This window comes from Azospirillum melinis (genome assembly GCF_013340935.1).
Classification (GTDB): Bacteria; Pseudomonadota; Alphaproteobacteria; order Azospirillales; family Azospirillaceae; genus Azospirillum; species Azospirillum melinis.
The window spans coordinates 56146-169509 of the sequence record NZ_WHOS01000007.1 but is presented as its reverse complement, the minus strand read 5'-3'; the positions used below and the strand labels follow the sequence as shown (position 1 = coordinate 169509).

Below are 113364 nucleotides of genomic sequence, written 5' to 3'. Positions count from 1 at the left end.
TGGTGGACCTGCATGGCGGCAGCATCGCCATCGACAGCGCACCGGGGCGCGGCACGACGGTGCGGCTGCGCTTTCCGCCGGAGCGGGTGGTGGGGTAGGCGGAGTCGGCGTCAGTATGCCTGAGCTTCGCCCAGCACCCCCGCCAAGGCCGGCGCCAGATCGCCGGCGCCGACCACGGTCACCCGCTCCAGCCCCAGCCAGCCGGCCAGCCGGCGCAGCTCCGCCGCCAGGGCGGGAGCGATGGTGCCGGGCTGGGCATGCGGTTCGGCATGGGCGGTCTGGACCAGCAGGGTGCCGGCCTTGCGGTCGGATTTCAGATCGACGCGGGCGGCGATGCGCTCGTCCATCAGGAAGGGCAGGACGTAATAGCCATGCTCGCGCTTGTGGGCGGGGGTGTAGATTTCCAGCCGGATGCGGGCGCCGAACAGACGCTCGGTGCGCTGCCGCTCCCAGATCAGCGAATCGAAGGGGGAGAGCAGGGCGCGGGACGCCGCCTTGCGCGGGATGCGCAGATCGGGGGTGACGTAGGCGATGCGGTCCCAGCCCTCCACCGTCACCGGCAGCAACTCGCCGGCCTCCACCAGCTCGGCGATGCGCAGGCGGGCGTCGGCGACATCCAGCCGGTGATAGTCGCGCAGGTCGCGCTCGGTCGCCACGCCATGGGCGCGGGCGGCGATGCGCAGCAGGGCGCGCTGGGCTTCCGCCTCCTCCGGGGTGGGGGTGTCGAGCACGGCGGCGGGAAGCACCCGCTCCGGTAAATCGTAGAGCCGTTCGAACCCGCGCCGGCCGGCGGTGGTGACGAGGCCGGCCCAGAACAGATACTCCAGCGCCCGCTTGCCGTCGCTCCACCCCCACCAGCCGCCGGCGCCGCGGCCGGCCTCGCTGAGTTCGGATGCCCCCATCGGTCCGCGCGACGCCACCTCCGCCAGAACCGACTCGATGTAGGGCCGGCGTTCGACGGCGAAGCGCGCCAGTTCGCCATAGGTGCCCTCGCCGCGTTCGGCCCGCGCCATGCGCCAGCGGAACAGCGGTTGCTGCTCCACCGGGATCAGGGAGGCCTCGTGGCCCCAATATTCGAACAGCGCCCGCCGCCTGCCGCCATAGGCCAGCCGGTCGAGCAGAGCCGCCTCGTACGGACCGAGCCGCGAGAAGAGCGGCAGGTAATGGGAGCGCACCAGCACATTGACGGAATCGATCTGCACCAGCCCCAGCCGCCCGATCAGGCGCCGGGCATGGCGGGCTTCGACCGTGTCGGCGGCGGCCTCGGTGGTGGCGGTGGCGCTGTTGGGGAAACCCTGGGCGGCGATGGCGACGCGGCGCGCCTCGCGCAGGGACAGGCTGTCTGGACGGGGCATGGGTCCGGGAGGAGGTTGGATGGGACGCCAGCTTGAGAATGCGTTTGATTTTCGTCAAGGCGATGTGGAGGTGCTGCGCGCAGGCTGACGGTCATCCTGCATTGCAGCACCCGTCCTGCGGAGTTCCTGTCCATGTCCTCCCCCAGTCTCGCCGGCCGTGACGACGGCCCCGCCATCCCGATCCTGTTCCAATATGGCTTCCGCTTCTTCTTCCTGTTCAGCGGCGTGGCCGCGGTCGGGCTGCTGGCCGCCTGGCTGGGTGTGCTGGTGACCGGGGAATGGCCGGACCATGCGGCGGGAGCCAGCGCCTGGCATGCGCATGAGATGCTGTTCGGCATGGTGGTGGCCGCCGTCGCCGGCTTCCTGCTGACCGCGGTGCCGAGCTGGACGGGGACCAAGGCGGTCTCCGGCGCGCCGTTGATGGCGCTCGCGGCGCTGTGGATGGCCGGCCGCGTCGCCGTCCTCCCCTGGACCGGCATGCCGGAAGCGGTGGCGGCGGTGATCGACATCGCCTTCCTGCCGGGGCTCGGCATCGCGCTCGCCCGGCCGCTGGTGAAGGCGGGCAAGTGGCGCAACAGCGCCTTCCTGATCCTGATCGGGCTGCTGACCGCCGCCAACCTGCTGATCCATCTGGATTGGCTGGAAATGCTCGATGGCGGGGCGGATGCCGGTTTCGCGCTGGGGCTTGGCATCATCCTGATGATGGTGACGGTGATCGGCGGGCGCATCCTGCCGGCCTTCACCCGCAACGGGCTCGGCAAGGCGGGCTTGGGTGTGCGGTCCTGGCCGATGGTGGAGCGGCCGACGCTGGTTCTGACGCTGGCGCTGATCCCGGCGACGATGGTGGCCCCTGAGTCGGCGGTCACCGGACTGATCGCGCTCGCCGCCGCGGTGGCCCATGCCGTGCGGCTGGCCGGCTGGCAGGGCTGGAAAGCCTGGCGCTCGCCGATCCTGTGGATCCTGCATGTCGGCTATCTGTGGGTGCCGGTGGCGCTGACCTTGCGCGGGCTGCATGCCCTGGCCGGCCTGCCCGCTGCTTCGGGAACCCATGCGATGACGGTCGGCGCCTTCGCCACGCTGATCCTGGCGGTGATGAGCCGCGCCTCGCTCGGCCACACCGGGCGGCCGCTGACGGTGTCGCGGGCGACGGTCGCCGCCTATGTGCTGCTGACGGCCGCCGCGGTCGGCCGCACCGCCTCGCCGCTGCTGCCGGTGGACTGGGTGTGGGCGGCGCTGCAATGGTCGGGCTATGCCTGGGTCGCGGCCTTCGCCCTGTATCTCGTCGCCTACGCCCCGGTCCTGCTGTCGCCGCGGGCCGATGGGCGGCCGGGCTGAGCAGGGCAGGGGGAGAGTGACCGGGGTGCAGTGGGGCGGGGCGTTATGCCCCGCCGCGGAAATAGCGGTCGATGGCGTCGGTCATCTCGACCTCGCGGAAGGGCTTGGTCAGGACCGGGCGGGCCTGATGGCTCTTCGGCAGGCCGGCGGCGCCATGACCGGTGGTGAAGACGAAGGGGATGCCCTCGGCGCCCAGAGCGTCGGCGACGCTGTCGACGCGCTCACCGCGCAGGGTGACGTCGAGCAGGGCGGCGTCGATGCCGCCCTTGGCGATCAGGTCCAGCGCCTCCGCCACCGTGCCGGCGGGACCGACGACGACGACATTCTGGACTTCCAGCGAATCCTCTATGGCCATGGCCACCAGCGGTTCGTCTTCGACGAGCAGGATGCGCAAGGGCTTGGATCGGTCGGCTTCCATGGACAGGCGGCTCGCTGCTGGTCAAAGCGGTGGTCGGCGGACAGATGGGGGTCGTAATCCCATCCGGCAACCGGCGTGAGCTTTTCCGTTCAGCCGTCCGCTTGTCCACCCCGACCTTGGTCATCGCCCATTGGGCCATCCGCAAGCTCGGGCTGGACTATCACCCCAGATCATCAAGTGCCTGTTGGAGGGAAGGGTAAAGCGCCTCCACCAGCGATCCGTCCGGCCGAACCGGCGACGGCAGGACGTCGGCCCCTTCCAGCGCGCGGGCCAGGGGCAGACCGCCGACCTCGACGAAGCCGCCGCGCTCGCCATACTGGCCGACGATCCAGTCCTTGACCGCCGGGTCGCCGTCCAGCGCATTGTTGTGCGAAATCAACGCGTGGGTGCCGTCGTCGGACCGGCGATACCAGGCATTGCTGCCGTCGCCCAAATCCATCGGCGCGAAGCCGGCCGCTGTCATCGCCTGGCGAACTGCCGGCCGCACCCGGTCGGCCCTCACCCCGGGCCGCGTGCCGGTCCATTGGTCGAGATCGTCCGCAGGCTCGCTCATGGTGCCTCTCTGGTCATTGTCCTGATGGAACAACGCTTCAGGGAAGCTTTTGTGCCGCGACCACCTGTCCGAATGTGGAAGCCGCCATTGCCTGATGGATGCTGTCCAACCGTCGGCTTATCCGTTCAGACGTCGATCCGTTCAGAGGACGGTCGGCGTGCGTGCGGCCAGGGCGGCGAGCGAACGGTCGAGCAGGTCATAGAGCCGCCCTTCCTGTTCCAGAACCGCGGCGGCGGGGGCGTGTTCCAATTCCTTCGCCAGCCGGCCGAGGGCGGCGGCGCCGAGATTGAGCGAGGTGCCCTTCAGCGTGTGGGCGGTCCGGTTGTGCGGCTCCCCGGCACGGGCCTGGGCGATCAGGCCGTCGATGGTCTTGCGGCCATTCTCGGTGAACCCGGCGATGGAGGCGGTCCAGTCGTCGGCCGTCAGCACCTCCAGCAGCAGCGACACCTGCTCTTCGTCCAACAGGTCGGCGTCCGGGATATCGGTCATGTCAGCCTCGGGGGACGGGGATTCGGGAGCGGCCGGATTGGAAGCGGCCTGTTGGGAAACGGGGGGCAGGCCGTTGCCGCCTTGGCCGCCTTGGCCGTTGCCCAGTACCGACGCCATTTCGGCGAAGAGCAGGGCGGGACGCAAGGGCTTGGTGACGAAACCGTTCATCCCCGCCGACAGGCATTCCGGCCGCGAGCTGCCCGACGCATGGGCGGTCAGCGCCAGGATCGGCACGCTGCCCTTGTCTCCCGGAAGTTCGCGCACGCGGCGGGTGGCGGTCAGCCCATCCATGCCCGGCATCTGGATGTCCATCAGCACGAGGTCGAAGGGCTGGTCGCGCACCATCCGCACCGCCTCTCCGCCGCTGGCGGCCAGGGCCACGCTGTGGCCGGCGCGCTCCAGGATGCCGCGGACGATGTCGCGGTTCACCTCGATGTCGTCGACCGCCAGCACGCGCAGCGGCGGCAATGCCGCGACGCGCGCGGCCTCGCCCAGGCTGGTGCCGTGGCCGGCGTCGATGCGGCGCAGCGCCGACGGATCGCCGGGACCGGCGACGATGGTGAAGCGGAAGACGCTGCCGCGGCCGGGAGCGGTGTCGACGGCGATGCTGCCGCCCATCAGCAGGCAGAGGTCGCGGCAGATCGCCAGCCCCAGCCCGGTACCGCCATAGCGCCGGGTGATCGAGCTGTCGGCCTGGGTGAAGCGGTCGAACAGGGTCGGCACCGAGCCGGGCGCGATGCCGATGCCGGTGTCCTCCACCTCGAACTCCAGCAGGAAGGAGTCAGGGCGGCCATGGGGAACGAACTCGGCAGGGTCGCGGCCCAGCCGGCGCACCCGCACGGCGATGTGGCCCTCTTCGGTGAATTTCACCGCGTTGCCGACCAGATTGAACAAGATCTGGCGCAGCCGGGCCGGATCGGTGACGATCACCTCCGGCACCGACGGCATCAGCCGGGCCGACAGGTCCAGCCCCTTGTCGGTGGCGTTGGGGCGCAGCACCTCCAGCACGCCATCGATCAGCTGGGGCAGGGCGCAGTCGGCCTCCTCAAGGTCGATGCGGCGGGCCTCCAGCTTCGACAGGTCCAGAATGTCGTCCAGCAGCCGCAGCAGCGTTTCGGCCGACCGGCGGGCGACGTCGGCCAGCCGCTTCTCCTCCGCCGGCAGGGAGGCGTCGGTCAACAGGGTCAGGTTGCCCAGCACGCCGTTCATCGGGGTGCGCAGCTCGTGGCTCACGGTCGCCAGGAACTCGGTCTTCGACCGGCTGGCGGCTTCCGCCGTCTCCTTGGCCTGGAGCAGCTGTTCGGCGGCGCGCCGCGGCTCGGTCACGTCGATGCAGAGCCACAGCTTGCCGATGGCGGTCCCGGCGGCGTTGCGCACAGGCACATTGTGCCAGCTGACGATGCGCCCGTCGGTCAGCGTCATCTCGCGCCGCTCGTCGCCGTCCACCGCCGACAGCAGCGTGTGGTCGGTGTCGCGCGGGGCGTTGCCGGCATTGGCCAGCGTCTCGTCCAGCCGGTGGCCGACCGGCGCCCCGGCGATGGCGAACAGGGCGGAGAAGGCCGGGTTGGCATAGGCGATGCGCCCGTCGCCGCCGACGAACAGCACGCCGAAATCCATCGCCGACAGCAGGGCCGACAGGCGGGCGCGTTCCTGTTCCATGTCGCGGGCGAGCGCCTCCTGCTCGTCGAGCGCCACGGTCAACTGGTCGACGCGCTCCTTGATGGCGTGGGACATGGTGTTGAAGGCGGCCCCCAGCCGGCCGATGTCGTCGTCGCCCTCCGCCAGCGCCGGCGGGCTGTAATCGCCGGCCGCCACCCGTTCGCTGGCCCGCGCCAGCGCCGCCAGATGGCGGGTCAGCCACAGGCCGAGCAGGGTCAGGAGCCCGGCCGACAGCAGGATCTCCGAGAGGGCGATGGCGATGCCCTGGGTCAGCAGGTCGCGCCGGGCCTGGACGATGTGGGCCAGATCCAGGCCGAACTGCACCGTGCCCAGCTTCTGTCCCGCCAGCGCCACCGGCACCGTCACGTCATAGCGGGCGACGCCATCCTTGGCGTCCAGGGTCAGGGCCGGGTCGGGGGCGGGCAGGCTGCGGTCCTGCGGCCAGCCGCTGGTTGCCACCAGCTTGCCCTTGCTGTCGGCGACGGCGAGATAGAGCACGCCGCCGGTGGAGCGGCTTTCGTCCAGCACCGCCTGCAGGGTCGCATAGTCGCGCTGGGCCAGCGGCGCCACCAGGGCGGCGTTCAGCACCGGCGCCACCTGTTCCGCATGCAGCCTGGCCTGTTCGGCGAGGCTGCCGTAGAGCAGGCGCACGCTGTTGGCGACCAGCAGGGTCAGCATGATCGCCTCGACCGCCATGGCGGCGGCCAGCATGCGCCCGCGCAGCGTCTTCCAGGGCGCCAGACGGGACAGGATCATTTCCCGGCCTTCAGAACGCTCCGGACCTCGTCGGCCAGCGGCTCCATCGCCTCCAGCTCCTCGTCGGTGACCGGGCGGTAGCCGCCCAGCTGGTTGGCGTCGAAATAGGTCCGGCCGTCGGCCGTCTCGCCGAAAGCGAACAGCGCCTTGCGCAGCGATTCCGCCAAGGCGGCCTGCTTGCCGTTCAGCATGTAGACGCGACCGGCCATCGACCGGCTTTCGGCGATGGTGGACAGCTGCGCCTGCACCTCCGGCGCCAGCTTGGCGCGATTGGCCAGCGACATGAAGCCGGCGGACGCGTCGCCGGCCAGGATCAGCTGGGCCACGCTGTCGGCGGCGCTGACATAGCGCAGCTGGATGTTCGGCAGCTTCTGCTCGGCCAGCCAGTGCTGGCCCCACAGGGTCACCAGCGACGACGGGCTGAGCCCCAGCACGGTGGTGCCGGCCAGCGACTGCACCGTCTGGTAAGGCCCCTTGGCCGCCGTCACCAGCACGGCGCGGAAGTCCGATCTGTAGGTCAGCAGCGGCAGGTAGCCGGCATCCTTGCGCAGCATCTCCGCCTGATGGCCGGTGGTCACGGCGATGTCGTATTCCTGCTCGACCGCCCGGCGGGCGAAGGCGGTGAAGTCGGGCGCCGTCACGATCTCCACCGGCCGGCCCAGCGCCGCCTCCACCGCACGGCGGACGGGCTGGTACTGTTCGATGATGACGCGGGCGCTGGTGTGCGGGGCGATGCCGATGCGGAAGGCCTGCTCATCCGCCAGCGCCGGGGACGGCGCGGTGGCCGCCAAGCCGCATAACACGGCGGAACAGAGCGCGGCAAGGCGGGAGAACAGTCGCTTGGTCATGGCTTTTGAATCCCCACGGACTGCGGTTGTGAAATGCCGGCGCTTGGACGGACAGCATTCGTGACGGCGACGGCCCGAGCGATGGTCTAAATCGAAAGATATAACATTCGATAAATGCCACAGGTAGGGACAAGAGCGCACAGGGTAGCCTTTGCCGGGCATGAACCGGTCAAACCCCGTGACTGGCGGCGCCCTTTGAAACCTTGATCGTCACCGTCCGCATCATTCCGGCGGCCAGACGCAACTTTGGAACGGCGACCGGACAGGATTCTGCGTGAGGCCAAGAAAGATCACGCTTTGGTTGCGGATCGGTCCGCTATGTGTCGGAGAGCCCGCATTACCCTCCGCATAGCCACCGAGGACCCCAGCCCGTGCCGGATCGAGCCCAGGACCCGCAGTCCGCCATCTGCCGCGCCATCCGCCTCCTGCGCAGCCACAGCCGCGGCTGCGACAGCGTCGAGACCCGGCGCCTGCTGATCCACACGGAACGCTGGATGATCTGGATGCTCCGCCGCGAGGAGGGCGAGGATCTGCCGGTACCGGCGGAACTGGCGGGGTGAGAGGCCCCGAAAGAAAGCCCCGAACGAAAACAGGCCCCTCCCGACCGGGAGGGGCCTGTTTCGTCGAAGGATGCCCGACGGCGCGTCAGGTCGTGCTGCGCAGCTGCTCCGCCCGGCTGGAGCGGGAGGCGGCGTAGTGGTCCTTGGCCAGCAGGGTGTAGACCGCCGGCAGGACGAACAGGGTGAACAGCGTGCCGATCAGCATGCCCGACACGATGACCAGACCGATGGAGAAGCGGCTGGCCGCACCGGCACCCGCCGCGGTCAGCAGCGGCAGCAGGCCGACCACCATCGCCGCGGTGGTCATCAGGATCGGGCGCAGGCGGACGCGGGCGGCATGCTCGATGGCGGTGCGGCGGTCGACGCCCTCGTTGAGCTGCATCTCGCGGGCGAACTCCACCAGCAGGATGCCGTGCTTGGAGATCAGGCCGATCAAGGTCACCAGACCGACCTGGGTGTAGATGTTCATGGTGGCGACGCCGAAGAACAGCGGGAGCAGCGCGCCGCAGATCGACATCGGCACCGACACCAGGATCACCAGCGGGTCGCGCAGCGATTCGAACTGCGCGGCCAGCACCAGATAGATCACGATCAGCGCGAAGGCGAAGGTGACCATCAGCTGGCTGCCCTCCGTCACGAACTGGCGCGATTCCGACAGGTAGGCATGGTTGAAGCCGGCCGGCAGCTGGGTGCGCGCCTGCTCCTCCAGAAAGTCGACGACCTGACCCATGGAGACGCCCGGCATCGGCACGGCGGAGAAGGTGGCCGAGGGCAGCTGGTTGTACTTGTTCAGCGCGTTGGGCTCCACCGCCGTTTCCACCGACACCACGGTGGACAGCGGGATCTGGGCGCCCGATCCGGAGGTGACGTAGTAGTTGGTCAGCGACTCGGGCGTCAGGCGCTCCGCCCGCGGCACCTGGGGAATGACCTCGTAGGAGCGGCCGTTCAGGTTGAAGCGGTTGACGTAGTTGCCCCCGACCAGCACCGACAGCGTGCTCGACACCGACTGCATGGTCAGTCCGAGATCGGCCGCCTTTGCGCGGTCGATCTTCAGCCGGACGACCGGGCTGTCATATTGCAGGTCGCTGTCGGTGACGATGAACATGCCGCTCTTGGTGGCGGCGTCCTTGATCCGCTCGATGGCGTCGAAGATGGTGCGGTAATCGCCGGGGCTGGAGATCACCATCTGCACCGGCAGGCCGCCGGTGGAGCCGGGCAGGGCCGGCGGCGACACCAGGAACACGTTGATGCCCGTCACCTTGCTCAGCTCGGCCTGGGCCAGAGGCTGCAGTTCCTTGGCCGTCCGTTTGCGCTCGTCCCACGGCTTCAGGATCATGCCGGCGAAGCCCTGGTTGAGGGTGGGCAGGCCGGTCAGGATGAAGCGGGTGTCGGTCTCCGGGAAGGCGGCGAAGGTCTCGTCGATCTGCTTGCCGAAGCTGTCGATGTAGTCGAGGTTGGCGTATTGCGGCCCCTTGGAGATGCCGAACAGGATGCCCTGGTCCTCTTCCGGCGCCAGTTCCGACATGGTGTTGGCGAACAGGTAGCCGACCGACAGCAGGATGCCGACCGCGAACAGCAGGGTCGCGGCGCGATAGTCGAGCATGCCGTGCAGCCGCCGCTCGTACCAGCCCGCCAGCCGTTCGAACTGACGGTCGAGGAAGGCGGCGAAGCGGCCCGGCTCCCCTTCCTTCAGGATGACGGAGCACATCATCGGCGACAGCGTCAGCGCCACCACACCCGACACGATCACCGACGCGGCCAGCGTGAAGGCGAATTCGCGGAACAGCGCGCCGGTCAGGCCGCCCAGCAGGCCGATGGGGGCATAGACCGCCGCCAGCGTGATGGTCATGGAGATGACCGGCCCGATGATCTCGCGGGCGCCGATCAGCGACGCGGCGACCTTCGACTTGCCGTGCTCGATATGCCGATGGATGTTCTCCACCACCACGATGGCGTCGTCGACGACGAGGCCGATGGCGAGCACCATCGCCAGCAGCGTCAGCAGGTTCAGCGAGAATCCCAGCGCCAGCATGAAGGTGGCCGCGCCGACGATGGACAGCGGAATCGTCACCACCGGGATCAGAACCGACCGCAGGCTGCCGAGGAACAGGAAGATGACGACGATGACGATGGCGACCGCCTCCAGCAGCGTCTTCACCACCTCGTCGATGGAGGCCTGGATGAAGCGGGTGCTGTCGTAGACGATCTCCATGTTCATGTTGGGCGGCAGGTTGCGCCGCAGGTCGGGCTCCATCTTGCGGATGTCGGCGACGATGTTCAGCGGGTTGCCGGTCGGGGTGGCGTCGACGCCGATGAAGATCGCCTGCTGCCCGTTCATCGCCACGCTGGCGTCGAAGCTCTTGGAGCTGAGTTCGACCGTGGCGATGTCGCGCATGCGCACCAGCGCCCCGTCCTTCGCTTTCACCACCATGTCGCGGAACTGCTCGACGTCGGTCAGGCCGGTGTTGGCGGTGACGTTGGAGATGACGAAGACGCCCTTGGTCTGGCCGGGGGCCGACTGGTAGTTGTTGGCGGTGATCGCCGCCGAGACGTCGGCCGGCGAGATGTTGCGCGCCGCCATCTTGACCGGGTCGAGCCACAGCCGCATGGCGAAGGTCTGGCCGCCCAGGATCTGGGCGCGGGCGACGCCCTCCACCGTGGACAGCACCGGCTGCACCACGCGCGTCAGGTAGTCGGAGATCGCCGCTCCCGACAGTTCGGGGCTGGAGAAGCCCATATAGAGGATCGAGGTCGTCTCGCCGGTCGACTTGAGGATGACCGGGTCATTGGCCTCGCGCGGCAGCTGGTATTTGACCTGCTGCACCTTCGCCATCACGTCGGTCATCGCGACGTTGGGGTCGAAGTTCAGCCGGACATAGGCGGTGACGACGCTCTGCCCCTGGGTGGAGGAGGAGGTCAGATAGTCGAGGCCCTCGGCCGAGGAGACCGCCTGTTCGATCGGCGTGGCGATGAAGCCCTGCATCAGCTCCGGCGAGGCGCCGGGATAGCTGGTGGTCACGGTGATGACCGTGTTCTGCAGCTGCGGATACTGCCGGATCGGCAGCTCCAGCAGCGCGCGCGCCCCGATCAGCAGGATCAGCAGGCTGACCACGAGCGACAGGACCGGCCGGCGGATGAAGATGTCGGTGAAACTGCCCATGGCGTCGGCCTCAGTTCTGCGGCAGGGTCTGCGGCGGGGTCAGCGGATTCTTCTCCGCCGGGACCACGGCCGCACCGTTGGCGAGCTTCAGCTGGCCCGACACCACGACGCGGTCGCCGGCGTTCAGGCCGCTGCGGATCTCCACGCGGTTCGCGAGGCGGTCGCCGACCTTGACCGGCTTGCGCTCCACCACCAGCTGCTCCTTGCCGTCCTGGGTCTTCTGCTGGGTCGCGACGAAGACGGAATCGCCGTAGACCGTGTAGTCGACCGCGGTTTCCGGAACGGTCAGCGTGTTGGGCTGCGGCGGCAGGACGACGCGGACATTGGCGAACATGCCCGGCCGCAGCTGGCGCTCACGGTTGTCCATCGTCGCCTGCACCTTGACGGCACGGGTGTCGGCGCTGACCTGCGGCTCGATGGTGGTGATCTTCGCCTCGAAATCGCGGCCGGGCAGGGCATCGACGTTGATCAGCACCCCCTGGCCGACCGACAGCTTGGTGAAGCTCTGCTCCGGCAGGGTGAAGTTGATGTAGAGCTGCGACAGGTCGGTCAGCGTGACGATGGTCGCGCCCGGATTGACGTAGTCGCCGACATTGACCTGCCGGATGCCGAGTTCGCCGTCGAACGGCGCCTTGATCAGCTTCTGGCCGATCAGGGCGCTGGTGCGTTTCATGTTCGCGTTGATCTCGTCGAGCTGCGCCTGATACTGGTCGACGTTGCTCTGGGGTGTCGCCTGGCTGCGGCGCAGGTCGCGGTAGCGTTCAAGGTTCAGCTCGGCCAGGCGCGCCTGGGCGCGCTGGGCCAGCAGGTCGGCCTGCTCGGTGGCGTCGTTCAACTGGACCAGCGGGTCGCCGGCTTTGACGCGGGCGCCCGATTCGAACGGGATGCGGTCGACACGGCCGGCGACCTCGGGGGCCACCGTCACCTGACGCGCGGCCTGGAGCGTGCCGATGGCCGACAGGTATTTCGGGATGGTCTGCACCGTCGCCTCGGCCAGCGCCACCGGCGTGGGCGGCGGCTTGTTGTTGGCGAAGAAGTCGGCGATGGCCTTGGCGCGGAACGTGTTGAAGCCGTACAGCCCCGCGCCCAGCAGTCCCAGCACGATCAGCGTGATGACGATGCGCACGGTCAGCCGCCCGCGCGTCACCGGCTTGCGCGGCGGCGAGGTGGGGGGAGGCGCCCCGCGCCCCGGCTCGGACGCCGGGTGGCCGAATGACGTCTCGGTCTTTGGCGAATGGTCCAGGGTCACGTTCGGCTACTCCGGTCTCTCGGGTGTGGGGTCGTCATTCTTGGCTGCGCCATTTGCGGGCTTGGCCGCATCGTTTGCCGGCGGCGGCTGGGAAGGCACGAAGGGAAAGCGTCCGCCGCTCTCATGCGCGGCGATGGCGGTGTCGCTGAGGCCGAGCCCGCGCAGGATGAACCAGATGGTCTGGCGCGCAAGGTCGGGACGGCCGCAAGGATAAGGGACGATGGCCCCGCCGGACAGGCAGACGGTGGCCATCATCTCGCACAGATGCTCGGCAAGCCAGAATCCGTTCTCCGCATCGACAGGGCCCGGCATCAGGTCGCCGGCGGCGGTCGCGGCCGCGATGGAGGCGGCGAAGCAGGGCAGGAAGCGGCTGCGGATGCCTTCGAAGACCTGCCGCATGAACTCGCCGTCCTCCAGCAGGCTGATGATCGACAGGCGATGGCGGGCGCGCTCGTTCGGATCGGCCGGCAACTCGATCACGAAATAGTTCACCATCCCCTGGATCATCTGCACCAGCGTGCCGGTGCTGGGCGGCAGCGACACCAGCCGTTCATATTCCGGATCGCCGTCGATGCAGCAGAGGAAGATCGATTCGTAGAGCGAGGCCTTGGATGGGAAATGCTTGAAGATCAGCGCCTCCGACACGCCGGCGGCCTGCGCGATCTCCTTGGTGGTGGTCGCGGCGAAGCCCTTGCGCGCGAACAGCGGCAGGGCGGCGTCGAGGATCGCCCGCTTGCGGGCGTGGCTGTCGAGGCGCGGGGCCATCAGAAGGGGGCCATCGGAAAGGGCTGGGTCGGTCGCTTGTGATAAGTGAGTGCTTACTCACCTTGCCGGCGGAGATATAGCCTGGGTGCGGCATCCTGTCCATGGGGTTCGGCAGGATGGCCGGCAATCTCCTGCCCGGCCCCTGACAAGGGCGGGCGGGGCGGTGCGCCCGAACGAACGCGCGGTTACAGCGGCTGCAGCGGCATCGTCAGCGTCACCCGGGTGCCGGCATGCTGGCGGTCATGATGCAGCAGCGCGCCCAGGCTGGACGCCATCGCCTGGACGATGCGGGTGCCGAGGCCGGTTCCCTGGGGGGCATCGTCGCCGGAGAAGCCGACCCCGTCATCCTCGACGCTCACCGACAGCTGCCCTTCGGCGGCCATCGCCCGCACACGGATGCTGCCGGCCCGGCCGTCGGGATAGGCGTATTTGCAGGCATTCGTGACCAGTTCGGTCACGATGACCGCCAGGGATACGGCCTTGTCGGTCGGCACCGTCACCTCGTCGGCGACGACGACGAAGCTGTCCGGGCGCTGGGACGCCATGGCGGTGTGCATTTCGGCGAGCAGCGTTTCCAGATAGGTGTCGAAGCGGACGGACCGCACGTCGTCGGAGGTGTAGAGGCTGCGGTGGATGCCGGCGATCGCGGTGATGCGCAGCTGGGTCTCGTCCAGGGCGGTGCGGGCCATGGAATCCGACAGGCCCGACCGCTGCATCCGCACGAAGGCCGCCACCAGGGCCAGGCTGTTGGCGACCCGGTGGTTGACCTCGCGCAGCAGCATCTCCGCCCGGTCGCGGGCCGCGCGCACCTCCCGGTCCGCCCGCTCCCGTTCCCGGCGCAGGTGGGCCTTTTCGAGGGCCTGCTCGATGGCCGCCGCCAGCAGATCGAAGAATCCCTCGCCGGTCTCCTTGGGAACGTAATCGTCAGCACCAGCCTTCAACGCCGCGACGGCCACCCGCGTGTCACCGGCGCCGGTGACGTAGATGACCGGCGGAGCGTTCTCGCGCGACAGCAGGGCGGGCAGTATGTCCAACCCGGTCGCTCCCGGCATCTCGTGGTCCAGCCCGACCACCGCGATGCCGCCAAGCCCCAGCCGCTCCAACCCGTCCCGGCCGTCCTTCGCCCACTCAACCGCGTACCCGCGCCGTTCGAGCCTTCGTTGCACCAGCCGAGCCAACGCAACGTCGTCGTCGATGTAGAGGATGCGTATGGCCGGGTCGGTCATGCCTCCGCCTCGGGCACCTGGATGACGGAGAAGAACAGCCCCAGCTGCCGGATCGCGGTGGCGAAGCTTTCGTAATTCACCGGCTTGGTGATGTAGACGTTGGCCCCGATGTCGTAGCAGCGCTGGATTTCCTGCCGGTCGTCGGTGGTGGTCAGCACCACGACTGGAAAACGCTTGGTGTGGGGGTTGGCCTTCAGCCTGGACAGGATATCGACCCCGGTCATGTCCGGCAGGTTCAAATCCAGCAGGATGAGAAGCGCCCGGCCCGTGCTGGCCTGTCCGCTTCCGTCCGGACCGAACAGATAATTGAGGGCGCTGGTGCCGTCGGTGAAGGGCACGATCTCGTTGGTGACGCCGGCCCGCCGGATGTTCTTCTCGATCAGGCGGGCGTGTCCCTCGTCGTCCTCGATCATGACGATGCAGACCGTCTGGGGGTCACGATTCATGAGCGGGCTTCTCCGGGGACAGGGCAAGAACTTTCGGAAGGCTTATGCGAAAGATACTGCCCTGTCCAGGAACGGAATCGACAGTGACATCGCCTTGCAGGCGCCGGACGAGCGTGCGGACATAGGCGAGGCCGATCCCCTCTCCCGGACGGTCCTGCACGCCGGACCGGCGGAACAGCTCGAAGATACGTTCGTGATCCTGCGGTGCTATTCCGCGGCCGTTGTCGGCGACCTCGAAGATCAGCGAATCCGCCTCCGACCGCCCACGGATGGCGATCCGGCCGGGCCGGGCGGGATCGAGATATTTGATCGCATTGTCCAGCAGGTTCCCGAACACCTGCTCCAGGGCGAGCCGGTCGGAGACGAGCGACGGCAGCGGGCCGGCGATGTCGACGGCACAGCCCAGTTCGCCGGCCCGGTGGCGGTTGCTGGCGGCCACATTTTCCAGAAGAGCCTGCATGGAGACGGGTTCGGGGTTCAGCGTCCGACTGCCCTGGCGCGACAAGGCGAGGATGGCGTTGATCAGACGGTCCATCTTCGTCGTCGACGTGCGGATGAAGCCGATGGCCTCCGGCATGTCCTCGGCGACCGCCCGCCGCGCCTCCGCCGCCGTGGCGTCGTCGCCATCCGCCGGTCGGCGGTCGAGGTCGGCGGTTACGCTGACCAGTCCCGCTTCGAGCTCGCTGGTGAAGCCCATCACGTTGACCAGCGGTGCGCGCAGATCGTGGCTGACGATGTAGGCGAAACGCTGGATCTCGTCGTTGGCCCGCTGCAATTCCATGGTGCGCTCCGACACGCGCTGCTCCAGGGAATCGTTGAGGGACTGGATCGCGCGCTGTGCCTGCATGAGGGCGCGGGTATAGCCGACCGCGATCCACACGGCGCCGCCGACGACCAGCAGGATGAACAGGCCGCCGAGGATCGCCACCCATCCCGATGTCCTGGCCTGCCCGGTCAGGGCGCGGAGCTGGGTGTCGAGTTGGGCATCGGCGGGGGTGATCAGGTCGTCGAGCGAGCGCCTGGCATCGTCCATCAGCCGCATGCCGCGGCCGGTGCGCACGATGGCCAGGGAGTCGTCCCGGCGTCCGGCCTCCATCAGGGCGATGGTCTCCGCCAGCTCCTCCCGCTTGGCGGCGGCCAGACCGACGAGATGGTCGAGGATGCGCAGCTCGCCGGCATCGCCGTCGGCCAGTTCGCGCAGCCGGGCGATGGTGGCGTCCACCGCCGCGACGGCCGCCTCGTAGGGCTTGAGATATTGGCGGTCCTCGGTCAGCAGGTAGCCGCGCTGTCCGATCTCGGCATCCTGCAACTGGCTGAGCAGAGTCCCAGCGGCGACGCGCAGGGCCGATATCCGGCTGACCGAGCGGGAATATTGCTGCGTGCTGTCCGCCAGCCATCCCGACGTCGCGATGATCGCCAGCAGCGCGAAGGCGGCGGCGAGCAGCATCAGGAGGGCACGGCGCGTGACTGTGCTGCCGGACGTGGGCATCGCGAAGAGCCGTGCGCTGCGAGGAAGAATTAGTCCCTCTACCAATTCGCGGCACGGTTGGCAACCGATCGACGGTTCGGGTCTTCCGGCGGCAGGGGATTTGGCGTCATGGCTCGATCCAGATCGGCAGGATCGATGTGACCAGGAGAAGCGCCAGCGCGATGTTGAGGGCTCTCCAGTGCCGGTCCTGCGTCAGGACATGCCGGAGCAACTGGCCGCCCAGGCACCAGACCGACAGCGAGACCGACGCGAAGCATCCGAAGGCGACTCCGAGAATAACGGCAACGTCGGCTGGACCGTCGCCGATCGACGAGAAGGATGCGGCGGCTCCGGTGGTCATCGCCCAGCCCTTCGGATTGTAAAGGACAAGCCAGGCACCGCCCGCGATGCTCGCCGGCTTGGCGACCGACCCGGTCGTCTTCGGGGCGCCTGTGCGTGACAGCTGAAAAGCCAGCCAGAGAAGATAAGCCGTTCCCGCGATCTTGACTGCCGTCTGTACCGCCGGCACGGCAACGAATATCCCCTCGATCCCGGCCGCGGCGGCGGCGGCCATGCCGGCGAGGCCCAGCGATATGCCGGCGATCAGCGGAAGCGATCCCCGATAGCCGAAATTCATGCCCGATGCGGTGGCGAGCGTCGTCGCCCCGCCGGGAGAAATCGTTGCCGCCAACACGAACAGCGCGAGACCGCTCAACGTCTGCATTCCCTTCACCCACGATCCGATGACCTGAGGTCTGGTTAGAGCTGCCTGTGATATTAGGGAATGGAATAATCTTAATCCTTTCCATTACGTTATCTAATGGAATGGGCGGCTGACGGCATCGCCATGATTGACAATGCCGCGGCTGCGCCCCTCCGGAAGGAGGCTTGCGGCCACGGCTCCATCTTTCGTCATTTTTTGAAGCTGTTGGGACGGACGAATGGTTTTCCGCAGCTGCACACTGGCCTTACAGTCAAGCCATCGACCTGACCGGAAGGAGCGTGCGCGCTATGGAGCCCATCCTGTGGGAATGGATCAACGCCCTGGCGCGGTGGCTGCACGTCATCACCGCCATCGCCTGGATCGGATCGTCCTTCTATTTCATCCATCTCGACGCCTCGCTGCGCCGCCGGGCAGGGGCGCCGGCCGGGACGGCGGGCGACGCCTGGCAAATTCACGGCGGCGGTTTCTACCACATGACCAAATACATGGTCGCCCCGCCGCAGTTGCCGGAGGATTTGACCTGGTTCAAGTGGGAATCCTACGCGACGTGGCTCAGCGGCTTCTTCCTGATGTGCGTGCTCTACTACCGCGGCGCCGATCTGTTCCTGATCGACCAGGACGTGCTGGCGCTCAGCCATTGGCAGGCGGTGGCGATCAGCGTCGGCGCGCTGGTGGCGGGCTGGGTCGCCTATGACCTGATGTGCAAGTCGCCGCTCGGCCGCAACGACGGGGCGTTGGCTGTCGCCGGCTTCGTCATGCTGGTGGCGACCGCCTGGGGCATGACGAAGATCTTCAGCGGGCGCGGCGCCATGCTGCAGGTCGGTGCCCTGATGGCGACGATGATGGCCTGCAACGTCTTCATGCTGATCATTCCCAACCAGCGCAGGACGGTGGCGGCCATGCTGCGCGGCGAGACGCCGGACCCGTCGCTGGGCAAGAAGGCCAAGCAGCGCTCGCTGCACAACAACTACCTGACCCTGCCGGTCGTCTTCCTGATGCTGTCCAACCATTATCCGCTGGTCAGCTCCACCCGCTACAACTGGGTGATGGTGGCGCTGGTCCTGGTTGTCGGCACGGCGATCCGCCATTTCTTCAACAGCCGCCATGCCGGCAAGCCGACGCCCTGGTGGACCTGGGGGGTGGCCGCCGCCGGCATGCTGGGATGCATCTGGCTCAGCACCATGGGGCCGGCGACGGCCGACACGGCTGCGGCGGCCCCGGTGAAGGTCGGCTTCGCCCAGGTGGAGGAGATCGTCGCCACCCGGTGCAGCATGTGCCATGCCGCCCAGCCGGTGTGGGAGGGCATAGCCGCCCCGCCGCGCGGCGTCGTGCTGGAGGGCGACGGCATCCGCCGCCATGCCGGGCAGATCCGCCTGCAAGCCGGCTACAGCAGCGCCATGCCTCCCGCCAACATCACCGGAATCACCCCGCAGGAGCGGGCGGTGTTGGCGGCGTGGTCCGGTGACATTAAGTAACCCTCCCTCACAGCACTCCATCGAACCGGACCCCCATGCCCGACCAGTCTATCGCTGCCCCCGTTTCCGCCGCCATCCGCGGGCGCCTGCTCAGCTTCCATCGCCCGCCCGCCGGGCCGGACGATCTCGATTGCCTGACCTATCGTGAGGACGGGCTGCTGCTGGTCGGAACGGATGGGCGGATTCTGGAGACCGGCGACTGGGCCGACCTGCGCGGCCGGGTTCCGGACGGGGTGACGGTCGACGACCACAGCGGCAGGCTGGTGCTGCCGGGCTTCATCGACACCCACATCCATTTCCCCCAGACCCAGGTCATCGCCTCCTACGGCGCCCAGCTGCTCGACTGGCTGGAGAAATATACCTTCATCGAGGAGCAGCGCTTCGCCGACCCGACCCATGCCGCCGCCAACGCCGCCTTCTTCATGGACGAGCTGCTGCGCAACGGCACGACCACGGCGGTGGTCTACGGCTCCGTCCACCCGCAGTCGGTCGATGCCCTGTTCGCCGAAGCCGAGGCGCGCGGCGCCGGGCTGATCGCCGGCAAGGTGATGATGGACCGCCATGCCCCGCCGGCCCTGACCGACACGGCGGAGAGCAGCTACCGCGACGGCAAGGAGCTGATCGGCCGCTGGCACGGGCGGGGGCGGCAGCGCTATGCCGTGACGCCGCGCTTCGCCATCACCTCGACCGAGGCGCAGCTTGAGGCGGCCGGCGCGCTGCTGCGCGAGCATCCCGGCGTCCACATGCAGACCCACCTGTCGGAGAACACCGACGAGATCGCCGAGGTCGGCCGCCTGTTCCCTGGTGCGCGCGACTACACCGACGTCTACGACCGTTTCGGGCTGCTGGGGCCGACCTCGCTGTTCGGCCACTGCATCCATCTGTCGGAAGCGGAGATGGCCCGGCTGTCGGAAAGCGGGTCGGTGGCCGTCTTCTGCCCGACCAGCAACCTGTTCATCGGCAGCGGCCTGTTCGATCTCGACGCCCTGTCGAAGCCGGAGCGGCCGGTGCGCACCGCCATCGCCACCGATGTCGGCGGCGGCACCAGCTATTCCATGCTGCGCACCGCGGCGGAGGCCTACAAGGTGCTGCAGCTGCGGCGGCAGAACCTGCCGGCGCTCGCCGCCTTGCACTGGATGACCCGCGGCAATGCCGAGGCGCTGGGCATGGCCGGCGAGATCGGCAGCCTGGAGCCCGGCCGCTGGGCCGACCTCGTCGTGCTCGACCCTGCCGCGACGCCGGCTATGCGACATCGCATGAAGGCGGTGGACGGCGATCTGGAGGAGGAGCTGTTCATCCAGGTGACGCTGGGCGACGACCGTTCGGTGGCCGCCACCTACCTGCGCGGCCGCAATTCGCACCTGCGGCAAACTGGCGCTTGACCCAAGCCCCTAGTCCCTGTAGGACTTCCGCCGTCATTGGGGAGTAGCCACCCGCCGGCAGCGATCCGGTGGGGTTCGCGTCAACAGACTTGGATGGTTCCGGCCTCTGGCCGTTACCGCCATGGCGCGCACGGCGACCAGAGGGTCGACCCGGCGAGACCAGTGGATCGGACATCTCCGCGGCCAGCCGGAGTCCGCCCGATTCCACTGTGTTGTCTGGCCCGGGAATAGCCATGATCGCCACGTCCCTCGCGCTCGCTTTCAGCCTTTCGATGGATAGCTTCGCCGCCGCTCTCGGCCGCGGGGCCTGCTCGCGCCGTGCCGGTTTGCCGGAAGCGGTGCGGGTGGGTGCCGCCTTCGGCGTCTGCCAGTTCGCCATGCCGCTGGTCGGCTGGGGCATCGGCATCGCCTTCGCCAGTCTGGTGGAGTCGGTCGATCACTGGATCGCCTTCGGCCTGCTGCTGGCGGTCGGCGGTGCGATGCTGCGCAACGCCATCATGGACGGCGAGGATGAGGGCGAGGAGGATTGCGGCCCGGTGCGCAGCGTGCGCGCCGAATGGCTGGCCCTGCTGACCACCGCCGTCGCCACCAGCATCGACGCCGCCGCCGTGGGTGCGGGGCTGGCGCTGGTCGATGTCGACATGGTGACGACCTCGGCGATGATCGGCGTGGTGACCTTCGCCGTGGCCTTCGGCGGCGTGCTGATCGGCAAGGCCGCCGGCAGCCATCTGGGGCGCTGGGCGGAAATGGCCGGCGGCGTCGTGCTGATCGGGCTGGGCGCGAAGATCCTGCTGGAGCATACGATGGGGTGAGCTGGAACGCTGAGGTCGGCGGAGCATTTGCCGCCGACCTCAGTCTTCCGCGCTTAGCCCGCCAGCGTCATGCCCATTTCCCAGAAGTCCGCTTCCAGCCGGCTGGCCTGCCGGAAGATGGTCAGCAGTCGGGGGAAGCGCGCCTCGGTCATGCCGTCCGCCGCCAGCCGGTCGAGATTTTCCCGCGCCGCCCGCGCCACCTCCTGATAGGCCTCGCCGGCATATTCGGCGATCCAGACGCGATAGGGGTTGTCGTCGTCGAGTGCACCCGGCAGTGCTGCCAGCCGGCGGCCGATCTCGGCATAGCCGATGATGCAGGGGCTGAGCGCGATATGCAGGTCCAGCAGGTCGCCGCGCAAGCCGGTTTCCAGCACATAGCGGGTGTAGGCCATCGTCGCCTTGGACTCCGCCGCTTGCTCCAGCTCGGCGGCCGGCAGGCCCCAGCCGGCGCACAGGCCGACATGCAGGTCCATCTCCATGTCGAGGATCGCCTTCAGCCCGTTCAGCGAGGCCCGCATCTCACGCAGGTCGCGGCCCTTGTAGATGGCGAGCGCATAGGCGCGGGCGAAATGGATCAGGAACAGATAGTCCTGCACCAGATAATGGCGGAAGCACTCCTGCGGCAGCGTGCCGTCGCCCATCCCGCGCACGAAGGCATGGTCGACATAGGCCGACCAGTCCGGCCGCGCCCCGGCGACGAGCCGGTCGAACAGGTCGGGGGTGGAGGAGGGCGGGGTCATGGCGGCTGTCTCCGGTGTCGCTGACGAAGTGGGGTCGACACTCTAGCCGCTATTCCCCCGTTTGCAGCAAGGCACCGCGCACCCGCGCCCGATGGAAGGCGTACAGGAACACGGCGATGCCGCCCGCCATATAGACCATGTTCAGCCCGACCGCCCAGGCCAGATGGTCCCAGCGCAGCGTGCCGTCGAACACCAGCGCCCGCATGCCCTCGAACACATGGGCCGAGGGCAGGGCGAGCGACACCGGCTGGAGCCAGTCCGGCAGGACCGACACCGGGTAATAGACCGCGCTGACCGGGGCCAGCATGAAGACGACGATCCAGGCCAGCCCTTCCGCCCCCATGCCGTAGCGCAGGATCAGCGCCACGATCAGCAGCCCCAGCGACCAGCCCAGCACGATCAGGTTGGCGAAGAAGGCGGCGAGCGGCAGGCCGAGAGCGAAGACCGAATAGCCGAAGAAGGGAATCGCCAGCCCCGCCGCCGGCAGCACGCCGATCAGGGTGCGCAGCAGGCTCATGGTCATCAGCGCCGTCACCCATTCGCCGGGGCGGAGCGGGCTGACGAACAGATGGCCGAGGTTGCGCGACCACATTTCCTCAAGGAAGGAGATGGAGACGCCGAGCTGGCCGCGGAACAGCACGTCCCACAGCAGAACCGCGCTGACCAGCACGCCGGCGCCCTGCGCCACCCAGCCGCTGCCGCCGCCGCTGCTTGAGGCCATGAACTGGTTGATGTAGCCCCACAGGATCATCTGCATGGTCGGCCAATAGGCCAGCTCCAGAATACGCGGCCAGGAGCCGCGCAGCAGGTACCAGTAGCGCAGCACCATGGCGCCGACCCGGCGCAGCGAGAAGTCGTTGCGCGGAATGACCGCCTCATTCGGCTGCATCGGCGGTCTCCCCGGTCAGGATGCGGTCGTCGGAGGCGCGGGCGATGTCGAGGAAGACCTCCTCCAGCGTCTGGCGGCCGTAGCGGGCGAGCAGCGCCGACGGCGCGCCGCGGTCGACGATCCGTCCCTGCCGCATCATCAGCACGCTGTCGCACAGCCGCTCCACCTCCAGCATGTTGTGAGAAGCGAGCAGGATGGTGGCGCCGGTGCGCAGCCGGTAGCGTTCGAGGTAGGTGCGGATCCAGTCGGCGGTGTCGGGATCGAGCGACGCCGTCGGCTCGTCCAGCAGCAGAAGCTCCGGGTCGTTCAGCAAAGCCTTGGCCAGCGCCACGCGGGTTTTCTGCCCCGCCGACAGTCCGCCCGACGGCCGATCCAGAAAACGCGACAGGTCAAGATGCTCGGCCAATTCTTGGACGCGCTTTTTGACGCATGTCAAACCGTAGAGGTGGGCATAGACGGTAAGGTTCTCCCGCACCGTCAGCCGATGGGGCAGTTCGACGTAGGGGGAGGAGAAGTTCATGCGCGGAAGCACGGCATGCCGATGGCGCGCCATGTCGACGCCCAGGATCTCCACCGTCCCGGCCGTCGGCAATAAAAGCCCCAGCAGCATCGAGATGGTCGTCGTCTTGCCGGCGCCGTTGCCACCGAGAAGGCCGGTGACACTGCCGCGCGGCACGGTGAAGCCGATGGCGTCGACCGCCGTGACGTCCCGCCCGTCAGGCGTGGCGAAGCGCTTGGTCAGCCCCTCCGCCCGGATGGCGGGGGCAACGGCGGGAGTGGCCGGCTGCTGCGGTGGGATGGTTCGTTCGGTCATGGGCACAGAATATGGCGGCAAGCGCCGCAACCGCCAGGGGCATGCGGCCCAGGGACAAGGATCGGGACAAGGATCATGGTGACGCTCGCCAGCGCGCTGACCGCACCGGTCCCGGCCTCCCCGGCGCCGCACTGGGCGCAGCCCGACGGCCGCATCACGCTGCGCACGCTGATTCTGATCCGCTGGGTCGCGGTGCTCGGGCAGCTGGCCGCGGTGACCTTCGTCAATCTCGGGCTGGGCTTCCCGCTGCCGCTGGGGCCGGTGCTGGCCGCCATCAGCGCGTCGGCCCTGCTGAACGTGGTGGCGATGACCCAGCGCGGCGGCCGGCTGCGGCTGGCCGACCGCGACGCGGCGCTGTATCTCAGCTACGACATGCTGCAGCTGACGCTGCTGCTCTATCTCACCGGCGGGTTGAGCAATCCCTTCGCCATCCTGCTGCTGGCGCCAATGACCGTGGGTGCGGCCATCCTGTCGCGCTACAGCACGGTGCTGCTGACCGGGCTGAACCTGATCTGCCTGACGGCACTCGCCCTCTGGCACTTCCCGCTGCCGTGGGAGGAGCCGGTGCGCTCGATGGCGCCGCTCTACGCCTTCGGCGTCTGGCTGTCGCTGACGGTGTCGTCGATCTTCATCGCCGGCTACGTCTTCCGCGTCGCCGCCGAGGCGCGGCGCTTCGCCGATGCGCTCGCCGCCTCGCAGGTGGCGCTTGCCCGCGAACAGCGGCTGGGCGCGCTCGGCGCGCTCGCTGCGGCCGCCGCGCACGAGCTGGGCTCGCCGCTCGGCACCATCGCCGTGGTGGCGAAGGAGCTGGCGCGCGACCTGCCGCCGGACAGCCCCTATGGCGAGGATGTCGAGCTTCTGCAGAGCCAGGTGATGCGCTGCCGCGAGATCCTGGCCGATCTGGCGCGCAAGCCGGAGGCCGACGGCGGCGACCCGTTCGAACGGCTGCCGCTGACCGCGCTGATCGAGGCCGCCGCCGCCCCGCACCGTCTCGGCCATATCCAGTTCGCCGTGGAGCCGCACCCGGTCGGCGAGGCGGAGGAACCTTTCCTGCGCCGCAGCCCGGAGATCATCCACGGCATCGGCAACTTCATCCAGAACGCCCACCAGTTCGCCCGCCACAAGGTGACGGTCGCCGCCGCCTGGGACGGGCGTGGCGTGACCATCACGGTGATGGACGACGGACCTGGCTTCCCCCCCCATCTGCTGGGCCGCATCGGCGAACCGTACCTGTCGGTGCGCGGCGAGCGCTCCGGCCCCAAGGGGCAGGCGGGCGGTGGGCATATGGGCCTTGGAATTTTCATCGCGCAGACGCTGCTGGAAAAGACCGGCGCAACCGTGCGCTACACCAACAATCCGCCGGACGGCACGCCGCCCGCTGATCAGGCCGCCGGCGGGCACTCCAATCAGGGCGGAACCGGCGCGCGGATTTCCGTGCGCTGGAAGACCATCAACGCCAAGAAATGAGGTTTCACGGTGGACACCCTCAAAACAACCGATGACCTGCTGTCGGGCGATGCCGTCAAACTGACCTTCACTGGCGACGTCACCCGCAGCCTCCTGATCGTCGACGACGACGCCCCCTTCCGCACGCGGCTGGCCCGCGCCATGGAAAAGCGCGGCTTCAACGTCGTCGCGGTCGACAGCGTCCAGCTCGGCATCGAGGTGGCGCAGGAATCGGCACCCGCCTTCGCGGTGGTCGACCTGCGTCTGGGCGACGGCAACGGGCTGGACGTGGTATCCGCCCTGCGCGACGCCCGTCCCGACGCCCGTGTCGTCATGCTGACCGGTTACGGCAACATCGCCACCGCCGTCGCCGCGGTGAAGGCCGGCGCCGTCGACTACCTGCCGAAGCCGGCCGACGCCGACGCGGTGGAATCCGCCCTGCTGGCCGACGGCCGCCCGCTGCCCCAGCCGCCGGAAAACCCGATGTCGGCCGACCGCGTCCGCTGGGAACATATCCAGCGCGTCTTCGAACAGTGCGACCGCAACGTGTCGGAGACCGCGCGCCGCCTGAAGATGCACCGCCGCACGCTCCAGCGCATCCTGAACAAGCACGCCCCGCGCGCCTGAGCCGGCGCGGTTCTGCGGAACGATTTTAAGGTTGAACGCGAACGGCCCGCCCCCGGAAGAAGGGCGGGCCGTTCGCGTGTGTGAACGCAATTTGGCCGCCGTCCGCCGGTGCTGATCCGCTCACGCTTTATGCCCGGACCATCATGCCGGCCGTGATGGAATCAGATTTGGAAGCGATCTCCTGATCGGACCAGGGATCGGGTGCCGGCATGGCCGGGCCATCTTCAAGAAACTCGATCATCCGTCTTTCGATCCGCAACAACACTTCACGTGCGGGCAAGCTGTGACATTCACGGCTATGGTCACGGATCTGGCGGATAACCTTAACGGTGGCTGTTTCCTGATGGTACGGCACGGCATGATCCTCCGTCCAAAGAAGGAGTAACCTTATCCATTTTTTCATAACCGTTACAGCATAAAGTTGGTGATACGTATATTTTATGTACGCCTTAGGTTATAGCCGCCTCCAACGCTACCGCCGGACCCGCCGCCGATCAGGCGGAAACACCCGTCAACGACCACAAGGCGAGCTGTGACAACGTCCATCGGCGCGACGGGGATCACCGCGGCGGGGGAACGTTCATTTGCCGGCCGGCGTTGGCTGAATGGGCTCCACAACTTGGTTCCTGCTTTTTCAAAGTCGGGGAAGGCATAGGGATCTCTTCGAACGCCTTGGTCCGTTCGAACGTCATGACACCTGTCCTTACGAGTAACCCCCTTTATACCCCGCCCTGCATCGACGGTTCATACTGCACTGCAACAGGGTCAGGAAGGCTACCCACTGCGCGCCCATTGCTCGCCGCATGCACTGGATGGCCGATGCAACGGCTGGACTAACACTGCGTTTCAGCCAATCGGACGAACCGCCGAGCCTGCCCACCTGACAGCATCCGCTGCCCGGAAGGAAGGATCGGGCAAACGGATGGTCCTATGGCCGCGCTTTCTGGTCGTTACGCGAGGAGGACCCTTTGGCCACCCAGGAACTTCAGGAACAACCCCGACGCAACAACCCTGAGTCTCGGCGGGGCCCCGGGTCCATGTCGCCCGGCATTTCGTACGATCTGTCGGCCAGCGCCGCCAGCGCGGTGCGCCGGACCACGGGGTTGTTGCGCCGGCACAAGCTGCTGATCGGTACGGTGATCGTGGTCGGCACCGGGCTGGCGGCCCTGGTCGCCTTCCGGATGACGCCGCTCTACACCGCCGAAACGCTCATCATGGTTGAGCACCGCAAGAACACCGTCCTCAACTTCGAGGGGGTGGTGTCCGACATGACCCCCGACATCAGCGCGCTGCAGAGCGAGGTCGCGATCCTGAAGTCGCCGGCCTTCGCCGAAAAGGTGGTGGCGAAGCTGAAGCTGATGAACGATCCGGAGTTCAATGCCTCGCTGCGTCCGCCGCCCCCCGGATGGGTGTCGGCGCTGAACCCGCGCAACTGGATCCCCGACAGCTGGAAGCCGTCCAGCGGCGTGCCGCTGACGCCGGAGGAGATCGAGCGCAACCACCTGACCTCCGTGGTCAACGCCGTGCTCGACAACACGTCGGTGCGTCCGCAGGGCCGCTCCTACGTCATCGCCGTCAGCTTCGACAGCGAGGATCCGCGCAAGTCGTCCCTGATCGCCAACACCATGGCCGACCTCTATCTGGTCGACCAGCTCGACGAGAAGTTCAAGGCGTCCAAGCGCGCCACCCAGTGGCTGGAGGAGCGGCTGACCGACCTGCGCAAGGAAGCGCAGACCACCGGCGACGCGGTGGAGAAGTACCGGACCCAGCATGGCCTGACCACCTCGTCCAACAACGAGAGCACGGTGGTCGGCCAGCAGCTGAGCCAGCTGAACGCCGACTATATCCTGGCCCGCACCAAGCGGCAGGAGGCGGAGACCAAGCTGCGCGACGTTACCGCGATGGCGAATTCGCCGCGCGGCGCCTCGGCGGTCGGCGACGTGATGGGCTCGCCGCTGATCCAGGCCCTGCGCGAGCGCGAGGTCGATCTCCAGCGCCAGATCGCCGACGCCACCAACCGCTACGGTGCCAAGCACCCGATGCTGCAGGCCCTGCAGAGCCAGCTGCGCGACCTGCAAGGCCAGATCAAGGCCGACGTCGCCAAGATCGTCTCCAACCTCAGCAACGAGGTGGAGCTGGCGAAGGGCCGCGAGCAGGGGCTGAAGGCCAGCCTGGACCAAGCCGAGGCCAAGCAGAACGAGCAGCAGCAGGCGACCGTCGGCCTGCGCACGCTGGAGCGCGACGCCGGTACCGCCCAGTCGATGTACGAGGCGCTGCTGACCCGCTCGCAGCAGATCGCGGCGCAGACCGACATGCGCCAGCCCGACGCCCGCATCGTGTCGGAGGCGTCGATCCCGCTCGACCCGTCGCAGCCGAACCGCAAGCTGATCCTGCTGCTGGCGCTGGTGGCGTCGGGCACGCTGGGCGTGCTGCTGGCCATGCTGCGCGAACGGGCCGAGAGCGGGTTCCGCAGCCCGCACCAGTTCGAGACGGCGACCGGCGTCCGCAGCCTCGGCATCGTTCCGCGCATCCCGCGCTTCGGCGGGTCGCCGGCCGCCTATGTGGTGGACAAGCCGATCTCCGCCTTCGCGGAATCGATGCAGAACCTGCGCACCTCGCTGCTGCTCGCCAATCCGGACGGGCGGCACAGGGTGATCCTGTTCAGCTCCTCGGTCCCCGGCGAGGGCAAGAGCTCTGTCGCCGCGGCCTTCGCCCGCACCTGCGCCAACGCCGGCCAGCGGACGATCCTGGTCGATTGCGACCTGCGGCGGAAGAGCCTGCACGAGATGCTGGGCATGTCCAACAATCGCGGTCTGGCGGAAGTGCTGGCCGGCACCGCGACGCTGGAGGAGGTGATCCAGGTCGATCCGCGGACCGGCCTGCACGTCATCCCCGCCGGCCATGGCCGCACGCTGCCGCAGGACACGCTGGGCTCGTCGGGCATGCATCAACTGCTGTCGCGCCTGTCGGTCAGTTACGACCGCATCGTACTGGATTCGCCGCCGGTGCTGGCGGTGTCGGAAGGCAAGCTGCTGGCGGCCCTCGCCGACCAGACCGTCTTCATCGTCCGCTGGGGCATGACCAAGCGCGGCACCGCGATGGCCGGCCTGAAGGAGGTGATCGAGGCCGGCGGCGAGGTGGTCGGCGTCCTGTTCAGTCAGGTCGATACCCGGCGTCATGCCCAGTACGAGTTCCCGGACAGCGGGCGTTACCACGGCTATCGCCGCTACTACGCGAACTGAGGACAAGGCTCCCTCCCCTGCTCTCGGCCGACCGACGGCCGGTCCGAGGGCAGGGGAGGGCTTTTTCCTGCACGTCACGATTCTATCAACCACCGAAGAGCCCATGAATGTCCGCTGGACACCGCATCTTCCGGAACATCCGCGCCCTTGCCGCCGCGAAAGCGGCGACGATGGCGAGCGGGCTGGTCACCGCGGCCTGGACCGCGCGGGTTCTGGGACCGGACAGTTTCGGCGTGCTGGGCTTCGGCACTTCGCTGATGGCCTATGCGGCGCTGTTCGTGAACATGGGCCTGTCCACCTACGCCATCCGTGAAATCGCGAGAAACCGCGAGCAGGACGATCACCGCGAGCGGGCGGCCGAACTGTCGGAACATGTGCTGACCCTGCGCACCGTTCTGGCCCTGGTGGTGGGGGCGATCTATGCCGCTTTCGTCCTCTCGCTGGATAAACCAATGGAGGTGAAGGCGGTTCTTCTGGTGCAGGCGGTCCAGTTGCTCGGGAACGCCCTGGTCCTCGACTTTGTTTATCAGGCGACCGAGAAGATGGGGGTGATCGCCACGCGCGAGATCGGCACCTCCATCGGCTCGATGCTTCTCGTCTTCCTGCTGGTGCGTGGGCCTGAGGACGCCATCACCGCAGCCGCCATCACCGGCGGTTCCATCACCGTCAACGCGCTGGTGATGATCGGCCGCTTCCGCCGCGACTTCGGCCATCTGCGCCCCAGGGTCGACCTGAAGGTGTGGCGCGAGATCCTAACGGCGGCGACGCCGATGGCGGTCGGCGTCTTCGCCTGGGCGATCTTCACCCATCTCGACGTGGTCATGCTGGGTTTCCTGGCCCCGCACACCGAGGTCGGCTGGTACAGCGCGGCGGTGAAGATCCAGACCCTGGCCAATCTGGTCGGCAACATCGTGATGAACGCCTTCCTGCCGCAGCTGGCCGCCGCCTATGGCGAGCTCGGCCCGATGCGCGACCGGATGCGGGCCTATGCCGGCGTCATGCTGGCGGTCGGCGGGCTGGTCATCGCCGGCGGCTTCGCCCTGGCGCCGTCCATCCTCGGCACGCTGTTCGGCGATGCCTACGCTCCGGCGACGCTGGCTCTGCGTCTGCTGATGCTGGCCTCGGCGGTGGTCTACGCCAACATGATCCTGGGCAATCCGCTGCTCGTCTGGCACCGGCAGACCGGTTACATGGTCGCCATGCTGTCGGGCGGTGCGCTGAACGCCCTGCTGAACATCTGGTGGATCCCCCGCTACGGCATCGAGGGCGCCGCGATGGCGACCTTTACCGCGGAACTGGCCGCCACCGTCGCCATCGCCTGGATCCACCGGCAGACGGTCGGAGAGCTGTATGGCGGGATCGCCGCGCGGGCTCTGCTGTGCGCCGGCGCATCCGTCGCCGCGGCCCTGGCACTCGACAGTTTCGCCGCCCCGCTGTTCGACCGGTTGCCGGCGCTGGTGCATTTCGTCGCCGGCAGCGTGGCGATGGTCGCGGTCTATGCGGCGATGGCCGTGCTGACCGGACTGGTCCACCTGAAACGCCTGCGGCGGCTGACCAGCGCCACGGCCTGAGAGGGGCGGGTCGTGGCTGGATGGATGGTTCAACCCTCAATTCTGCAAGGCCGGGTCGAGGGATACCGGCAGCAGGAACGGAATGCGCCTATTGCACCACTTTCGAACGTCTCTGTTGGTGCCTCCAAGCATTCATTTGGCCGCGCCGGGGGTTAGTACCATTAATACGGCGGAGATCTGCAATCATGGTCTTTTCATCGGACGGTGATTTCTGAAACACTTCGCGCTGCACAACGCCGGTAACGAGGTACTTCATCGTCACGGCGAAGTCACAACAAGAAAACAATTTCGAATTTCGAGGTTTCTCCGTCTGCATGCTTGGCAACAGGGCATGACACGCGGGGCGTCTCCAAACTCTCAGGCCCCGCCGCCGGTGGCGGGCCTCAGCAAACGGCAGGAGCGACGATGCTTCCCAAGACTTTTTCCGATCGTAACGTCTGCGTCCTCGGGCTCGGCTATGTCGGCCTGACGCTGGCGGTCGCGATGGCGGACGCCGGCTTCCAGGTGCACGGGGTCGAGGTGCGGCAGGACGTGCTCGACAAGCTCGGCCAGGGCAACCCGCACTTCCACGAGCCGGGCCTGACGGAGAAGCTGCGCCACGTCATCGCACGCGGCCGGCTGACCTTCAGCCGCAGCCAGGAGGATTGCAGCAAGGCCAGCGTCTTCATCATCACGGTCGGCACGCCGCTCAGCAAGGATGGCCGGGTCCGCACCGACATGATCGAGGCGGCGACCCGTCAGGTCGCCGGCAGCCTGCATGACGGCGATCTGGTCATCCTGCGCTCCACCGTGAAGCTGGGCACCACCCGCAACGTCGTGGCGCCGATCCTGCGCGCCACCGGCAAGAAGTTCGACATCGCCTTCTGCCCGGAGCGCACCCTGGAAGGGCAGGCGCTGCTGGAGCTGAACCAGCTGCCGCAGATCATCGGCGCCGAAAGCCTGGACGTCGCCACCCGTGCGGCACAGATCTTCGGCTTCCTGACCCCGACCACCGTCAAGGTCTCCACCCTGGAGACGGCGGAACTGATCAAGCTGGTGGACAACACCTACCGCGACGTCACCTTCGCCTTCTCCAACGAGATCGCCAAGCTGTGCAACGCGATGGAGATCTCGGCGGTCGAGGTTGCGCGCGCCGGCAAGCTGGGATATCCGCGCACCAACCTGCCGCTGCCGGGTCCGGTCGGCGGTCCCTGCCTGGAGAAGGATCCCCACATCCTGATCGAGGCGGCGCGCGAGGTCGGCGTCGAGATGGCGATCACCGCCGCCGGCCGCCTGGTCAACGAAAGCCAGCCGGTCGAGGTCGCCGACTTCCTCGGCAAGCTCGCCAATTCGATGCAGGGCTTCCCGGAGGTGCCGACCATCAGCCTGATGGGCCTCGCCTTCAAGGGCCGTCCGGCGACCGACGATTTGCGCGGCACGATGGCCAAGCCGGTGCTGGAGGAGCTGCGCCAGCGCTTCCCGACCGCCCGCCTGCGCGGCTTCGACGCCGTGGTGCGCCCCGACGACATCCGTTCCTTCGGGCTGGAGCCGGCGGCCAACATGGCCGAGGCGGTGTCCGGCGCCAATCTGGCGGTGATCCTCAACAACCACCCGGTCTTCACCTCGATGCCGCTGCCGGACCTGGCCCAGCGGATGGACCGTCCGGGCGTGATCTACGACTTCTGGAACAACTTCAACAGCCGTGACGTCGACCTGCCGGACGGCACCGCCTACGTGGCTCTCGGCAGCCATGGGGCCGCCCGCTACGCGCATGTGGCCTGACGCTATCCGGGCCTGCCATGGGCTGGCCACAGAAGGAATTGTACTGACATGAAACACTATCTCGTCACCGGCGGCAGCGGCTTCATCGGCGCCGCCCTGGTCCACCGTCTGGTCCGTGACGGCCACCGCGTCCGCGTGTTGGACGACAACTCGCGCGGGCACACCGGGCGGCTGGCCGGCGTGCTGGACGACGTGGAATTCGTACAGGGCGACATCCGCGACGCTGACGCCGTGCGCGGGGCGGTGCGCGGCGTCGACGGCGTGCTTCACCTGGCCGCCGTCAACGGAACCAAGCATTTCTACGAGAAGCCGGAAGTGGTGCTGGACGTCGGCGTGCGCGGCATGCTGAACGTGCTGGACGCCTGCCGTGCCGACGGCGTGGGCGATCTGGTCGTCGCCTCCTCCTCGGAAGCCTACCAGACCCCGCCGATGGTGCCGACGCCGGAGGATGTGCCGCTGGTGGTGCCGGACGTGCTGAACGCCCGCTACAGCTACGGCGGCTCCAAGCTGATCTCGGAGCTGCTGGCTGTCAACTGGGGCCGCAGCGGCTTCGACCGCGTCGCGATCTTCCGTCCGCACAACGTCTATGGCCCCGACATGGGCTGGGAGCATGTGGTGCCGGAATTCTCCCGCCGTGCGGTCGAGGCCATCGCCAGCCACCCGAACGGCACGGTGCCCTTCAAGATCCAGGGCGACGGTCGTCAGACGCGCGCCTTCGTCCACATCGACGACGCCATCGACGGCATCGTGACGGTGGTCGACAAGGGCGAGCATCTCGGCATCTACCATGTCGGCAACCCGGAGGAGGTCACCATCGCCGACCTCGCCCGCCAGACGGTCGCCTGCCTGGGCCGCGAGGCCCAGGTGATGCCCGGCCCGGCCGCCCCCGGCGGCACCGACCGCCGCAGCCCCGACATCGCCAAGCTGACCGCGCTGGGCTTTACCCCGCGCATCCCGCTCTCCGCCGGTCTGCCCGGCGTGGTCGAGTGGTATGCCGAGCGCGCGCGTGCCGATCTGGGGCGCATGGGGCAGGCGGCGGAGTAGGGCGTCATCGGGGGGCGTGACCGCCGGTCGCGCTCCCATCCGTCATCCCTGCGAACACGGACTCCCGCCTTCGCGGGGATGACGGCCGATGAGGCATTCGTTCGCACAAGATCTTAAGGAGACGGCCCGCATGGACCGCAACAGCCGCATCTTCGTCGCCGGCCACCGGGGACTCGTCGGATCCGCCATTCTGCGGCGGCTGACCGAGGCCGGGCACACCGACCTCGTGATCCGCGACCGCTCGCAGCTCGACCTGACCGATCAGGCGGCGGTGCGCGCCTTCTTCGACCGCGAGGGCATCGAACAGGTGATCCTGGCCGCGGCGAAGGTGGGCGGCATCCTTGCCAACGACCGCTTCGGCGGCGATTTCATCCGCGACAACCTGCTGATCCAGAACAACGTCATCGACGCCGCCTGGCGCGCCGGCGTGAAGAAGCTGCTGTTCCTCGGCTCCTCCTGCCTCTATCCCAAGCATGCCGAGCAGCCGATCAAGGAAGAGGCGCTGCTGACCGGCGAGATGGAGCCGAGCAACAAGCCCTACGCCGTCGCCAAGATCGCCGGCATCACCATGTGCCAGGCCTACCGGCGCCAGTACGGCTTCAACGCCATCTGCGCCATGCCGTCCAACCTGTACGGCCCCGGTGACCATTTCGAGCCCGAGACCTCGCATGCGCTGCCGGGCATGATCCGGCGCTTCCACGATGCCAAGGTGGCCGGCGACCCGACGGTCACCCTGTGGGGCACCGGCACGCCGCGGCGCGAGTTCCTCTATGTCGACGACATGGCGGATGCCTGCATCCATTTGATGGACCATTACGACAGCGGGGAGATCATCAATGTCGGCCCCGGTGAGGACATCGCCATCGCCGACCTCGCAGCACTGATCCGCGACACCGTCGGCTACACCGGCACGCTGACCCACGATCTGAGCAAGCCCGACGGCCACCCGCGCAAGCTGATGGACGTGTCGCGCCTGTTCGCTACCGGCTGGCGCCCGAAGGTGTCGCTGGAGGAGGGGCTGCGCCGCACCTATGACTGGTTCCTGGAGAATGCCGCTCCGGAGCGTCGCCAAGTCCCCAAGCAGGCAGCGGAGTAACGCCCGATGCCGGACGATTCCATCCATCTGCGGCCGCCGGTCTTCGACCGGCCGGCTTCCAAGGCTTCAGCGGGCACGCCTTCCCTGGCGGAGGTGCCCGTGCCGGAAGAACTGCTGCTCGTGGCGCAGAGCTATTGGCCGGAACCGGCCGGCAGCGCGCCGATGATGACCGACCTCGCCACCGCCTTCGCGGCGGCCGGGGCCGAGACCACTGTGCTGACCGCGCGTCCCAACTATCCCGGCAACACGGTCTATGACGGCTACGCCGACGGGGCGCAGGACAGCAAGACGGTGGACGGGGTGCTGATCGAGCGCCTGCACACCATCCCGCCGGCCGGCGGCGGCATGAAGGCCCGGCTGATCCACGAGGGCGTTCTGCATGCCGGCTTCGCCGCCGCCGGCGCCCGCGGCCGGGTCGGGCGGCACGCCGCCGTGCTGTCGCTCTGCCCGTCGATCCTGTCGGTGGCCATCGCCAACCGCTTCAAGGCGCCGGGCGGACGCCATGTCGCCATCGTTCACGACATCCAGTCCGGCCTTGCCGGTGCCTTGGGCATGGGCGGCAAGGCGGCGGTCAAGGCGATCCGCGCCATGGAGCGCGCGGCGCTGAACCGGGCCGACGCCATCGTCGTCCTGTCGGAGCCTATGCGCGGCGTGCTGGAGGAGCTGGGCGTCACCCGGCCGATCCATGTGATCCCGCCCCATGTCGATGCCGACGCGGTCCACCCGCTGCCGCGCCCCGACCAGCCGCCGACCGCGCTCTACAGCGGCGCCTTCGCCCGCAAGCAGGGGCTGGAGCAGGTGCTGGACATGGCGGGCCATCTGGCCGAGCTGATGCCGCAGGCCCGCATCAAGCTGCGCGGCCAGGGCGGGCTGGAGGATGAACTGAAGGGCCGCGCCCGCGCCATGGGGCTCGGCAACGTGATCTTCCAGCCGCTGGCGCCCAAGGACCAGCTGAACGAGGCGATGGCGGAGGGCGACGTCCATCTCGTGCCCCAGCGGCCCGAGGGGGCGGCCTTCGCCATGCCCGGCAAGGCGGTGACCATCCTCGCCGCCGGCCGGCCCTTCGTCAGCACCTGCCTGCCGGGATCGGCGCTCGCCACGCTGGAGGCGCAGGTCGGCGCCTTCCTGTGCACCCCGCCGGAGGAGCCGCGCGCGATGGCCGAGGCGGTGGCGGCCCTGCTGTCGGACCCCGCCCGCGCCACCGCCATGGGCCGCCGCGGCCGCGCCTGGGTGGAGGCGAACGCCACCCGCGCCGTGGCGCTCGACCGCTACGCCCGCCTTCTGTTGGGAGAGGCAGCATGAAGAAGCCCGCGCTGGTCTTCAGTTGGGAGATGTTCGGCCCCTACCATATGGACCGGCTGGAGGCGGTCGGCCGCCGGCTGGGCCATGTCTACGATGTGATCGGGCTCGAGGTCGGGTCGAAGTCGCACACCTACGCCTGGGATTCGACCGGGACGGGGCAGAATTTCCGCAAGATCACCCTGTTCCCCGGACAGTCGAAGGCCGACCTGTCGAAGGCCGCGGTCTACCGCGCCCTGCTGCGCGAATGCCGCAACGCCGACGCGCGCTATGTCTTCCTCTGCCATTACGAGGACCCGGACGTTTTCGCGCTCGCCCTGACCATGCGGCTGATGGGCCGCAAGGTCATCAACATGAACGCCTCCAAATACGACGACAAGCCGCGCATCCTGTGGCGCGAAATGGTCAAGAGCGTCTTCTACTCCCCCTATCAGGCGGGGATCGGCGGCAGCCACCGCACGGTGGATTACTTCCGTCTGCTGGGACTCCCGAAGGACCGGCTCTACATCGGGTACGACACGCTGTCGTTGGACCGCATCCGCCGCCTGTCCGGGATGGAACCGGCCCCTGGGGGAGTACCCTTCGCCGACCGTCACTTCACCATCATCGCGCGCTTCGTCCCGAAGAAGAACTTGTTCCGGGCGGTCGAAGCCTATGACATTTACCGGCGGCTGGCCGGTCCCGCCGCCCGCCCGCTCCACCTCTGCGGATCCGGTCCGCTGGAGGCGGAGCTGCGGGCCGAGGTGACGCGGCGCGGGCTGGACGGGTCGATCGTCTTCCGCGGCTTCCTGCAGGAAAAGGGGATCGCCGAGACGCTGGGGTCCACGCTCTGCCTGCTTCTGCCGTCGCTGGAGGAGCAGTTCGGTCTGGTGGTGAACGAGGCCCTCGCCATGGGCGTTCCGACCATCCTGTCCGACCAGTGCGGGGCGCGCGACGTGCTGATCCGCAGCGGGTTGAACGGCCACATCGTGGAGCCGGACAACCCCGAGGGGCTGGCGCGCTACATGCTGTCGGTCGCGGGCGACGAGGATGAGTGGCGCCGCCTGAGCCTGAACGGGCGGCCCTTCCAGGCGTTGGCCGACGCCAGCTTCTTCGCCCTCTCGGTGGAGAAGGCCGTGGTGGCGCTGGGCGGCCCGAAGGCGGAGCGCAGCGCGGACACGGACTATGTGTCCGACTATTCCGCCGACCCGGAGGGTGGCCAGCATGGCCGGTCGACCGGAGCGGCACTGACCGGGAGTTGACGATGGAACGGAACGCGCGCACCCATGTGGTCGTCTCCGGGCGCCTGCCGCCGCCGGTGGACGGGATGAGCCGGGTGACGGCCCTGGTGCTGGAGCGTCTGCAGGACCGCATGCGGGGGCGCGGCCGCGTGGAGGTCGCCGACCTGTCGCCCGGTTGGAACGGCGGCGGCGCCGTCTACCATCTGCGCAAGATGACACGGGTGTTCGGCACCATGGGCCGGCTCGCCGCCGGGCTGCGGAAAGCCGACCGCCGTTTCTACATGCCGGTGGATTCCGGCTGGGGGGCGCTCTACACCGCTGCCCTCGCCGGGACCGCGCGGCTGTTCGGCTATGAGCGGGTGCTGCACCATCACTCCTTTGCCACCATCTCCAAGCCGACCTGGCGGATGCGGCTGCTGACCCGCGTCGCCGGCAGCGACTGCACCCATGTCCTGCTGTGCCCGGCGATGCAGATGCGCTTCCAGTCGATCTATCCGGCGGCGCGCACCTGCATGACGATGTCGAACGCCATCTTCTCGGCTCCCGGCGCCATTCCGCGTCCGCGGCGCGACGGTCCCCTGCGCATCGGCCATCTGTCGAACCTGTGCAGCGAGAAGGGGCTGGACACGCTGTTCGCCCTGCTGCGCGCCCTGCAGCTCGAGGGGGTGGACGCCAGGCTGGTGCTGGCCGGTCCGGGGCTGAAGCCGGAGGACAACGCGATGATCGCCGCCGGGCTGATGGCCTTCGACGGGGCGGTCGAGTATCACGGCCCGGTCCATGGCGAGGCCAAGGAGGCCTTCTACCGCGACATCGACGTCTTTGTCTTCCCGACCCGCTACCGCAACGAAGCGCAGCCGCTGGTGCTGTTCGAGGCGATGGCCGCCGGCGTGCCGGTGCTGGCCTATGAGCGCGGCTGCATCGGCTCCGACATCCCGGCCGACGGGCTGGTGCCGCAGAATGCCGATTTCGTGAAGGCGGCCCTCCCGATCCTGTCGGCCTGGGCCGACGATCGCGAGGCGCTCGCCGCTGCCTCGGCGCAGACGCTGACCCGTGCGCGCGTCGCCTTCGAGACCAGCCGCAGCGGCCTGGACCTGCTGCTCGACCGCATCGCCGGTCCGCACCCGGCCGCCGCAGCCGCCGCAGTGCCGGCCAAGCGCCGCGTGGCGGGGTAGGGGAGAGGCCAGGGGCGGCTTTACGCCCCGCCCCCCAACGGCAGTGCTGTCTCGAACTTGATTTCCTTCAGGGCGAAGTTGGAGCGGATGCGGACCTGGAAGGGCAGTTGGAACACGAACTCCTCCAGAAAGCGGTTGTAGTCGGCGATGGCCCGCACCGCGACCCGCAGCAGATAGTCGGCGTCGCCCGACACCGCATAGCATTCCAGAACCTCCGGCCGCTTGCGCACCGCGTCGATGAAGATGGCGGCGGTCTCGGCGGAATGGCGGTCCAGCGTCACATGGGCGAAGACGCATTCGCCGACCGCCGCCGCCTTGGGATCGACCAGCGCCGTGTAGCGGCGGATCACCCCGGTTTCCTCCAGCGACTTCAGGCGACGCCAGCAGGAGGAGGGCGAAGTGCCGACCCGGTCGGCCAGCTCCTGCACGGTCAGGCGCGAGTCCTCCTGCAGGGCGACGAGGATTTTGATGTCGATTTCCGATAGCGTGGCGGGCAACGGCAAGAATCTCCGATTACAGGCAGCATGCCGAAAAATCCTGCCAAAATCATAGGTGTGCCCGCCCCACTTTGAAAGCTCTTTCCACGGACAGTCCGGCATACTGATCGCAGAACAATCCAAGGGAGAGGCGATCATGGCCGACATGTGGGACAACCCGATGAAGACCGACGGATTCGAGTTCATCGAATTCACGGCGCCGGACACCGTGGCGCTGGGCCGCCTGTTCGAGCAGCTGGGCTTCACGGCAATCGCCCGCCACCGGTCGAAGGACGTGACGCTTTACCGCCAGGGCGATGTGAACTTCATCGTCAATGCCGAGCCGTCGGGTTTCCCGCGCAACTTTGCAGCCCAGCACGGCCCGTCGATCTGCGCCATCGCCTTCCGCGTCGGCGACGCCGCCTTCGCCTACCGCCGGGCGCTGGACCTCGGCGCCTGGGGAGTAGAGACCCGCGTCGGTGCCATGGAACTGAACATCCCCGCCATCAAGGGCATCGGCGATTCGCTGATCTACCTCGTCGACCGATATGCCGACCGCGGCAGCATCTATGAGGTCGATTTCGTGCCGCTGCCGGGGGTGGACCAGCATCCGCAGGGCGCCGGCCTGACCTACATCGACCATCTGACCCACAACGTCCACACCGGACGGATGGAGGAGTGGGCCGAGTTCTACACCCGCCTGTTCGGCTTCCGCGAGATCCGCTACTTCGACATCGAGGGCAAGCTGACCGGCCTGCGGTCGAAGGCGATGACCAGCCCCTGCGGCAAGATCCGCATCCCGATCAACGAGTCCGCCGACAACAAGTCGCAGATCGTCGAATATCTGCGCGACTACAGGGGCGAAGGCATCCAGCATGTGGCGCTCGGCACCAACGACATCGTCCGCACCGTGGAGACGATGCGCGGCATGGGCACCCCGTTCCAGGACACGCCCGACACTTACTACGAGCGGGTCGATACTCGTGTGCCGGGCCACAACCAGGATCTGAAGCGCCTCCAGGCCAACTGCATCCTGGTCGATGGCGCCCCGACCGAGGGCCAGGGGCTGCTGTTGCAAATCTTCACCCAGAACGTCATCGGCCCGATCTTCTTCGAGATCATCCAGCGCATCGGCAACGAGGGCTTCGGCGAGGGCAACTTCAAGGCGCTGTTCGAATCCATCGAACTCGACCAGATCCGCCGCGGCGTGCTGAGCGAGAACGCGGCCTGAGTGTCGGATTTTTTCAGACAGGATTTCGGACGCCGTCCGGTCTCGCGACCGGGCGGCGTTTTTTGCGTTCAGAATGGCGGATTTGCGCCATTTATTTCCATAATTCTACTTATGTGTTTTTGATCGCCCTGTAACGGAGCCACCGCAACGGCGACGAAACGCGCGAAAAGGCTCAACTGCGCAATGCGCGATTTCCTCGGCACGGTCCATGGCCGGAGGATGCTCCTTTACTGGAACTGGTGAGCGGCACCGGCGGCCTCGGCCGCAGCGATTGCCGCTCACCGTGTCGGGCATGGACCGACGTGGTACTGGACTTCATCATGAAGCTATTCAGGCAGCAACCACCAGCCGCAGTCCGATCCGTCCGCAACCCACTCGGCCATCCCCTGCCCCTCTACTGATTATCCACCCTCGGAAAGCCGCGATCCAAATACAGCCTCAGTTGCGGCTGTGCTCTCAGGCCTTCAACTCATTGAGGCGCTGCAAGACGGCTTCTTCCCGGACGCTCTCTGCTCGGGCATCAGTCCAGGCGTCCCCACAGGCGCCGCAGGTGGTAACAGGGACCCGCACATCGACGGTCGCCATCAGGACGTCCCCGGGTCCATAGGGGAAACGGACCGCCTGCATTTCCACGCTGTGGACGAGGTTTGCACTCCCGCACTTCGGGCAGAGCTTGTCGAGGGGTTCCCCGAAGTCCGCGTTCAACATCACTTTCGATTTTCCTTTACGGGTGTTGAGCGTAGGCCGTCTTGGCGACGGACCCACCGGCCCATTATCGCCCACCGGGCGACCTACTCCAAGCGTGTGGAGGAGCTATTCTTTTTTCAGGTGGCAATGCCCTCGGCCAGGCGGCGGCAACCCGTTCCAGATGCATCCAGTATGGGGCACCGGCCTTGTCGACCTGCCCATTGTTGAGGGCTTTGGCAAACTCCTGCGTCTCTCGAAACCGGCCTGTTTCCCGCACCGTCATGCCGGCGATGTGCCGCTTGATCTGGTCTATCGCGACGGGCTGGTACAGTCCTTGCTGGTCAGGTGAGCGATGGCTGATTCGGTTCACCTCGCCGTCGATCCGGATACCGGCGAGATCCTCACCTCAGAGCTGACGACCACCGAGGACGGGGATGCCTCTCTGGTTGGCCCCTTGCTCAATCAGAGGCGCGTCCGATTGGCACCCTGCTGGCGGACGGTGCAGATGACGGCGAGCCGGTCTACCCTTCCGGCACCGCCCATCGCCCCGACGCGGATATAATCATCTCACCCCGCTCGACGGCGGTGTCGAGCGCCACGACTGGGAATGCTCCCCGTCAACGCGACCGCCACATCCTCAAAATCATGGAGCGTGGTCGGCTCGGCTGGCAGCGGGAGGTCCGCTACGGCCGCCGCTTCTTGGGCGAGGTGGCGTTGATGCGCCACAGGCAAATGATCGGCCGTGGTCTTCGAGCTCGGACTCTGCCGGCCTAGGAGGTCGAAGCCGCCGTCGGGTGCAAGACCATGAACAGGTATGCAGTCCTCCCGCAAAGTCGCTTGATCATCAGCTCAGCAGGCTGCAATTCAGCAGAACGCCGAGTTGTGCACCAAAATCACCCGCCCGCACGCCACCCTGCACTGACCCTCTCCTATGCTCTCACCCGCAGGGGTCAGATTGTGTAATCCGGCTCCGGCAGGCTCATGTCCATCTCTTCCGCCGGGGCCTGCGGCGAGTTGGTCCAGCCGACGATCCTGGCCGGCACCCCGGCCACGGTGGCGCCGGGCGGCACCGGCTTCAGCACCACGCTGCCGGCGCCGACCTTGGCATGCCGGCCGATCTCGATGTTGCCCAGCACTTTGGCACCCGCGGCCAGCAGGACGCCGTCGCGCACCTTGGGATGGCGGTCGCCATGCTCTTTGCCGGTGCCGCCCAAGGTGACGCCCTGGAGGATCGAGACGTCGTCACCGACCTCCGCCGTCTCGCCGATGACGACGCCGGTGCCATGGTCGATCAGCACGCCGCAGCCGAACGGCACTGCGGGATGGATGTCGACGGCGAAGGCTTCCGACACCCGGCTTTGCAGGAAATGGGCGAGTTCGGTGCGCCCATGCCGCCACAGCCAATGGGCGACGCGGTGCCATTGCAGGGCGTGGAAGCCCTTGAAATAGAGGAACGGAGTCAGGCAGCCGTCAGCCGCCGGATCGCGGGCGACGATGGCGCCGAGGTCGGCGACCGCCGCCGCGACGATGGCCGGTTCCTCCGCATAGGCGGTCTCGGCGAGATCGGCGAGACGCTCAGCCGAGATGTACCAATCGCCCAGCTTGCGGGCGAGATGGCCGCCCAGCGCCGATCCGAAGCCTTCATGCGACAGCACGGCGATGTGGATGAAGCTGCGCAGCAGCGGATCGCGGCCGGCAGCATCCTCGGCATCCGCGCGCAGCCTCGTCCACAGCGCGGCTTCGGCCCGGTCGCCCGCCGCCGCCCGTTCCGGGGTCCTGGATGCGGCGAAGCAGGCTGGGGCGACGATGCGGCCCATGGGCGTTCTCCTCACGACCGCTGTCCGCGCCGGACCAGTTCGGCCCGGACGCGGTGGAGGGCGGCGGTCAGCGCGTCGATGTCCTCGCAGGTGTTGTAGAAGGCGAGCGAGGGGCGCACCGTGCTTTCCACCCCGAAGCGGCGCAGGATCGGCTGGGCGCAGTGATGGCCGGAACGTACGGCGATGCCCTCGCGGTCGAGCGCGCGGCCGATATCCTCCGTCTTGCAGCCGTCCAGCACGAAGGACAGCACGCCGGCCTTCTCCCGCGCGGTGCCGATCAGCCGCAGGCCGGGCACGGTCAGCAGGCCGGCGGTCGCGTAGTCGAGCAGGTGATGCTCGTAGGCGGCGATGGCCGGCATGCCGATCCGCTCGAGATAGGCGATGGCCGCCCCCAGCCCCACCGCGTCGGCGATGTTGCCGGTGCCGGCCTCGAACCGCATTGGCGCCGGCTGGTACGCGGTCTTTTCAAAGGTGACGTCTGCGATCATGTTGCCGCCGCCCTGCCAGGGCCGCATGCCCTCCAGAACGTCGAGACGGCCATAGAGCACGCCGATTCCGGTCGGGGCGAACATCTTGTGGCCCGACAGCACGAAGAAGTCGCAGCCGAGAGACTGGACGTTCACCGGCATGTGCGACACCGCCTGCGCCCCGTCGACCAGGGTGCGGATGCCGGCGGCGCGCGCCATCGCCACCATCTCCGCCGCCGGGGTAACGGTGCCGAGCGCGTTCGACACCAGGGTCAGGGACACCAGCTTCGTGCGCGGACCCAGCAGGCGGGCATACTCGTCCATCCGGATCTGGCCGTCGTCGTCGACCGGCACCACCCGCAGCCGGGCACCGGTTTCCGCGCAGAGCTGCTGCCAGGGAACGATGTTGGCGTGATGCTCCAGCCAGGTGACGACGATCTCGTCGCCCTCGCGGACGAACTGGTGGCCCCAGGCCTTGGCGACCAGATTGATCGCCTCGGTGGCGCCGCGGACGAAGACGATCTCGCGGGTGTCGGCGGCACCGACGAAGCGGCGGACCTTCTCACGCGCATCCTCATAGGCGTCGGTGGCGCGGGCCGCCAGCGCATGGGCGGCGCGGTGGATGTTGGAATTTTCCTCGGCGTAGAAACGGGCGAGCCGGTCGATCACCGCCTGCGGCTTCTGCGTGGTGGCTGCGTTGTCCAGCCAGATCAGCGGCTTGCCATGCACCGTCTGGTTCAGGATCGGAAAGTCGCGCCGGGCGGCGCGCGGGTCGAAGGCGGGAGCCGCCGGCAGGGGCAGGTCGGGGATCTGATCGGCGCGCAGCTGGACCGACAGCGCGCCGACATCGACCAGATGGCCGGGGGCGGCGGGGACCGTGGCCGCCGAGGTCGCCGCTGAGCCGCCCGGTGCACTGGCGGGACTGCGTCCGAGGAAATATGGCTGTCCCGCCGGCAGAGCCGGACCGGCGGCCGGACTGGCGGCCGGCAGGGGAGATGCCAAGGGAGATGCCGGGGAAGGCACCGGCGGCGGTACCAGCGACAGCGCGCCGCCCAGCGAATGCAGGATGGAACCGAGCCCGCCGTCGCCGGCCGGGGGTGCCGCGGCCGGAGCGACCGGAACGGCCGGAACCGGTCCCGGCGCATGGACGGCGGAAACCGCAGCCGGCGGCGGGGCCGCCCGGACGGCGGCCGGCTGACCATTGGGCAGCGTCTGGAAGAACTGGTTGGCGAGCCGGGCGATCAGGCCGGCATCGGGCGAGCCCGCGAAGCCGGCATCCCCTGCCGCCGCCGAAGGCGACAGGGTGAGCGCGTCGGCGGGAAGGCCGGCGGGATCAGGCATAGTCGTAATAATGGCCGACATTGACATCCTCCAGCACGCCGATGGCACCCTCGGTCAGGACCGCGGCCGAGCAGTAGAGCGAGATCAGGTAAGACGCGATGGCCTTGCGGTTGATGCCCATGAAGCGGACCGACAGACTCGGCGCCACCTCGCCGGGAACGCCGGGCTGGAACAGGCCGATGACGCCCTGTTTCGCCTCCCCGGTGCGCAGCAGCAGGATGTTGGTGCGGCCGTCCGGCGTGACGTGCAGCTTGTCGCTGGGGATCAGCGGCAGGCCGCGCCAGGTCAGGAAGGGCGAGCCGTGCAGGGTGACGGTGGGCGGCGGCACGCCGCGGCGGGTGCATTCGCGGCCGAAGGCGGCGATGGCGCGCGGATGGGCCAGGAAGAAGGCGGGCTCCTTCCACACCTTGGCGATCAACTCGTCCAGGTCGTCGGGGGTGGGCTGGCCCTTGCGGGTCTTGATCCGCTGGCCGGGGGCGGCGTTGGTCAGCAGGCCGTATTCGGCGTTGTTGATCAGTTCGCTTTCCTGGCGCTCCTTCACCTTTTCGATCAGCAGCCGCAGCTGTTCCTGGATCTGGTCGATGGGGTGGCTGTAGAGGTCGGAGACGCGGGTCTGGACGTCCAGAACCGTCGTGACCGCGTTCAGCGAATACTCACGCGGACTTTCATCGTAGGGGACGAAGGTTTCCGGCAGGTCGGCGTCGTTGCGCGGGCTGCATTCCACCTCGGTCCGCACCTGGCCCTGCGGGTCGATGACGCGGTTCAGGCGGTAGATGCCGGCCTCCACCGGCGTCCAGGGCAGAAAGGACACCAGCCAGCGCGGTGTGATGCCCGACCATTGCGCCCGCGTCTTCGTGGCGTTGGCGAGCTGGCGTGCCGCCTGCTCGTTCAGTGTTCGGCGCAGCTCGGTGTCTTCGGACATGGGAATCGGCTCCTTGCGAAGGGCGATGGCAGTGAAAGGCACTCCGGCGGCGCGCGACGGCGATGGCCGCCGCGTCGGCTGCGTGGAGGCATCGGTGCGGGGAGTGGGGCGGGCTGACCGGCGGAAGGGCGAAGCCCTCGCCTCGGGCTGCGGTCCGCCGGCGGCGGCCGCATCCCCGGCATCGGGGCAAGGCCGACCATGCACAGCTTCAGGCTGCCTCTCAAGCTCCGGTAAAACAGCGCAGGTCGATTGATCCGCTATAACGGACAGACCTCCGTTCAATTGGGCCAAACCCCGATACCGGAGTATTCTCTATTTAAGGGTGGGAATTACCGCTGCCATTTTCCTGTTCAGGCGCGGACAAATGCATGGGCGGCTTCTGCGAAGCCGGTCGTGTTCTGTGGGAGCGCCTGTGAAAGATCGGTGAAAACTTGGGACGCGACCTTCGTTCATGCAGCGGAGTGCATAATAAAAACATGAAAAATATGTACTATTATAACAATACACACTGTGGATAATAATTCTCTCTTATGTGACATGGAAATGGTGACTCCCATGCCGCACTCGTCCCTTCGCCGGGCGGTTCCATCGGTTGTGCAACCTGAGGAGGCCGGCGTGGCGCCGATCCTCCGTCTCGTCCTCGACAATATGGCGGAGGGAGTGTGCGTCGCCGGCTGCGACGGCCGCATCATAACCGCCAACCCGGCGGCGGAGGCGGTCTTCGGTCCGCTGGGCGGCGTCGCCTTCGACGCGCATTTCGGAAACCGCCTGCGGCTGGAGGACGGGGTCAGCCCATGCCCGGAAGCGCTTTGGCCGATGGGCCGGGCGATCCGCGGCGAGACGATGGACCGCGAGAGCCTGTATCTCGCCGCGGCCGTTTCCGGCGGAGCAGGCGTCTGGCTGCGGGTGAATGCCCGCCCGCTGGTCCAGGACGGCCGGTCGGTCGGCGGTGTGCTGGTGTTCCGCGACATCACCCAGGTCAAGGCGGTGGAGGACCGGATCGCCTGGCTGGCGCATTTCGATCCTTTGACCGGCCTTCCCAACCGTGTCGAGTTCCGTCGGTGCCTGGAGGCTGCAATTGCGGCGGCGCGGCGGGACGGCACCCGGCTGGCGGTGATGCTGCTCGATTTCGACGGCTTCAAGGAGATCAACGACCAGTTCGGCCATGCGGTGGGCGACGAGCTTCTCGTCGCGGTGGCCCGCCGGCTGCGCGACGCGCTGGCGGCCGGGACGACGGTCGCGCGGCTGGGCGGCGGCGAATTCACAATCATCGTCGAGGAGGGCGGCGGCCCGACGGCCGATGCGGCCTCGCAGTCCCTGATCCGGGCGATGGCCGAACCGTTTCCGCTTGCCGGCGGCCGGCACCGGCTGACCGTCAGCATCGGCGTGGTCGGCCATTCCGCGCAGGGCGACGGTGCCGACGACCTGCTGCGCAAGGCGGACATGGCCATGTACCGGGCCAAGGAGCGCGGCGGCAGCACGGTCTGCCGGTATGACCCGGCGATGACGGACGCGGCGGCCGAGCGGGCCCGGCTGCGCGGGCTGCTGGCCGGCGCGCTGGAGCGCGGCGAGTTCCATCTCGCCTACCAGCCGCTGGTCGAGGCGGCCGGTGGCCGTCCCGTCGGGGTCGAGGCGCTGCTGCGCTGGCAGCCGCCGGGCGACGCCGCACCCGTTCCGCCATCGGTGTTCATCCCCCTGTGCGAGGCGAGCGGGCTGATCCTGCCCATCGGCCGCTGGGTGCTGGAAACCGCCTGCCGGCAGATCCGGAGCTGGGCGGATGGCGGCGGGCCGGCTTTGGAGATCGCGGTCAACGTATCGCCGCGCCAGCTTCGCGACCCCGCCCTGCTGGAGGATGTGCGGACGGTGCTGGAGACGACCGGCATCGATCCCGCCCTGCTGGTGCTGGAGGTGACCGAGGGGTTGCTGATCGAGGATATGGAGTACAGCCGCCATGTGCTGACCGGGCTGAAGCGGCTGGGGGTGCGGCTGGCGCTGGACGATTTCGGCACCGGCTATTCCAGCCTCAGCTATCTCAACAGCCTGCCGTTCGACGTGCTGAAAATGGACGGGTCCTTCACCCGCAATCTGGGAGCGGCGGACCTGGACAATGCCGGCGGACAGGCGGTCGCCCGCGCCATCATCGGGCTGGCGCGCAGCCTGTCGATGACGCTGGTCGCCGAGGGGGTGGAGACGCCGGCCCAGCATGCCTGGCTGGCGGCGAACGGTTGCCGCCTGATCCAGGGCTATCTCATCGGACGGCCGGAACCGGCGCCGTCCGCCGCCGCCCTGATCGGCCGGCTGGCCGGCGAGCATGAGCGCAGGCAGAATGAACGATTCGATTTTGTGATTTAATCCCCGAAGGAACAGGCTGCGACGTTAAATCTACTTGCTGAATAGGCTAAAGGAGATATTCTCTTCTCATTCAATGGGAAATGTGGCCGGTGCACACAGGCCCGTTCAAGCGGAGAGGACGATCTGTGAGCGTGGCGAACGACGACTATGCTCCCTCCGGCGAGGATGCGATCCCCGCGATACTCGGGCGTCATCTGCGGCGTTTGCGCACCCGCCAGGGGCTGTCGCTGGAGCGGCTGGCGCGGCTGTCCGGGGTCAGCCGCGCGATGCTTGGGCAGATCGAGCTTGGACGCAGTGCGCCGACCATCACCGTGCTGTGGAAGATCGCCCGTGCGCTGGATGTCACTCTGGCATCGCTGACCCGGTTCACCGAGCAGGGCGGGGTGGTGGTGGTGCGCCAATCCCAGACCAGGACGCTGGTTTCCCCGGATGGGCTGGCCCAGTCGCGGCTGCTGGCCCCGCCGGGCGAGGGGAGGGGGGCCGATGTTTTCGAGATCCGCCTGCATCCCGGCGGCAGCGAGGTCGGCGGCGGCCATCCGCCGGGGACCGGCGCCCATCTGGTCGTCGCGGAGGGCGTGGTCGAACTTCGGGCCGCCGGCGACACCATTCTTTTCGACGCCGACGTCCCCTATGCCTGCGTGAATGTCGGCGACGGCGATTCCCTGCTGTTCCTCGTGCTGTCGCACACCGAGATCCTGCCCTGAGGCTTCTCTGCGTCCGCCGTCACGCGGGTGTGGAACAGCGTGCAGCGCTGCATTCGCATACGCGAAGATGCAGCTTGACAGCCAAAAATACCTACCATCATACTAGTGAAATAAAATATAAAACAAACCACTATTGTGTTTTCCCCGCTTCCCGTCCTTCCGGGCCATCGTGTTCCGGGCCATCGTGCAAACCCTCACCGGCCCTCGATCCGGTGGGACAGATCAGCAAGGGCATGCCATGACGTCCACCGTTTCCCGTTTCGTCCTGTTGCGCGCCACGGTGCTGGCCGCCAGTGTGGCGTCCCTGTTCGGCGGTGCGGCATTCGCCGGGACGCCGCAGGACGGCGGCACACTGACCGCCATCGTTCAGCCCGAGCCGGTCACCCTGACCTCGGCGATCAACACGGCGGCGCCGACCGGCTTCATCAGCGGCAATGTCTTCGACGGCCTGGTCGATTACGACCTGGACCTCAACCCCAAGCCGGCCCTGGCCGAGCGATGGGAGGTGGCGCCCGACGGCCTGTCGATCACCTTCTTCCTGCGCAAGGGCGTGACGTGGCACGACGGGCATCCCTTCACCGCCGCCGACGTGAAATGGACGCTGGAGAATGTCTGGAAGACGATCCACCCGCGCAACCAGGCGACCTTCGGACGGGTGACGCAGGTCGACACGCCGGACGACCACACCGTCATCCTGCGCCTCAGCGAACCGTCGCTGGCCATTCTGAGTTCGGTCAATTCCAACGGCGCGCAGGTGCTGCCCAAGCATCTGTACGAGGGAACCGACATCCTCAACAATCCCTACAACCTGAAGCCGGTCGGCACCGGCGCCTTCGTCTTCAAGGAATGGAGCAAGGGCAACCATCTGATCCTGGAGCGCAACCCGAACTACTGGGACAAGGGCAAGCCCCATCTCGACCGGATCGTCTTCAAGGTGATCCCCGACGCCGCCGCCCGCGCCGCGGCGCTGGAGAAGGGGGACGTGCAGTATGCGGTCTTCAGCCCGGTGCCGCTGAAGGACGCCGAGCGGCTGGGCAAGCTGCCGAGCCTGAAGATCGAGACGCGCGGCTACGAGTGGATCTCGCCCTGGCTGTTCTTCGACCTGAACGTCGACAACAAATATCTGAAGGACGTGCGGGTCCGCCGCGCCATCGCCCACGCCATCGACCGCAAGGCGATCTCCAACATCGTCTGGTACGGCTTCGCCAAGCCGGCGATCAGCCCGGTGCCCTCGACCCTTCCCGCCTTCCACGACGCCACCGTTCCGCAATACGAGTTCGACGTCAAGAAGGCCGAGGCGCTGCTTGACGAGGCCGGCTACAAGCGCGGTCCCGACGGGGTGCGCTTCGCGCTGACCCATGACTTCATCCCCTACGGCGATGACTACAAGCGCACCGGCGAGTATCTGAAGCAGGCGCTGAAGCGTGTCGGCATCGAGGTGACGATCCGAAGCCAGGACACCGCCGCCTTCACCAAGCGCGTCTACGGCGATCGTGACTTCGACATCTCCAGCGCCTGGTTCGCCGCCTTCTCCGACCCGCAGGTCGGGGTGACGCGCGCCTACTGGTCGGGCTGGGTGGGCAAGAACACGCCCTGGACCAACGGCTCGGGATACCGCAACCCGGAGGTCGACGCCCTGATCGCCCAGGCCCAGGGGCAGGCGCGCCAGGAGGACCGCATCGCCACCTTCAAGAAGATCCAGCAGATCGTCCAGACCGACCTGCCGTCGATCCCGTTGGCCGAACTGAAGTTCTTCTCGGTCCACGCCGCGAACCTGAAGGATGTGGTGACCCACGGCGACCAGATTTACGGCTCGCTGAAGGACGCCTGGTTCGACAAGGCGGCATCGAACTGATCATGGCCGGACCCTCGAGGCCTGTGGTCAGGGCTGGCCGCCGGCGGCTCCGCTTCTGGGCGGGGAGGCTGGTTCACATGGCGCTGGTCGTGCTCGGCATCGCCGTCGTCAACTTCTTTCTGCTGCATCTGGCCCCCGGCGACGCGGCCCAGGTGCTGGCGGGGGAGGCGGGATCGGCCACGCCGGAATACATGGCGGCCCTGCGCCGCCAGTTCGGGCTGGATCAGCCATTGCCGCTCCAGTTCCTCCAGTATCTCGGCAACCTGCTGACCTTCAACCTCGGCTTCTCCTTCCGGCATGGCCTGCCGGTGCTGGAGCTGATCGGGCAGCGGCTGCCGGCCACCCTGCTGCTGATGACCGCCAGCATCGGTTTCGCCGTGCTGGCCGGATCGGCGCTCGGCGTGGTCGCCGCGCGCAACGCCGGTCGGCTGGCCGATACGCTCATCTCGACGCTGGCCCTGCTGTTCTACGCCACGCCGGTGTTCTGGATCGGACTGGTGCTTGTGGTGGTCTTCTCGGTCGGGCTGGACTGGCTGCCGGTCGGCGGCATGACCAGCGTCGAGGCCGGCTATGGCGGCTGGGACCATGTCAAGGACGTCGCCCGTCATCTGGTGCTGCCGGCGGCGACCCTCGGGCTGTTCTACCTCGCCATCTACACCCGCCTGATGCGGGCGGCGATGCTGGAGGTGACGACCCAGGACTTCGTCCGCACCGCCGTCGCCAAGGGATTGAAGCCGCGCCGCATCGCTTTGCGTCACGTGCTGCGCAACGCGCTGCTGCCCGTCGTGACCATGCTCGGGGTGCAGGTCGGCTCGATCCTCGGCGGGGCGGTGCTGGTGGAGACCATCTTCGCCTGGCCGGGGCTGGGGCGCCTCGCCTTCGAGGCGCTGTTCCAACGCGACCTGAACCTGCTGCTCGGCATCCTGCTGTGCAGCTCGGCGGTGGTCGTGGTCGTCAATCTCGCGGTCGATCTCCTCTACACGGTGCTCGATCCGCGCATCGACTTTGCCAGATGAGCATCGCCCAATCCGTCCTGCCCGCTGCGGAGGAGCGGCCCGTCCGCCGCGGCCTGTTCGCCCGCCTGCTGCGCCGGCCGTCGGCGGTCGCCGGGCTGGCCCTGCTCGGCGCCATCCTCGCCATGGCGGCGCTGGCCGATGTCGTCTATCCGGCCGATCCGCTCGACATGGCGGGCACGCCCTTCCTGTGGCCGGGCGCCGATCCCGATTTCCCGCTCGGCACCGACATGATGGGGCGCGACATCGCCGCCGGCGTCTTCCACGGCGCGCGGGTGTCGCTGCTGATCGGGGGGGTGGCGACGCTGGTGTCGCTGGTCATCGGTGTCGGCGTCGGCGCCATTGCCGGCTTCTTCCGGGGGCGCGCAGATCACGCGCTGATGCATGTGACGGAGCTGTTCCAGACCATCCCGCCCTTCCTGTTCCCCATCGTCATCGTCGCCATCCTGCAGCCGACCATGACCACGGTGGTGCTCGCCATCGGGCTGACCTCCTGGCCCAGCCTGGCCCGGCTGGTGCGGGCGGAGGTGCTGCGCCTGCGCGACGGCGAGATGGTCCAGGCCAGCATCGTGCTCGGCCTGTCGGATGCGCGCATCATCCTGACCCATGTGCTGCCCAACGTACTGGCGCCGATCGTCGTGTCGGCGTCCATCATGGTGGCGTCGGCGATCCTGACGGAATCGAGCCTCGCCTTCCTGGGCTTGGGCGATCCCAACATCGTCAGCTGGGGCAGCATGGTCGGCGCCGGCCGCGAGGTGCTGCGCACTGACTGGTATGTCGCCACCGTGCCGGGCCTCGCCATCGTCGCGGCGGTGCTGGCCCTGAATCTGCTCGGCGACGGGCTGAACGACGCTCTCGATCCCAGGCAGAACCGCCGATGACCCAATCCCCTCAACCCGTTCTGGAGGTGGAGGACCTGTCCATCCGCTTCCAGGAGCGCGGACGCAGCCTGCTGGCGGTGCGCAACCTGTCCTTCCAGGTGGCGCGCGGCGAGACGCTGGCCATCGTCGGCGAGTCCGGCTGCGGCAAGTCGATCACCGCGCTGGCCCTTCTCGGCCTCGTTCCACCGCCGGGCCGCGCCGAGGGCAAGGCGATCCGGCTGGAGGGACGCAACCTGCTGGGGCTCGGCCCCGAGGCACTGCGCGATGTCCGCGGCCGCCGCATCGCCATGGTATTCCAGGAGCCGATGACCACGCTCAACCCGGTGCTGACCATCGGCGAGCAGATCGTCGAGACCATCCGCGACCATGAAACGGTGAGCCGCCGCGAGGCCCGCGACCGCGCGCTGACGCTGCTGGAGCGCGTCCACATCCCCGACCCGGTCCGCCGCTTCGGCGAGCACCCGCACCGGCTGTCCGGCGGGATGCGCCAGCGGGTGGTGATCGCCATGGCGCTGGCCTGCAACCCGGTGGTTCTGGTCGCCGACGAGCCGACGACGGCGCTCGACGTCACCATCCAGGCGCAGATTCTCGACCTGATCGACGAGCTGAAGCAGGGCGGCATGGGCGTCGTCCTCATCACCCACGATCTGGGCGTCGTCGCCGGCCATGCCGAGCGGGTGCTGGTGATGTATGCCGGCCGTAAGGTCGAGGAGCGCGCCGCCGCCGACCTGTTCGCAACCCCGCTGCACCCCTACACCCGCGGCCTGATCGCCGCCCGCCCGCGCCGCCGTGTGGACGGCGGCGGGCGCCCCCGGCTGGTCGAGATTCCCGGCACCGTGCCGTCGCTGGCGGCGATGCCGCCGGGCTGCGCCTTCGCCCCGCGCTGCGCGTCGGCGACGGAAGACTGCACCGCCGCCGAACCGCCCCTGACAGTGCTCAAGAACACATCGTTGGAAGACGGGCAGGTCGCCTGCCTCCGCGTCGGAGACTTCCTTGCCCCAAGCCACAGCCTTCCCCATGCCCGCCTCGCCTGACCCCGTGCGCCCCGACGCCGGGCAGGGCGAACCGCTGCTGGCGGTCGAGGACCTCGTCGTCCAGTACGACACGCCGCATGGTGTGGTCCACGCGGTGGACGGGGTGTCGCTGACCGTCGGGCGGGGCGAGACGCTCGGCCTCGTGGGCGAGTCAGGCTGCGGGAAATCGACCCTCGGCCGGGCGATCCTGCGGCTGATCGAGCCGGCCGCCGGCCGCATCCGTCTGGACGGCGAGGATCTCTCCGGCAAGAGCCGGGCGGCGCTGCGCCCGATCCGGCGCAAGTTGCAGATGGTGTTCCAGGACCCGTTCGGCTCGCTCGATCCCCGCTGGACCGTTGGGCAGCTGCTCGCCGAACCGCTGCACGTCCACGGCATCGGCCGGCGGTCGGAGCGGCGCGACCGCGTCGCCGAGCTGCTCGCCCGCGTCGGCTTGCCCGCGGATGCGGCCTCGCGCCATCCGCATGAGTTTTCCGGCGGCCAGCGCCAGCGGATCGGCATCGCCCGCGCGCTTGCCCTGTCGCCGGCGCTGGTGGTCTGCGACGAGCCGGTGTCGGCTCTCGACGTCTCGGTGCAGGCGCAGATCCTCAACCTGCTGGACGATCTGCAGCGCGATCTCGGCGTCGCCTTCCTGTTCATCAGCCACGACCTGTCGGTGGTCGAGCACATCGCCGACCGGGTCGGCGTGATGTATCTCGGCCGCATCGTCGAGACCGCCCCGCGCGAGGCGCTGTGGCGGCGTCCGCTGCACCCCTATACCCGGGCGCTGTTCGATGCGGTCCCCGATCTGGACCGGCCGGCGGAGCGGCGGACGCGGGCGGCGCTGACCGGCGACCTGCCCAGCGCCTTCGCGCCGCCGGCCGGCTGCCGTTTCCACACCCGCTGCCCCCTGGCGGTCGAGCGGTGCCGCCATGAGGCGCCATCGCTACGTGCCGTCGGCGACGCGGACCATTTTGTCGCCTGTCACCTCGCCGAACCCCCGGCTCAAAACTGATCCTGCCTGATCCGACAGAAGGAACCCTTCCCATGGCCCGTGTCCGCAACATCGAAATCGAGGACGTCAGCGGCGAAGCCCGCGCCGTCTACGAGCGCATCCAGCGCGACTACGGCCCCTTCGGCAACATGCTGCGCGTCTTCGCCCACCGCCCGCCGGCCTTGCGTCATGTCTTCGGGCTGCTGCTGGAGTCCGCATCCGACGCCGTCATCTCCAAACGGCATCTGGAGATCGTCCTGGTGACCGCGTCGAAGGCGGCCGCCTGTGCCTACTGCGTCGCGCACCACGCCCCGCGTCTGGTCGAACAGGGCCTGCCTGCCGAGACGGTGGAGCGGATCCTGGAACCGGACGTGCCGGGGCTCGACCCGGTGGACCGTCTGGTCAGGGACTACGCGGCGCAGGTGACCCGCGACCCGGCACGGGTGAGCGACGCCCTGTTCGCCCGCCTGCGCGAGCATTTCAGCGAGGAGCAGGTGGTCGAGCTGACGCTGCGCACCGCGCTCTGCGCGTTCTTCAACCGGTTCAACGAGGCGCTGGGAATCGAGATCGAGGAGGACGCCCTGACGCTGCCGCTTGCCTGAATGGCGGGGTGACTGTTCCACTGGTCTCGGCGCAGGGATCGGTCGCAGCGAGAGCGTCCAAGGCTGCCGGCCAGGGGGCTGCCGGCCGGGGATCCGCAGGGTGAGGCATCCAGCCAAGGGAGATTTGGGGACATGGTCGATTACCGCAATCTTGGCCGCAGCGGACTGAAGGTTCCGCCGCTGGCGCTGGGCACCATGATGTTCGGCGGGCAGACCGACGAGGCGACCGCCCACCGCATCGTCGCGAAAGCGCGGGCTCAGGGCTTCACCTTCATCGACACGGCCGACGTCTATCATCGCGGCGCGTCGGAGCGGGTGGTCGGAAGCGCGATCCGCGGCGACCGCGACGCCTGGGTGCTGGCGACCAAGTTCGCCAACCCGATGGGGGAGGGCCCGAACAGCAGGGGCATCTCGCGCAAGTGGATTGTCGAAGCGGTGGAGAACAGCCTGCGCCGCCTCGGCACCGACTACATCGACATCGCCTATATCCACCGGGCGTCGCTCGACGCACCGCTGGACGAGGCGGTGCGGGCCATCGCCGACCTGATCCGGGCCGGCAAGCTGCGCTATTTCGGCGTGTCCAACTTCAGCGGCTGGCGGATTGCCGAGATCGTCCATCTGGCCGACGCCCACGGCATCGACCGGCCGGTGGCGAGCCAGCCGCTCTACAACATCGTCGACCGCAAGGCGGAGGTGGAGCAGCTTCCGGCTGCGGGCCATTACGGGATCGGCGTCGTCTCCTACTCGCCGCTCGCCCGGGGCGTGCTGACCGGCAAATATGTTCCCGGCGCGGCGCCGGCGCCGGACACCCGGGCCGGCCGGGCCGACCGCCGCATCCTCGAAACCGAATGGCGTCCGGAATCCCTGGCCATCGCCCAGGAAATCCAGCGCCATGCCGCCGCCCGTGGCATCTCTGCCGCCGATTTCGCACTGGCCTGGGTGCTGAACAACCGGCTGGTCACCGCCGCCATCGCCGGCCCCCGCACCGAGGAACAGTGGGACGCCTATGTGCGGGCGCTCGATTACCGCTTCACCGCCGAGGACGAGGCGCTGGTCGACCGTCTGGTGTCGACGGGCAATGCGTCCACCCCCGGCTACAACGACCCCGGCTATCCGGTCGAGGGCCGCGTCCCGTTCGTCCCGGCGGCCGGTCCGGCGCCGGACTGACGGAACGCCTGCCGCCGATGGCGATGCCAAAAAAGACCTGCGCCGCCGTCACCGGCGCAGGGACCGGTCCAGGCCGCGCAGAATCGGCAGGACGATGTCGATGACCGGCGTCGGAACGGACCGCTCCCTGGCAAAGGCCTGCACTTGGCCGAGCAGGCATTCGACCTCGGTGGCGCGGCCGTGCAGGACATCCTGCAGCATGGAAGGCCGGGTTTCCGACCGCGTGGCTGCCCACCTCATCGTATCGTCGGCATCGGCGTGCTGGGTCAGATCATAGCCGAGCGCCCGGGCGGTGTCGGCCACCTCGCCGGCGATGCGCCGTCCGAGTTCCGCCAGCTCGGGGTCGACGGCCCGGTCCTTCGCCGACAGTCGGGTCAGGGCGGCCAGCGGATTGCCCGGCGCGTTGACCAGCAGCTTGCGCCAGATGTCGGTCCGGATGTCGGTCGACAGCAGGGCGGGCATGCCGGCGGCGGTGAACAGCTCGACCAGCCCGCGGGCCCGCGGGCTGTCACTGCCGTCAGGCTCGCCGATGACGAACCGGCTGTGCGCGCCGTGAACGACGACGCCCGGCTCGACGATCTCGTTGGGCGACATCACGACGCCGCCCAACGCCCGCGCCGGCCCGACGTTTCGCCAGAGCGCGGCGTCGGGATCGAGCAGCGGCAGCGGACCGCCGCCTTCCTCCAGGCCGCCTTCCCGCAGGCCATGGTTCCACCACCAGGGAATCCCGTTCAACAGGAAGACCGCGACCCCGTCGGGAGCCAGCAGCCGGGCGAGCGCGCCCGCCGCCGGCGGCAGGGCCGGCGCCTTCAGCGTGACGACGACGACATCCTGCGGCGGCAGGGTCGAAGGATCGTCGGTCGCCACCGGCACCGCGACGCGGAACTCTTCCCGATCGCTCCGGAAGGTGAGGCCGCGCTCGCGCATCGCTGTCAGGTGAGGACCGCGCGCGACGACGCCGACGCCGGGGACACCGGCGTGCAGCAGCTTCGCCGCCACATGGCTGCCGACCGCGCCCGCCCCGAAGATGCAGATCCGCGGGGCGGTCATCGCGCTGCCGCCGGTCCGATGCGGAAGCCGGCGGCTTCCGGCGTGCCGACGGCCCCCGGCAGCGACAGCTCCCAGTCGAGATAGGCGCGCGACGCTTCGAGGTTGCCGCTGTGGCGGTCATGGAGCCAGAACAGATGGTCGATGCGGTCGGCATCGGCAGGCTCGGAAGGCGACGTGACGACCGCAAGGCCGGCGGCCGTCCAGGCCGCCTCGCCGCCGGGAAGGACCGCGGCCGGAATGCCGGTTTCCTCCAGGTCCAGGGCGAGGAGATGGGCGGTCACCGGATCCTGCCCGGTCACCACGACCCCGGCCGCGCGGTCGAACCGTTCCGGCGGGCCGAGGCGCGAGCGGTTGGCCCAGAGCGCTCCCGCCGGGTGGGAGCGGCGGTAATCGCCGCTGGAATCCGAGAAGAGCAGAGCCGCACCGCGCCGCAGCCGGTCACCGGCCTCGCTGGCGGAAAGCGGCTTCGCCCGCTGTGGGGGGAGCGGCACCGCATGGGCGGGAGGCGGGGCTGTCCCCGACACCAGTCCGGGCAGGACCAGCGCATCCCAGCCGAGTTGGCGCAACCAGTGCGCCGTCACGGTGGCGCGCACGCCGTCGTCGTCGGTCAGCACGATCCGTGCCCCGCGGGTGGCCGCCCATGTGTCGAGCGCCTGCACCAGCTGCCCGCCCTGGGCGGACGGAACCCCCTCGGCATGTCCCCCGGCATGCTCGGCCGGCAGGCGGACGTCGAAGAGATAGGTGGTTCGGGCGGGATCGGCACGCAGCCGCTCCAGCGCGGCGCGGTCGATCACCGGGACGGCGAAGCGCCGGGCAAGGTCGGCGGCGCGCTGTCGCGCCAGCTCGCGGGCCTCCGGCCCCACCGGCGGCCGGGGCGGAAGCGGCTTGTCGCGCTCCAGTTCGAAGCCGGCAAGGCGCCAGCCCTGGGTTCCGCCCGACAGGGCGACCACGCGGTTGGGAATGCCGGCGTTGATCAGCGCCTGGGCGCCGATGATGCCCCGCGTCCGTCCGGCGCAGGAGACGACGACGAGACTGTCCGGCGAGGGAACGAGGTCGGCGAAGCGGTGGACGATCTCAGCACCCGGCGCGCTGACGGCACCCGGCACATGGAACCGCTCGAACTCTTCCACGGTGCGGCTGTCGAGGATCACCAGATCGGCCCCGGCCCGGACGAGCCGGTCGAGTTCGGCCGCCTCGATGTCCGGTGTATGATAGGCGTGTTCGACGCATTCGGCGAAGGCCTTGCCCGGCACGTTGACGCTGGGGAAGAGCAGCAGGCCGGCGGCGGACCAGGACTCCACCCCGCCGGACAGCACATGGACGCCGGTATAGCCGAGCGCCGAGAGCCGGCTGGCCGCAAGCGCAGCGACCGGCTCCCCGGCCAGCAGCACGATGCGGGTGTCGGCGCGCGGGACGAGCGCGGCGATGTCGAACTCCAGCCGGCTGAACGGTATGTTGACGGCGAGAAGCGGGTGCCCCTCGCCGAAGGGACCTTCCTCGCGCAGGTCGAGGAAGGCGATCTCGCCGCCGTCCTCCAGCCAGTCCAGAAGCGTCCGGGGATCGATGCCGGTCGTCCCGGCTGGCGTCTCAATCGGTGTTCTGGCCGGCGTCCTGGCCGGTATCCCGGCCAGGGCGGGGGGGAAGGTGGTCACGGCGGTTCCCTTTCGGTCGAAGGCGGGGACGGTCATTCGCGGTAGCCGGGATTCTGGCGGTCGAGCAGCCGCTTCAGGGCCCCGAAATGCAGCTCGTGGCCCGACGCCACGCCGGGGGCCAGCGGGCCGCCGGTGATGGTGGCGTGGACATGCGCGACCATCTCGCCGGGCAGTTCGCGCAGCGGCTTGCCGGTCCATTGGGCGAAGAGCTGCACCCGCGCCGCCCGCTCCAGCGTATAGAGCCGGTCGTAGGCTTCCGAGATGGTCCGGCCGGCGACCAGCACGCCGTGATGCGCCATGATCAGGATGGTCTTGTCGCCGAGGATGTCGGCCAGACGTTCGCCCTCGGCCGGGTCGCGGGCGAGGCCGGTGTAGTCGTCGTCATAGGCGATCTCGGCGATCAGCTGGGCCTCGGTGTGCCCGATCGGCAGCAACCGCTGGTCCTGCAACCGGGTCAGCGCGCTGGTGTAGGGCATGTGGGTGTGGAACAGCGCGGCGTGCTGCGGCTTGCGCCGGTGGATGGGGGCGTGGATGCAGAAGGCGGAGCGCTGGAGCGGTCCCTTGCCGTCGAGCAGGCGGCCGTCGTAATCGACGGTGAGCAGGTCGCCGGCCTTGATCTCCGACCAGTGCAGCCCGAGCGGGCTGACATAGAAGCGGTCGTCATGTCCCGGCACCGTCAAGGTGAAATGGTTGTAGATGCCCTCGCTCATTTCCTGGATCACCGCCAGGCGCTGGGCCGCGGCCAGATCGACGCGGGCCTGCCTCTGCTCGGCCGTCTCGAAAGTCGGGTCATGCGCGGGGACGGGCTTGCCGGTGACGGCGTTCATTGGACGGTGTCCTTCTGCAGGAAATGGGGAAGGGACGGGGCTGCCGCACCACCGGGCGCGGCATCGGGTGCGGTATGGAGATGGCAGGCGACCGCATGGCCGGGGGCGATCTCGGCCAGCCGCGGCGCCTGCTCGCGGCACAGGCGGGTCGCGAAGGGGCAGCGGCCGGCGAAGCGGCATCCGGGCGGCGGATCCTGCGGCGCCGGCAGGTCGCCCGGCAGCAGCCGGGTCCGGTCCAGCCCGCGCCGTTCGGGGGCCATGCGCGGAACCGCGGCGATCAGCGCCTGGGTGTAGGGGTGGGCCGGCGACCGCCACAGGGCCGCGCGGTCGGCGATCTCGACGATCTGGCCGAGATACATCACGGCGATCCGGTCGGCGAGATGCTGGACTACCGAGAGGTCGTGGCTGATGAACAGGTAGGCGATCCCGCGCGACGCCTGCAGGTCGGCCAGCAGGTTGAGGATCTGCGCCTGCAGCGAGACGTCGAGCGCCGAGACCGGCTCGTCGCAGACGATCAGGCTCGGCTCCAGCATCAGGGCGCGGGCGATGGCGATGCGCTGGCGCTGGCCGCCGGAGAATTCATGCGGCAGCCGGTCCGCCATCTCCGGATGCAGCCCGACCTGGGCCATGACCTCGCGCACCCTGTCGCGCCGCTCGCTCCGGTCGCCCCGGCCATGCACGGCCAGCGGCTCCTCCAGGGCGCGGCGGATGCGCTGGCGCGGATCGAGCGAGGCCGCCGGATCCTGGAACACCATCTGGAAGCGGCGGCGGTGCGGCCGCAGATGGCGGCCGCTCAGCCGGCCGATGTCCACGCCGTCGAGCCGGATGGCGCCGGAATGCGGATCGACGATCCGCATGATCGCCTTGCCGAGCGAGGATTTGCCGCAGCCGGACTCGCCGACCAGACCCAGCGTCCTGCCGGCATGCAGGGAGAAGGACACGCCGTCAACCGCCATCAGGGAGCCGCGCCGGGTGGCGTAGCGGACGCGGAGATCCTCGACCTCGAGAAGCGCGCTCATTCCGCCGCCCTCCATTGGCTGCGGTCGGTCCATCGCGGGATCTGCCGGGGCGCCCGGGCCGCCAGATCGACCTTGTGGCAGGCGACCGCGGCCCGCCCGTGCCGCTGCAACGGCGGAACGGCGGCGCAGCCGGCGTCGGCGTCGGCGCAGCGCGGAGCGAAGGCGCAGCCCGGCGGGATCGCGCCCGGCAGGGGCACCAGGCCGGGGATTTCCTGCAGCCGCTGCCGCGGCGGCGGCTCGCCCAGCGTCAGCCGCGGCTTGGCCCCCATCAGCCGGCGGGTGTAGGGGTGCAGCGGGGCAGCGAACAGGCCGGGCGTGTCCTGCTCCTCGACCTTGCGTCCGGCATACATGACCAGCACGCGGTCGGCGGTTTCGGCAACGACGCCGAGGTCGTGGGTGATGAGGATCAGCCCCATGCCGAGGTCGCGGCGCAGCTCGTCCAGCAGGCAGAGAATCTGCGCCTGGATGGTGACGTCGAGCGCCGTCGTCGGCTCGTCGGCGATCAGCAGGGCGGGGTTGGCGGCGATGGCGATGGCGATGGCGACCCGCTGGCGCATGCCGCCCGAGAAGCGGTGCGGATGGTCGTCGAGGCGGCGGTGGGCGTCGGGAATATGGACGAGATCCAGCAGCTCCGCCGCCCGCGCCCGCGCCGCCCGGGCACCGAGCGGGCTGTGGGCGCGCACCGCCTCGGCGACCTGCTCGCCGACGGTCAGCACCGGATTGAGCGCCGACATCGGGTCCTGGAAGACGATGCCGATGCGGTCGCCGCGCACGGCGCGCATCCGTGCCTCGGGCAGGCCGGTCAGGTCCAGCCCGTCGAGCCGCACCCGTCCGCCGATCCGTCCCGGCGGCGCCACCAGCCGCGTCAGCGCCAGCGCCGTCATCGATTTGCCGCAGCCGGATTCACCGACGATGGCCAGCGTCTCGCCGGCCTCGACCGAGAAGGACAGCCGGTCGACGACGACGGCGTCGCCGAAACGGACGGTCAGGTCTTCGACCTCGAGCAGGCTCATGGGTCACCTCACGGGGGTGCGGGGATTGAGGAGGTCGTTCAGGCCGTTGCCGATCAGCATGAAGCCCATGACGGTGAGGAAGATCGCCCCGCCGGGAAGTGCCGTCATGTACCAGGCGGTGCGCAGCATCGGCCGGCCGGCGCCGACCATGCTGCCCCAGCTCATCCCGTTGGGGTCGCCGAGGCCGAGGAAGGACAGCGAGGCGTCGGACAGGATCGCCTGGGCCACCAGGATCGAGGCGGCGACCACGACCGGCGCCAGGCTGTTCGGCAGCACATGGAGCAGGACGATCCGCCCGTGTCCCATGCCCAGCGTGACCGCGGCGTCGACATAGTCGAGCCGGCGCACCCGAACCGCCTCCGCCCGCACCAGCCGGGCGATCTGCGGCCAGGCGGTGATGCCGATGGCGAAGCTGATGCTGGCGGTGGTCGGCCCGAGGATCACCACCAGGATGATGGTGAAGAGCAGGCTGGGCATGGTCTGGAACAGTTCGCTGATCCGCATCAGCACGTCGTCGACGGCACCGCCGAAATAGCCGGCCAGCACGCCGGCGGCGATGCCGACCAGCAGCGCCAGCGTCGCCGCGGCGATGCCGACGGTCAGCGAGGTGCCGGCGGAATGGGCCATCGCCGCCGCCATGTCGCGGCCCAGCATGTCGGTGCCGAGGGGGAAGCGGGCGTCGATGCCGGGCCAGGTGCCGGCGGGGCCGGCCATGTCGCGCGGATCGCCCGGATAGAGCAGGCCGGCGGACAGGGCGACGGCGACGACTGCGGCCAGCAGCAGCAGGCCGACCAGCAGCGCCCGCGAACCGCGCAGCCGGCGCAGTCCCGGCGTGCGCATCAGGCGCTGGAGGATGCCGCCCGGCATCCCGCCATGGGTCGGGGTGGACAGGCTCATTGACGGACCTCCACCCGCGGGTCGAGCGCCGCATAGAGCAGGTCGACCGCCAGATTGACGACGATGACGATGAAGGAGCTGCACAGGAAGATGCCGAGCAGCAGGTTGACGTCGCGCGAGAACACCGCCTCCTGCGCCAGCCGGCCGAGGCCGGGCCAGCCAAAGACCGTCTCGACCACCACCGTGCCGCCGAAGATGGCGCCGAGTTGCAGGCCGGTGACCGTCACGATGGGCAGCAGGGCGTTGCGCAGCACGTGGCGGATCACCACGCGGGCCTCGGTCAGCCCCTTGGCCCTGGCCGTGCGCACGAAATCGAGCCCGTAGACCTCCAGCATCGCCGAGCGGGTGATGCGGACATAGATCGACAGGAAGAACAGGCTGAGCGTCACGGCCGGCAGCACCAGATGCCGGCCGATGTCTAGCCACTCGTCCCAACGGCCGCGGTAATCCGCCCCCACCGTCACCATGCCGGCCGACGGCAGCCAGCGCAGCTCGATGGAGAACAGCACGATCAGCATCAGCCCGACCCAGAACAGCGGGGTGGCGAAGCCCATGGTGGAGACGACCGAGATCGCCTCGTCCAGCAGACTTCCGCGCGACCGCGCCGCCACCACGCCGAGGAGCACGCCGACCAAGAGCGCGAACAGGATCGCGGTCAGCGACAGCAGGATCGTCGCCGGCAGACGTTCGAGGATCAGCTCGCCCACCGGCATGCCCTGGCGGAAGGAATAGCCGAGGTCGAAATGCAGGATGCCCTGGATGTAGTTCAGGAACTGGAGGTGGACCGGAATGTCGAGCCCGTAGAGCCGGCGCAGGTTCTCCATGAACTCCGGCGTCGCCGAGCCGGACTCCCCGGCGATGACGTCGGCGAGGTCGCCCGGCGTCAGCTTCAGCAGCAGGAAGTTCAGCAGCACGATGGCGAAGGCCATCGGCAGTGCCTGGACCAGCCGGCGGAAGACGTAGCGCAGCGATGTCGGCATGGCGTTCTCCGTCCTCAGGCGGCCGCTACAGGGCCAGGCTCTGGCCGCCGTCCACCGCGACCAGCGCGCCGACCACGTAGCTCGCCCGCTCGCTGGCCAGGAACAGCGCCACCTCGGCGATCTCATGGGCCTCGCCGTAGCGGCGCAGCGGCGTGGCGGCGGCACCGGCGGCCAGCGCCTCGTCGCGGCTGATGCCGAGGCGTCTGGCCTCCAGGGCGAGGTTCTGCTCGATGCGGTCGGTCAGGGTGAAGCCGGGATTGATTGCGTTGATGCGGATGCCGTAGGGCGCGTATTCGCGGGCGAGCCCCAGCGTCGACAGCAGCAGGGCGGCGTTGGCGGAGCCGCCCGGCAGATGGGTGCCGGAGGGAATGCGGCCGCCGGTGCCGACGATGTTGACGATGGCGCCGATCTGCCGGGGCGGAGGCAGCCGGGTTTCCGCCCGGCCGTCCGCCCCGGCCCCCGCCCCGGCCCGGCGCCGGAAGCTCCTGAGCACGGCGTCCTGGGCGTGGATGTAGGGGAAGAACTTGGCCTCAAGCCCGGCCTTCCAGGCGGCGGCGTCGAGGTCCTCGGCCGGGGTGCGCTTCGCGGCGCCGGCGCTGTTGATCAGCACCTCGACCGGGCCGAAGGGGCGTTCGGCCTCGGCGACGGCGCGGGTGGCCTCGGCAGCGTCGGCGAAATCGGCGGCGACCGTCGCGACCTCCAGCCCCTCGGCGGCGAGGGCGGCCTGCGCGGCGGCGAGGTTCTCACGGCTGCGCGACGCGATGACCACGCGCGAGCCTTCGCGGGCGAAGGCGCGGGCGGCGGCGAGGCCGAGCCCCTTGCTGCCGCCGGTGACGAGGACGACCTTGCCGGCAAGGGCGAGATCCATGGCGAAACTCCTGTTGGGCTGGCGGTCAGGCTGACGGTCAGGCTGACGGTCAGGCTGTAGGGCCGGGCTGGCGGAAGGCGTGGCCGGGATGGCGCGGCGAAAGCCGGGCATGGCCGGGACCGAACAGCTTCTCGCGCAGGGGGCCGGGGCTGTATTCGGTCTTGTAGACCCCGCGGTCCTGGAGTTCGGGCACCAGCAGGTCGACGATGTCGGTCAGGTTGGCCGGCTCCACCACGCGGGTGAGGTTGAAGCCGTCGGCGCCGGCCTCGACCCAGGTCAGCAGCTCGTCTGCCACCTGCGACGGCGTGCCGACGATGAAGGGGCCGCGCCCGCCGACCTCGCCGAAATCGGCGAGGTCGCGCACGCGCCAGACCCGGTCCGGGCTGCGCAGGGTCATCGCCTCGATCTTCGACTGCATGCCGTTGCTCTTGACGTAGCGCACCGGATCGTCGGGGCCGTATTGCGAGAAGTCGATGCCGGTCCAGCCCGACAGCAGGGCGAGGGCGCCCCGGGTGTCGAGATGGCTGCGGTACTCCTCGTACTTGTCGCGCGCCTCCGCCTCGGTCGGGGCGACGATGACGGTGGCGCCGACGAAGACCAGAAGATCCTCCGGGTGCCGGCCATAGGCGGCGGCGCGGCGGCGGATGTCGGCGGCGGCCTCCGCAACCGCGGCCCTGCTCTGGTTCATGAACACGCATTCGGCGTGGCGTGCCGCGAACTCGCGCCCGCGGCCCGAGGTGCCGGCTTGGTAGAGCAGGGGGGTGCGCTGCGGCGAGGGTTCGCTGAGATGGATGGCGTCGAGGTCGAAGAAGGTGCCGCGATGGGTGATCCGGTGGACCTTCTCCGGCCGGACGAAGACCCTGCCGGCCTTGTCGCGTACCGCCGCACCGTCCTCCCAGCTGCCCTCCCACAGCCGGTAAGCCAGTTCCAGGAACTCGTCGGCGCGGTCGTAGCGCTGGTCGTGCTCCCGCACCCCGCCGTCGCCGATTGCCCGTGCGGCGCTTTCCAGATAGCCGGTGACGATGTTCCAGCCGACCCGCCCCTTGGTCAGGTGGTCGAGCGTGGAGAAGCGGCGGGCGAGGTAATAGGGCTGTTCGTACCCGACCGAAGCGGTGACGCCGAAGCCGAGATCGCGGGTCGCCGCGGCCATGGCGGAGATCAGGACCGACGGGTCGTTGCTCGGGATTTGGGCGCCGGCCGCCAGCGCCGCGTCCGGCGTGCCGGCATAGACGTCGTAGACGCCGGAGACGTCGGCCAGGAAGATGCCGTCGAGCTTGCCGCGCTCGGCGGTGCGTGCCAGCTCGATCCAGAAATCGAGGTCGGTGTAGTCGGCGCAGCGGTCCTTCGGATGGGTCCACAGGCCGGCCCAGGAATGGCCGGGCGCGTTCATGTGGAAGGCGTTGAGGCGGATTTCCTTATGGTGGGTCCGGCCGGTCATGCCGCGTCCTCCGCCGGCAGGTGCCGGAAGGCCGCCGCCGGATGCGGAGCGGTCAGCCGGGCCCGCCCGGGGCCGTAGAGCTTCTCGCGCAGCGTACCGGGGGCATAGTCGCGCTTGCAGGCGCCGCGGCGCTGCAGTTCCGGCACCACCAGATCGACGAAGTCGACGTAGCTGTCCGGCGCCACCGCATAGGCGAGGTTGAAGCCGTCGGCGCCGACCTCCTCGACCCATGACTGCAACTCGTCCGCCACCTGGGTGGGCGAGCCGACGATCACCGGCCCCTGCCCGCCGATGCCGGCATGGCGGGCGATCTCGCGCAGGGTCCAGGAGCGGTCGGGATCGGCGGTGGTGAAGGCCTCGATGGTGGAGACCACGCCGTTGTCGCGGTCCTCGAAGCGCAGAACCTCGTCGGGATCGCGCCCGGCGAGATCGATTCCGGTCCAGCCGGAAAAGAGCACGAGGGCGCCTTCGTGGCTGATATAGCTCTGGTAGTCCGCCAGCTTGGCCTTCGCCTCCCGTTCGGTCTCGCCGGTGATGACGGTGACGAGCGGGAAGAACAGAAGCTCGGCCGGGTCGCGGCCGTTCTCGGCGGCGCGGCGGCGCACGTCGCGGACGACGGCGCCGGCCACCGTCTTGGTAGGGGCGGCCAGGAAGATACCTTCGGCGTGCCGGGCGGCGAACTGGCGCCCGCGCTGCGACCCGCCGGCCTGGAAGAGCAGGGGGGTGCGCTGTGGCGACGGTTCGGTCAGGTGGATGGCGTCGAGGCGGTAATGCTCCCCGTCGTGACGGACGCGGTGCACCTTGGCGGGATCGGCGAAGATGCCGGCCTCGCGGTCCCAGAGGACCGCGTCGTCCTCCCAGCTGCCCTCCCACAGCTTGTAGACCACCTCCATGAACTCGTCGGCGATGTCGTAGCGCCGGTCATGGGCGACGATGCTGCGCCCCAGCCCCTTGGCGCCGGCCGCCGACTTGCCGGTGACGATGTTCCAGGCCAGCCGGCCGCGGGTGAGCTGGTCGAGGGTGGACAGCCGGCGGGCGAACAGATAGGGCTGCTCGAAGGACAGGTTGCCGGTGACGGCGAAGCCGAGGTCGCGGGTGGCATGCGCCATCGCCGGGATCAGCAGGATCGGGTCGTTGGTTGGCACCTGCGACCCATGGCGCAGCGCCGCCTCGATCCCGCCGCCATAGACGTCGTTCACCCCGATGCCGTCGGCGAGGAAGACGGTGTCGAAACTGCCGCGCTCCAGCGTGCGCGCCAGTTCGACCCAGTAGCCGAGATCCTGGTAGGAGGTGGAGCGGTCGCGCGGATGCCGCCACAGTCCCGGCGACTGGTGGACCGGCCGGTTGACGACGAAGGCGTTGAAACGGATTTCCTTGGCCATGCTTTCCTCTCAGGCCGACAGCCAGGCGTCGGCGAGCGAGGCCAGCGCCGCATCGGGGGCCTGTGCCAGACCCCGGAGTTTCCGGCTGTGGATGGTGACGTGCCGCATTTCGGACAGCGGCAGGATCGGCAGATCGGTCATGGCGATCGCCTGCAACTCGCCGAACAGCGCCTTGCGTTTTCCAGCATCCGGCTCGACCTGGAGCGCCTTGATGACGCGGTCGGCCTCCGGGTTGTCGTAGCCGGTGTTGTTGGAGGTCGGAACCCCCCGGACATGGTTGGTCGACAGCAGCAGCCGCGGCAATCCCATCTCCGGATCCATCATCACGGCCACGGTGTTGCTGTCGATGTCGTAGGCGTAATCGGTGTAGACCCGCCTGGTCCAGCTCGGATAGTCCTGGCCGCGCAGCACGAAGTCGATGCCGACCTTCTTCAGGTTGTTGCGGATGTATTCGCCGGCATCCCGATAGGTCTCGCCGAAGGGCAGATAGTCGTGGGTGACGGTAAAGCGGACGCCGTTGGCACCCCGTGGCAGGCCGGCCTCGTCCAGCAGCGCTTCCGCCCGGGCGGGATCGTGGTCGTGGCGCGGGACGTCGGGATTGTGGAAGCGGGTGAGCTGCGACGGCACGGGGCTCACAGCCGGCTTGCCGAAGCCGTACCAGACCGTGTCGATCAGTCCCTGGCGGTCGATGGCATGGGCAATGGCGCGCCGCACCCGCAGGTCGGCCAGATGCGGGTTCGACAAATTGAAATCGAGCAGGAAGACGTGGGACTGGAAGGCATAGCCGCTGGTGCTGACCGCCAGCGCCGGGTCGTTGCGGAGCCGGGCGACATCGGCGAGCGGGACCGCGGTGAAGGGAGCATAGTGGATCTCGCCGGTCTCCAGGGCCACCGCCCGCGACGCGGCATCGGGAATGATCCGGAAGACGAGGCGGTCGAGGTGGGGCTTGCCCTCGTCCCAGTAGGCGGGGTTGCGGTCCAGCACGATGTGCTGGCCCTTCCTCCACTCCTTGAAGATGAAGGGGCCGGTGCCGACCGGCGCGTTGTTCCTGGGGTTTTTCAGGATGTCGGTGTTCTCGTACAGGTGCTTCGGCATCACCTGCGATTCCGCCGCGTTCAGCGCGCTCAGGATCACCGGGGCCGGTGCCGAGAGGCGGAAGATCGCGGTGTGCGGATCGGGCGTCTCGACGTCGAGCAGGGCGCTGAAGGTCACCCGGCCGCGCGCATGCAGCTTCTTCCACAGCTCCAGCGCGCTGAACCGCACGTCGGCGGCGGTGAAGTCCGCGCCATCATGCCATGTCACCCCCTTGCGCAGCCGGAAGAGGATGCTGCGGCCGCCGTCCGACACCTCCCAGGATTCGGCCAGCGCCGGCTGCGGCAGCATCTCCTCGTCGTAGCGCAGCAACCCGTCATAGACGTTCGCGCTGACCGAGGCGTTTGCGTAGTTGTTGTTGACCGCGCTGGCGAGCGCGGTCGGTTCCGGCTGGATGACCGCCACCAGGGTGCCGCCGCGCACCGGTTGTCCGGCGGCGGGAACCGGTGCCGCGGACGCCACTCCTCCAGGCAATCCCAGCGAGGCGAGCGCGACGAAGGCCCCTTGCGAGAAGCGGCGGCGCGAGACCGCCGGAAGCGGCGGTCGTGAGGGATTCTTGAGCAACGCGGCTTCTCCCGGCCGGCATCGGCCGGCCTCTGTCCTGATGGCGTTGAGAGCGATCTTGCGGCTGGCGCCCGGCCGGACCTGACACTGTCCGCCTGGTCCGGATCCGCCCGGCGAGGGTGGCTGGAGGGTGTCCGGGGGTTCCTGCCCGTCTGGTTTCTACCCTTACTCATTTTTGTCTATAAGATCCATAGACAAAAATATCCCGATATGTGATTTTATGTATAACAACGATGGACATGCGTAAAACCTGTCCGGATTTCCAGGCTTTCCCGTGGAACCGGGGGGCCTGCGTGCGGCCCGGCCACCCAGCGCCGCACCCCCGTCCTGGCTGTCCGCAGCCCCTCTGCCGTGTTCCGTCTTCCGTCTTCCGTTCCGGCGCCATGCGCCATCCAGCGAGAGCCGCCATGAGCCCCCCGAGACAGCTGCATCTGAATCTGAACTTCATGAATGCCGGTTCCTACAGCTCCGCCTGGCGACGGCCGGAGAGCGAGGCGGCGGACTTCATCGACCCGGCCTTCCTCGTGCGCCAGGCCCAGCTCGCCGAGCGGGGCACCTTCGACGCCGTCTTCCTCGCCGACAATCCGGCCCTGCCGGACCGGCCGGACCTGCGGCCCTACCAAGCCCTGGAGCCGACCGTCGTGCTGGCGGCGATGGCGGCGGCGACGACGCACATCGGGCTGATCGCCACCCTGTCGACCACCTACAACGAGCCCTACAACGTGGCGCGCCGCTTCGCGTCGCTCGACCATGTCAGCGGGGGCCGGTCGGGATGGAACATCGTCACCACCGCTGAAACCGGCACGGCGCGCAATTTCGGTCTCGACGAGGTGCTGCCCCATGACCAGCGCTATGCCCGCGCCGTCGAATTCGCCGATGTGGTGACCGCCCTCTGGGACAGCTGGGAGCCGGGCGCACTGGTCGGCGACAAGGAAAGCGGGCGCTTCATCGACGGTTCCCGCATCCATCCGATCGACCATCGGGGACGTTACTTTTCCGTACAGGGGGCGCTCAACGTTCCGCCTTCGCCGCAGGGCCGGCCGGTCATCGTCCAGGCCGGAGGGTCGGGCGACGGCCAGGACCTCGCCGCCCGCCATGCGGATCTCGTCTTCTCGGTCGCGCACAGCCTCGATGAGGCCAGGAGCTTCGCCGACGGCTTGCGGGCCCGGTTGCTGCGTTCCGGCCGGGCCCCGGCCGAGGTGGTGATCTGCCCCGGTCTGGTCACCATACTCGGCAGCACGGAAGCCGAAGCCAAGCGGCGCGAGCGGGACCTGTGGGAGAGCGTGCCCATCGACTACGGGCTTGCACGGCTGGCCCGCACCCTCAACGTCGATCCCGGCCGGCTGAAGCTGGACGAGCCGCTTCCCGCCGACATCCCGTTCCCGGAGAATCACAGCCAGACCTTCTTCAAGGGAACCGTCACGCTCGCCCAGCGGAACGGGTTGACGGTGCGCGATCTCGTCAAGGCCCAGGGCGGCGGCGGGACCCAGCACCGCCTGGCCGTCGGCACGCCGGAGCAGGTGGCCGACGGGATCGAGACATGGTTCCGCTCGGGCGCCGTCGACGGCTTCAACATCATGCCGGACGTTACCGTCTCCGGCCTGGAGGTCTTCGTGGAGGAGGTCGTTCCGCTGCTGCGCAGGCGCGGGATCTTCCGCGAGGCCTACAGCGGACGAACGCTGCGCGACCATCTGGGATTGCCGCCGCCGTCCGTCCGGCATCGTCGACCGGCGGCAGCCACGGCCTGATGCCGGTTCCACAACGACAGACTTTCACACCCAGACTTTTACACCGCCCGATCCAGAAGGAATCGACCATGGTCCTCGTCCGTGGGCGCCCCGCCGCGCGCCCATTCGTCCGTCCGCTCGCCCTTGCCGCCCTGGCTTTCGGACTGGCGGCGCTCCCGCTCCAGGCCGGGGCACAGCAGAGCGCGGCGCCGGTGCGCGGCGGTACGCTGATCGCCACCATCGAGCCGCAGCCGTCCGTCCTCACCACCGCCTTCAACAACCAGTATGCGAACGCCGCCCTGTCGACGAACGTGTATGACGGGCTGCTGAGCTATGCCGAGGATCTCTCGGTCCGGCCGAGCCTCGCCGAAAGCTGGGAGGTCGCGCCCGACGGGCTGTCGATCACCTTCAAACTGCGGCACGGCGTCAAATGGCATGACGGCGTCGAGTTCACCTCGGATGACGTGAAGTTCAGTGCGCTGGAGGTGTGGAAGAAGACGCACCCGCGCGGGCGGCTGACCTTCGCCTCGCTGCAGGACGTCGAGACGCCGGACAGATACACCGCCGTCTTCCGCCTCTCCGCGCCGTCGCTGGTTATCCTGAGCGCCTTGAACGCGGCGGAATCCCAGATCCTGCCGAAGCATGTCTTCGAGGGCGCGCCGATCCAGACCAACCCGGCCACCTCCCGGCCGGTCGGCACCGGCCCCTTCCGCTTCAAGGACTGGAAGAAGGGCCAGTATGTCGAGCTGGAGCGCAATCCGGACTATTGGGACGAGGGCAAACCCTATCTCGACCGGGTCATCTTCAAGGCCATCCCCGACACTGCGAGCCGCGCCGCCGCACTGGAAACCGGGGAGGTGCAGTACGCACCCTACGACGCGGTGCCGTTCGGCGACGTCGCCAGGCTGCGCAAGGATCCGAACCTGCGGTTCGAGACGCGCGGCTACGATTACCATTCCCAGTTCTACATTCTGGAATTCAACCTGCGGAACCCGATCCTGGCGAACGACAAGGTCCGCAAGGCGGTCGCCCACGCGGTCGACAAGGCGAAGCTGGTGGAAACCGTTTGGTACGGGCTGGGTAAGCCGTCAACCGGACCGATTCCGGCCAGCGTCAAGACATTCTACACGCCCGACGTCCAGCGCTACGACTTCGACGTCGCGGCGGCGAACCGGCTGCTCGACGAGGGCGGCTATCCACGCAAGGCCGATGGCATCCGCTTCGCGCTCAACCTCGACTTCACCGCGGTCGGCGACGTGACCTCCCATTCGGCCGAGTTCATCCGGCAGAACCTGAAGGCCGTCGGCATCGACGCGAAGCTGAACAGCACGGACGATCCGACCTATCTGCGCAAGGTCTACAAGGACTACAGCTTCGATTTGAACCTGTTGCAGATTTCGCCGCTGATCGATCCGCAGATGGGGCTGTTCCGGCTTTACTGGACCAAGGCCCAGGCACCGGGCGTCCCTTACGTCAACGCGTCCAGCTATTCCAGCCCGGCGATGGACGGCATCATCGAGGCGATCCGCGTCGAGAGCGATCCGGACAAGCGGAAGCTCCTGTTCCACGACCTCCAGCGTCAGGCGATGACCGACCTGCCGCTGGTGCCGCTGTTCGACATGCAGCACTTCACCTTCTACAACCGCAAGGTCCACGGCATCAACACGACTCCGGACGGCGCGATCTCGTCGTTGAAGAACGTGTGGATCGAGCGATGAGCGGCCCTCCCGTACGCGACCGCGCCGCGCTCGTCGAACTGTCGGCCGAATTCGGCCGGCGCTTCGCCACGGGCGCCGCTGCCCGCGACCTCGAACGCCGGATGCCGTTCGAGGAAATCTCCGAGCTTGCGCGCAGCGGCTTGCTGGCGGCCCGCGTGCCGGCCGCCTATGGCGGGCCGGAGGTGAGCATGGGCGAGTTCGCCCGGATCGTCCTCAACCTGTCGAAGGGCGATCCGAACATCGCGCAGTCCGCCGCCGCGACCTTTCCCAACGTCGAGAAGATCCGCATCTACGGCAGCGAAGCGCAGAAGCGGCGCTATTTCGGCCTGCTGCTGGACGGCCGCCGGCTCAACGGCAACGCGGCGGCGGAGCGTGGCGGCACCCGCATCGGCGACATGGCGACACGGATCGTTCGGGATACAGGCCGGGAATCGGGCCGGGATGACGGCGGCTACCGGCTCGACGGGCGCAAATACTACACGACCGGCAGCCTGTTCGCCGAATTCACCCTGGTCACCGCTCTGCTGGAGGGCGGCCGGGCGGCGGCGGTGGTTCCGGTCGACCGCGCGGGCGTCACCGTCATCGACGATTGGGACGGGATGGGGCAGCGCACGACGGCGAGCGGCACCATGATCTTCGAGAATGTCCGGCTCGACGAGGACGAGGTCATGCCGATTCCCGATTACGGCCGCCGCCGCACCTACGAAGGCGCCTTCGCCCAGCTTCTGCATTCGGCCCTCGACACCGGGATTGCGCTGGCGGCGCTGGAGGACGCCGTCGCCTACGGGCGGACCCATGCTCGTCCGCTGCCCGAGGCCGGGGTCGGGCGCGCGGTCGAGGACCCTTACGTCCAGTACACCGTCGGCGAGATGGCGGTCCTGGCCCATGGTGCCGAGGCGCTGGTCGGGCGCGCCGCAACGGTTCTGGACGAGGCGGTCCGCCTGTTCCACCGCGACGGCCCCGCCGACCGGCCGCTCGGCGAGGCTTCGGTCGCCGTCGCCGAGGCGAAGTTCGCCGCCAGCGAGGCGTCGGTGAAGGTGAGCGAGATGCTTTACCGGATCGGCGGGGCATCCGCCACCCCGCGGACGCTCAACCTCGACCGCCACTGGCGCAATGCGCGCACCCATACCACCCACGATCCGGTGGCCTACAAGGCCAAGGCAATCGGCAACTTCTACCTCACCGGCGCGCTGCCTCCGATCAACACCAAGATCTGACCCGCACCGGGCCGACAGAATGAAAGCGACAGAGTGGAGACGACAATGACCGTTATCGACAGGACCGGCTCGCGCCACGGCGAGCCCGGGATCGGCGAGGCCGCGATTGACCAGGCAGAGGTCCCCGGACCCGGCTCGCCCGCGCTGCGCCGACTGGTCGAGGCCATCGCTGCGGGGGCCGAGGCCCGCGACCGCGGCGAGGCGAGGGCCGGCGAGGCGATCGACCTGCTGCGCGCGGCCCGTCTCGGCGCCTTCCGGCTGCCGCGGCAGGACGGCGGCGGCGGGGCATCGCTGATCGAGCTGTTCGAACTGGTGCTCGACCTTGCCGAGGCCGATTCCAACATCCCCCATATCTTGCGCAACCATTTCGCCTTCGTGGAGAAGGCGCTGCGCACCGCGGACAATCCGAAATACGCGCGCTGGCTCGACCATGTGCGCGACGGCCGCATCATCGGCCTCGGCGTCAGCGAACTCGGCATCCAGAACATCGGCCTGAACGACGGCGACACCCGCCTGGAACCGTCCGGGACCGGCTACGTGCTGAATGGACGGAAATACTACAGCACCGGCAACTTCTATTCCGACTTCATCCTGGTGAATGCGCGGACGCCGGACGGCAGGACGGCGTCGGCCTTCGTGCCGACCCGCGGTGACGGGGTGACCGTCGACGACGATTGGGACGGCATCGGCCAGCGTCTGACCGCCAGCGGCACGACGGTCCTGTCACGGGTGCCGGTGTCGCGGGACGACGTGCTGTTCGGTGCTGACGAGGATGTGCGGCTGCCGTTCCGGGCAACCTTCGCGCAGCTCTACCTGACCGCCATCGTCGCCGGCATCCTGCGCGCCGTGGTGGCGGATGCCGCGGCACTGGTGGCGGGGCGCGAGCGCAACTACTACCACGCCGTCACGGCCCGTCCGGCCGACGACCCGCTGTTGCAGCAGGTCGTCGGCCGGCTGTCGAGCGCCGCCTATGTCGCCGAGGCCGCGGTGCTGAGGGCGGTCGATGCGCTGGACGCCGCCTTCCGCTCCGCCGTCGCGGGTCCTCCGGATCAGGCGCTCTTCGTCGAAGCGGCACTGCGCACCGCGAAGTCGAAGGTGATGGTGGACGAGCTGGCGCTCGATGCGGCGACCCGCCTGTTCGAGGTCGGCGGCGCCTCCGCCATCCGGGCCAGCAAGCGGCTGGACCGCCACTGGCGGAACATCCGCACCCTCTCGTCACACAATCCGAACGCCTACAAGGCGCGGGCGGTCGGCGACCATGTGGTCAACGGTACCCCATTGCCGACCGCGGCCTTCTTCTGAATGTACCTCCGTCGGAACCAGCCTGCCCGAGCAACCGCCCTTCTGGCCGTCTCCGGCTGCCGGCGCAGGCATCGGTTTCTTATCGGGCATGAATCGGAACCTGCTGGCGGTGCTGCCGGTGACCATCTGGGCAAGGATGACATCAATTCAGAAGCCATGATTTTGCAGGAAATATATATTTATTTCCTATAATTGCTGACTTTTGCTTTGCAACGGAGTGGCTGTGGCGATGGATATCCAATCATTCAACCCGCTATGCACAATGCACCAATTGACAGTGACGTATTTTGTAGCCGCTATATGAAAGTCTTGGCGCTCAGTAAGAAACAAGCAGCGCTAATGAGAATTGTTCTCAACAAAGCGTCTCCGAATCTTTGAAAGCGTTGAAAAGTGCCCACAATTTTTATAAGCGAACCCGCGTTTTGAACGTCTCCCCCTTGTCCGGCCTCACCGTTCTCATCATTGAGGATGAGCCTTTGATTGCGTTGAGTCTGGAAGATGTCCTGACCGACAACGGCGCAGTCTGCATTGGCCCGATCGGATCGATCGGCAGTGCGTTGGAAATGATTGCGATGCACCGCTTCGACATTGCGCTGGTCGACATCAACCTGCGTGGGGAGCGGATCGATCCGGTGGCCGACCGCTTGTCTGCCACGGGGGTCCCCTTCCTCTTCACCACCGGCTATGGCGAAGAAGCCCGTCCCAAGGCGCATCGTCATCGCCCGGTGATCGCCAAGCCTTACAGCGATGCCGAGATCATCACCGCTCTGCTGCACCATCGTCCGCAGACGGTTGGGTAAGCCGGATGAGCGGCATTCCCCATGTCCTGATCGCCGAGGACGAGAGTCTGGTTGCCTTGACCATGGCCTTCATCCTGGAGTCCGAGGGATACCGGGTCACGGTCGCCTGCAACGGTGTGGAAGCGGTCGAGGCCGACACCGACGATCCGGCCGACATCCTGATCACCGACATGCGCATGCCGGTGATGGATGGCGCGGCTCTGATCCGAGCCATCCGGGAGCGGCGTCCGGATCTGCCGGTCATCGTGGTGAGCGGGTTCAGCGAGCATCTTCCACGGCCGGAACCGGGGCGGCTGGTGGTCATGCGTAAACCTTACGACTTGGCCGCGATGGCGCCGACCATCACCGCGCTGTTGTCCGGTGAAGCCGGCTCCGCTTCCTGATTCCGGCTCCGTGACGGCCCGCAACGGGCCGTCTGCTGCCGGTAGTTCGCCCTTTCGGCGTAGGCATCGCATCCATCCGGCCTGTTTGCGGATATTCTGTATGCGTGAATTGACCGGTATTGCCGCCGGGCCTGTTATGGAGGACCGGCGATACGCTGGGGAACCGGGCACAGAGCGGGCGATCCGAACCATGCGTCACACTTTATTTCGCTCGGCTCGCGGGACTATGGCAGTTCCAGTCGAAAGGGCAGGATGGGAAGCGGCTCGGGCCGAACGGTCCTTGGCCGGCCTCACGGTCCTGATCGTCGAGGATGAAATCCTGATCGCGATGGAGCTGGAGGATCTGCTCACCGACCACGGTGCCACCTGCCTCGATCCGGTCGGCTCAATCGGAAAGGCGTTGACGACGATTCAAGGACACCGCGTCGACATGGCGTTTTTGGACGTCAGGCTGCGGGGCGAGTCGATCGATCCGGTGGCGGACCGTCTGGCGGCGGCTGGCACGCCCTTCCTCTTCACCACCAGTTACGGTGTGGATGCGCTTCCCCCGGCACACCGCCACCGTCCGATGATCGCCAAACCCTATGGCGAGTCAACGATCATCCGGGCGTTTGCCGAGCATTGCCCGAACTGACACGCCGCATTGCCGGTCGCCGCCGACCGGACAGGCCTTCGTGCGCCATCTCAGAACCGGTAATCCAATGATGAACCGCAAGCCTATCCTGCTGGTGGAGGGCGATGCCGGAAACCGCGACCTGTTTCTGGAGGCCTGCCGGGAGGCGGGGCTTGGCCACGTCCCGGTGGTGGCCCGGGATGGGGAGGAGGCGCTCCGGCTGCTGTCCCCGCCGCTGGCGTCGGCCGCCCCGCTGCATCCCGCCGTCGTTGTATTTGCCCTGCCGGCGCTTGGCGGGATGGAGGGGCTGCGCCGGATCAAGGCGGCGGCTCCGGACACCCGGCCGATCCCGGTGGTGGTGTTCTCGGCTGCGCGGAACCGGGAGGATGTCGGTCTGTGCTACGCGGCCGGGGCCAATGCCTATGTCGTGAAGCCGGAGGCGTTTTCCGAGCTGGTGCAAGCCGTGCGGGCAATCGACCGGTTCTGGTGCGGATTGAACCGGCTTCCGTATCGTCAGAAGCTTGCCTTCGTCCCGGTGCGGCGCTCTGACGTCAGCGGAGCGGGCAACCGTCCGGCTGCCGCCATGAGCGGTCCGTGAAGGGACCGTGCCGGCGTGGTCGCCGGCATGGTCCCGGTGGGTTACCGTGCCGTCACGTCCTGCCGGGCGACGACGAAGGGTGACAGCATGTCGGCGTTCAGATCGATGCCGAAGCCCGGTCCGTCCGGCACCGTGACGGTCCCGTCGCCGTTGACGGCGGGACGGCCGCAGAGGTCCAGCAGGGGGTTGGGGCCGGCATCGAATTCGAGGAACGGATAACCTCCGGAAGCGCCGCCGCTGCGCAGCGCGGGCAGGGTCGCGGTCAGATGCAGGGCCGCCTGGAAATTCACGATGCCGCCCCAGACATGGGGAACGACCGGCCGGTCGTACAGCTCCGCCAGAACCGCAACCCGCCCGACGCCAGTCAGCCCGCCGCAGACGGCGATGTCCGGTTGAAGCACGTCCATGCAGCCGGCCTCCAGGAAGGGCCGGAAGGCGCGGGCCTCCGTGAAGGTCTCTCCGCCGGCCAGTGCGGACGTCATCAGGCCGGACAGCATGCGGTATCCTTGCAGGTCGCCGGGAACGGTGGGCTCCTCCACCCACAGCAGGCCGGCCTCCCGCATGTTCGATACGGCGGCCAGTGCCGCCCGCGGCGCGTAGGACTGGTTGAAATCCAGCATCAGCGTGCCGTCCGGCCCCATCATCCGCCGGACGGTGTCGACGATGGCCGCATCGTCCGCCGGGGCGAAGCCGCTGCGCAGCTTGACCGCCTTGAACCCCGCCCGGAGATAGCCCTCCACCTCGCGTTCGAACTCGCGGTAGGGATGGCCGCCGGGCTTGAAGAACGGGCCGCTGGCATAGGCGGCGACCCGGTCGCGCAGGGCGCCGCCCAGCAGCGTGCTGACCGGAATGCCGCACTGGCGCGCCGCAAGATCGTGCAGCGCCATGTCGAGGGCGGCGACGGCTCCCATCGCGCCGCCGGCGGCCTCGCGCATCTCCTGCCACAGCCGGCCGATCTGCTGGGGGTCCTGCCCGAGAAGGCGGGGGCCCAGACGCGCGGCGATGGTTGCGCGGTCGGCGGCAGGGGTATGCCAGGCCTCGCCCCAGCCGGCCCGGCCGTGGCGGTCCACGATCTCGACGAACAGGGTCTCGCGGCGGTCGAAGGACACCAGCGCGTTGCCGATGACTTCGGGCAACGGGGCGACCAGATGGTAAAGGCGGACTGCGGCGATGCTCATGCCTTGCTTTCCTGTGCGTTGTCCTGGGCGGAACGCGACACGGGCACGACGCCGCTGCGCATCATGTCGCGCATCAGATGGCCGAGCAGCAGGATCGCACAGGCTGTCAGCGCCATGGCGCCGGCCAGGGCCAGCTGCGCGCCGGCGAAGCCGCCGGTGGCGTCCCGCACCCAGCCGATGATGGTGGGGCCGAAGAAGCCGCCGGTGCTGCCGACGGAGTTGATCAGCGCGATGCCGGCTGCGGCCGCGGTGCCGGTCAGAAGGGTGGTCGGGAAGATCCAGATGTTGGGCGAGGCGCCGCCGATGCCGGCCGCCCCGATGGTCAGCCCGACCAGCCCGATCAGCGGATCGCTGCTGAGCGCCGCGAGGACGAAGCCGGCGGCGCTGACCAGGAACGGCCCGGCCGCGTGCCAGACCCGCTCGCCGGTGCGGTCGGCGTGGCGGCCGACCAGCAGCATGGCCAGCGCCATGAAGGCGGAGGGGATGGCGGCGACGAAGCCGGTCTGCACGGTGCTGAGGCCGAAGGCCTTGACGAACTGCGGCATCCAGATGGCGATGCCCGTGGTGCCCATGACGAGGCCGACCGCGATCAGGCACATCAGCAGGACGCGGGGATCGCGGACGGCGCGGCCGACGGTGAAGCGTTCCGTCTTCTCCTGCGCCGCGCGCTCGGCCTCCAGCCGGGAGGACAGCCAGCGGCGCTCGTCCTCGTCCAGGAAGCCGGCCTTCTCCGGCGAGGACGGCAGGAAGAGGGCGACGACGACCCCCATGACGATGGCGGGCATGGCCTCCAGGATGAACATCCACTGCCAGCCGGCCAGACCGTTCCAGCCGTTCAGATGCTCGATGATCAGGCCGGAGACCGGCGCACCGATGACCGACGACAGCGGAACGGCGATGTTGAAGGTTCCGAACATGCGGGCGCGGTATTCCCGCGGGAACCACAGCGTCATGTAGAAGATCATGCCGGGAAAGAAGCCGGCCTCGGCGGCGCCCAGCAGGATGCGCACCAGATAGAAGCTGCCGGGGCTCCAGACCAGGGCGGTCGCCGCCGAGAGCAGCCCCCAGGTGATCAGGATGCGGGCGATCCACAGCCGCGCGCCGTAGCGCACGAGCAGCAGGTTGCTGGGAACCTCGCACAGCACATAGCCGAGGAAGAAGATGCCGGCACCGAAACCGAAGGCCGACGCCGAGAAGCCCAGATCCTGGTTCATGGTCAACGCGGCGAAGCCGATGTTCACCCGGTCGAGAAATGCCGCGAAATAGCAGACCATCAAAATCGGCAGGATTCGCCATCCCACCTTGGCGATGACGTCGGATCGCTCTTTCATCCTGGTTTCCTCCGGATTGCGCGGACTCCGCCACGCTTTGTTTTGATGTCCAAGAGTGTCCATTCATTGGCATTGATAATCAAATAGGATGTCCTTAACATCTGATATTGGGAAAACTGATATTAGAAACAGCCGACATGCGGATCACCATCGCGCAGCTGGAGGCCTTTTTCTGGACTGCGCAGCTGGGCTCGGCGCAGCGGGCGGCCGAGCACCTCAACCTGGCGCAGCCCACCCTGTCGCTGCGCCTGAAGGATCTGCGGGACGCGCTCGGAAGCGATGTGTTCGAGCGGACGGGGCGCGGCCTGCGGCTCACGCCGGAAGGGCGCCTGCTGCTGCCGCGGGTCTCCGCGATCATGACGGAGCTGCGGGCCATCGGCGGGCAGGATGAATCCCGCACCGTCGCCGGCCGAATCCGGGTCGGCCTCGCCGAGGGTTTCGCTGTCACCTGCCTCTCGCCGCTGCTGGCCGGGCTTCAAGAGGATCATCCAGCGCTTCAGCCGGAATGGGTAGTGTCCACCAGCACCACACTGGAGAGCGCCCTGTTGCGCGACGCGCTGGACGTGGCGGTCCTGCTCAACCCGATCGGCGATGAGCAGCTCCACCTCCAGCCGCTCGGCGCCCAGCCGACGAGCTGGGTGGTGCCAAAATCCTGGGGGCAGACCGGCCCGCTGACGCCGCGGGATCTGTGGTCGCAGCCGGTCTTCTCCAACCCTCCGCCTTCCGCCATGCACCGGCAGATCAGCGGCTGGTTCGCGACGGCGGGCCTCTTTCCCAGCCGGCTCAGCACCTGCACCAGCGTTGCGGTGATCGCCGAGCTGGTGGCCGGCGGGGTCGGCGCCGGGCTGCTTCCCATCCCGATGGCACAGCGGTTCCTTGCGCTGGGCCAGGTCCAGCTGGTGGCGTCCAATCCCCCGGTGGAGAACGGACGGCTTTTCATCTGCTATCGAACCGGCCTCAACGATCCCAAGGTGGCGGCGGTCGCGCGGTCCATCGCCCAGGTGATGCGGCGGATCGATTACGTCGACCTCTGACGGGGACGGCACCGCCGCTCCGCCCACTCTCCATGTCCCATAGGGGTGGATGCCGTTAACGCCCTGACCCGCGCCGGCCTGCGTCAGCATCCACTCGCCCGAGGTCGCCGAGCTTATGCGACGTCGCATAACGCAACAAACCGATGTGCGTCGGCTGCCGGCCGCTGGCGGAGAATACCGCCGCAAGCGCCCATCAGCATTCTCGATGCCATTTTTTGCCAGGGGCTATGGGGATTGCAGAGGTAACTTCTGGGTGCTTGGCATCACGCATGTCCTGGATGTGGCAACGCTCGGCCAAATCGATCTACGAATAATGCTCGCCCATCAGCGCTCACAACCTGTAACATCTTGAGATTACAGGAAAGTTGCATTTCAGAACAGAACCACCCCTACCCACAAAAATAACGCATAAGCGGTATTATGGAAATTATAGTCACCCACGAATCATGGACCAAGGATCCCACGAAAGGCACGTGGCTGGTCATGTGCTAAAATCAGGAATCGACAAACGCACGGTCTCGGCAAGCATGGTTAGGTCGGCACTGCATAAGATTTATTTCCTTTAGATTGACAATATGCCTTGAAATCGGCACTGTCGTCGTCGCCCGCGGGCCAGCTGCGCCCGCAAATTCCCCCGCGCCCTGGGAGTTCGTGTGCCATGAGCCTTGCCGCCATGGGCGACGCCGCCTGCATTGCCGTCGCCGCCATCGCCGTGCCCGACAGCCATGCCCGCCGCCGCGTCGACGACGACGGGCTGGATTCGCTCGCCCGATCCATCGAAGAGGTCGGGCTGTTGCAGCCCATCATGGTCCGTCCGCTGGGAAATGGACGGTACGAGCTGCTGGCCGGCGCAAGGCGGCTGCGTGCGATGCAGGCGCTGGGCCGGGCCGGCGTGCCGGCGGTGCCGGTGACCAACGAAGGCGCCGCGGTGCTGTCGCTGGTGGAGAACATGCAGCGTCAGGGGCTGGATGCCCGGTGAAGGGCCTGACCGCCGCTGCGGACAAGCCCTTCGGTCCGGCCAAGACGCCGTTCAGCGCACGGCCTCGCCCAGGCTCAGCATCAGGCGGTTGGCCCAGGCGAAGATCGCGACCGCCAGGACGAGATCCAGGATTTCGCCGTCCTCCACCCCGGCCCGGCGAAGCGCTGCGACATCCTCCGCCGTCAGGGCGGCCGGCGTGGCGGTCAGGCGGGCGGCGGCCTGGGCGATGGCCTGCCGGCGCGGATCGTCCTGGCCGGAAATCCCCTGCGCGAACAGCAGATCGACCGCGTCCCTGCCCCCGGTCAGCTCGACGAAGCGGCGGGCGTGGACAGAGGCGCAATAGACACAGCCGTTCAGCACCGATTCCACGGCGGTCGCGAACTCACGCTCCGCCCGGGGCAGGCCGCGCGGGGCATACATGATGCCGTTGAACAGCGGCGTGCGGTGCAGAAGCGATTCCGGCTCATGCGCCAGCACCAGCGAATAGGCGCCGATGGCGATGTTGGACGGCGTCACCGCCAGAGCGAGCCGCTGCTCCTCCGTCGCATCCTCCAGCACCACGGGGGGCAGCCAGGGCTTCCAGTCCAGCACGTCGGTGGTGAAGCCGATGTCCGCATCGACCGGCACCGGTGCCCCGGCGGGCAGCGGGCCGGACGACGCTTCCGCCCCACCCCCCGCCAGCGCCCGCAGTCCGGCGAGCAGGCGGACCTGATAGTTCACCAGTGCGATCAGCTGCGACAGCGCGACGATGCCGTGCGCATCGAGCCCCGCCGCTTCCAGCGCGCGCAGATGCTCCGGCCGGGACTCACGCGGGGACCGGGTGACCCGTTCCGCATGGGCGACCAGGGCCGGGCGCGCATCGGCGCCGACGGCAAGCCCGCGGTAATGGGCGGCAAGCGCGTCGTTGCCGGCCAGCGCCGCGATGCGTTCCGCCACCGCGGCGCGCTCGGCGGCCGGAAACAGGCCGGGCCGCCGCGGCGCCAGCAGGGCGTCGTGCGCCGCCTGGGTGCGGGTGCGGATCTCCGCCCGGCGGGCGCGCAGGGCCAGCAGCGGGGAGGCGTCGGACAGGCCGGCCAGCCGGTCGATCAGGTCGGGGGCGATGTGGGCGATGTCACCGCCGGCGCCGATGGTGGCGCTCATTGGAAATCCTCCGCTTCGGTCCATTCGTCGCCCAGCAGTTCCGGCGTCTCGAACCCGATCAGCCGCTGCCAGTGGTAATCGTAATCCTCGGTGAACAGCGCCGCCGTGATGCTGTCGGCCAGACGCTCCGCCCCGGCACTGATGCCGGGGATGTCGCCGGTCACCTTGCCGTGGCTCAGCACCGCGGCGTAGTTGAAGGCATGGATGCGGTTCAGCCAGGGCGCCTCGCCGGGGGTGCGCTCAAGGAACTCGAAATCGGCGCCGAGATAGGGATGCTGGGCGAACTCGCCGGCCTCATGGCCGGGAAGGACATAGCGGTCGCGCCACAGCAGGGTGTGGCGGGCGATTTCCGCCAGTTCCGGCCGCTGCTCCCAATCCAGCGCGAAGCCGGTGGCGAGGATGACATGGTCGACCGCCACCGTGCCGCGTCCGGTGCGCAGGACCAGACGGCCGCCCTCGGCCTGCGCCGCCTCGACGGCACAGCCGGTCAGCAGCGAGAAGTTGGGATGGCGCGAGCAGCGCAGCATGGAATTGTGCGGCGCCGGCACGCCGGTGTCGGCGATGTACTGGTTGTAGGCCCAGCGCCGCTCGTCCGACAGGGTGTGGAAACCCAGAACGATGCCGGGATGGCCGGCGCCCAGGCTCTTGTTGATGCGCGGCAGCTCCGCCCGGCGGATCAGCATGTAGACCTTGGCGGCACCCCGCTCCAGCGCCTCCGCCGCATTGTCCACCGCACCGGCGCCGGCACCGAGCACCGCCACCGTCCTGCCCTTCAGTCCGTCGAAGTCGATGGGCTCATGGGCATGGCTCCAGAACCGCTTGTCCACCGCCTTCCAGAAGGCCGGGACGAAGGGGCCGCCCAGACCGTCGCGCCCGTTGGCCAGGATCACCCGGCGCGCCCGCACCCGCTGCCGCCCCTCCGGACCGTCAAGGTCGAGGGTCACGCCGTCGGCGTCGCCGGAGATCGCCGTCAAGGCGGTGTCGTTCTGCACCGGCGCGCCGGTGACGCGGCGGTACCAGGTCAGGTAGTCCAGCCATTGCAGGCGCGGGATGCGGAACAGCGCATCCCAGGCGGTGCGGCCGAACTGCGCCTCGAACCAGGCGCGGAAGGTCAGGTTGGCGAAGCCCAGCGCCGGACCGGTCAGCGTCTTGGGCGACCGCAGGGTCTCCATGCGGGCATAGGTCCCCCACGGCCCCTCGCGGCCGGCAGGCGCCCGGTCGAACAGCCGGACGTTGGAGATGCCGACCTTGCGCAGGGCGAAGGCGGCGGTCAGCCCGGCCATGCCGGCGCCGACGATGGCAACGTCGAGAACGCCGCCATCCTGCGCCGGCACCCAGTCGGCCGGCGGCAGGGTGAGCAGGTCGAGATCGCGGGCGAGCCGCGCCTCCAGTTCCTCCAGCGAACGGGGGCCGGAGTCTGCAACGGTGGAAGGCACGGCGGAGTTGTCCTTGGTCATCGGAAGAGGGTCCTGTCGGAAATGCTGCGTCAGGCGGGCTGCGTCAGGCTGCCTGGGCACCGCCCAGATAGGCGTCGCGAATCTGCGGGTCGCGGGCGAGGTCGGCGGCCGGGCCGGACAGCACGATGCGTCCGGTTTGCAGCACATAGCCGCGATGGGCGATCTGCAGGGCGAGGCTGGCGTTCTGTTCCACCATGAAGATGCTCACGCCCTGCCGGTTGATGGTCTGGATCATCTCCAGCACGCGGTCGACATGCAAGGGCGACAGGCCCATCGTCGGCTCGTCCATCACGATCAGCCGCGGACGGCCCATCAGGGCGCGGGCCATCGCCACCATCTGCTGCTCGCCGCCCGACAGGGTACCGGCCTGCTGGGCATGGCGTTCGCGCAGCTTGGGGAACAGCTCCAGGACGCCGTCGTAATCCTCCGCCACCGACTTGGCGTCGCTGCGGGTGTAGGCGCCCATCAGGACATTCTCGCGCACCGTCATGGTGCCGAACAGGCGGCGGGATTCGGGCACCGAGCCGATGCCGCGCCGGACGATCTGCGGCGTGGTCAGGCCGGTCAGCGGCTGCCCGTCGAAGACCACCTGCCCGGAGCGCGGCTTCAGCAGCCCCAGGATGATTTTCATCGTGGTGGATTTGCCGCTGGCGTTGCCGCCCAGCAGGCAGACGATCTGCCCGTGCGGCACCTCCAGCGACAGGTCGAAATGGACCTGCACCGGCCCGTAGAAGCTGTTCACGCGGTCGAGCCGCAGCAAGGCGTCGGTCATTCCGCCGGTCCCCCTCAATGCGCGATCCGGACCGGGACGGCGGCGTCCCCGTCCTGGCCCGTGTCCTGGCCCGTATCCTGGTTCGCGGCGCCCACCGCCTTATGGCCGAGATAGGCCTCGATCACCGCCGGATCGCTGGCGACCGCAGCCGGCAGCCCCTCGGCGATGCGGGCACCATGGTCCATCACCACCACCCGGTCGGACAGCTGCATCACCAGATCCAGCTTGTGCTCGATCAGCAGGATGGTCAGGCCGCGCGCCTTCAGGCCGCGGATGATCTCCAGCATCTCCGCCGTCTCGGTCGGGTTCATGCCGGCGGTCGGCTCGTCCAGCAGCAGCAGGCGGGGATGCAGGGCCAGCGCGCGGGCGATCTCCACCCGGCGGCGGTTGGCGTAGGACAGGCTGTGCGCCGGCTTGTCGAGGCGCGGGGTCAGCCGCTCGCCGAACATCCGGACGATCTCCTTCGCCTCGGCACGCAGCCGTTCCTCCTCCGCCCGGACCGACGGCGGTCGGATCAGCGCCAGCGCCAGTTCGACCAGCGGCCCCACCAGCGGAATCCGCGGCTTCACCGCCCGCAGCCGGGTGTGGGCGCCGACCAGCACATTGTCGAGCACGCTGAGATTGCCGAACACCCGGCCATGCTGGAAGCTGCGGGCCAGCCCGAGGGCGGCCAGCCGCTCGGCGGAGAGGCCGGTGACGTCGCGGCCTTCGAAGGTGACGGACCCCGCATCCGGCGCGTCGAGCCCGGAGATCAGGTTGAACAGGGTGGTCTTGCCGGCGCCGTTCGGGCCGATGACGCTGACCAGCTCGCCCTGCCCCACCGTCAGCGACAGGCCGTTGACCGCGGTCAGCCCGCCGAAGTGGCGGGTCAGGCCGGCGATCTCGAGCAGGGGTTTCTTCGGCAGGGAGTTCTTCAATTGGTCCGCCATGGCGTCCTCACACCGTTCCCAGAAGGCCCTGCGGGCGGAAGCGGATCAGCAGCAGCAGGACGACGCCGTAGATCAGCATGCGGTATTCGGCCGCCGCGCGGAACAGCTCCGGCAGCCCGACCAGCACCGCCGCCCCCAGCACGGCCCCGGCGACATTGCCGAGCCCGCCGAGGATGACCATGGTCAGCGCCAGCATCGACACCGGCGCCGGGAAGGTCTCGTGGTTGATGTAGGAGTAGAAATGCGCCATCAGCGCGCCGCCCACCCCGGCGATGAATCCCGCCACCGCGAAGGCCAGCCCCTTGTAGCGGTTGAGGTCGACGCCGTAGGAGCGCGCCGCCACGTCGTCCTCGCGGATCGCCCGCAGCGTGCGGCCGAGATGCGAGTTCAGCAGGCGGGATTGCAGGGCGGCGAAGGCCAGCAGGACGACAAGCGGCACCCAATAGACCCATTGCCCGCTGACCAGCGGCTTGCCCGCCACCGACAGCGGCGGGATGCCGGTGACGCCGATCGGGCCGCGGGTCAGGCTTTCCCAGTTGAGGATGACCAGCGTCACGATCTCGCCCACCGCCAGCGTGGCGATGGAGACGTAATGGCCGCGCAGCCGGAAGGCGGGATAGACCAGCGCGGTGCCCAGCGCCGCCGCCACCAGCCCGGCCAGCGGCACCGCCAGCAGCACCGGCACCCCGGCATCGAGCGCCAGCAGCGATGAGGCATAGGCGCCGATGGCGAGCAGCCCGGCATGGCCGAGCGACACCTGCCCGACCGTGCCGGCGACCAGAGTCAGGCTGAGCGCCAGCAGGGCGTAGAGCCAGGCATTGCCCAGCGTCTGCAACAGATAGGGCTGCTGCACGACCAGCGGCAGGGCGAGTGCGGCGGCGGCCAGCGCCCACACCGCCCATTTCGGCAGGACCAGCGGCCGGCTGGGGGCGATGAAGGTGCCGGTCAGCGGCTCCGGCGGCAGGCGGCGGGCCCGAGCGAACAGGCCGTTGGGCCGCAGCACCAGGATCAGGATCAATGCCACGAAGGCGAACAGGTTGCGGTAGCTGGTGCCGAACAGGGCGATGCCGTAGCTCTCGATCAGGCCCAGAAGCAGGCTGCCGGCGATGGCGCCCGGCACGTTGCCGACGCCGCCGATCAGCTGGGCGACGATGCCCTTCAACCCGGCCTGGAAACCCATGTTGGGGTCGATGGTGTTGTAATACATGCCGACCAGCAGGCCGCTGACCCCGCCCAGCGCCGAGGCGATGGCGAACACCGTGCGGTTCACCTTGTCGACGTCGACGCCGCACTGCTGCGCCGCGTCGCGGTCGAGCGCCGTCGCCCGCACCGCCCAGCCCAGCTTGGTGAAGCGCAGGAAGCCGTAGAGCAACCCCGCGCTGCCGATGCCGACCCCGGCGATCAGGAGGTCGAGCGCGCCGATGCTGCCGCCGCCGATGGCGATGCGCCATGTCGGCAGCTGGGTCGGCAGCGCGCGCGGGTCGGGGCTGAACAGCAGCTGCGCCGACTGGTCGAGCACCACCGACAGGCCGATGGTGGCGAGCAGCGGGGCGATGCGCGGGGCGTTGCGCAGCGGGCGCAGGCCCACCCGCTCGATGACCGCCCCCAGCAGCCCGCAGCCGGCGGCCACCGTGACGAAGGTCACCGGCAGCGGCAGGGCGAGCTTCGTCACGCACAGCCAGCCGATATAGGCGCCGACCATGTAGACCGAGCCATGGGCGAAGTTGATCAGGTGCGAAACGCCGAAGATCAGCGCCAGACCGACGGCCAGCAGCGCATAGATGTTGCCGATGACCAGCCCGTTGATGGTGTAGTCGAGCCACGGGCCGAGAGTGGTGGGAAGCACGATGGTCGGTCCTTTCCCGGCGTCAGTTCGCGGCCTTGGCCGCAGCCGGCTCCCGCCCCGCCTGCTCCCACAGGGCGAAGCCGCCGTTCCTCACGACGAGCCGCGTGCTCAGCGGCTTGTCGACGCGGCGGGTCTGCGGATCGAAGCGGACGGTGCCATAGACGACGCTCGGCGCATCCTTGACGGTGGCGAGCCCGTCGCGGACGGCGGTGCGGTCGGTGCCGCTCTGCCGGATCACGGTCGCCAACAGCAGAAGCGCGTCGTAGGCGCGGCTGGAATAGGCATCCGGCTCGACACCGTATTTGCCGGTGTAGGCCTTGACGAAAGTCTGGACCTCCGGCCGTGGGTCGCCGGGGAAGAAGGGGGTGGTGGTATGGACGCCTTCGACCGCCGAGCCGCCAAGCTCCAGGAACTTCGGCGAATAGACCGACCCGGCGGCGACCACCGGCTGGGTCAATCCGGCCTCGCGCAGCTGGCGGGTGATCTGGGCGCCGTCGGCATAGTAGGACACCAGCACGATGCCATCCGGCTTCGTGTCGCGCACCCGCACCAGGGCGGAGCGGAAATCCTTCTCGTCGGCCAGATAGCCCTCGGCACCGACCACGTCCGCCCTGCGCTCCTTGGCCGCCTTGGCGAACAAATCCTTGCTGGTGCGGCCCCAGTCATTGTTGATGAACAGCAGGGCGACGCGCTTCAGCCCCAGCGCCGACACCGCGTAATCGGCCAGGACCGGCATCTCCTCCGCCTGATTGAGCGCGTTGCTCCAGACGAAATCGCCACCCCTGGTGAAATCCGGGTGCGAGTTGGTGAAGCCGAACTGCACCAGCCCGCCATTCTGGTAGATCGGCGAGGCCGCCATCGATGCCGCACTGGTGAAATCGCCCAACTCGGCGACGATGCGGCTGTCGGCGACGAATTTGCGGGCGATGGCGACGGTCTGCTTGGGATCGCTCTGGCTGTCCTCGAACTGGACGCGCAGCGGACGACCCTGGATGCCGCCGCCGGCATTCACCTGCTCCAGCGCCAGATCGAAGCCGCGCTGCCACTGCGCGCCATACTGCGCATACTGGCCGGTCAACGGCCCGCTGACGCCGAGCACAACCGGTTCCTTCGCCGGATCGGCGGGCTGCGAGAAGGCCGGCTGGACGACGCCGAGCGAGGTCAGCAGCGACAGGGTGCCGGCGACGAGCGCGGTGGAGCGGAGAAACAGATCGAGCATCGGAATCGCTTTCAAACTACAAAAAATCGGATCAGTTGGTGGCGGCGGGGATGCTGCCGTCCCAGAGGGCGAAGGCGCCGTCCTTGACCACCAGCTTGACGTTGCGCACGCCGGACACGCGGCGCGTCTCGGGATCGAAGGTCGCCTTGCCGAAGATGACGCTGGGGATGTCCTTGACGCGCGGGAAGGCGTCGCGGATCGCTGTGCGGTCGGTGCCGCCCTCCTCGATCACCCGCTGCGCCACCAGCACCGCGTCATAGGCGTAAGCGGAAAAAGCGTCCGGCTCCTCCTGGTACTTCGCACGGTAGGCGGCGACGAAGCCCTGCACCTCCGGACGAGGTTCGGCTGGAAAGAAGTTGGCGCGGGTGTGGACGCCGTTGACCGCCTCGCCACCCAGTTCGAGAAACTTCGGCGAATAGACGGACCCCACCGCGACCACCGGCTGGTTGAGACCGACCGGCTTCAGCTGCCGGGCAATGGCCGCCCCGTCGGCATAGTAGGAGATCAGGACGATGCCGTCGGGGTTGGCCTCGCGCACCCGCACCAGGGTGGAGCGGAAGTCCTTCTCGTCGGGCAGATAGCCTTCGGTGGCGACGACCTCCGCCCCCCGTTCCTTCGCCGCCTTGACGAAGATGTCCTTGCTGGTGCGGCCCCAGTCGGTGTTGAGGTGCAGCACAGCCAGCCGCTTCAGCTTCAGCGAGGTGACGGCGAAGTCGGCGACGTTCGGCTGCTCCTCCGCCTGGCTGATGGAATTGCTCCAGATGAAGTCGCCGCCCTTGGTGAAGTCGGGGTGCGAGTTGGTGAAGCCGAACTGCACCAGCCCGGCCCGCTGGTAGATCGGCGAGGCCGCCATCGACGCCGGGCTGGAGAAGTCGCCCAGCTCGATCAGGATTTTCGGATCGGCGACGAATTTCTGGGCGATGGCGATGGACTGGCGCGGATCGTTCTGGCTGTCCTCGAACACGTAGCGCAGCGGACGGCCCTTCACCCCGCCGGCTGCATTGATCTGGTCGAGCGCCAGGTCGAAGCCCTTCTTCCACTGCGCGCCATACTGCGCGCTGGGACCGGTCAGCGGCCCGCTGACCCCGAACCACAGCGGCTCGCCCGCTGCCTCCGCCGCCTTCGCCGGCCCGCCGGACATCGCGATGCAGGCGAGCGCCAGGCCTCCAGCCAGGGTGTGGAAAAGCACTGAGCGTCGGGAAAGCACGGGCTCGGGCATGGCGTCGTCTCCAAAAGGCTGTCGGCACGAATTCGAAAAAAGGCCGCCGCCCGGAACCGGGGCGTGGACCCGCTGACGGGCGGCGGCTTCAGGCACGGGAGGACGGGTTACCGACGGGGTGCTGCGCCGGAAGGACATTGGTCGCAGCGCCCGCCGGCACCCGGACGGTCGCGATCAGAAATCGTAACCGCCGCCGGCCCCGGCCGGTGCAGCCGGGGACTTCGGTTCCGGACGCTCGACGATCAGCGCCTCGGTGGTGATCAGCAGGCCGGCGATCGACGCCGCGTCCTGCAGGGCGATCCGCACGACCTTGGCCGGGTCGATGATGCCGGCCTTCAGCAGGTCGGTGAACTCGCCGGTCTGCGCGTCGTAGCCGAAGGCGGTGTCGCCCCCCTCCAGCAGCTTGCCGACGATGACCGACCCGTCGGCCCCGGCATTCTCGGCGATCTGGCGCACCGGCGCCTGGAGCGCGCGCCGCACGATGTCGATGCCGACGCGCTCGTCGTCGTTGACCGGGACCACCGCATCGATGGCGCGGGTGGCATAGAGCAGGGTGACGCCGCCGCCGGGCACGATGCCCTCGGCGATGGCGGCGCGGGTGGCGTGGACGGCGTCGTCGACGCGGTCCTTGCGCTCCTTCACCTCGACCTCGGTCGAGCCGCCGACGCGGATCACAGCGACGCCGCCCGACAGCTTGGCCAGCCGCTCCTGCAACTTCTCGCGGTCGTAGTCCGAGGTGGTTTCCTCGATCTGGGCGCGGATCTGGGCGATGCGGGCGTCGATGGCCTCGCGGCCGCCGGCGCCGTCGATCACCGTCGTCTCCTCCTTGGCGATCACCACCCGCTTGGCGGTGCCGAGATCGGCCAGCGAGACGTTCTCCAGCTTGATGCCGATGTCCTCGCTGATCACCTGCCCGTTGGTGAGGATGGCGATGTCCTCCAGGATCGCCTTGCGGCGGTCGCCGAAGCCCGGCGCCTTCACCGCGGCGATCTTCAGCCCGCCGCGCAGCTTGTTGACCACCAGCGTCGCCAGCGCCTCGCCCTCGACATCCTCGGCGACGATCAGCAGCGGGCGGGAGGACTGCACCACCGCCTCCAGCACCGGCAGCAGCGGCTGCAGGCTGGACAGCTTCTTGTCGTGGATCAGGATGTACGGGTTGTCGAAGTCGACGACCAGCTTCTCGGCGTTGGTGACGAAATAGGGCGAGAGATAGCCGCGGTCGAACTGAAGCCCTTCGACCACGTTCAGCTCGGTCTCCAGGCTCTTGGCCTCCTCCACCGTGATGACGCCGTCGTTGCCGACCTTGGACACCGCCTCGGCGATGATGGCGCCGATGGCGCGCTCGCCGTTGGCGGAGATGGTGCCGACCTGCGCCACCTCGTCGTTGGTCGAGATGGTCTTGGCCCGCGCCTTCACGTCGGCGATCACCGCTGCGACGGCGCGGTCGATGCCGCGCTTGAGGTCCAGCGGGTTCAGCCCGGCGGCGACGGCCTTGGCGCCCTCGCGGACGATGGCCTGGGCCAGAACCGTGGCGGTGGTGGTGCCGTCGCCGGCCAGATCGGCGGTCTTCGACGCCACCTCGCGCACCAGCTGGGCGCCGAGATTCTCGAACCGGTCGGCCAGTTCGATCTCCTTGGCGACCGACACGCCGTCCTTGGTGATGCGGGGGGCGCCGAAGGATTTCTCGATCACGACGTTGCGGCCCTTCGGGCCCAGCGTGACCTTCACGGCATTGGCGAGGGTATCGACGCCGCGCAGGATGCGGTCGCGGGCATCGGCGGAGAATTTGACGTCCTTGGCGGCCATGGCGATGTCCTTTTTATCGAAGTCTTTTTTGGGTGGGTTCCAGCGGAAACGGGCAGGTCTGCCTCAGGCGGGGCCTCAGGCGGGTTCGACCACGCCGACGATGTCGGATTCCTTGATGACCAGCAGATCCTCGCCCTGCACCTTGATCTCGGTGCCGGACCATTTGCCGAAGACCACACGGTCGCCGATTTTCACGTCGAGCGGGTGGATGCGGCCCTGGTCGTCGCGCACACCGGGGCCGACCGCGATCACCTCGGCCTCCTGCGGCTTCTCCTTGGCGGTGTCGGGGATGATGATCCCGCCCTTCGACTTCTCCTCCTGCGCCACACGGCGGACGACGACGCGGTCGTGCAACGGACGGAACGGCATGCCTGGTGTCTCCTGGTTCGGACCCGTTCGGGCCTCGCTGGGGGTCATGTGCGGCGCCCCGCATTCACCGTAGGGACAGAGCTTAATCACTGTTTATTCCTACTGTAAAGATAGTGATTTGTGTTTTATTTATACATTCATGTAATGTTATTTCTGAGTCCGCTGGGATCGGCGCCATCCGACCCATTTGAAAAACTCAACAAAATCATGAGCATTCCAAAATTGACGGGGTGCTGCCGCGGTATTGTAAAAAACAACACACAGATGCATCGAAGCGGCGGAGTTTCACAGAAATGCCGAACATCCGGGTATCGACCACTCCGCCGACCGCAGAGCTGCCGACCGTCGAGCTGCCGCCCATCGCCGCCGATGTGCTGGTGATCGGCGGCGGCCTGTCGGGAACCTGGGCGGCGCTGGCGGCGGCACAGGCCGGAGCCAGGGTGGTGCTGGCCGACAAGGGCTATTGCGGCGCGAGCGGTGTCGCCGCCACCTCGGGTCCCGGCCACTGGTGGGTGCCCCCCGATGCGGACGCACGGGCCGAGGCGATCCGCCAGCGCACGGCGATTGCCGGCGGCATCGCCGACCCGGCCTGGATGGAGCGGATCCTCGACATCACCTGGACCACCCTGCCGACCATCGCCGATGTCTACGACTTCTCCACCGACGAGACCGGAAGGGTGCAGTACCGCGGCCTGCGCGGGCCGGAATATCTGCGGGCGATGCGCCGCAAGATCCACAAGCTCGGCGTCCGCATCCTCGACCAGAGTCCGGCGCTGGAGCTGCTGGCCGAGTCCGGCGGGACCATCGTCGGCGCGCGCGGCCTGCGCCGCCAGCGGGGCGAGGCCTGGACCGTGCGCGCCGGGGCGGTGATCCTGGCGACCGGTGGCTGCGCCTTCAAATCGCGGCTTCTCGGCAGCCACACCAACACCGGCGACGGCCATTTGATGGCGGCGGAGGCCGGGGTGGATTTCTCCGGCATGGAATTCTCCACCTACCACACGGTGGCGCCGGCCCACTCGACCATGACCCGGTCGATGTCCTTCGCCTTCGCCACCTATTACGACGGCGAGGGACGGGAGATCGCCGTACCGCCCGGCGACGCCACCCGGACGCTGGCCCGTGCCATGCTGGAGGGGCCGGTGCTGTGCAGCCTGCACCGCATGCCGGCGGACATCCGCGAGCGGCTGCGCCGGGTGCAGCCCAACATGATGCTGCCCTTCGACCGCGGCGGCAGCGATCCTTTCACCCACCGCTTTCCCGTGCTGCTGCGGCCGGAGGGCACCATCCGCGGGTCCGGCGGCATCCGGCTGGCGGACGACGACTGCGGCACCGCCGCCGACGGGCTGTTCGTCGTCGGCGATGCCGCGACGCGCGAGCCGGTGGCGGGGGCGGTGTCGGGCGGCGGCGCCATCCTGGCCGCCTGGGCGCTGTCGTCGGGCGTGATCGCCGGACGCGCCGCGGCGGCGCGGGCGGCCTGTCATGGCCGGCGCACCGACACTCCCGCCCGTCCGCTGGGTCAGGCCGGGCTGCGCCCGGCGCGCCACGCCGCTTCGGTCGATCCGCGTGCCGTCACCGCCGCCGTCCAGGCCGAGATGCTGCCCTACGACAAGACCATCTTCCGCCGCGGCCCAGCGCTGGCCCGCTCGCTGTCGCGGCTGGACGGGGTGTGGAGCGACCTGCGCGACCATCTGGACGGCGAAGGGGCAGCCACTGCGGGGGAAACGGTGCAGGCGCGCGAGAGCGCCGCCCTGACCGCCGTCGCCCGCTGGTGCACCCGCGCAGCACTCGTCCGGCCGGAAAGCCGCGGCATGCATCTGCGCGTCGATGCCCCGGCCAGCCACCCGGCTCTGGCCCGGCGCCTGACCGTCGGCGGGCTGGACCGGCTGTGGTCCCGCTTCGACGGGGACGCGCCGCAGCCTCTCGACAGTCCCGTCCCCACCCAGGCAGGTGCCGCATGATCAGCCTCGTCATCGCCGAACGCTGCACCGGATGCCAGGTCTGCGTCCGCGTCTGCCCGACCAACGTCTTCGACGCCGTCCGGGGCGGGCCGCCGGTCATCGCCCGGCAGCAGGACTGCCAGACCTGCTTCCTGTGCGAACTCTACTGCCAGCCCGACGCGCTCTATGTCGATCCCGACTGCGAGACGCCGGCCGCGGTGAGCGCCGAAGAGATCGAGCGCTCCGGCCAGCGCGGCCGCTACCGCCGCGACTCCGGCTGGGACGAATGGGCCGGCGACCCGCGCTATGCCAACGAACATTGGCGGATGGACCAGATTTTCGCCCGCGCCCGGGCCCTGTCCTGATTCCGCCGCTGCCTTCCCCGAACTGGATTTGCAAAGATGACCGAGCACCGTTCGCCTACCCTGTCGCGCCGCCGCCTGCTGTGCGGAGCCGGCATAGCCGCCGTCGCCGGACTGCTGGCTCCCGCCCTGGCGGCCCCGCTGCTGTCCCGTCCGGCCTTCGCCGCCACTGCCACCAACGCCGCCGGCACCAGCCTCAAGGTCGGCGACCAGCGGTCCACCATCCGCTCGCTGCTGGAGGCGTCCGGTCAGTTGAAGGACATTCCCTACACGCTGGAGTTCGCCGATTTCCCGGCCGCTGCACCGGTGCTGGAGGCGCTGAACGCCGGCGCCATCGATGCGGGCTTCGCCGGTGACGCCGCCCATGCCTTCGCCCTGTCCAACGGCCTGCCGGCCAGGATCATCTCCGCCGCCCGCTCCGATCCCGGCTGCATCGGCCTGCTGGTGCGCAAGGATTCGCCGATCCGGACGGTGGCCGACCTGAAGGGGCGGACGATCACCGCGGTGCGCGGCTCGATCGGTCATTATCTGGTGGTCGCCGCCCTGAAGGCGAACGGCCTGTCGGTGAACGACGTCACGCTGGCCTTCCTGCAACCGACCGAAGCGAAATCGGCCTTTTCCAGCGGTACGGTGGATGCCTGGGCGATCTGGACGCTCTATGTCGCGCAGGAGGTGGTGGCCAGCACCGGCAGGGTGCTGGTCGACGGCCGCGGCCTGCTGAACAACAACGCCTTCATCAGCGCCACCGATGTCGCCATCGCGCAGAAGCGCGCGCTGTTGCAGGACTATGTCGCCCGCGTCGCCGCCGCCCGGATCTGGGCGCTCGACAATGTCGACCGGTATGCCCGCATCTGGGGCGATCTGGTGAAGGTGACGCCGGAGGTCGCCGTCGCCGCCTTCAACCTGGAGCGCTTCCGCCCGGTGGCGGTGGATGACGGCATCGTCGCCGACCTGCAAACCACCGCTGATTTCTACACCGGCATCGGCGTGATCCAGAAGCCCTTCACCGCGGCGGCCCATGCCGACCGCAGCTTCGCCCTCGACGCGGGCCTGCTGGCGCAATCGGCCCGCGCCGGCTGACCCCGCGGCCGCCCTTCCCTTTCAGACCCCTTTCAAACCGATGAGACCACGATGCATCTGGCTCTGTTCTGCACCGAGGCCGGGATGCACGCCGGCGGCTGGCGTCACCCCGACGCCGGCGCCGTGCGCCCGTTCGACCTCGGCTTCTACCGCGAGCTGGCGCTGAAGGCCGAAGCCGCCAAGCTCGACATGCTGTTCGTCGCCGACAAGCTCGGCCTCGACGACCTGTATGGCGGCGGGGTGGCGGCCACCGTCGCCCGTCGTCCCAACGCGCGGCCCGAACCGCTGACGCTGATCGCGGCGTTGGCCGGCGCCACCAGCCGGATCGGGCTGGGCGCGACGGTGTCGACCAGCTATGCCGAGCCCTATCATGTCGCCCGCATGTTCGCGACGATCGACCATCTCAGCGGCGGACGGGCGGCGTGGAACGCCGTGACCTCGGTCAGCGACAGCGAGGCCCGCAATTTCGGACGCGCCGCCCATCTCGACCATGCCAGCCGCTATGAGCGCGCCGACGAGTTCATCGACGTGGTGCGCAAGCTGTGGGACAGCTGGGAAGAGGACGCGATCCGGCCGGACAAGGCGTCCGGCCGCTTCGCCGACGACCGCCGCGTCCATTACATCGACCATGAGGGCCGCCATTTCCGTGTCCGCGGTCCGTTGAACGTCGAGCGGCCGCCGCAGGGCCATCCCGTCGTCATCCAGGCCGGCGTGTCCGGCACCTTCCAGGACATCGCCACCCGTCAGGCCGATCTTGTCTTCACGGTGCAGCCCGATCTCGACAGCGCCAAGCGGGCCTATGCCGCCTTCAAGGCCCAGGTCGCCGCCAACGGGCGCCCGCCTGGCAGCGTCAAGATGCTGCCAGGCCTCATGCCGATCGTCGGGCGCAGCGATACCGAGGCCGAGGACATCCGCGCCGAGCTGCGCGCGCTGATCGACCCGGTCGCCGGCCTGACCTTCATGTCCGGCAGCATGAATTACGACCTGTCGCGCCATCCGCTGGACGGCCCCTTCCCCGATCTGCGCGACGTCATCACCGGCAGCCGCGGGCGTTTCCAGCGGGTGATCGCCGACGCGCTGGAGCGCGGCGCCACCGTCGCCGAGGTCGGCGCCGCCTATGTCGAGAGCCTCTCCTTCGCCGTCGCCGCCGGATCGCCGAAGACGGTCGCCGACATTTTGGAACAGTGGGTCACGGAACAGGCGGCCGACGGCTTCGTCCTGATGCCGCCCTATCTGCCGGGCGGCGTCGATGGCTTCCTGACGCAGGTGGTGCCCGAATTGCAGCGGCGCGGTCTGTTCCGGCGCGAGTACTGCGGCGCCACGCTGCGCGACCATCTCGGGCTGGACCGGCCGGCGTCACGCTATGCGTGACGCTGACGCCCTTGGCGACAGTAATATACAAGCACAAATAGTATTATTTATTTTATTTGTTGACTGGTTTAGTAGATTAAATCAGGCTGGGGTCGGTTCCTTGCCTTGCCTGTCCGGCGCGCCGCCTTCCCAGCCGCCCGGCCATGCCATCGCCGACCATGCCATCCGCCGCCGCGACCGGCGCCGCATCGCACTCCCATTCCTCGACAAGCCGTCCTGCCCAGCCGTGGAGATCCCGCATGAGCAGCCTCGACAGCAGTTTCGGCGTCCGCCGCGCCGCCACGCCGCAAGCCCCGGCCGCCGCGAAACGGGTGCGCCGTCCGATCTCCGACGGACAGCACCGCATCGGAACGAGAGCCCATGTCGCCCTGTCCTGGATCGCACCGCTTCTGCTGCTGGCGGTGTGGGAGGGGCTGGCCCGCAACGGCTGGATCGAGCCGCAGGTGCTGCCAGCGCCCAGCAAGGTGGTGGCGACCGCGTGGAAGCTGGGGCTGCACGGCACGTTGCTGCGCGACCTCGGTACCAGCCTGCTGCGGGCGGCGGCCGGCTTCGCCATCGGCGGCGGCATCGGCTTCGCGCTCGGCACGCTGGTCGGCTTCTCCCGGCTGGCCGAGGCGCTGATCGACCGCAGCGTGCAGATGATCCGCGCCATTCCCTTCCTGGCGCTGCTGCCGCTGGTGATCGTCTGGTTCGGCGTCGGCGAGGGGCAGAAGATCTTCCTGGTTTCGCTGGGCGTCGCCTTCCCGGTCTACATCAACACCACGCTCGGCATCCGGCAGGTCGACCCCAAGCTGCTGGAACTGGGCCGGGTGCGCGGCCTGTCCACCGCTCTGCTGATCCGCCGGATCGTCCTGCCGGGTGCCCTGCCCTCCATCCTCACCGGCGTCCGCTATGCGCTGGCGACGGCATGGCTGGCGCTGGTGGTGGCGGAGACCATCGGCGCGCAGGCTGGGCTGGGCTTCCTCGCCATGGACGCGCGCGAGTTCCTGCGCACCGACGTGATCGTGCTGACCATCGTCATCTACGCCCTGATCGGCGTGCTGGCCGACAGCCTGGCCCGGCTGCTGGAGCGCCGCCTGCTTGCCTGGCATCCCAATTACGGAGCCGGCCGATGAGCGCTCTTCACGTCCCGAACGCCGACCCCGCCGTCACCGTCACCGGCCTGCGCCGGGCCTATGGCCGCCGCGTGGTGATCGACGCGCTGGATTTGCGCATCGAACGCGGCGAATTCGTCGCCCTGCTGGGCGAGAGCGGCTGCGGCAAGACCACGCTGCTGCGGGCGCTGGCCGGGCTGGACCCGATCCAGGCCGGGCGCATCGACGCCCCCGGCAAGCCGGCGGTGGTCTTCCAGGAGCCGCGCCTGCTGCCCTGGGACAGCCTGTGGCGCAACGTCTCGCTCGGCCTGCCGGAGCACGGTGCGCGCGAGGCCGCGGCGGCGGCGCTGGCCGAGGTCGGGCTCGGCAACCGGCTGGACGACTGGCCGCGCACCCTGTCCGGCGGTCAGGCCCAGCGCGTGGCGCTGGCGAGGGCGCTGGTGCAGGAGCCGGAGCTTCTGCTGCTCGACGAGCCCTTCGCGGCGCTCGACGCGCTGACCCGGATCCGCATGCACGGGCTGGTCAAGGAGCTGGTGGCCCGCCACCGGCCGGGCGTCCTGCTGGTCACCCACGACGTGGAGGAGGCGATCCGGCTGGCCGACCGCATCCTGGTGATGCGGGACGGCGCCATCGCCGCCGAGCATCTGCCGGAGACCGCCGCCGATCCCCAGCGCTTCCGCGCGCTTCTGCTGGCTGAGCTGGGCGTGCAGGGAAGTGCCGCCGCCTGACCGGCCGCTGGCTTTCAAACCCATCCTACCTCCTTCCCGACCGAACGAGCCTTCTTCGATGACCGACCCGTTCCGCCCAGTTACCACCCGCCGTGCCTTCCTCGCCCGCTCGCTGATCGGCGCCGGGGCTGCCGGCCTCGCCGCGGGCTTCGATCCGCTGGCGGGTTCCCTCCCGGCTGCCCATGCCGCCAGCCAGACCACGGCCGGACGCAACACCGACACCATCCGCCTGACCTGGGGCTTCTCCGGCCTGGCCTTCATCGCCAAGGAGCGGGGAGAACTGGAAAAGACCCTGGCGAAGGACGGCATCAAGGTGGAATGGATCGGCCCCTTCCCCAACCATGCGCCGACCTTGCAGGCGGTGACCGGCGGCACCGCCGATTTCAGCTTCGGCGGCAGCACCACCCCGGCGCTGGCCGCCATCATCGCCGGCTCGCCGCTGGTCTTCAGCCTGTTCCTGAACTATACACCGCGCACCACCGCGATCATCGCCAAGGACGGCTCCGGCATCGACAGGGTGGCCGATCTGGTCGGCAGGTCGGTCGCGGTCAACCGTTCCGGCCTGGGCGAGTTCCTGCTGGTGGCGGCGCTGGAAAAGCACGGCGTCGACCGCTCGAAGGTCAATTTCGTCTATCTCAACCCGCCCGACGCCGCCCCGGCACTGGCATCGGGCAAGGTGGACGCGTGGTCGATGTGGAGTCCCGGCGTCGACATCGCCCGGCTGGAGTACAAGGCGCACGACATCTTCCAGGAGGAGCGCGACCTCGATTTCCAGATCGATTTCACCAGCTACCTGACCCGCCGCCGCTTCGCGCAGGAGAATCCGGCCCTGATCCGCGCCCTGAACGCGGCCTTCACCGCCGAAGCGGCCTGGGCCTCGGCCAACACGGTGGAGGCGGAGACCATCGTCCAGGCCAAGGCCGGCTATCGGGACGAGATCCGCGACGGCTACATCGCGCTGAAGCGGCAGTACCGCCTCTATCCGGTCAGCGACACCGCCTTCGTCGGCGATCTCCAGAAGGCGGCCGACTGGCTGGTCGCCCGCCGCATCCTGCCGGAGCCGGTCAGGGTCGCCGACCATCTGGCGGCGCTGTGATGAGCAGCGGGGACAGCTTCACAGCGACGCATTGGGGAGTCTATCGGCCGCGGGTGGCGGACGGCAGGCTGACCGCGCTGGACCCGGCCCCGTGGGACGGGGCGCCGTCGGCCATCGGCCGGTCGGTGGTCGACGGGATCGACGCCCCCGCCCGCATCCGCCGCCCGGCGGTGCGCGAAGGCTTCCTGCGCCACGGTCCCGCATCGCGCGACGGGCGTGGACGCGAGCCGTTCGTCGAGGTGTCGTGGGACGAGGCGCTCGACCTCGCCGCGCGCGAACTGGACCGGGTGCGGCGCGACCATGGCAACGCCGCCATCTTCGGCGGCTCCTATGGCTGGGCCAGCGCCGGCCGCTTCCACCATGCCCAGAGCCAGCTCCACCGCTTCCTCAACTGCATCGGCGGCTACACGGCGCACAGCGACACCTACAGCTTAGGCGCCGGGCGGGTGCTGATGCCGCGCATCCTGGCGTCGATGGACGACCTGATGCTGTCGCACACCGCCTGGACCAGCCTGGAAAAGCATTGCGAGCTGTTCGTCGCCTTCGGCGGCCTGCCGGCCCGCAACGCGCAGGTCGGATCGGGCGGGGCCAGCGACCATCTGGTCAAGCCGGCGCTGGGCCGGCTGGCGGCCGGCGGCGTGCGCTTCGTCAATGTCAGCCCGGTGCGCCACGACCTCGACGACGTGCCGGGGGCGGAGTGGATCGCCATCCGGCCCGGCACCGACACCGCCTTCATGCTGGGCCTCGCCCACACGCTGGTGAGGGACGGTCTGGCGGACGGCGATTTCCTCGCCCGCTGTACCGTCGGCTATGAGGAGTTCCGCCGCTATCTGACCGGTGAAGCCGATGGCGTCGCCAAGGACGCCGGCTGGGCCGCCGCCATCGCCGGCGTGCCGGCTGAAACCATCGCGACGCTGGCCCGCCGCATGGCCGGCAGCCGGACCATGATGAACCTCGCCTGGTCGCTGCAACGGGCGGTGCATGGCGAACAGCCTTTCTGGATGGGGGTGACGCTGGCGGCGATGCTGGGTCAGATCGGCACGCCCGGCGGCGGGCTGGGGGTCGGCTATTCGGTGATGAACACCATGGGGTCGGGCCGGCGCCGGGTGACCGGGCCGCGGCTGCCGCAGGGGCGCAACCCGGTGGACACCGCCATCCCGGTCGCCCGTATCGCCGACATGCTGCTGAACCCCGGCGCCTCCTACCGCTACAACGGGCAGACGCGGCGCTATCCCGACATCCGGCTGGTCCATTGGGCCGGCGGCAACGCCTTCCACCACCACCAGGACATCAACCGGCTGGTCCGGGCATGGCGGCGGCCGGAGACGGTCATCGTCCAGGATCCCTTCTGGACCGCCCAGGCGAAATTCGCCGACATCGTGCTGCCGGCGACCACGGCGCTGGAGCGCGACGACATCGGCGGCGCCACCGGCGACCGCTTTCTGGTGTGGATGGCCCGCGCCCTCGATCCGGTCGGCGAGGCGCGCGATGACCATGCCATCCTCGCCGGGCTCGCAGGCCGGCTGGGGGTGGAGGCGGAGTTCACCGGCGGGCTGACCACCGAGGAGTGGCTGGAACGGCTCTATGAGGAATGCCGCTTCAACGCCCCGGTGCCTCTGCCGGACTTCCGCAGCTTCCTGGCGGCCGGGCTGGCCGAGATCCCCCTGGTCGAGCCGGAGAAGGTCCTGCTGCAAGCCTTCCGCGCCGACCCGGACGGATCGCCGCTGCCCACCCCGTCGGGCCGGATCGAGATCGGCTCCGCCACCATCGCCGGTTTCGGCCTGCCCGACTGTCCCGGCCATCCGGTGTGGCGCGACCCGGCGGGCCATCCGGGGCTGGCGGGCGACGACGGTCCGCTGCATCTGCTGTCCTGCCAGCCGGCGACCCGGCTGCACAGCCAGTACGACCATGGCGCGGTCAGCCGGGAGAGCAAGATCGCCGGGCGGGAGCCGATCCGCATCCATCCCGGCGACGCGGCGGCGCGCGGCATCTGCAACGGCGACGTGGTGCGGGTGTTCAACCGGCGCGGCGCCTTTCTGGCCGGTGCGGTGCTGACCGAGGGCATCCGGCCCGGCGTGCTGCAGATCGCCACAGGCGCCTGGTACGATCCGGTGGACCCGGACACCGACGGCAGTCTGGATGCGCACGGCAACCCCAACATGGTGACGCCCGACACCGGCACCTCGGATCTCGCCCAGGGCTGTTCGGCCCAGAGCGCCCTGGTGGAGGTCGAGCGCGTCACCGGCCCGCTGCCGGAGATCCGCGCCTTCCAGCCGCCGCGCTTCGTCGGCCGCCATGAGACGTAACGTCAAGCGGCACCGGCGCGCCTGCGCCAATCGGCAAGCCGTTCCAGCGCCTGATGCAGCAGCGGCAGCCGCTTGGCGAAGCACAGCCGGATCAGCGACGTCATGTCGCGCTCCGCATAGAAGCTGCTGACCGGCACGGCGGCGACCCCCGATTCGGCGACCAGACGGCGGCAGAAGGCGAAATCGTCTCCATCACGGTCGAATTCACCGGTCTCCACGCACAGGAAATAGGTGGCGCCGCAATCGAGCACGCTGAAACCCAACTCGCGCAGCCCGCCGGCAAGCTGGTCGCGGTTGTGCTGCAAGGTTGCCTGCAGGCCCTGGAAATAGGACTCATCCAGCCCAAGCCCGAAGGCGACTGCGGCCTGGAGATGGGGCGGTGTCGCGAAGGTCAGATACTGGTGGGCGCGGGCGACCGGCTCCAGCAGCGCCGCCGGCGCGGTGACGTAGCCGACCTTCCAGCCGGTGACCGAGAAGGTCTTGCCGGCCGAGCCGATCCGCAGGCAGCGGCCCTGCGCTTCCGGCATCGTGTAGAGCGGCACATGGGCGCGGCCGTCGAATGTCAGATGCTCGTAGACCTCGTCGCAGATGGCGATCAGGTCGTGGCGGTCGAGCAGCCCGGCCAGGAAACCCAGTTCGTCCAGGCTGAAGATCTTGCCGTTCGGGTTCATCGGGGTGTTCAGCAGGATCGCCCGCGTCCGCGGTGTGATCGCGTCCAGAATGCGCTGGCGCGGCAACTCCCAATGCGGCGGCTCCAGCCGGATCGGCACCGGAACCGCCCCGGCACGGCGCAGCAGCACGCCGTAACAATCGTAGGCCGGCTGGAAGACCAGCACCTCGTCGCCCGGTTCCAGCAATCCGAAAAAGCAGTCGGCCAGCGCCTCGGTCGCACCGGAGGTGACCAGCACTTCGGTCGCCCAATCGGCCTCGATGTTCCAGAAGCGGCGATTTGCCGCCGCCACCGCCTGGCGCAGGGCCGGCAGACCCAGGGTCGGCGGATATTGGTGGGGACCGTCGCGCAAGGCCCGCCCCGCCGCCTCGATCACCTCCGTCGCCTCGATGCCTTCGGGGAAGCCCTGCCCGAGATTGATCGCGCCATGCTCGGCAGCCAGCCGCGACATCGTCTCGAACACCGAAGTGCGCGTGCTGCGGAACACAGTATTCACCATTTTTTATCGTCCTTTGCTGGAAGGGTGCACCAATTTCACAGTTGCCCTTATTTCTCTATCGTGCAAGTGTGTTTATAACAGAGTTTCACGAATGAAACCGCACTGCCTCCGGATTTCCATCCATGACCGATCATCCGTCGAACCGCGGCCGTTGGACCGGTCTGTCCACCCGCGCCATCCATCTCGGCTACTACCCGGCAAGCGAACAGGGTGCACTGACCCCGCCGGTCTTCATGACCTCCACCTACGCCTTCGAAACGGCGGAGGATGGGGCGGCTCTGTTCCGCGGCGAAAAGGACGGCTACATCTACGGCCGCACCAAGAACCCGACCCAGTCGGTGCTGGAGGCCCGCATCGCCGACCTTGAGGGGGCGGAGGCCGGGCTGGCCGTCGCGTCGGGCATGGCGGCGATCTCCGCCACCCTGTGGACCCTGCTGTCGGCGGGCGATCTGGTGGTGATCGACCACACGCTCTACGGCAACAGCTATGCGCTGTTCACCCGCGGGCTGACCCGCTTCGGCATCCGGGTCGAGGTGGCGGACTTCACCGACCCCGACGACCTCGCCCGCGCCCTGGCGCTCCGTCCGGCGCTGGTCCATTTCGAAACGCCGGCCAACCCGAACCTGCGGGTGATCGACATCGCCGCGGTCAGCGCCCAGGCCCATGCGGCCGGCGCCCTGGTCATGGTCGACAACACCTTCGCCACCCCGGTCCTGCAACGGCCGATCGAGCATGGCGCCGATCTGGTGGTTCATTCCGCCACTAAGTTCCTCGGCGGGCATGGCGATCTGATCGCCGGCGTGGTGGTGGGAGCGAAGGCGATCATCGACCGCATCCGCGGCCACGGCCTGCGCTATCTGACCGGCGCCACCATCGCGCCGCTGACCGCCTTCCTGCTGCTGCGTGGCCTGAAGACGCTGGAACTGCGCGTCGAGCGCCACAGCGCATCGGCCGCCGCCATCGCCGGGTTGCTGGCGGGCCATCCCGCGGTGCGCCGCGTCGATTACCCCGGCCTGCCCGGCTCCTCCGGCCACGACATCGCCCGCCGCCAGATGAGCGGCTTCGGCGGGCTGGTCTCCTGCGAACTCGAGGGCGGGCTGGAGGCCGGCATCCGTTTCATGAACCGGCTGGTGCTGGCAACCCGCGCGGTCAGCCTGGGCGATGCGGAAACCCTGGTGCAGCATCCGGCCAGCATGACCCACGCCACCTACGGCGCGGAGGAACGCGCCCGCCACGGCATCGCCGACGGGCTGATCCGCCTGTCCATCGGGCTGGAGAACCTGCCGGACATCCGCGAGGACATCCTCCAGGCGCTCGACGCCGTCACCCAGACGCGCGGTGCCATCAAATCCCCCTTGCAAGAGGTGCGTCCATGAGCACGCTCAACGAATATCTGGTCCAGAAGCGCATCGCCCATCTGGCGATCAAGGAACGGATCGCGCAGCCCGGCTTCGAGCCGCCGACCCTGTCGGCCCGCGTCAGCGCCGAGGGGCGCAGCGGCATCCGCCGCATCCGCATCCGCGACCATCAGGTGATCAGCGACGCCCCGCCCGACTTCGCCGGCTACGATCTGGGACCGACCTCGCCGGAACTGCAGCTCGGCGTGCTGGGCAGTTGCGTCACCCACATCACCCTGATCCAGGCCGCCGAGCTGGGCGTGCCGCTGGACAGCCTGGAGGTCGAGGTGGAAGGCGTGTTCGATCCGCGCGGCGGCAAGCCGGGCTTCGAGCATATCCCGGTCTATCCGCAGAACCTGCGCTACACCATCCACATCGTCTCCCCCGCCAGCGCCGAGGCCATTGCGGAGCTTCACGAGACGGTGGAACGGACCTGCCCGATCCTGAACCTGCTGCGCCACCCGCAGGAGGTCGTCTCCACCATCTCCCACCGGCAGCCGGAAACGGCGGAAGCCGCCGCCTGACACACCCCCGCCTGACACACAGAAGACTCCGGAGCAATTTCCGCCATGACGGGTCGTCTTTTCGGGCGCATCGCGCGCGCCCTGTCCATCGGTGCCGCCTTCGGCGCCGTTTTCGCCGCCACCACGGGTTGGGCTGCCGATCCCGTCCACCTGAAGGTCGGCATCCGCGGCGGCATCAGCGAACCGATCTGGGAGATCGTCGCCAGGGTGGCGAAGCCGCGCGGGCTTGAGATCGAGCCGGTGGTGATGGCCGGCTCCCTCAGCCCCAACGAGGCGCTGAACACCGGCGACCTCCAGGCCAACGCCTTCCAGCATATCCCCTTCCTGCGCGACCAGATCGCCCAGCGCGGCTACAAGCTGGCCGTGGTCGGCAACACCTACCTGTCGCCCATCGCCTTCTATTCCAAGACATACAAGTCGCTGAAGGATCTGCCGAATGGCGCCAGGGTCGGCGTCCCCGACGATCCCAGCAACGAGAGCCGCGCTCTGATCGTGCTGCGCGACGAAGGGCTGCTGAGCCTGCGCGACGGCTTCGACGCCTACAACCAGACCGCCACCCTGGCCGACATCAAGGAGAACCCGCGCAAGCTGCAGATCGTCGAGGTGAAGTCGGTGGTGCTGGCCCGCTCCTACCAGGATCTGGACGCCGCGGCGATCATCTCCAGCTTCGGATCGCAGGTCGGGCTGAACGCCGCGCGCGACGGCATCGCCCAGGAGAAGCGCGACAACAATCCCAACGTCAACATCATCGTCGTGCGTGAGCAGGACAAGGACGCGCCGTGGGTCAAGCCGCTGGTCGAGTCCTTCCAGTCGCCGGAGGTCCGCGCCCACATCGAGAAGGAGCTGGCGGGCATCCTGATCCCCGCCTTCTGAACAGCCGCATCGCCATGACCCGCCCAATCCGGCAGAAAAGGTAAACCAGCGATGCTGTGGAAACGCGCGACCGCGCCGTCGGCCGCCCAGCTGACCGCGGCCAATCTCACTCCCGCCGCCTCGCCCGACCCGTCCTCGCCCCACATCCTGTTCGACGGCATGCGCAAGACCTATCCCGGCGGGGTGGAGGCGCTGCAAGCGGTGTCCTTCGCCATCCCGCGCGGCAGCGTCTTCGGCATCATCGGCCGTTCCGGCGCCGGCAAATCGACCCTGCTGCGGGCGATCAACATGCTGGAACGACCCAGCGGCGGCCGGGTGCTGGTCGACGGCATCGACGTCGGCGGGCTGGGGGAGGAGGATCTCGTCCGCCTGCGCCGCCGCATCGGCATGATCTTCCAGCATTTCAACCTGCTGTCGGCCAAGACGGTGCGGGAGAATGTCGGACTGCCGCTGAAGGTGGCCGGCGTCGGCGCCGCCGAGGTCCGCCGGCGGGTGGACGACCTGCTGGACCTCGTCGGGCTGGCCGACAAGGCCGAGGTCTATCCGTCCAAGCTGTCGGGCGGGCAGAAGCAGCGCGTCGGCATCGCCCGCGCGCTGGTCCACCGGCCGGAGATCCTGCTGTGCGACGAGGCGACCTCAGCGCTCGACCCGGAAACCACCCACGCCATCCTCGGCCTGCTGCGCGACATCAACGCCAAGCTGGGGCTGACCATCGTGCTGATCACCCACGACATGGCGGTGATCCGGGCGATCTGCGACGAGGTGATGGTGCTGGACCGCGGCCACCGGGTGGAACATGGGCCGGTCTGGTCGGTGTTCGGCACGCCGCAGGGCGACGCCACCCGCGCCCTGCTGCGCCCGCTCCGGCATGGGCTTCCCGACGACATCGCCCGCCGGCTGCAACCCGATCCGCCGAAACAGGGCGGCGGGCAGGCGGTGCTGTCGCTGCGCTTCACCGGCGAAAGCCACCCCGAAGGCATCTCGCTCGCCAGCCTGCTGGCGCTGGCGCCGGATGCCAAGCTGCTGCATGGCGGCATCGACCGCATCCAGGGCCATGCCCAGGGCGATCTCGTGATCGCCGTTCCCGTCGCGGCGATGCGCTCGGCCGCCGGGTCCCGCTTCTCCCCCGACAGCTGGAAGGTTCTCGGCTATGTCGCCGACGATGTTTGAGCGCTATCTGCGCGCTTTCGGCGAAACGCTGACGATGGTCGGAGTGTCCGTCACCATCGCCATCGCCAGCGGCCTGACCCTGGCCCTGCTGCTGGTCGCCACCGCCCCCGGCGGGCTCTATCCGCGGCAGCGCTTCAACAAGGGGCTGTCGGTGGTGGTGAACGTCTTCCGGGCGGTCCCCTTCATCATCCTGCTGGTGGCGTTGCTGCCCTTCACCCGGCTGATCGTCGGCACGACGCTGGGCATCTGGGCCGCCATCGTTCCGCTCAGCATCCACCTCATCGCCTTCTACACCCGCGTCGCCCAGGTCAGCCTGAACGAGGTCGACCACGGACTGATCGAGGCGGCCCGCGCCATGGGTTTCCGCCGCTGGCACATCGTCCGTCATGTCATCCTGCCAGAGGCGCTGCCGGGCCTGATCGGCGGCATGACGGTCTGCGTGATCGCGATGATCAACGCCTCGGCAATGGCGGGGGCTGTCGGCGCCGGCGGCCTGGGCGACCTCGCCATCCGCTACGGTTATGAACGCTACGAGACCCAGGTGCTGTTCGAGATCATCGCGATCCTGATCGTGCTGGTGACTTCGGTGCAGTTCGGCGGCGAATGGCTGTCGCGGCGGGTCGATCATCGCCGCTGAGGCCATCGCCGCTGAGGCCATCGCCGGTAAAAAGACTGCCGGTCGCCCCTATCCCTGCCAGCGGTGGGACAGGATGAAGCTGTAGCGTTCGGATCTGATGTGGAAAACCGAACGGTCGGCGCAGCCGCCGCCGACGAAGACGGAACGGCGCTCCATTACCAGCACCGGCGCTCCCGCCGGCAGGCCGAGCGCCGTCGCCACCTCCGCATCGGCCGCCGCCGCCTTCACCTCGATGTCGGCGCCGCCGACCGGCTTGCCGACGATGTCCTGCAGGATGCCGTAGATCGGCTTGTGTCCGGCCGCCTGCCAATCGACCGGCTCCAGGGCCGGCGGCAGCAGGCTGCGGCCCAGGGCCACCGGCTCTCCATCCACCAGATGCAGGCGGCAGACCTCCAGGCAATGGGGGCCGAAATCCTCCCGCAGGTCCGGCGGCGTCGCGACGATCCGCGCCGAGATCGGCTGCATCGTGGCATCCAGCCCCTGTAGCCGCAGGGATTCGTGAAAGCTGCGCAGGCGGTCGAGCGGATGCTGGACGCGCTTGCCCGCCGTGAAGGTGCCCTTGCCCTTGCGGCGCTCGATCAGCCCGTCCGCCTCCAGCCGGTCGAGCGCCAGCCGGACGGTGACCCGGCTGACGCCGAAGCGGGTACCGATCTCGCTTTCCGTCGGCAGCCGCCCCGACGGCTCGAACAGCCGGGCGGCGATCTCGTCGCGCAGCCGGTCGGCGATCTGCCGGTACAGCGCCGTCGCGTTGTCTCGCACCACGGGCACCCTGGCTTTCCTCCCTGAATGATCGACCCGGCCAGCGGATCGAGGCCGCCTTGATGCCACCGGCGACGGGACGGCTCAAGCGTCTATCCCGTCACGGTGCCAGCCGCGTGAATCTGATTCAATTCCCTAGTTGCCACGTATTTTATAATATGTATTATAATGTATTATCGAGATGAACCGGTTGATCGGAGGGATAAAACGGACATGGACTGTGGAATTCCGACCTCTCCATCCGGCAGCCGTTTCGAGACTTTTCCCGATGATCGCTCCGGCGGTGCCGCCTTCCACGTGGACGGCGTGGATTTCGCCTATGACGGCACCCATCCGATGTTTCGGTCCCTGGCCTTGTCCGCCCGTCCGGGGGAGTTCGTGGCGCTGCTCGGCCCATCGGGCTGCGGCAAGACCACGCTGCTGAACCTGCTGTCCGGCTTCCTGCCGCCCGATTCCGGCCGCATCACCATCGACGGCGAGACGGTGACGCCGGAGATGCCGGCGCTCGGCTATGTCTTCCAGTCGCCGCAGCTGTTTCCCTGGCTCGACGTGCTCGACAATGTGCGGTTCGGCCTGCGGATGGCCGGCCGGCTGCCGGAGGCGGAGCAGCGGGACAAGGCGCTGGCGGCACTGGCGCTGGTCGGGCTTGATGCCGCGGCCGGCAAGTTTCCTCACCAGCTGTCGGGCGGCATGCAGCAGCGGGTTGCCCTGGCCCGCGCGCTGGTCCTGGAGCCGCGCCTGCTGCTGATGGACGAACCCTTCGCCGCACTGGACGCCATCACCCGCGCCACCCTGAACGAGGAACTGCTGCGGCTGTGCGGCCGGCTCGGTCAGACCGTCCTGTTCATCACCCACGACGTCGAGGAGGCGGTGTTCCTGGCCGACCGCGTCGTGCTGCTCGACATCGCCCCGGCCGGCATCCACAGCGAACTGACCATCGACCTGCCCCGCCCGCGCCGCCTGCGCGAGACCCGGCGGCTGGAGCGCTTCACCGCCCTGACCGACACGCTGCTGGAGCGGATTTCCGCCATCGTCGCCGCGGCCTGACCTGCGGCCGGGACCATCCCCTGCCAGCCCCGACCAGAAGGATTTCGCGCATGAACCGGATGTTCGCCGCGGCATTGTCCGCCGCCCTGTACGGCTCCATCGCTCTGCTCGCCGGCATCGCCCCGGCCGGGGCCGCCACCACGGCCGACGGCCGCCCGCTCCGGGTCGGCTGGGTCTTCGCCATGGCCAACGCCCCGGCGCTGGTCGCCGACCGCAAGGGCTTCTATACCGAAGAGGGGCTGACGGTGGAGGCAAAGCCCTTCGGCGATGGGCCGGTCATCCAGCAGGCGCTCGCCGCCGGCGAGCTGGACGTCGCCTATATCGGCGCGCCGCCGGTCTACCAGTGGGCGGCGCGCGGGCTGGACAGCCGCATCCTGGCCAAGGTGAATTACGGGCAGGCGGCGGTGATCGCCAACAATCCCGCCATCGCCAAGCTGTCCGACCTGCGCGGCCGCAAGGTCGCCGGGGTGGCGCGCGGCAGCGGGATGGACGTGCTGCTGCGCGGCGCCGTGCTGAAGGAGGCCGCCGGCCTCGATCCCGACCGCGATCTGTCGGTGGTGTCGATGCCGGTCGGCAACATGAACGCCGCGCTGGACAGCGGAACGGTGGATGCCGCCTTCACCTGGGAGCCCTTCATCAGCCAGCAGGTGCTGCGGGGAAGCGCGCATGTGCTGTTCGACGTCAACCAGGCGCTGCCCGGCTATCCCTGGTACGTGGTGATGGCGCCGAAGAAGACGCTGGCGGAGCGGCCGGACGATGTGGTGAAGCTGCTGCGCGCCCATGCCAAGGCCATCGCCTGGCTGTCCGACCACCCGGCCGAAGGCGACGCCCTGATCGCCGAAGCGTTCAAGCTGGAGCCGGTGAAGCGCGCCGACGGCACCGAGATCGCCCCGGCCGCGGTCGCCGCCGAGGCGCGCAAGCGGCTGGGCTGGTCGGACCGGCTGGAGGAGAGCGACCTCGCCTTCATCCAGCGGCTGATGGACACATCGCTGGCGCTCGGCTTCATCCCGGCGCCGATGAAGGCGGCGGACATCGTCGACGGCTCCTACCTCCGCCGGGCGGGCCGCTGATGCGGACCCGGCTTTACGGCTGGGCGGCCTTTCCGGCGCTGCTGCTGGTGTGGAGCGCCGCCGCCTGGAACCTGCCGCCCTATGTCCTGCCGCAGCCCTGGGCGGTGGCGGCGGAGGCGGTGCGCTGGCTCGACAGCGGCCAGCTCGCCGCCCATGTCGGTGCCAGCCTGCTGCGCGAGGCCGGCGGCTTCGCCGTCGCCGTGCTGGGCGCGCTGGCACTGGGGCTGGCCGGGGCGCTGTCGCCGGGCTTCCGCGCTTTTTCCGCCCCGTTGACCGGCCTGTTCATGGCGATCCCGCCCATCGCCTGGGCGCCTTTGTCGATGATCTTCTTCGGGTTGGGCTATGTCGCCATCACCATGGTGATCGTGGTCGCCGCCCTGTTCCCGATGGCGGTGACGGTGCAGGAGGGCTTCCTCGCCATCCGCAACGGCAACCTGCGCGCCGCCCGCGTGCTGGGCGCCCGCCGCTGGCAGCTGATCCGCCATGTCTACCTGCCGGCCTCGCTGCCCTTCCTGACCGCGGCGCTGCGCATCGGCTTCAGCCAGGCGTGGCGGGCGCTGGTGGCGGCCGAGATGCTGGGCGCCTCGCAGGGGATCGGCTGGATGGTGGCGATGGGCGGCCAGATCGGCAACGCCACCCAGGTGCTGCTGGGCGTCGCCATCATCGGCATGACCGCCTGGATCACCGAAAGCCTCGTCTTCCGCCGCATCGAGCGGCGCTACCGCCACTGGCACCTCGCCTGACCCGAAAACCCGCAGAACCGGAGGAACCGCCGCCATGTCCGAAGCCCAGCCGCCTGTCCGCCACATCGCCCCCGTCGGGCTGTACGAGCGCAACAAGGACCGCCCCTTCCTGGGATCGACCAGCTGCTCGCACCGCCGGCTGGTCGCCGGCGAATGGACCGAACTGCAACTGGTCTACGAGGTCGGGGCGTCGGGCCTCGCCGACGGCGCCGGCATCAAGCTGGCGATGAAGTTCTATTCCGACTGGGCGCTGTTCCAGACCAGCGACCCGCAGGCCGCCAACTATGTCTCGGCGGAGTATGAGGCCGGACCGCTGGTGCCGGGGCAGAGCCCGGCGACGATCCAGGCGCTGAAGGTGCGCTTCGACCAGAAGGGCCATGAGCGCCCCTATCAGAAGGCCATCGTCATCGACGTGATCGACGGCTATCTCAATCCCGGCGACCGCATCGTCATCAGGCTGGGCGACCGGCGGCGCGGCGGGCCGGGCACGCGGGTGCAGAGCTTCGTCGAGCAGGGGTTCCGCTTCCGCGTCTTCATCGACCCGCTCGGCAGCCAGAAATATGCCGAGGTGCCGGGCGACTGCGTGATCGACATCGTCCCCGGCGCGCCCGCCGCCCTGCGTCTGGTGGCGCCGCGCCTGACGGCACCCGGCCCGGCCAGCCTGCTGCTGCGCGCCGAGGATGTCTGGGGCAATTGCTGCACTGGCGGCGCCATCGATGCCGCCCTGACGCTGGCGGGCCCGCAGGGTGAGGCAACGCAGCAACTGACGCTCTCGCCCAACCCCGGTGCTTATGGCTGGCTGGTCCATCGCGAGGACGTGGCGTTGTCGGAGGGCGACTGGCGCATTGCCGCCACCGCCGACGGGCTGGTTCCGGCCGAAGCCTTCGTCACCGTCGAAGAGAGCGCGCCGCGTGCCTACTATGCCGACCTGCATGTCCATTCCAACGACACGGTCGGCACCAACGACACCGCCTACAACCTGTCCTACGGCCGCGATATCGCCGGGCTGGACGTGCTGGGCTACACCGCCAACGACTTCAACGTCACCGAAAAGGCCTGGAGCGAGGCGGTCGGGCTGATCGACCGCTTCAACGAGGCCGGCCGCTTCGTCTGCTACCCCGGCACCGAATGGTGCGGCAACTCGGCGGCCGGCGGCGACCACAATGTCGTCTTCCTGCGCGACGGCGTGCCGCAATTCCCCGTCGACAGCCGGGGGCAGCCGGTCCGCTCCTTCGAATGGAACGAGTCCACCCGCGGCAAGCTGCGCCCCGGCGCCTGGCCGCTGGACGAGCTTTACGCCGCCTATCAGGACGACCCGGAAGGCCATCTGCTGATCCCGCATGTCGGCGGCCGGCGCTGCAATCTCGACTGGCACCATCCCGAGCTGGAGCGGCTGATCGAGATCGGCTCCGCCTGGGGCCAGTTCCACTGGGTCTATGCCGAGGCGCTGGCCCGCGGCTACCGGCTCGGCGCCTCGGCCAGCAGCGACGAGCATCAGGGCCGCTGCGGCGGTGGGGCACCGGCCACCGCGGTGTTCGGCGCGCGCGGCGGGCTGACCGGGGTGCTGGCCGACCGGCTCGACCGCGCCACCATCGGCCGGGCGCTGCGCTCGCGCCGCACCTTCGCCACCACCGGCGAGCGCAGCTTCGCCAGCCTGCGGCTGGGCGACCGCTGGATGGGCGAGGTGGTGCAAGCCTCGGCGGCGGATGCGCTCGACTACCGATTGCTCGGCGACCGTGGCTGGGAGAGCCTGCGGCTTTACGACGGCGAGACTTTGCTGTGGGAGCGCGACCTGCACCGCGAACTGGGCTTGTCGGAGCGGCGCATCCGGCTGCGGCTGGGCGGCGCCCGCATCAAGGACCGCTACCGCGGGGCCTATTGGAGCGGCGGCATCACCGTCACCGGAGCGGCGGTGCAGCGGGTCGAGCCCTTCGGCTTCGACCATCCCGAACAGGGCTGCTGGCGGCAGGACGCCACCACGGTGGCCCTGCGCACCGTCACCCATGGCGATACCGACGGGGTGGAACTGACGCTGTCTCGGCTGGCCGGCACGCGCATCCGGGTACAACTCGACATCGGCACCTATGTGAAGGTCGGCAACCCGCTGACCCCGCCGCCCAACCCGCATGCGCCGGAGGCCGTGCTGGAGATCGACGGCGACGCGCTGCTGGATGCAGCCCGCTCGCCGGCCGGAGCCGTCACCCGCCTGCTGCCCGGCACGGAACTGGAGGTGACGGTGGAGCGTGTCACCGAGGCGCCGCTGCCCCGCGACCTCGCTGGCCGCATCCCATTGGCCGGGCTAGGGCTGGCGGCAGGCTGCGAGCACCCGCTGTTCCTCACCGGACGCCAGCGCGACCAGTCGCGGGTGTGGACCTCCGCGCTGTTTCTGACAGTGTGATGGCCTTGGCCCGCATTGCCGGCTCGCCGGGATCGCGGGTCGCATCCGCGGGTCAGGGGGACCG

Annotated in this window: 99 protein-coding genes, 1 pseudogene and 1 riboswitch (2 of these 101 cut by a window edge); of the genes and pseudogenes, 54 read left to right on the top strand and 46 right to left on the bottom strand. The window is 68.8% G+C overall.

Translation table 11 applies throughout. The features are described from left to right. Nucleotides 1-98: the 3' portion of a sensor histidine kinase gene (locus GBZ48_RS08075; protein ID WP_174470552.1), read on the top strand. The gene continues 988 nt to the left of window position 1, outside the view; 98 of the gene's 1086 nt are visible here — the last part of the coding sequence; the start codon falls outside the window, past its left edge; it ends in the stop codon at nucleotides 96-98. Nucleotides 99-110: 12 nt separating this feature from the next. Here GBZ48_RS08075 and GBZ48_RS08070 read toward each other — a convergent pair whose 3' ends face one another. Then, nucleotides 111-1355 carry a winged helix-turn-helix domain-containing protein gene (locus GBZ48_RS08070; protein ID WP_174470551.1) on the bottom strand — a complete coding sequence of 415 codons (1245 nt, stop codon included), beginning with the start codon at nucleotides 1353-1355 and terminating at the stop codon, nucleotides 111-113. A gap of 132 nt (nucleotides 1356-1487) precedes the next feature. On the opposite strand from GBZ48_RS08070, the gene GBZ48_RS08065 reads away from it, so the two are divergent. After that, complete coding sequence (locus tag GBZ48_RS08065; RefSeq protein WP_174470550.1) at nucleotides 1488-2690, top strand: NnrS family protein; 1203 nt, start codon at nucleotides 1488-1490, stop codon at nucleotides 2688-2690. A 43-nt stretch (nucleotides 2691-2733) separates the two neighbouring features. Here GBZ48_RS08065 and GBZ48_RS08060 read toward each other — a convergent pair whose 3' ends face one another. From GBZ48_RS08060 to GBZ48_RS08045, 4 genes are all read right to left on the bottom strand, one after another. Continuing rightward, nucleotides 2734-3108, bottom strand: coding sequence for a response regulator (locus GBZ48_RS08060; RefSeq protein ID WP_174470549.1), 375 nt, complete (start codon nucleotides 3106-3108; stop codon nucleotides 2734-2736). A 160-nt stretch (nucleotides 3109-3268) separates the two neighbouring features. Next, nucleotides 3269-3661, bottom strand: a complete 393-nt coding sequence (locus GBZ48_RS08055) for a hypothetical protein (protein WP_174470548.1) — start codon at nucleotides 3659-3661, stop codon at nucleotides 3269-3271. 141 nt (nucleotides 3662-3802) lie between these two features. Beyond that, nucleotides 3803-6565 carry a hybrid sensor histidine kinase/response regulator gene (locus GBZ48_RS08050; protein WP_174470547.1) on the bottom strand — a complete coding sequence of 921 codons (2763 nt, stop codon included), beginning with the start codon at nucleotides 6563-6565 and terminating at the stop codon, nucleotides 3803-3805. Further along, the gene (locus tag GBZ48_RS08045; RefSeq protein WP_174470546.1) at nucleotides 6562-7413 is read right to left on the bottom strand and encodes a phosphate/phosphite/phosphonate ABC transporter substrate-binding protein; all 852 of its coding nucleotides are present in this window, start codon (nucleotides 7411-7413) and stop codon (nucleotides 6562-6564) included. The genes GBZ48_RS08050 and GBZ48_RS08045 overlap by 4 nt, the downstream gene beginning before the upstream one ends. A 371-nt stretch (nucleotides 7414-7784) precedes the next feature. Between GBZ48_RS08045 and GBZ48_RS08040 the strand changes: the two genes are divergently transcribed. After that, entirely contained in the window at nucleotides 7785-7973 is a 189-nt protein-coding gene (locus GBZ48_RS08040; RefSeq protein ID WP_098736128.1) for a hypothetical protein, read from the top strand. Nucleotides 7974-8058: 85 nt separating this feature from the next. Here GBZ48_RS08040 and GBZ48_RS08035 read toward each other — a convergent pair whose 3' ends face one another. From GBZ48_RS08035 to GBZ48_RS08005, 7 genes are all read right to left on the bottom strand, one after another. Then, on the bottom strand, nucleotides 8059-11133 hold the full coding sequence (locus GBZ48_RS08035; protein WP_174470545.1) for a multidrug efflux RND transporter permease subunit: 3075 nt from the start codon (nucleotides 11131-11133) through the stop codon (nucleotides 8059-8061). Nucleotides 11134-11143: 10 nt separating this feature from the next. Then, a complete protein-coding gene (locus GBZ48_RS08030) occupies nucleotides 11144-12382 on the bottom strand; it encodes an efflux RND transporter periplasmic adaptor subunit (RefSeq protein WP_343049426.1) in 1239 nt (412 codons plus the stop codon). Nucleotides 12383-12388: 6 nt separating this feature from the next. Next, a complete protein-coding gene (locus GBZ48_RS08025; protein WP_174470544.1) occupies nucleotides 12389-13147 on the bottom strand; it encodes a TetR/AcrR family transcriptional regulator in 759 nt (252 codons plus the stop codon). 185 nt (nucleotides 13148-13332) lie between these two features. Continuing rightward, the gene (locus tag GBZ48_RS08020) at nucleotides 13333-14373 is read right to left on the bottom strand and encodes a sensor histidine kinase (protein WP_174470543.1); all 1041 of its coding nucleotides are present in this window, start codon (nucleotides 14371-14373) and stop codon (nucleotides 13333-13335) included. After that, complete coding sequence (locus GBZ48_RS08015) at nucleotides 14370-14819, bottom strand: response regulator (RefSeq protein ID WP_174470542.1); 450 nt, start codon at nucleotides 14817-14819, stop codon at nucleotides 14370-14372. The genes GBZ48_RS08020 and GBZ48_RS08015 overlap by 4 nt, the downstream gene beginning before the upstream one ends. Continuing rightward, a complete protein-coding gene (locus GBZ48_RS08010) occupies nucleotides 14809-16308 on the bottom strand; it encodes a sensor histidine kinase (RefSeq protein WP_174470541.1) in 1500 nt (499 codons plus the stop codon). The genes GBZ48_RS08015 and GBZ48_RS08010 overlap by 11 nt, the downstream gene beginning before the upstream one ends. A gap of 106 nt (nucleotides 16309-16414) precedes the next feature. Beyond that, nucleotides 16415-17011, bottom strand: coding sequence for a LysE family translocator (locus GBZ48_RS08005; protein WP_174470540.1), 597 nt, complete (start codon nucleotides 17009-17011; stop codon nucleotides 16415-16417). Between the two features lie 287 nt (nucleotides 17012-17298). On the opposite strand from GBZ48_RS08005, the gene GBZ48_RS08000 reads away from it, so the two are divergent. The 3 genes from GBZ48_RS08000 to GBZ48_RS07990 all read left to right on the top strand — a co-directional run bounded on the left by GBZ48_RS08000 (nucleotide 17299) and on the right by GBZ48_RS07990 (nucleotide 20680). Further along, on the top strand, nucleotides 17299-18486 hold the full coding sequence (locus tag GBZ48_RS08000) for a urate hydroxylase PuuD (RefSeq protein ID WP_174470539.1): 1188 nt from the start codon (nucleotides 17299-17301) through the stop codon (nucleotides 18484-18486). Nucleotides 18487-18521: 35 nt separating this feature from the next. Further along, entirely contained in the window at nucleotides 18522-19868 is a 1347-nt protein-coding gene (guaD, locus tag GBZ48_RS07995; protein ID WP_174470538.1) for a guanine deaminase, read from the top strand. Nucleotides 19869-19894: 26 nt separating this feature from the next. Next, a riboswitch (yybP-ykoY riboswitch) is annotated at nucleotides 19895-20019 on the top strand. Between the two features lie 82 nt (nucleotides 20020-20101). Then, nucleotides 20102-20680, top strand: a complete 579-nt coding sequence (locus tag GBZ48_RS07990; RefSeq protein WP_174470537.1) for a manganese efflux pump MntP — start codon at nucleotides 20102-20104, stop codon at nucleotides 20678-20680. Nucleotides 20681-20733: 53 nt separating this feature from the next. On the opposite strand, the gene tenA is transcribed toward GBZ48_RS07990, so the two are convergent. Genes tenA through GBZ48_RS07975 form a run of 3 tightly spaced genes read right to left on the bottom strand, consistent with a single transcriptional unit; the run spans nucleotide 20734 to nucleotide 23123 of the window. Beyond that, nucleotides 20734-21420 (bottom strand): thiaminase II, encoded by a 687-nt coding sequence (gene tenA / locus GBZ48_RS07985; RefSeq protein WP_174470536.1) that lies wholly within the window; start codon nucleotides 21418-21420, stop codon nucleotides 20734-20736. Nucleotides 21421-21469: 49 nt separating this feature from the next. Beyond that, nucleotides 21470-22309 (bottom strand): ABC transporter permease, encoded by an 840-nt coding sequence (locus tag GBZ48_RS07980; protein WP_174470535.1) that lies wholly within the window; start codon nucleotides 22307-22309, stop codon nucleotides 21470-21472. Then, nucleotides 22296-23123, bottom strand: coding sequence for an ABC transporter ATP-binding protein (locus GBZ48_RS07975; RefSeq protein ID WP_174470534.1), 828 nt, complete (start codon nucleotides 23121-23123; stop codon nucleotides 22296-22298). Before GBZ48_RS07975 ends, GBZ48_RS07980 begins: the two co-directional genes overlap by 14 nt. A gap of 75 nt (nucleotides 23124-23198) precedes the next feature. Between GBZ48_RS07975 and GBZ48_RS07970 the strand changes: the two genes are divergently transcribed. Further along, a complete protein-coding gene (locus GBZ48_RS07970) occupies nucleotides 23199-24590 on the top strand; it encodes an ActS/PrrB/RegB family redox-sensitive histidine kinase (protein WP_174470533.1) in 1392 nt (463 codons plus the stop codon). A 9-nt stretch (nucleotides 24591-24599) separates the two neighbouring features. Further along, complete coding sequence (locus GBZ48_RS07965) at nucleotides 24600-25196, top strand: ActR/PrrA/RegA family redox response regulator transcription factor (RefSeq protein WP_425485979.1); 597 nt, start codon at nucleotides 24600-24602, stop codon at nucleotides 25194-25196. Between the two features lie 127 nt (nucleotides 25197-25323). Here the strand turns inward: GBZ48_RS07965 and GBZ48_RS07960 are convergent, their stop codons facing one another. Beyond that, the gene (locus GBZ48_RS07960) at nucleotides 25324-25551 is read right to left on the bottom strand and encodes a hypothetical protein (protein ID WP_174470532.1); all 228 of its coding nucleotides are present in this window, start codon (nucleotides 25549-25551) and stop codon (nucleotides 25324-25326) included. Between the two features lie 682 nt (nucleotides 25552-26233). Between GBZ48_RS07960 and GBZ48_RS07955 the strand changes: the two genes are divergently transcribed. The 8 genes from GBZ48_RS07955 to GBZ48_RS07920 all read left to right on the top strand — a co-directional run bounded on the left by GBZ48_RS07955 (nucleotide 26234) and on the right by GBZ48_RS07920 (nucleotide 37601). After that, nucleotides 26234-28438 carry a GumC family protein gene (locus GBZ48_RS07955; protein WP_246307058.1) on the top strand — a complete coding sequence of 735 codons (2205 nt, stop codon included), beginning with the start codon at nucleotides 26234-26236 and terminating at the stop codon, nucleotides 28436-28438. A gap of 107 nt (nucleotides 28439-28545) precedes the next feature. Continuing rightward, on the top strand, nucleotides 28546-30009 hold the full coding sequence (locus GBZ48_RS07950) for a flippase (protein WP_174470530.1): 1464 nt from the start codon (nucleotides 28546-28548) through the stop codon (nucleotides 30007-30009). Nucleotides 30010-30414: 405 nt separating this feature from the next. Next, the gene (locus tag GBZ48_RS07945; RefSeq protein WP_109049715.1) at nucleotides 30415-31770 is read left to right on the top strand and encodes a nucleotide sugar dehydrogenase; all 1356 of its coding nucleotides are present in this window, start codon (nucleotides 30415-30417) and stop codon (nucleotides 31768-31770) included. Between the two features lie 48 nt (nucleotides 31771-31818). Continuing rightward, nucleotides 31819-32814, top strand: a complete 996-nt coding sequence (locus GBZ48_RS07940; protein WP_174470529.1) for an NAD-dependent epimerase/dehydratase family protein — start codon at nucleotides 31819-31821, stop codon at nucleotides 32812-32814. A gap of 130 nt (nucleotides 32815-32944) precedes the next feature. Next, a complete protein-coding gene (locus tag GBZ48_RS07935) occupies nucleotides 32945-33910 on the top strand; it encodes a GDP-L-fucose synthase family protein (RefSeq protein WP_174470528.1) in 966 nt (321 codons plus the stop codon). Nucleotides 33911-33916: 6 nt separating this feature from the next. Further along, a complete protein-coding gene (locus GBZ48_RS07930; protein WP_174470527.1) occupies nucleotides 33917-35212 on the top strand; it encodes a glycosyltransferase family 4 protein in 1296 nt (431 codons plus the stop codon). Continuing rightward, the gene (locus tag GBZ48_RS07925) at nucleotides 35209-36450 is read left to right on the top strand and encodes a glycosyltransferase family 4 protein (RefSeq protein ID WP_109049718.1); all 1242 of its coding nucleotides are present in this window, start codon (nucleotides 35209-35211) and stop codon (nucleotides 36448-36450) included. The genes GBZ48_RS07930 and GBZ48_RS07925 overlap by 4 nt, the downstream gene beginning before the upstream one ends. A 2-nt stretch (nucleotides 36451-36452) precedes the next feature. After that, nucleotides 36453-37601: a glycosyltransferase family 4 protein gene (locus GBZ48_RS07920; protein WP_174470526.1), complete on the top strand. Its 1149-nt coding sequence runs from the start codon at nucleotides 36453-36455 to the stop codon at nucleotides 37599-37601. A gap of 20 nt (nucleotides 37602-37621) precedes the next feature. Here the strand turns inward: GBZ48_RS07920 and GBZ48_RS07915 are convergent, their stop codons facing one another. Beyond that, entirely contained in the window at nucleotides 37622-38098 is a 477-nt protein-coding gene (locus GBZ48_RS07915) for an Lrp/AsnC family transcriptional regulator (protein ID WP_174470525.1), read from the bottom strand. 136 nt (nucleotides 38099-38234) lie between these two features. Here GBZ48_RS07915 and hppD point away from each other — a divergent pair, with 136 nt between their 5' ends. Further along, nucleotides 38235-39308, top strand: coding sequence for a 4-hydroxyphenylpyruvate dioxygenase (hppD, locus tag GBZ48_RS07910; RefSeq protein ID WP_174470524.1), 1074 nt, complete (start codon nucleotides 38235-38237; stop codon nucleotides 39306-39308). A gap of 1051 nt (nucleotides 39309-40359) precedes the next feature. Continuing rightward, nucleotides 40360-40766, top strand: a pseudogene (locus GBZ48_RS36135) (transposase); the annotation flags it as partial. 179 nt (nucleotides 40767-40945) lie between these two features. Here GBZ48_RS36135 and cysE read toward each other — a convergent pair. The 3 genes from cysE to GBZ48_RS07895 are packed head-to-tail and all read right to left on the bottom strand — an operon-like array spanning nucleotide 40946 to nucleotide 44542. Beyond that, the gene (cysE, locus tag GBZ48_RS07905) at nucleotides 40946-41812 is read right to left on the bottom strand and encodes a serine O-acetyltransferase (protein WP_246307057.1); all 867 of its coding nucleotides are present in this window, start codon (nucleotides 41810-41812) and stop codon (nucleotides 40946-40948) included. Between the two features lie 11 nt (nucleotides 41813-41823). Next, entirely contained in the window at nucleotides 41824-43641 is a 1818-nt protein-coding gene (locus GBZ48_RS07900; protein ID WP_246307056.1) for a family 2A encapsulin nanocompartment cargo protein cysteine desulfurase, read from the bottom strand. Then, nucleotides 43613-44542 carry a family 2A encapsulin nanocompartment shell protein gene (locus GBZ48_RS07895; protein WP_174470522.1) on the bottom strand — a complete coding sequence of 310 codons (930 nt, stop codon included), beginning with the start codon at nucleotides 44540-44542 and terminating at the stop codon, nucleotides 43613-43615. Before GBZ48_RS07895 ends, GBZ48_RS07900 begins: the two co-directional genes overlap by 29 nt. Nucleotides 44543-45157: 615 nt before the next feature. On the opposite strand from GBZ48_RS07895, the gene GBZ48_RS07890 reads away from it, so the two are divergent. The 9 genes from GBZ48_RS07890 to GBZ48_RS07850 all read left to right on the top strand — a co-directional run bounded on the left by GBZ48_RS07890 (nucleotide 45158) and on the right by GBZ48_RS07850 (nucleotide 55120). Next, nucleotides 45158-46894, top strand: coding sequence for an EAL domain-containing protein (locus GBZ48_RS07890; protein ID WP_343049418.1), 1737 nt, complete (start codon nucleotides 45158-45160; stop codon nucleotides 46892-46894). 125 nt (nucleotides 46895-47019) lie between these two features. After that, nucleotides 47020-47598 carry a helix-turn-helix domain-containing protein gene (locus GBZ48_RS07885; RefSeq protein ID WP_343049417.1) on the top strand — a complete coding sequence of 193 codons (579 nt, stop codon included), beginning with the start codon at nucleotides 47020-47022 and terminating at the stop codon, nucleotides 47596-47598. Between the two features lie 238 nt (nucleotides 47599-47836). Next, nucleotides 47837-49453, top strand: a complete 1617-nt coding sequence (locus tag GBZ48_RS07880) for an ABC transporter substrate-binding protein (protein WP_174470519.1) — start codon at nucleotides 47837-47839, stop codon at nucleotides 49451-49453. Between the two features lie 2 nt (nucleotides 49454-49455). Beyond that, nucleotides 49456-50469: an ABC transporter permease gene (locus GBZ48_RS07875; RefSeq protein ID WP_174470518.1), complete on the top strand. Its 1014-nt coding sequence runs from the start codon at nucleotides 49456-49458 to the stop codon at nucleotides 50467-50469. Further along, complete coding sequence (locus GBZ48_RS07870; protein WP_174470517.1) at nucleotides 50466-51347, top strand: ABC transporter permease; 882 nt, start codon at nucleotides 50466-50468, stop codon at nucleotides 51345-51347. The genes GBZ48_RS07875 and GBZ48_RS07870 overlap by 4 nt, the downstream gene beginning before the upstream one ends. Beyond that, nucleotides 51344-52381 carry an ABC transporter ATP-binding protein gene (locus tag GBZ48_RS07865; RefSeq protein ID WP_174470516.1) on the top strand — a complete coding sequence of 346 codons (1038 nt, stop codon included), beginning with the start codon at nucleotides 51344-51346 and terminating at the stop codon, nucleotides 52379-52381. The genes GBZ48_RS07870 and GBZ48_RS07865 overlap by 4 nt, the downstream gene beginning before the upstream one ends. Continuing rightward, entirely contained in the window at nucleotides 52365-53372 is a 1008-nt protein-coding gene (locus GBZ48_RS07860; RefSeq protein ID WP_174470515.1) for an ABC transporter ATP-binding protein, read from the top strand. The genes GBZ48_RS07865 and GBZ48_RS07860 overlap by 17 nt, the downstream gene beginning before the upstream one ends. A 32-nt stretch (nucleotides 53373-53404) precedes the next feature. Further along, on the top strand, nucleotides 53405-53953 hold the full coding sequence (locus GBZ48_RS07855) for a carboxymuconolactone decarboxylase family protein (RefSeq protein ID WP_174470514.1): 549 nt from the start codon (nucleotides 53405-53407) through the stop codon (nucleotides 53951-53953). Nucleotides 53954-54085: 132 nt separating this feature from the next. Then, nucleotides 54086-55120 carry an aldo/keto reductase gene (locus GBZ48_RS07850; RefSeq protein ID WP_174470513.1) on the top strand — a complete coding sequence of 345 codons (1035 nt, stop codon included), beginning with the start codon at nucleotides 54086-54088 and terminating at the stop codon, nucleotides 55118-55120. Nucleotides 55121-55168: 48 nt separating this feature from the next. Here GBZ48_RS07850 and GBZ48_RS07845 read toward each other — a convergent pair whose 3' ends face one another. Genes GBZ48_RS07845 through GBZ48_RS07795 form a run of 11 tightly spaced genes read right to left on the bottom strand, consistent with a single transcriptional unit; the run spans nucleotide 55169 to nucleotide 67902 of the window. Then, a complete protein-coding gene (locus tag GBZ48_RS07845) occupies nucleotides 55169-56170 on the bottom strand; it encodes a ketopantoate reductase family protein (RefSeq protein WP_174470512.1) in 1002 nt (333 codons plus the stop codon). Continuing rightward, on the bottom strand, nucleotides 56167-57822 hold the full coding sequence (locus GBZ48_RS07840) for a rhodanese-like domain-containing protein (protein ID WP_174470511.1): 1656 nt from the start codon (nucleotides 57820-57822) through the stop codon (nucleotides 56167-56169). Before GBZ48_RS07840 ends, GBZ48_RS07845 begins: the two co-directional genes overlap by 4 nt. Nucleotides 57823-57854: 32 nt before the next feature. Continuing rightward, entirely contained in the window at nucleotides 57855-58649 is a 795-nt protein-coding gene (locus tag GBZ48_RS07835; RefSeq protein WP_174470510.1) for a class II aldolase/adducin family protein, read from the bottom strand. Continuing rightward, nucleotides 58646-59668, bottom strand: a complete 1023-nt coding sequence (locus GBZ48_RS07830; protein ID WP_174470509.1) for an ABC transporter ATP-binding protein — start codon at nucleotides 59666-59668, stop codon at nucleotides 58646-58648. Before GBZ48_RS07830 ends, GBZ48_RS07835 begins: the two co-directional genes overlap by 4 nt. Continuing rightward, complete coding sequence (locus GBZ48_RS07825) at nucleotides 59665-60681, bottom strand: ABC transporter ATP-binding protein (RefSeq protein WP_174470508.1); 1017 nt, start codon at nucleotides 60679-60681, stop codon at nucleotides 59665-59667. The genes GBZ48_RS07830 and GBZ48_RS07825 overlap by 4 nt, the downstream gene beginning before the upstream one ends. A gap of 3 nt (nucleotides 60682-60684) precedes the next feature. Then, nucleotides 60685-61578, bottom strand: coding sequence for an ABC transporter permease (locus tag GBZ48_RS07820; protein ID WP_246307053.1), 894 nt, complete (start codon nucleotides 61576-61578; stop codon nucleotides 60685-60687). Then, complete coding sequence (locus tag GBZ48_RS07815; protein WP_174470507.1) at nucleotides 61575-62558, bottom strand: ABC transporter permease; 984 nt, start codon at nucleotides 62556-62558, stop codon at nucleotides 61575-61577. Before GBZ48_RS07815 ends, GBZ48_RS07820 begins: the two co-directional genes overlap by 4 nt. 25 nt (nucleotides 62559-62583) lie before the next feature. Continuing rightward, entirely contained in the window at nucleotides 62584-63426 is an 843-nt protein-coding gene (locus GBZ48_RS07810; RefSeq protein ID WP_174470506.1) for an SDR family NAD(P)-dependent oxidoreductase, read from the bottom strand. 49 nt (nucleotides 63427-63475) lie between these two features. Beyond that, nucleotides 63476-64864, bottom strand: coding sequence for an LLM class flavin-dependent oxidoreductase (locus GBZ48_RS07805; protein WP_174470505.1), 1389 nt, complete (start codon nucleotides 64862-64864; stop codon nucleotides 63476-63478). Continuing rightward, nucleotides 64861-66246, bottom strand: coding sequence for an LLM class flavin-dependent oxidoreductase (locus GBZ48_RS07800; protein ID WP_174470504.1), 1386 nt, complete (start codon nucleotides 66244-66246; stop codon nucleotides 64861-64863). Before GBZ48_RS07800 ends, GBZ48_RS07805 begins: the two co-directional genes overlap by 4 nt. A gap of 9 nt (nucleotides 66247-66255) precedes the next feature. Further along, nucleotides 66256-67902 (bottom strand): ABC transporter substrate-binding protein, encoded by a 1647-nt coding sequence (locus GBZ48_RS07795; RefSeq protein ID WP_246307052.1) that lies wholly within the window; start codon nucleotides 67900-67902, stop codon nucleotides 66256-66258. Nucleotides 67903-68309: 407 nt separating this feature from the next. Here GBZ48_RS07795 and GBZ48_RS07790 point away from each other — a divergent pair, with 407 nt between their 5' ends. The 8 genes from GBZ48_RS07790 (at nucleotide 68310) to GBZ48_RS07755 (ending at nucleotide 76260) form a co-directional block, all read left to right on the top strand. Then, a complete protein-coding gene (locus tag GBZ48_RS07790; RefSeq protein WP_174470503.1) occupies nucleotides 68310-69650 on the top strand; it encodes an LLM class flavin-dependent oxidoreductase in 1341 nt (446 codons plus the stop codon). A gap of 68 nt (nucleotides 69651-69718) precedes the next feature. After that, on the top strand, nucleotides 69719-71347 hold the full coding sequence (locus GBZ48_RS07785) for an ABC transporter substrate-binding protein (RefSeq protein ID WP_174470502.1): 1629 nt from the start codon (nucleotides 69719-69721) through the stop codon (nucleotides 71345-71347). Next, nucleotides 71344-72564, top strand: coding sequence for an acyl-CoA dehydrogenase family protein (locus GBZ48_RS07780; protein ID WP_174470501.1), 1221 nt, complete (start codon nucleotides 71344-71346; stop codon nucleotides 72562-72564). Before GBZ48_RS07785 ends, GBZ48_RS07780 begins: the two co-directional genes overlap by 4 nt. Before the next feature lie 45 nt (nucleotides 72565-72609). Next, nucleotides 72610-73866, top strand: a complete 1257-nt coding sequence (locus GBZ48_RS07775; RefSeq protein ID WP_174470500.1) for an acyl-CoA dehydrogenase family protein — start codon at nucleotides 72610-72612, stop codon at nucleotides 73864-73866. Between the two features lie 437 nt (nucleotides 73867-74303). Further along, a complete protein-coding gene (locus tag GBZ48_RS07770; protein WP_246307051.1) occupies nucleotides 74304-74666 on the top strand; it encodes a response regulator in 363 nt (120 codons plus the stop codon). Between the two features lie 5 nt (nucleotides 74667-74671). Further along, nucleotides 74672-75049, top strand: coding sequence for a response regulator (locus tag GBZ48_RS07765; protein ID WP_174470498.1), 378 nt, complete (start codon nucleotides 74672-74674; stop codon nucleotides 75047-75049). A gap of 280 nt (nucleotides 75050-75329) precedes the next feature. Further along, nucleotides 75330-75683, top strand: a complete 354-nt coding sequence (locus GBZ48_RS07760; RefSeq protein ID WP_246307050.1) for a response regulator — start codon at nucleotides 75330-75332, stop codon at nucleotides 75681-75683. 70 nt (nucleotides 75684-75753) lie between these two features. Then, a complete protein-coding gene (locus tag GBZ48_RS07755) occupies nucleotides 75754-76260 on the top strand; it encodes a response regulator (RefSeq protein ID WP_174470497.1) in 507 nt (168 codons plus the stop codon). Between the two features lie 41 nt (nucleotides 76261-76301). Here GBZ48_RS07755 and GBZ48_RS07750 read toward each other — a convergent pair whose 3' ends face one another. Together GBZ48_RS07750 and GBZ48_RS07745 are read right to left on the bottom strand one after the other, a co-directional pair. Next, on the bottom strand, nucleotides 76302-77438 hold the full coding sequence (locus tag GBZ48_RS07750; RefSeq protein WP_174470496.1) for a mandelate racemase/muconate lactonizing enzyme family protein: 1137 nt from the start codon (nucleotides 77436-77438) through the stop codon (nucleotides 76302-76304). Next, complete coding sequence (locus tag GBZ48_RS07745; RefSeq protein ID WP_174470495.1) at nucleotides 77435-78769, bottom strand: MFS transporter; 1335 nt, start codon at nucleotides 78767-78769, stop codon at nucleotides 77435-77437. Before GBZ48_RS07745 ends, GBZ48_RS07750 begins: the two co-directional genes overlap by 4 nt. Before the next feature lie 137 nt (nucleotides 78770-78906). On the opposite strand from GBZ48_RS07745, the gene GBZ48_RS07740 reads away from it, so the two are divergent. Both GBZ48_RS07740 and GBZ48_RS07735 read left to right on the top strand, forming a co-directional pair. Next, nucleotides 78907-79803, top strand: coding sequence for a LysR family transcriptional regulator (locus GBZ48_RS07740; protein ID WP_174470494.1), 897 nt, complete (start codon nucleotides 78907-78909; stop codon nucleotides 79801-79803). 658 nt (nucleotides 79804-80461) lie between these two features. After that, nucleotides 80462-80782 carry a ParB/RepB/Spo0J family partition protein gene (locus GBZ48_RS07735; protein ID WP_174470493.1) on the top strand — a complete coding sequence of 107 codons (321 nt, stop codon included), beginning with the start codon at nucleotides 80462-80464 and terminating at the stop codon, nucleotides 80780-80782. Nucleotides 80783-80833: 51 nt separating this feature from the next. On the opposite strand, the gene GBZ48_RS07730 is transcribed toward GBZ48_RS07735, so the two are convergent. From GBZ48_RS07730 to GBZ48_RS07690, 9 genes are all read right to left on the bottom strand, one after another. After that, nucleotides 80834-81922, bottom strand: a complete 1089-nt coding sequence (locus GBZ48_RS07730) for a CMD domain-containing protein (protein ID WP_174470492.1) — start codon at nucleotides 81920-81922, stop codon at nucleotides 80834-80836. Then, nucleotides 81919-83379, bottom strand: a complete 1461-nt coding sequence (locus tag GBZ48_RS07725) for an FAD/NAD(P)-binding protein (RefSeq protein WP_174470491.1) — start codon at nucleotides 83377-83379, stop codon at nucleotides 81919-81921. Before GBZ48_RS07725 ends, GBZ48_RS07730 begins: the two co-directional genes overlap by 4 nt. Before the next feature lie 43 nt (nucleotides 83380-83422). Next, the gene (locus GBZ48_RS07720) at nucleotides 83423-84151 is read right to left on the bottom strand and encodes an ABC transporter ATP-binding protein (protein ID WP_174470490.1); all 729 of its coding nucleotides are present in this window, start codon (nucleotides 84149-84151) and stop codon (nucleotides 83423-83425) included. Nucleotides 84152-84165: 14 nt separating this feature from the next. Beyond that, nucleotides 84166-85080 (bottom strand): ABC transporter ATP-binding protein, encoded by a 915-nt coding sequence (locus tag GBZ48_RS07715; RefSeq protein WP_174470489.1) that lies wholly within the window; start codon nucleotides 85078-85080, stop codon nucleotides 84166-84168. Between the two features lie 7 nt (nucleotides 85081-85087). Then, nucleotides 85088-86926: an ABC transporter permease subunit gene (locus GBZ48_RS07710; protein WP_174470488.1), complete on the bottom strand. Its 1839-nt coding sequence runs from the start codon at nucleotides 86924-86926 to the stop codon at nucleotides 85088-85090. Nucleotides 86927-86948: 22 nt separating this feature from the next. Continuing rightward, nucleotides 86949-88145 carry an ABC transporter substrate-binding protein gene (locus GBZ48_RS07705; RefSeq protein WP_174470487.1) on the bottom strand — a complete coding sequence of 399 codons (1197 nt, stop codon included), beginning with the start codon at nucleotides 88143-88145 and terminating at the stop codon, nucleotides 86949-86951. A gap of 31 nt (nucleotides 88146-88176) precedes the next feature. Beyond that, entirely contained in the window at nucleotides 88177-89364 is a 1188-nt protein-coding gene (locus GBZ48_RS07700; protein WP_174470486.1) for an ABC transporter substrate-binding protein, read from the bottom strand. 174 nt (nucleotides 89365-89538) lie between these two features. Continuing rightward, entirely contained in the window at nucleotides 89539-91170 is a 1632-nt protein-coding gene (gene groL / locus GBZ48_RS07695; RefSeq protein WP_174470485.1) for a chaperonin GroEL, read from the bottom strand. A gap of 75 nt (nucleotides 91171-91245) precedes the next feature. After that, the gene (locus GBZ48_RS07690; protein ID WP_085557408.1) at nucleotides 91246-91539 is read right to left on the bottom strand and encodes a co-chaperone GroES; all 294 of its coding nucleotides are present in this window, start codon (nucleotides 91537-91539) and stop codon (nucleotides 91246-91248) included. Between the two features lie 293 nt (nucleotides 91540-91832). On the opposite strand from GBZ48_RS07690, the gene GBZ48_RS07685 reads away from it, so the two are divergent. Genes GBZ48_RS07685 through GBZ48_RS07670 form a run of 4 tightly spaced genes read left to right on the top strand, consistent with a single transcriptional unit; the run spans nucleotide 91833 to nucleotide 96289 of the window. Continuing rightward, complete coding sequence (locus GBZ48_RS07685; protein ID WP_174470484.1) at nucleotides 91833-93497, top strand: FAD-dependent oxidoreductase; 1665 nt, start codon at nucleotides 91833-91835, stop codon at nucleotides 93495-93497. Continuing rightward, nucleotides 93494-93841, top strand: a complete 348-nt coding sequence (locus GBZ48_RS07680; RefSeq protein ID WP_174470483.1) for a 4Fe-4S dicluster domain-containing protein — start codon at nucleotides 93494-93496, stop codon at nucleotides 93839-93841. Before GBZ48_RS07685 ends, GBZ48_RS07680 begins: the two co-directional genes overlap by 4 nt. 36 nt (nucleotides 93842-93877) lie before the next feature. Then, complete coding sequence (locus GBZ48_RS07675; protein WP_174470482.1) at nucleotides 93878-94918, top strand: ABC transporter substrate-binding protein; 1041 nt, start codon at nucleotides 93878-93880, stop codon at nucleotides 94916-94918. A 51-nt stretch (nucleotides 94919-94969) separates the two neighbouring features. Then, on the top strand, nucleotides 94970-96289 hold the full coding sequence (locus GBZ48_RS07670; protein WP_174470481.1) for an LLM class flavin-dependent oxidoreductase: 1320 nt from the start codon (nucleotides 94970-94972) through the stop codon (nucleotides 96287-96289). Nucleotides 96290-96365: 76 nt separating this feature from the next. Here the strand turns inward: GBZ48_RS07670 and GBZ48_RS07665 are convergent, their stop codons facing one another. Further along, nucleotides 96366-96530, bottom strand: coding sequence for a hypothetical protein (locus GBZ48_RS07665; protein ID WP_174470480.1), 165 nt, complete (start codon nucleotides 96528-96530; stop codon nucleotides 96366-96368). Here GBZ48_RS07665 and GBZ48_RS07660 point away from each other — a divergent pair. The 4 genes from GBZ48_RS07660 to GBZ48_RS07645 are packed head-to-tail and all read left to right on the top strand — an operon-like array spanning nucleotide 96529 to nucleotide 101513. After that, nucleotides 96529-97404 carry an ABC transporter permease subunit gene (locus tag GBZ48_RS07660; protein WP_174470479.1) on the top strand — a complete coding sequence of 292 codons (876 nt, stop codon included), beginning with the start codon at nucleotides 96529-96531 and terminating at the stop codon, nucleotides 97402-97404. The genes GBZ48_RS07665 and GBZ48_RS07660 overlap by 2 nt on opposite strands. Beyond that, nucleotides 97401-98111, top strand: coding sequence for an ABC transporter ATP-binding protein (locus GBZ48_RS07655; protein WP_174470478.1), 711 nt, complete (start codon nucleotides 97401-97403; stop codon nucleotides 98109-98111). Before GBZ48_RS07660 ends, GBZ48_RS07655 begins: the two co-directional genes overlap by 4 nt. A 58-nt stretch (nucleotides 98112-98169) precedes the next feature. Continuing rightward, a complete protein-coding gene (locus tag GBZ48_RS07650; RefSeq protein ID WP_174470477.1) occupies nucleotides 98170-99207 on the top strand; it encodes an NrtA/SsuA/CpmA family ABC transporter substrate-binding protein in 1038 nt (345 codons plus the stop codon). Continuing rightward, on the top strand, nucleotides 99207-101513 hold the full coding sequence (locus tag GBZ48_RS07645; protein ID WP_174470476.1) for a molybdopterin guanine dinucleotide-containing S/N-oxide reductase: 2307 nt from the start codon (nucleotides 99207-99209) through the stop codon (nucleotides 101511-101513). Before GBZ48_RS07650 ends, GBZ48_RS07645 begins: the two co-directional genes overlap by 1 nt. Before the next feature lie 2 nt (nucleotides 101514-101515). On the opposite strand, the gene GBZ48_RS07640 is transcribed toward GBZ48_RS07645, so the two are convergent. After that, the gene (locus GBZ48_RS07640; protein WP_174470475.1) at nucleotides 101516-102682 is read right to left on the bottom strand and encodes an aminotransferase; all 1167 of its coding nucleotides are present in this window, start codon (nucleotides 102680-102682) and stop codon (nucleotides 101516-101518) included. A 122-nt stretch (nucleotides 102683-102804) separates the two neighbouring features. Here GBZ48_RS07640 and GBZ48_RS07635 point away from each other — a divergent pair, with 122 nt between their 5' ends. The 5 genes from GBZ48_RS07635 to GBZ48_RS07615 all read left to right on the top strand — a co-directional run bounded on the left by GBZ48_RS07635 (nucleotide 102805) and on the right by GBZ48_RS07615 (nucleotide 107283). After that, nucleotides 102805-104058 (top strand): trans-sulfuration enzyme family protein, encoded by a 1254-nt coding sequence (locus tag GBZ48_RS07635; protein WP_174470474.1) that lies wholly within the window; start codon nucleotides 102805-102807, stop codon nucleotides 104056-104058. Beyond that, nucleotides 104055-104603 (top strand): OsmC family protein, encoded by a 549-nt coding sequence (locus GBZ48_RS07630; protein WP_174470473.1) that lies wholly within the window; start codon nucleotides 104055-104057, stop codon nucleotides 104601-104603. The genes GBZ48_RS07635 and GBZ48_RS07630 overlap by 4 nt, the downstream gene beginning before the upstream one ends. A 45-nt stretch (nucleotides 104604-104648) precedes the next feature. Beyond that, entirely contained in the window at nucleotides 104649-105476 is an 828-nt protein-coding gene (locus GBZ48_RS07625) for a MetQ/NlpA family lipoprotein (protein ID WP_174470472.1), read from the top strand. 159 nt (nucleotides 105477-105635) lie between these two features. After that, nucleotides 105636-106646, top strand: a complete 1011-nt coding sequence (locus GBZ48_RS07620) for a methionine ABC transporter ATP-binding protein (RefSeq protein WP_425485980.1) — start codon at nucleotides 105636-105638, stop codon at nucleotides 106644-106646. Continuing rightward, nucleotides 106627-107283, top strand: a complete 657-nt coding sequence (locus GBZ48_RS07615; RefSeq protein WP_174470470.1) for a methionine ABC transporter permease — start codon at nucleotides 106627-106629, stop codon at nucleotides 107281-107283. Before GBZ48_RS07620 ends, GBZ48_RS07615 begins: the two co-directional genes overlap by 20 nt. A 48-nt stretch (nucleotides 107284-107331) precedes the next feature. Here the strand turns inward: GBZ48_RS07615 and GBZ48_RS07610 are convergent, their stop codons facing one another. Further along, nucleotides 107332-108051: a GntR family transcriptional regulator gene (locus GBZ48_RS07610; protein ID WP_174470469.1), complete on the bottom strand. Its 720-nt coding sequence runs from the start codon at nucleotides 108049-108051 to the stop codon at nucleotides 107332-107334. 204 nt (nucleotides 108052-108255) lie between these two features. Here GBZ48_RS07610 and GBZ48_RS07605 point away from each other — a divergent pair, with 204 nt between their 5' ends. Genes GBZ48_RS07605 through GBZ48_RS07590 form a run of 4 tightly spaced genes read left to right on the top strand, consistent with a single transcriptional unit; the run spans nucleotide 108256 to nucleotide 113300 of the window. After that, nucleotides 108256-109089: an ABC transporter ATP-binding protein gene (locus tag GBZ48_RS07605; RefSeq protein ID WP_209798214.1), complete on the top strand. Its 834-nt coding sequence runs from the start codon at nucleotides 108256-108258 to the stop codon at nucleotides 109087-109089. A 50-nt stretch (nucleotides 109090-109139) separates the two neighbouring features. Then, entirely contained in the window at nucleotides 109140-110159 is a 1020-nt protein-coding gene (locus GBZ48_RS07600) for an ABC transporter substrate-binding protein (protein ID WP_174470468.1), read from the top strand. Then, nucleotides 110159-110902, top strand: coding sequence for an ABC transporter permease (locus GBZ48_RS07595; RefSeq protein ID WP_108547429.1), 744 nt, complete (start codon nucleotides 110159-110161; stop codon nucleotides 110900-110902). The genes GBZ48_RS07600 and GBZ48_RS07595 overlap by 1 nt, the downstream gene beginning before the upstream one ends. Before the next feature lie 34 nt (nucleotides 110903-110936). Continuing rightward, on the top strand, nucleotides 110937-113300 hold the full coding sequence (locus GBZ48_RS07590) for a PHP domain-containing protein (RefSeq protein WP_174470467.1): 2364 nt from the start codon (nucleotides 110937-110939) through the stop codon (nucleotides 113298-113300). Nucleotides 113301-113352: 52 nt separating this feature from the next. Here GBZ48_RS07590 and GBZ48_RS07585 read toward each other — a convergent pair whose 3' ends face one another. Beyond that, a protein-coding gene (locus GBZ48_RS07585; protein WP_174470466.1) for an FAD/NAD(P)-binding protein crosses the window boundary here: on the bottom strand, nucleotides 113353-113364 show its final stretch. The gene runs 1470 nt beyond the window's last position; only the last 12 of its 1482 coding nucleotides appear in the window; its start codon lies off the right edge, out of view; the stop codon is at nucleotides 113353-113355.

Excerpts from the sequence above, each read along its gene's own strand:
- GBZ48_RS08070 (WP_174470551.1), bottom strand. The coding sequence starts at position 1,355 with ATGCCCCGTCCAGACAGCCTGTCCCTGCGCGAGGCGCGCCGCGTCGCC.
- GBZ48_RS08065 (WP_174470550.1), top strand. The coding sequence starts at position 1,488 with ATGTCCTCCCCCAGTCTCGCCGGCCGTGACGACGGCCCCGCCATCCCG.
- GBZ48_RS08060 (WP_174470549.1), bottom strand. The coding sequence starts at position 3,108 with ATGGAAGCCGACCGATCCAAGCCCTTGCGCATCCTGCTCGTCGAAGAC.
- GBZ48_RS08055 (WP_174470548.1), bottom strand. The coding sequence starts at position 3,661 with ATGAGCGAGCCTGCGGACGATCTCGACCAATGGACCGGCACGCGGCCC.
- GBZ48_RS08050 (WP_174470547.1), bottom strand. The coding sequence starts at position 6,565 with ATGATCCTGTCCCGTCTGGCGCCCTGGAAGACGCTGCGCGGGCGCATG.
- GBZ48_RS08045 (WP_174470546.1), bottom strand. The coding sequence starts at position 7,413 with ATGACCAAGCGACTGTTCTCCCGCCTTGCCGCGCTCTGTTCCGCCGTG.
- GBZ48_RS08035 (WP_174470545.1), bottom strand. The coding sequence starts at position 11,133 with ATGGGCAGTTTCACCGACATCTTCATCCGCCGGCCGGTCCTGTCGCTC.
- GBZ48_RS08025 (WP_174470544.1), bottom strand. The coding sequence starts at position 13,147 with ATGGCCCCGCGCCTCGACAGCCACGCCCGCAAGCGGGCGATCCTCGAC.
- GBZ48_RS08020 (WP_174470543.1), bottom strand. The coding sequence starts at position 14,373 with ATGACCGACCCGGCCATACGCATCCTCTACATCGACGACGACGTTGCG.
- GBZ48_RS08015 (WP_174470542.1), bottom strand. The coding sequence starts at position 14,819 with ATGAATCGTGACCCCCAGACGGTCTGCATCGTCATGATCGAGGACGAC.
- GBZ48_RS08010 (WP_174470541.1), bottom strand. The coding sequence starts at position 16,308 with ATGCCCACGTCCGGCAGCACAGTCACGCGCCGTGCCCTCCTGATGCTG.
- GBZ48_RS08005 (WP_174470540.1), bottom strand. The coding sequence starts at position 17,011 with ATGCAGACGTTGAGCGGTCTCGCGCTGTTCGTGTTGGCGGCAACGATT.
- GBZ48_RS08000 (WP_174470539.1), top strand. The coding sequence starts at position 17,299 with ATGGAGCCCATCCTGTGGGAATGGATCAACGCCCTGGCGCGGTGGCTG.
- guaD (WP_174470538.1), top strand. The coding sequence starts at position 18,522 with ATGCCCGACCAGTCTATCGCTGCCCCCGTTTCCGCCGCCATCCGCGGG.
- GBZ48_RS07990 (WP_174470537.1), top strand. The coding sequence starts at position 20,102 with ATGATCGCCACGTCCCTCGCGCTCGCTTTCAGCCTTTCGATGGATAGC.
- tenA (WP_174470536.1), bottom strand. The coding sequence starts at position 21,420 with ATGACCCCGCCCTCCTCCACCCCCGACCTGTTCGACCGGCTCGTCGCC.
- GBZ48_RS07980 (WP_174470535.1), bottom strand. The coding sequence starts at position 22,309 with ATGCAGCCGAATGAGGCGGTCATTCCGCGCAACGACTTCTCGCTGCGC.
- GBZ48_RS07975 (WP_174470534.1), bottom strand. The coding sequence starts at position 23,123 with ATGACCGAACGAACCATCCCACCGCAGCAGCCGGCCACTCCCGCCGTT.
- GBZ48_RS07970 (WP_174470533.1), top strand. The coding sequence starts at position 23,199 with ATGGTGACGCTCGCCAGCGCGCTGACCGCACCGGTCCCGGCCTCCCCG.
- GBZ48_RS07955 (WP_246307058.1), top strand. The coding sequence starts at position 26,234 with ATGTCGCCCGGCATTTCGTACGATCTGTCGGCCAGCGCCGCCAGCGCG.
- GBZ48_RS07950 (WP_174470530.1), top strand. The coding sequence starts at position 28,546 with ATGTCCGCTGGACACCGCATCTTCCGGAACATCCGCGCCCTTGCCGCC.
- GBZ48_RS07945 (WP_109049715.1), top strand. The coding sequence starts at position 30,415 with ATGCTTCCCAAGACTTTTTCCGATCGTAACGTCTGCGTCCTCGGGCTC.
- GBZ48_RS07940 (WP_174470529.1), top strand. The coding sequence starts at position 31,819 with ATGAAACACTATCTCGTCACCGGCGGCAGCGGCTTCATCGGCGCCGCC.
- GBZ48_RS07935 (WP_174470528.1), top strand. The coding sequence starts at position 32,945 with ATGGACCGCAACAGCCGCATCTTCGTCGCCGGCCACCGGGGACTCGTC.
- GBZ48_RS07930 (WP_174470527.1), top strand. The coding sequence starts at position 33,917 with ATGCCGGACGATTCCATCCATCTGCGGCCGCCGGTCTTCGACCGGCCG.
- GBZ48_RS07925 (WP_109049718.1), top strand. The coding sequence starts at position 35,209 with ATGAAGAAGCCCGCGCTGGTCTTCAGTTGGGAGATGTTCGGCCCCTAC.
- GBZ48_RS07920 (WP_174470526.1), top strand. The coding sequence starts at position 36,453 with ATGGAACGGAACGCGCGCACCCATGTGGTCGTCTCCGGGCGCCTGCCG.
- hppD (WP_174470524.1), top strand. The coding sequence starts at position 38,235 with ATGGCCGACATGTGGGACAACCCGATGAAGACCGACGGATTCGAGTTC.
- cysE (WP_246307057.1), bottom strand. The coding sequence starts at position 41,812 with ATGGGCCGCATCGTCGCCCCAGCCTGCTTCGCCGCATCCAGGACCCCG.
- GBZ48_RS07900 (WP_246307056.1), bottom strand. The coding sequence starts at position 43,641 with ATGTCGGCCATTATTACGACTATGCCTGATCCCGCCGGCCTTCCCGCC.
- GBZ48_RS07895 (WP_174470522.1), bottom strand. The coding sequence starts at position 44,542 with ATGTCCGAAGACACCGAGCTGCGCCGAACACTGAACGAGCAGGCGGCA.
- GBZ48_RS07880 (WP_174470519.1), top strand. The coding sequence starts at position 47,837 with ATGACGTCCACCGTTTCCCGTTTCGTCCTGTTGCGCGCCACGGTGCTG.
- GBZ48_RS07875 (WP_174470518.1), top strand. The coding sequence starts at position 49,456 with ATGGCCGGACCCTCGAGGCCTGTGGTCAGGGCTGGCCGCCGGCGGCTC.
- GBZ48_RS07870 (WP_174470517.1), top strand. The coding sequence starts at position 50,466 with ATGAGCATCGCCCAATCCGTCCTGCCCGCTGCGGAGGAGCGGCCCGTC.
- GBZ48_RS07865 (WP_174470516.1), top strand. The coding sequence starts at position 51,344 with ATGACCCAATCCCCTCAACCCGTTCTGGAGGTGGAGGACCTGTCCATC.
- GBZ48_RS07860 (WP_174470515.1), top strand. The coding sequence starts at position 52,365 with ATGCCCGCCTCGCCTGACCCCGTGCGCCCCGACGCCGGGCAGGGCGAA.
- GBZ48_RS07855 (WP_174470514.1), top strand. The coding sequence starts at position 53,405 with ATGGCCCGTGTCCGCAACATCGAAATCGAGGACGTCAGCGGCGAAGCC.
- GBZ48_RS07850 (WP_174470513.1), top strand. The coding sequence starts at position 54,086 with ATGGTCGATTACCGCAATCTTGGCCGCAGCGGACTGAAGGTTCCGCCG.
- GBZ48_RS07845 (WP_174470512.1), bottom strand. The coding sequence starts at position 56,170 with ATGACCGCCCCGCGGATCTGCATCTTCGGGGCGGGCGCGGTCGGCAGC.
- GBZ48_RS07835 (WP_174470510.1), bottom strand. The coding sequence starts at position 58,649 with ATGAACGCCGTCACCGGCAAGCCCGTCCCCGCGCATGACCCGACTTTC.
- GBZ48_RS07830 (WP_174470509.1), bottom strand. The coding sequence starts at position 59,668 with ATGAGCGCGCTTCTCGAGGTCGAGGATCTCCGCGTCCGCTACGCCACC.
- GBZ48_RS07825 (WP_174470508.1), bottom strand. The coding sequence starts at position 60,681 with ATGAGCCTGCTCGAGGTCGAAGACCTGACCGTCCGTTTCGGCGACGCC.
- GBZ48_RS07820 (WP_246307053.1), bottom strand. The coding sequence starts at position 61,578 with ATGAGCCTGTCCACCCCGACCCATGGCGGGATGCCGGGCGGCATCCTC.
- GBZ48_RS07815 (WP_174470507.1), bottom strand. The coding sequence starts at position 62,558 with ATGCCGACATCGCTGCGCTACGTCTTCCGCCGGCTGGTCCAGGCACTG.
- GBZ48_RS07810 (WP_174470506.1), bottom strand. The coding sequence starts at position 63,426 with ATGGATCTCGCCCTTGCCGGCAAGGTCGTCCTCGTCACCGGCGGCAGC.
- GBZ48_RS07805 (WP_174470505.1), bottom strand. The coding sequence starts at position 64,864 with ATGACCGGCCGGACCCACCATAAGGAAATCCGCCTCAACGCCTTCCAC.
- GBZ48_RS07800 (WP_174470504.1), bottom strand. The coding sequence starts at position 66,246 with ATGGCCAAGGAAATCCGTTTCAACGCCTTCGTCGTCAACCGGCCGGTC.
- GBZ48_RS07790 (WP_174470503.1), top strand. The coding sequence starts at position 68,310 with ATGAGCCCCCCGAGACAGCTGCATCTGAATCTGAACTTCATGAATGCC.
- GBZ48_RS07785 (WP_174470502.1), top strand. The coding sequence starts at position 69,719 with ATGGTCCTCGTCCGTGGGCGCCCCGCCGCGCGCCCATTCGTCCGTCCG.
- GBZ48_RS07780 (WP_174470501.1), top strand. The coding sequence starts at position 71,344 with ATGAGCGGCCCTCCCGTACGCGACCGCGCCGCGCTCGTCGAACTGTCG.
- GBZ48_RS07775 (WP_174470500.1), top strand. The coding sequence starts at position 72,610 with ATGACCGTTATCGACAGGACCGGCTCGCGCCACGGCGAGCCCGGGATC.
- GBZ48_RS07765 (WP_174470498.1), top strand. The coding sequence starts at position 74,672 with ATGAGCGGCATTCCCCATGTCCTGATCGCCGAGGACGAGAGTCTGGTT.
- GBZ48_RS07755 (WP_174470497.1), top strand. The coding sequence starts at position 75,754 with ATGAACCGCAAGCCTATCCTGCTGGTGGAGGGCGATGCCGGAAACCGC.
- GBZ48_RS07750 (WP_174470496.1), bottom strand. The coding sequence starts at position 77,438 with ATGAGCATCGCCGCAGTCCGCCTTTACCATCTGGTCGCCCCGTTGCCC.
- GBZ48_RS07745 (WP_174470495.1), bottom strand. The coding sequence starts at position 78,769 with ATGAAAGAGCGATCCGACGTCATCGCCAAGGTGGGATGGCGAATCCTG.
- GBZ48_RS07740 (WP_174470494.1), top strand. The coding sequence starts at position 78,907 with ATGCGGATCACCATCGCGCAGCTGGAGGCCTTTTTCTGGACTGCGCAG.
- GBZ48_RS07735 (WP_174470493.1), top strand. The coding sequence starts at position 80,462 with ATGAGCCTTGCCGCCATGGGCGACGCCGCCTGCATTGCCGTCGCCGCC.
- GBZ48_RS07730 (WP_174470492.1), bottom strand. The coding sequence starts at position 81,922 with ATGAGCGCCACCATCGGCGCCGGCGGTGACATCGCCCACATCGCCCCC.
- GBZ48_RS07725 (WP_174470491.1), bottom strand. The coding sequence starts at position 83,379 with ATGACCAAGGACAACTCCGCCGTGCCTTCCACCGTTGCAGACTCCGGC.
- GBZ48_RS07720 (WP_174470490.1), bottom strand. The coding sequence starts at position 84,151 with ATGACCGACGCCTTGCTGCGGCTCGACCGCGTGAACAGCTTCTACGGG.
- GBZ48_RS07715 (WP_174470489.1), bottom strand. The coding sequence starts at position 85,080 with ATGGCGGACCAATTGAAGAACTCCCTGCCGAAGAAACCCCTGCTCGAG.
- GBZ48_RS07705 (WP_174470487.1), bottom strand. The coding sequence starts at position 88,145 with ATGCTCGATCTGTTTCTCCGCTCCACCGCGCTCGTCGCCGGCACCCTG.
- GBZ48_RS07700 (WP_174470486.1), bottom strand. The coding sequence starts at position 89,364 with ATGCCCGAGCCCGTGCTTTCCCGACGCTCAGTGCTTTTCCACACCCTG.
- groL (WP_174470485.1), bottom strand. The coding sequence starts at position 91,170 with ATGGCCGCCAAGGACGTCAAATTCTCCGCCGATGCCCGCGACCGCATC.
- GBZ48_RS07690 (WP_085557408.1), bottom strand. The coding sequence starts at position 91,539 with ATGCCGTTCCGTCCGTTGCACGACCGCGTCGTCGTCCGCCGTGTGGCG.
- GBZ48_RS07685 (WP_174470484.1), top strand. The coding sequence starts at position 91,833 with ATGCCGAACATCCGGGTATCGACCACTCCGCCGACCGCAGAGCTGCCG.
- GBZ48_RS07680 (WP_174470483.1), top strand. The coding sequence starts at position 93,494 with ATGATCAGCCTCGTCATCGCCGAACGCTGCACCGGATGCCAGGTCTGC.
- GBZ48_RS07675 (WP_174470482.1), top strand. The coding sequence starts at position 93,878 with ATGACCGAGCACCGTTCGCCTACCCTGTCGCGCCGCCGCCTGCTGTGC.
- GBZ48_RS07670 (WP_174470481.1), top strand. The coding sequence starts at position 94,970 with ATGCATCTGGCTCTGTTCTGCACCGAGGCCGGGATGCACGCCGGCGGC.
- GBZ48_RS07660 (WP_174470479.1), top strand. The coding sequence starts at position 96,529 with ATGAGCAGCCTCGACAGCAGTTTCGGCGTCCGCCGCGCCGCCACGCCG.
- GBZ48_RS07665 (WP_174470480.1), bottom strand. The coding sequence starts at position 96,530 with ATGCGGGATCTCCACGGCTGGGCAGGACGGCTTGTCGAGGAATGGGAG.
- GBZ48_RS07655 (WP_174470478.1), top strand. The coding sequence starts at position 97,401 with ATGAGCGCTCTTCACGTCCCGAACGCCGACCCCGCCGTCACCGTCACC.
- GBZ48_RS07650 (WP_174470477.1), top strand. The coding sequence starts at position 98,170 with ATGACCGACCCGTTCCGCCCAGTTACCACCCGCCGTGCCTTCCTCGCC.
- GBZ48_RS07645 (WP_174470476.1), top strand. The coding sequence starts at position 99,207 with ATGAGCAGCGGGGACAGCTTCACAGCGACGCATTGGGGAGTCTATCGG.
- GBZ48_RS07640 (WP_174470475.1), bottom strand. The coding sequence starts at position 102,682 with ATGGTGAATACTGTGTTCCGCAGCACGCGCACTTCGGTGTTCGAGACG.
- GBZ48_RS07635 (WP_174470474.1), top strand. The coding sequence starts at position 102,805 with ATGACCGATCATCCGTCGAACCGCGGCCGTTGGACCGGTCTGTCCACC.
- GBZ48_RS07630 (WP_174470473.1), top strand. The coding sequence starts at position 104,055 with ATGAGCACGCTCAACGAATATCTGGTCCAGAAGCGCATCGCCCATCTG.
- GBZ48_RS07625 (WP_174470472.1), top strand. The coding sequence starts at position 104,649 with ATGACGGGTCGTCTTTTCGGGCGCATCGCGCGCGCCCTGTCCATCGGT.
- GBZ48_RS07620 (WP_425485980.1), top strand. The coding sequence starts at position 105,636 with ATGCGCAAGACCTATCCCGGCGGGGTGGAGGCGCTGCAAGCGGTGTCC.
- GBZ48_RS07615 (WP_174470470.1), top strand. The coding sequence starts at position 106,627 with ATGTCGCCGACGATGTTTGAGCGCTATCTGCGCGCTTTCGGCGAAACG.
- GBZ48_RS07605 (WP_209798214.1), top strand. The coding sequence starts at position 108,256 with ATGGACTGTGGAATTCCGACCTCTCCATCCGGCAGCCGTTTCGAGACT.
- GBZ48_RS07600 (WP_174470468.1), top strand. The coding sequence starts at position 109,140 with ATGAACCGGATGTTCGCCGCGGCATTGTCCGCCGCCCTGTACGGCTCC.
- GBZ48_RS07595 (WP_108547429.1), top strand. The coding sequence starts at position 110,159 with ATGCGGACCCGGCTTTACGGCTGGGCGGCCTTTCCGGCGCTGCTGCTG.
- GBZ48_RS07590 (WP_174470467.1), top strand. The coding sequence starts at position 110,937 with ATGTCCGAAGCCCAGCCGCCTGTCCGCCACATCGCCCCCGTCGGGCTG.